We start from the raw sequence: 115343 nt of genomic DNA on the forward strand, positions 1-115343 counted from the left end.
ACGGCGGGGGATTTATTTTATTTATATTCTTTCTCAAATATAGTAGCTTCCCTTGTGGTAAGAGGCGGAAAATGGCGATTTTCGGTCAAAATGACCGCGTTAGCCGATTTTTCTGACATACCTTGCGGATTGACTGTGTAGTGTATAACTATATAATTGAATATAAGCTGATGAATGGCTTCGTCATTCATGCGAAAATATGGCTTGTAAAAGCCGAAAGGAGTGAATGTGTTGGGAAGTTGACGCTGCTTATGATGTGTTATCGTTCTGTCTATGATGAAACTATCCGAAGGAGGTGCGCCTGTCTGCCGTAATGACGGCTGACGGGGAGCATATTGAGTGACCCTTTACCGAGTATGTTTAACTTATTTATTGTTTTTGCATTAGTATTATTAAACGGTTTTTTTGTATCTGCAGAATTTGCAATGGTGAAAGTCAGAAGCAGCCGTATTGAAACATTGGTAGAGGCGGGTAACAAAAAAGCCGTTTATGCCGCGAATATGTTACACAATTTGGACGCTTATCTGTCTGCCTGCCAGTTGGGCATTACACTGGCTTCGCTGGGACTGGGGTGGATCGGAGAGCCGGCCGTTGCACATTTGATCGAACCTGTATTTACCGCCGCCGGGCTAGGACCGGTATATGTACACGGTACTGCCGTGGTCATTGCATTTATTGTGATTACGATTCTGCATATTGTGCTGGGGGAATTGGCCCCCAAAACGATAGCCATTCGTAAAGCTGAAACCATTACGCTGTATTCGGCCATGCTAATGACTTGGTTTTACAAGCTGATGTATCCATTCATATGGGCGTTGAATGGCATGGCGAACAGCCTGCTGCGTTTATTCCGTCTGGAGCCGGTATCTGAATATGACGATTCCGCGCATACGGGGGATGAAATACGCATTCTGATGAAAGAAAGCAATAAGAGCGGACTAATTGATAATACGGAATTGGCGCTTGTTGATAATATATTTGATTTTACCGACACGACCGCCAGGGAAATCATGATTCCGCGTACCGAGATGATCTGTTTGTACAGCAATGAGTCCACAGAGGAAAATCTCGCGATTGCGACGGAAAGCATGAGAACGCGTTATCCAATCTGTGCCGAGGACAAGGACCATATTATCGGCTTTATCCATATTAAGGATCTTCTGCGGGCGAACAAACTGGATACCCGTACGATGATCCGCCCGATTCTTGCCGTTCCTGAATCTACACAAATTAGCGATTTGCTCAAACGCATGCAGCGTAGTAAGACACAAATTGCGATTCTGATTGATGAATACGGTGGTACTTCGGGTATGGTGACGCTGGAGGATATTATGGAAGAGATCGTTGGTGAAATTCAGGATGAGTTCGATCAGGAGCGTCCGGATTGTGAGCAGATTAATGACGAGGAATTTTCCATTGACGGTATGCTGTTAATTGATGAAGTGAATGATCGCTTTGGACTGAATCTGGATCATGAGGATTATGATACAGTAGGGGGCTGGCTGTACTCGCATGTTGAGGTCATCCCGCCACAGCCGGGTCAGTCTGTAGAATTTGAAGGTTGTCAGTTCGTTGTAGAAGAAATCGAGAACAAGCGGATTTCACGTATTCGGCTGTTGAAGCAGCCAATCCTTATGGAGGAAGCCGGAGTCTCGTAAATCAGGATTCACCAGACAAAAGAGTAGACATTCTATAATTGAATCATCCTTGAAGCGACCCTTGAACGATAGAGGGCCGCTTTTTTTGATTTTGGCTTCTTTACACATAAGACACGAATTGATATGATGTTCGCATTATTGTTAACCTATTTTATACTTATTGTGTTGACAATTAAAAAGGCAATTTATCCTGATAAACATATATATTTACATGCTTATTTAAATTAGGAGGTACAAAGTATGAATTGGTCCAATGAGGTTACGGATTGGTACTCACTGGCAGAAAAGTGATCCACGCCAGCAATTTGACGCTGGAAGAAGGATTGGCGGTGCTGGAAGCGGACAATGAGGAAATATTACCGATTATGCAAGCTGCATTTCGTGTGCGTCATCATTTTTACGGTAAGAAGGTAAAGCTCAACATGATTATGAATGCCAAAAGCGGCCTGTGTCTGGAGGATTGCGGCTATTGCTCACAATCGATCGTATCCACGGCACCTGTCAGAAAATACAGTATGCTGGACAAGGAGTCTTTGCTGGCACTATCCGTCCATTACAACCACACATACATACGATCAACGTGCCGAAACGGTTAAAATGGCTCAATCTCACGGGAATGTCACCCTGCTCTGGCGTGATTATCGGCATGGGGGAAACGAATGAGGAAATTGTCCAAATGGGTTATGCTTTACGGGAACTCGGTGCCGACTCCATTCCGGTTAACTTCCTGAATCCGATCCCTGGAACCCCGCTGGAAGGAGCAGAACGCACATCTCCGATCAGAGCATTAAAGGTACTAGCGCTGTTTCGGTTCATTTGTCCATCCAAGGAAATTCGTGTCGCAGGCGGACGGGAGCTGAATTTAGGGACACTGCAACCCTTATCCCTGTATGCGACCAATTCGATTTCCGTAGGAGATTATTTAACGACAGATGGACAAGAAGTCACAGCCGATCATCAAATGATTGAAGATCTGGGGTTTGAAATTGAGATGTGTGCCCTTTCAGCCGTATAATAGGAATTGTACAAACTTGGAAGGGAGAGTTGAACGATGAGTGAAAAGGTATTTATTAGTCCGGGTAAATATGTGCAAGGGAAAAATGTGATTGATAAAACGGGTGAATATGTCAAGCCATTAGGTCATAATGCTCTGGTTATTGCCGACAAGCTGGTATGGGGTATCGCAGCCGACCGGGTAGTGAAAAGTCTGAAACAAGCGGGGCTTGCTTCGGTAAAGGTGGAGTTTCAAGGGGAAGCGTCCAAAAATGAAGTGAACCGTATTGCTGATCAGGGACGAAGCGGACATGTCGATATTGTCATTGGTGTAGGCGGCGGCAAGACGCTGGATACCGCCAAGGCGGTTAATGAGGTGCTAGGTACCTCGGTTGTGATTATTCCAACGACAGCCTCTACGGATGCTCCGACCAGTGCGCTATCTGTCTTGTACACGGATGAGGGTGCATTTGATACGTATTCTTTTTTTAGTAAAAATCCAAGCCTGATCCTGGTCGACACGAAGGTTATTTCCCAAGCACCGCCATTGTTCCTCTCTTCTGGCATTGCGGATGCGATGGCAACATGGATTGAAGCTCGTGCGGTTATCGAGGCTCGGGCGACAACGATGGCTGGTGGCTTGCCAACCTTGGCAGCCGAAGCGATTGCGGCCAAGTGCGAAGAGGTTCTATTCGATTACGGACTGCAAGCTTATGAATCCGTGAAGCGCAAAGTGGTTACACCTGCGCTTGAAGCAGTGGTGGAAGCCAATACGCTGCTGAGCGGCCTAGGATTCGAAAGTGGCGGCTTGGCAGGTGCACATGCGATACACAACGGTTTTACCGTGCTGGAAGGGGATATTCATCATCTGACGCATGGTCAGAAGGTCGCTTTCGGCACCTTGGTACAGCTTGCGTTGGAAAAAAGACCTTTGGCCGAGGTGGAACGGTATATCGATTTTTATCTGAAGCTGGATCTGCCCGTCACACTGGAGGACGTCAAGCTCCAGGAAGCCTCTCGCGATGATCTGTACCGGGTAGCTCAGGCTGCGACGAAGGAAGGCGAAACCGCTCACAACCTGCCATTTGCTGTAACGGCGGACGATGTGCTGGATGCGATTTTAGCCGCTGACCAGTATTCCCTTGCTTACAAAGCTAAAATTGGGTATAAGAACTAACACCAATACAATATGAAATACACGAAGAGGTCGCTAATAAGCGGCCTTTTTCCATTATTTAACTTGCAGCTTATGTTATGATTTTTACAGTACGTAAATGAGCATTTTGCAACAATCCCAAGAGCGATTACAAATCAGCAATATGGAGATCGAAACGGTTTAGTTCGTCTACCTATTGTACTTTCAAGCGTTGGGAATCGAATAATGCAACATGCTGAATTAGGAACTGTCGGAAGTATATCTACGGCTACCCTAAAATTTGAGAGGAGTAGAGCAATGGCAAAATGGAATGTAGAAGATAATGGAACTCAGTATGAAATTGAGTACAAGCGTAGCCTCGGCGGCGGGAAAATTATTGTGAATGGAAGCGTACAAAAGGTTAAAAGCCAGAATGCTTTTTTGAATTTGGTCGATTTCCCTATCAGATTGACGAATAAAGCTGTAAATGTTGTCGTCATTGGCAACAAAGCGGATCTGGCCGTGGATGGCGTATATCTGGGTTCCAATCAACCTTACGTGCCCGTGTCTAAAGTTCCGGGCTGGAGCTGGGCTTTTGTAGTGGTCAGCTTGGTTATAGGAATACTATTTTCGGGGATCTTTGGTGTGTGTATAGGAATATTGAGCAGCATGTTTTATGTAAAATCTTCTTTATCCATGCACCAATCCACGAATAGAAGAATCGTAAGCTGCCTTATTGTCTTTTTAATCATCAGCGTGGTACAAATTGTCTTTGGAATTACAGTAAATCAATGGCTTCGTAATTTGTAAAATATCTGTGACATAACCCGTTGAATGAAGAAAAAAGGCTCCTCCGCATGAAAGCGGCGAGAGCCCTTTTTGTCATTTTAGATCGCCCAATTTCCTTTGCGGAAGATGGGCTCCTCGGTACCGTCCTCGGTGACGCCGTTAATGTCCATTTCACCTGAGCCGATCATAAAATCGACGTGTGTCAGACTGGAATTCAGGCCGTTGGCAGCCAGTTGCTCCTGAGTCATGTTCTTGCCGCCTTTGAGGTTAAATGCATAGGCATTGCCGATGGCCAGATGGTTGGAGGCATTTTCATCAAACAACGTATTATAGAACAAAATGTTCTTATCCGAAATCGGGGACTGGTGAGGTACAAGAGCGACTTCGCCCAAGTAGTGGGAGCCTTCATCCATTTCAACGAGATGCTGAAGAGTCTCCAAGCCTGTTTCAGCCTGCACATCTACAATGCGTCCGTTTTCAAAGGTCAGTGTAAAGTTGTCGATAATATTTCCACTGTAGCTGAGCGGCTTGGTACTGCTTACTTTGCCGTTCACTCCGGTTTTGAGCGGGGCAGTAAACACTTCCTCGGTAGGCATATTGGCTACGAAGGAATGTCCCTGCTGATTGACGCTTTCGGCTGCAACCCACAGGTGATCTTTAGCCAATTCGATGGTCAGATCGGTGCCTGGAGCCAGATAATGCAGTTTTTTATAGCGTTTGGCATTCAAAATGTCTGATTTGCTGGAGAGTGTTTTCAAATGCTCTTTCCATGCTTCTACCGGGTTGTCGAGATCTACACGCACGGTGCTGAAAATGGCTTCCCACAGCTTATCCATTTGTTCGGAAGCTGGCAAATTCGGGAATACTTTAGCGGCCCACTCTTCAGAAGGGTAAGCAATCAGAGCCCAACTGAATTTGTCGGCCATTTGAAGTTCACGGTATTGACGCAATTCATGTGAACGCACACGCTGAGCCGCAGTAATGCGACTGGACGGAATACCTTGAAGCAAATCCGGATTATCTGCTATGATATGCAGTACTGCTGCGCCGTTCTCGACCTCTTCGGTCATTTCGGCCGCATACCATTTGGGAGGAATATTAAAAGTCTCATCAGGAGCCAGTTCATACTGTAGGCGAGTGATGGTTTCGTCGCTCCATTTTACCTTAACTAGCTTGGCTCCAACGGTATACGCAGATTTGACTATAAGCCGCACAAGTTCAGCGGACAGAATGGGAGCATGAACGATGAGGGTTTGCCCAGGCTGGACATTAGCCCCCACCCGAACGGCTAACTCAGCATATTTTTGTAATTTTTGTTGAAAATCTGACATGTAACTTTCCTCCATTTCACGAAAAGGCCCTTAACAGGGCTTGGGGTTGCCTGCGCAGTTTTTTGCAAATTTCACACACGGCTTATATATTGTACAATGTAACGAAAAGGTTCACAAATTAATTTTGGTACATTTTGGTGAAAATGAAAGGGCGGATAGATGAATGACGGATCAAAATGCACATCAGGAAGTAAAGGAAGTACATATTCAACAGGCACAAATGACTAGAGATGAGAATGGTGCATACTTGGGTCAGGTCGTGTTTGGAGTAGATGGACAGACTTCTGTATACGAAATTACGTTCCATAGCAAAAGGGGCAAGGAGTGGGATTACAGTCTTCATTTTGCAGGCGAGCTACGCGTAGAGGAAGAGATGCTGCGTATGGATGCCTGGATTGAAGAGAATGATGATTTGTTTGATTATTTGCTTGATACGGCTTGGAGTAAATTACCCGAGTAATGTAAACATGGTCTATTTTCGTGACAAGCGGATTATATTTAGCAGTGTCCGCATAATGCATAATCTGCCGACATGGGGGAAGCCTATAGGTCGATAATGACAGCAAATTCCATGTGAATGGGGAGGATGACGGTTTGGCAAATCATCTGTTCACCGAAGGAATGACGGCAAATGAAGAGGTTGCTCCCGATCTTCTGAGCTTACGGACGCTGTTTGTAAATGTGTGTTTTATCGGGGAGCCGGGAAGTCGATCCTGGGTACTGGTGGATACGGGGATGGCGGGGTTTACAGACTCGATTATTCGCTTGGCTGAGGAACGGTTCGCTGGCCCTCCCGTTGCTATTGTGCTCACTCATGGGCATTTTGATCATGTGGGATCGGTCATTGAGTTGGTTCAGCATTGGGGTACCCCTGTGTATGCGCACCCGCTGGAGCTTCCTTACTTGACAGGGATGAAGGATTACCAACAACCTGATCCCAGTGTGGATGGAGGTCTGCTGTCGAGCGTTTCCTTTTTATATCCCAATGATGCTATTGATCTGGATGATCGCATCACCCGTCTGCCAGAGGATGGAAGTGTGCCCGGTGCGCCTGGTTGGAAGTGGCTGCATACACCTGGACATACGCCGGGTCACATATCTCTTTTTCATGAACGCAGACGGTTGCTGGTAGCCGGAGATGCTTTTATTACCGTAAAACAGGAATCGGCGCTGGCGGTTATTTTACAGGAAAAAGAAATACACGGTCCGCCTGCATATTTTACGACAGATTGGCAGGCTGCGCAGCGGTCAGTAGAACTGCTGTCCGGTTTAAAGTCGGAGATCGCCGTAACGGGGCACGGTCACTACATGCAGGGAAATGAGCTGACGAGCCAGTTGGAACGACTTGTGGAGGATTTTGAGCACACGGCTGTACCCAATCAGGGGCGCTATGTGTAGCGGTTTGGAAAGGACGATGCCTTACGGGGCATCGTTTTTTTTGTGTTGGCATGGAATTTTTTTGCTCAGCGTGGTATAGTCAAGCCAAAAGCTAAACGCTTTCATTTATCATCGTCATTCATCAAGGAGGATTTTTGATGACACATCAGCATGCTGCAATTGGTGACCTTTATTATGGAATACCAGCGATTCGCCTTAAATTCGGGCGTTATGAAGCGGTAGCCCTGCCGGGAAACGGCGCAAATCTGATTTCTTTTCGTGACAATGAGACGGGATATTCATTTCTTCGTGAGCCGGAAGCTGACAGCATAGAGGCTTTTAAACAAAGTCCGTCAGTCTATGGGATTCCTTTCCTGTATCCTCCGAATCGGTATGAGGATGGCAAATTTCTGTGGAATGGAGTTACATATGAACTGCCCATCAATGAAACGGCCACCCACAACCATTTGCACGGTTTTTTACACACCGTCCGGTGGGAGGTTGAGGACTACGGATCTGGAGAACAGGGCAGCTATGTGGTAATGAATCAGCATGTGAGGGAAGGACATCCCATGTTCCGCTATTTGCCGTTCACCTTTACCATCAAGCTGACGTACAGCCTGGACGAATTTGGACTGCATCAGCGTTATGTGATCCACAACGAGGATGATCAGCCGATTCCAAACCTGTTTGCCTTTCACACGGCGATTCGGGTTCCGTTCGTACCGGATAGTTCACCGGAAGACTACAAAATTAAGGTTACTATCGGTGAGCGCAGGGAGCTGACAGAGCGGTTGTTAGCCACAGGACAGTTCCAGCCATTGTCGCCGGAAGAGGAACTGCTGAAGACAACGGGAGTAAGTCCTTATTTTGCCTCCATGGATAATCATTACACGGCAGCTCCGCAAAATGGACGCAACTATATGGAGCTGACACACAGCAAGACAGGCGCTACTCTCGTATACGATGTAGGCACGGCCTATAAGCATTGGATGATCTGGAATAACAAAGCGAACAAGGAATTCATCTGTCCTGAGCCGCAAATGAACATGATCAATGCACCGAATCGTCCGGACTTGCCTGCGGAGGAGATCGGGTTGATCGCACTTGCTCCAGGCCATATTTTTGAAGCAACCAGCCGTTTATATTGTGTCACACCTGCACGTTCGAAATCCTAGCCTATATTTTATCGAAATAAGCCTGTATCGTATCCACGGTGCGGGCTTTATTTTGTTGAAGGGAACATGAAAAACAGGTTGCAGGATGGCAAGCCGCTATAGTATGATACGAAACAGGAGATGATCAGATGAATCAGGAAATGGTGCCTTTTCAAGCCGTCAAACGCAAGCAAATCGCCGATGAAGTGGCTGAACAGCTGCAACGAAAAATAGCTGCTGGTGAATGGGATGTGGGTACAAAAATTCCGACAGAGCCTGAGCTAATGAAGCTTTTTGGAGTAGGACGTTCCACGGTGCGTGAAGCGGTCAGCGTTCTCGTACATGCCGGTCTATTAGAGAAAAAACAAGGACACGGAACCTTTGTCAGCCAACCGACAACTTCCCAGGAGCCTCTGGATTACCGACTGAGTCGCGCTGAAATTATTGAGGTCTATGAGGTGCGGAGTGTGTTGGAGCTGGAAATTGCCAGACTGGCTGCTTTACGCCGTAAGGATGAGGATTTACGCTTGATGCGCGAGGCGCTGGACCGTCGTGCTGTGACATTGGCCGCTGGAGATTTGAACGGGTATCTGGATGCGGATATCACTTTTCACTTGGCTGTTGCCGGAGCTACACGTAATAAGGTGCTCACGGATGTATATCGCAGCTTTGTAGAGGCGATTCGGAAGGCGCTGAAAAATCTCGTAACTGATCCGGCGATGAAAAATCCTTTTACACTTCAGCATGAGAAAATATATGAAGCGATTCGCGATCAGGATGCCAAAGCTGCTGAGCTGTACAGCATTCAGCATTTGGACGGCACCAAGCTGGAGCTGCAAAAGCATATGGAACATTCATAATTTTTTTAATCTTAAACATCAGATGATCATATGAATTAAATGATTTGTAAATCTTTTATATCGACCATCTCCTAAAATAAAACCAAAGGTGGGTTCTGTATGCGCAAAATATGGGTGTTGGACACAACGTTAAGAGATGGAGAACAAGCACCAGGAGTAAGCCTGACCAGCACAGAAAAGGTGGAAATTGCCCTTCAATTGCAAAAATTGGGCGTGGATCGGATTGAAACTGGTTTTCCGGCTACCTCGCCAGGTGAGATATTCAGCATGCAGGAGATTGCCAAACAGGTTACTAATTCAACCTTGGTTGGTTTTGCTCGTTCGAAAGAGCAGGATATAGATGCGGTCAGAGAGGCGCTGCGGGGAGCGGAAGATGCTTGTCTTCATCTGTTTCTGGCTACCTCACCCATTCACCGCCAGCACAAGCTGCGAATGGACAAGACGAAGGTACTGGAGACCGCAGCCGCAGCCATTCGTTATGGGCGCAAGTATTTTGACAAGGTAGAATTTTCGGCGGAGGATGCCAGCCGTACCGAGCTGGATTTTATTTGCGAGGTCGTGGATATGGCGATCCGTGCTGGAGCAACAGTCGTCAATCTGCCGGACACAGTGGGTTATGCTTCGCCGGATCAGTTCGGTGAAATGTTCAGAATCGTAAAAGCCCAAGTGCCCGGCATTGAAAAAATACAGCTCAGCACCCACTGTCATGATGATCTCGGCATGGCAACAGCTAACACACTCGCGGCCATCCGTAATGGTGTAGACCAATTTGAAGGCACAATCAATGGTATCGGGGAACGTGCCGGAAATACACCGGTGGAGGAGGTCGCGCTCGCTCTTGATACGAGACCTGAGCTGTATGACGCAAAAACGGATCTCGTTCTGGAGGAATTTTATGCTACCAGTCGTCTGGTGAGCAAACGAACCGGGATGCCGGTACCGGGGAACAAGGCTATAGTTGGAGCCAATGCTTTTGCCCACGAGTCCGGTATACACCAGGACGGGATGCTTAAGGAGCGTACAACGTATGAGATCGTGCTCCCCGAGCGCATCGGCTTGAAGACAAGTAAGCTTGTACTTGGCAAGCACTCAGGTCGGCATGCGTTCAAGGAAAAGCTGGCGGACATGGGGTTTGATGTTTTGACAGAGGAGCAGCTTCAGGAGGCGTTCCGAAAATTCAAAGCCTTGACGGACAAGAAAAAGCAGGTGCTGGATGAAGATCTGCTCGTCCTGATGGATGAGAGTCGCAGTCCCTTGCCTCAAATTTACACGCTGGATTCCATCCAGGTATCCTATGGCAATCAGTCGGTTCCAGTAGCGTCTATTCGACTGATTACACAGGATGGAACAGCTATTGATGAAGTGGCGATGGGCAACGGCTCCGTCGATGCAATTTTTCATGCTATAGACAAGGCAAGCAGTGAAGAAGTGGAGTTGGAGGATTATTCGATCCAATCTGTAACGTACGGTAAGGATGCACTGGGTGAAGTGCATGCTGTTCTGAGACAAGGAGAGTACAGCGCCCGCGGAAGAGGCGCAAGTACAGATATTTTAGAAGCCAGCGCCAAAGCTTACATCGACGCGCTGAATAAGCTACTCGGTAGAAAAGAAGTTCGCACTAAAGGCAATATCACCATTAGCTGAACCCAGGAGACTTGCCTGTAGTTAACGATACATTTCTCCTCTGGCCTAATCGTAAAAGAGCGCTTGCAAAATATATGATAACCTTTGAAATTTAATGTATAATAGGCAAGGAAGTCACCATATTTTGTCTGAATTACATAGGCCAAGAGGAGGAAATGAGTTGAACTACCGCATCGAAAAAGATACATTGGGTGAAATCAAGGTACCGGCAGATCGTCTGTGGGGAGCGCAAACACAGCGCAGCAAGGAAAATTTCCCTATTGGCTCGGAGAAAATGCCATTAGAGGTTATTCAGGCTTTCGCAGTGCTCAAGAAGAGTGCAGCGATCAGCAATTTTAAGTTGGGCAAGCTGTCACAGGAGAAGCAGGACGCCATTATTTATGCGGCGGACGAAATTCTTGCTGGACGGGTGGATGACCATTTCCCATTGGTCGTATGGCAGACAGGAAGCGGTACACAATCCAATATGAATGTGAACGAAGTGATTGCTCATCTCGGAAGCCAGTGGCTGCAAGAGCAGGGACAGGATGTGAAGCTGCATCCCAATGACGATGTGAACATGTCGCAAAGCTCGAATGATACGTTTCCGACGGCGCTTCATGTAGCGGGTGTCATTGCAGTGGAGGATCACTTGCTGCCTGCTATAGATAAGCTGAAAGAAACCTTCCAGCAGAAGTCAGAGCAATTCAAGGACATTATTAAAATCGGACGTACTCATTTGCAGGATGCCACGCCGCTTACACTGGGTCAGGAAATCAGCGGCTGGTATGCCATGCTGGACAAAAGCAAGCGAATCATCACCGACACCGTTCAATATATGAAGGAGCTTGCGATTGGCGGTACAGCCGTGGGCACGGGTATTAACGCTCATCCGGAGTTCGGTGACCGAACCTCTGCGGAAATTTCCGGCTTCACTGGCAAAATGTTTACGTCCGCACCAAACAAATTCCATGCGCTGACGAGTCATGATGAAGTGGTTGCCGTACACGGAGCCGTTAAAGCTCTTGCTGCTGATTTGATGAAAATCGCCAATGATGTTCGCTGGCTGGCAAGTGGTCCGCGTAGCGGCTTGGGTGAAATCACGATTCCTGCTAACGAGCCTGGAAGCTCGATTATGCCGGGTAAGGTCAATCCGACCCAGAGTGAGGCACTTACGATGGTCGTAACGCAGGTTATGGGTAATGATGCAGCTATCGGCTTTGCTGCGAGTCAGGGCAATTTTGAGCTGAACGTGTTTAAGCCGGTCATTATTTATAATTTCCTGCAATCCGTGAATCTGCTAGCGGACTCAATTGTAGCCTTTAATGACAACTGTGCGGTCGGCATTGAGCCGGATCTCACTAAAATTGAGCATAATTTGAACAATTCGCTGATGCTGGTGACAGCATTAAATCCGTATATCGGATATGAAAATGCGGCTAAAATCGCCAAACTTGCGCATGCGGAAGGGCTGTCTCTCAAAGAAGCGGCTCTGCGTAGCGGACTACTGACTGAAGAGCAGTTCGACCAATATGTCGTACCGGCGAATATGATTCAGCCCAAAGCATAAAGCGTGGAGCTTTCGCAGCTTAAGCCTATAGAAAAATCAGCTGATAATTTAAAACGAATTTTGACAAAATTTCTTAATTTAAGATCAAAGAAAAAAGGTGAGGAATTTAAATGGACTATCATCCCATTAATCTAAACGAAAAGTTGTCGAAATTTACTGAGCATTGGTCTCCCAAAGTCATTGGTGAAATGAATGACTATCAGTTTAAGCTAGTCAAGATTCAAGGGGATTTTGTATGGCATAAACATAACGAGACTGATGAGGTATGTATAGTACTTGACGGGGAGATGGCCATTAAATTTCGTGATGGAGAGGTCAAACTATCAAAAGGAGAAATGTATGTGATACCAAAAGGAGTGGAGCATAAGACCTATGCTGAAAAGGAATCCCATATAATGCTGGTGGAACCAAGAGGTGTCGTCAATACTGGTGAAACAGAAGGCGAATTGACTGCTGAAAACGATGTATGGATTTAAACCGATAAGTTAGTAGTTTTCGAAAAGATTTGGGACCCCGCAAAATTGATCTTTAAGAAAAGGCACAATTTGTGGTGCAACACAGGTAGAAACAACCAATCTTTTTTCAAAATGCGCTCTTTCTGTTTGTAAATTTATGAAGGTCCTCAGTATTAATTTGATCAAAGTTTATTCAAAAGCAACACCAGCTCATGAAGTGCTATTCTAGCACAGACCGTGAGCTGTTTTTTTTAATTTTTAATTTTTTTTCATCTGGGATTAGTATTCTGCGTGATTTGAGGGTATATAGATAAAAGGCGAAAAAATGAACATTATTTTCAGGATAGGAGAAGCCGTCGTATGGAACAGACAACTGTTATTAATTTTATTGTGCTTTTGCTGTCCGGCTTGCTGCTGGTTGGCGTACTGACTACCAAATTTTCCAGTCGTTTCGGCATGCCTGCGCTCGTATTGTTTATTGCCGTCGGTATGGTGCTCAGTCAGTTTATTTATTTTGATAATGCGTTTATTACGCAGCTGGTGGGCATTCTCGCGCTAATCGTTATTTTGTTTGAAGGCGGGATGCAAACGAAATTTGCAGATGTTAAGCCAGTCATTCGGCCTGCGATGTCACTATCGACGCTTGGCGTCATTATTACAACGGTGGTCATTGGGATTTGCGCCAAGTTTATTTTAGGCGTGAGTTGGATGGAATCCATGCTGTTCGGAGCTATTGTAGGATCGACGGATGCGGCAGCAGTGTTTTCCGTTTTAGGTGGTAAAAACATCAAGAAACGAATTACGTCCACGCTGGAAGCGGAATCCGGAAGTAATGATCCGATGGCCGTTTTCCTGACGGTAACGTTGATTGAGCTGATACATCATCCTGAGCAATCCATTTGGGTACATATTTTGCTGTTTTTATGGGAAATGGGTTTTGGTCTGGTCGTTGGTTTTGTGCTCGGTCGCATAGCTGTATATGCCATTAATAAAATGAATTTTGGTTCATCCGGTCTGTATCCTGTGATGGCGCTGGCATTTGCAGTCTTAACGTATGCGGCCGCATCCTTACTGGAGGCAAGCGGCTTGCTGGCGGTATATGTCATGGCCATCGTGCTGGGTAATTCGGACCTGACCTACAAGCGGTCTATTATTCATTTTAACAACGGCTTCGCCTGGATGGTGCAAATCATGATGTTCGTCCTGCTCGGACTGTTGGTTTTTCCCGATCAGCTACTCGGCATTGCGTGGCAAAGCTTGGCGCTTTCCTTCATCCTGATGCTCGTAGCCCGTCCGATTGGCGTGTTCCTGAGCCTGCTTTTTTCCAGGTACTCTATACGAGAAAAGACGCTGTTATCCTGGGCAGGATTAAGGGGAGCGGTACCGATTGTACTGGCTACCTATCCACTGCTGGATAAAATGGATGTGGGGTCGCTGTTTTTCAATGTCGTATTCTTCGTCGTGCTTACCTCGGCCATTATACAAGGTACGACCATTTCGTGGCTGGCGGTGAAACTCGGCTTAATGGACCCTAACGAAACATCGTCGCCCTCGCTCCTGGAATTGGTATCTCTAGGCAAAACCACCTCGGAGATCAATCACATTCAGGTGCAGGAGGGGATGTCCATTGTGGGAACAGCGATTCAGGATATGCAGCTTCCCGATGACATTTTGTTCACCGCTATTATTCGAGAGGAGCAAATTATAGCTCCAAGAGGCACGACGGTGATTAAGCCGGGGGATACCTTGTATGTGCTTAGTCCGAAGCTCAAGCGCCAGCAAATGAAAGAACTGTTCATGCTGCTTGAACCGGAGGTCGCACCGTAAAAGGGATTGCAACGGCAACAAAACGGGTTACGACCAAGCGTGAAATTTAACGTAATTTTCCAAGCAGTCCTTCAGCTTCAGGTGGAGGGCTGTTTTATTGTGTTCTTTTTCGGTATGATGAATCTGTTAAAAAATTGACACTATCATTCTACAAAATTAGTTTATGATATTGTCGTTAGATGTCGCTGCCGATATGTTACCCTCTGAGGATCAGAATCAGCAGCATGGCTGTCCTGAACAACAAACCTTATTAACTCATAGAGAACGGGGTTATATTCAAGACAGAAGTCAGCATACAGGAGAGATGACGAATGAAATCGGAAGTCTTGCCACAGCGTGCAACAGCCCGCAGGCAGAAGAACAAAAAAAAGAAACGAAAAGGAAAATTCGGTCGCTTTATGACGCGGCTTTTTATTGTATTACTGCTCGCAGGAGTCGGGGGCGGTGCGTGGTTGTTTTTAACGCCATCTGGCAAGGACATGCGCTACTTGGCGGCGGATACGCTGATCACAACACAACATCGTCACTGGGCAAAATATTTTATTGGTGAGGTGGAGGCACAGAAGCGAGTGGCCGAATATTCGGCCCGTTTCGAGCAGATGGGCGAGGAGAAGGACCGACATACGATCAAGCTGCCTGATCTGACACCGACCAAGGTGCGGCAAACCCCGCTGGTTGAGGTAGAAGAGGTATCCGGTCGTAATTATCACGGCTATGTGATGACGGTGCATGACCCCACTAAAATCAGACTCGGGATTCCTGCCAAGGTAGGCAAAGGAGAAAGAGTATCCAGTATGGTAGAGCGTCTGGGAGCGGTTGCAGGCGTAAATGGCGGCGGCTTTGCCGATCCCAACTGGAATGGAAATGGCTTTAAGCCGATTGGCGTTGTTATTTCTCAGGGCCAGTTATATTACAATGATATGGGGAAAAATGCTTCTGCCCAAATCGTAGGGATTGATAAGCAGGGGAAAATGGTGGCCGGGCATTATTCGCTGTCCGAGCTGTCCAAAATGAATGTGCAAGAAGCGGTTACCTTCCAACCACGCTTGATCGTGAATGGTAAAGGTCTTATTCGTAATGCGAGCGAAGGCTGGGGAATTGCTCCCCGTACGGCAATGGGGCAGAGAGCAGACGGCGCGATTATTTTTGTGACCATCGACGGTCGTCAGCCGGGTTACAGCATCGGTGCCAATTTGTATGATATGCAAAATATTTTACTTAAACACGGAGCGGTTATCGGTGCTAATCTGGATGGTGGATCATCGACCGTGCTCGTCAAGGATCATGCCATTGTAAATAAACCTTCTTCTGAATACGGCGAGCGGTATTTACCGACAGCATTCCTCGTATTTGAGCATCCAGAGAACGTAAGTATCCCTAACATTTGGGAAGGTTTGAATCCTGGAGACATTGACGCTGCCAAGAAAAGATAGAGTTGGAATATAAAAAGCACGTATCTCGGAAGTGAAAAATGACTTCCCGGTACGCGCTTTTTTTGATTCTATTAAGCATCATTCTCTGCTTCGAGAAATACGGAGATCAGAATTCGTGCGTTGTTTTCTCCAATGTTTTTGGCATAATGCGGGATGGCTGCTCTCCAGCTAAAGGAATCTCCTGCTTCGAGGGTAGCCGAATCCTCACCTTGCTCCACATATACCGTGCCTTCCATAACAAAATGAATCTCATCGCCCGCATGAGCATGCTCTTCTTCCGTGGATGAGCCTGGCGGCATATCCACCAGCATCATTTTGACGTTACCCTGCCCTCCCAAATGGTCAACCTGAAGCTTATTTTTGCCATAGACCGTTTTGCGTCGTTCGTCCTTGCGAATCACCTGCATCCGTTCCTCTTCTTTGAGCAGCAGAAATGCCAGGGGCACCTTAAGTGCATTAGCGATGCTGTCCAATGTAGCAATGGAAGGGGAGGTTTTGTTGTTCTCCACTTGACTCATAAAGCCTTGAGATAATCCGGTTCGTTCGCATATTTGCTGGATGGATAAATTTTTACGTTTACGTGCGGCACGTATGTTGCAACCTATACCCATAGAAGACTCCTCCTTTAAGAAAATATAATCTATACTAAATTATTATTTATCATACCAAATATTTTATTGACAGACTATAGTTTCTTATGATAAATTCACATTACAAAATAATTATTCCTATTACTAATAATTTGAGTTTTAATCGTACTTATATAAGTTACAGCTTAGAGGAAGGTTATTTTATTTTTTAACCAAATTATTAGTAATATAAAATAATTATTAATATGTGCTCAAAACGGGTGCGAAAATTATTCAGAATGGAGAGATAAATATGGGTTCAGCAAGCAGAAACATTTCTACAATTATGCGGGTGGCGTTGGGTATCTTGTTTTTGGCGCACGGAATTGCTAAATTTCAAATGGGGTTAGGTAATGTAGCTGGCTGGTTTTCCAGTATAGGTGTTCCGGGATTTTTAGGTTATGCCGTTGCCGTAATTGAGTTAGTCGGAGGAATTGCTTTAATTCTTGGATTGCTTACCCGTTATGTATCTGGACTTTTTGTTATTGTATTGATCGGTGCGATTTTCACAGCAAAATTGTCCGGCGGTCTGATGGGTAATGGTCAGGGAGCAGGGTATGAGCTGGATATTGCCTTTATTCTGGTAGCATTGCATTTGGTATTTGCGCCGACGACTCGCTTGTCTCTGGATTCTTTGTTTAGTCGTCGTACCTCAACAGAACAGTAAATTATCATTAAGTGTAGTCCACAATCCACGTAGAAAGAGGCAAATCTCATGACAGCACATATTCATGACAACACCAGAATCGGGCAGGTTTCATTAAAGGTTAGTCACTTGCAGCGCTCTATTCAATTTTATACCGAGGTTGTTGGCTTTCAACTGCTGCGTCAAACGGCGGATACCGCTGAATTGACAGTCGACGGAAAGCACCCGCTGCTAACCCTTAAGTTTATTGAAAATGCAGTTATTCTCCCTCGCCAATCGGCAGCCGGATTGTATCACTTTGCTATTCTTGTACCGAATCGCGTTGCTTTGGGCCTGTCTCTGCGTAATCTGCTTGTTCATGAGATTGAAATCGGACAGGGGGACCATGATGTAAGTGAAGCACTGTATATCCATGATCCTGATAATAACGGGATTGAGATCTATGCAGATCGTCCCCGTGATCAGTGGAAGAAAGATACAGATGGGTATTACATTATGGGTACAGATCCTGTGGATGCAGAAGGCTTGGTCGCAATTTCCGAAAATGTACCTTGGCAGGGGCTGCTCGAAGGAACGGTAATTGGACACGTTCACTTCCATGTATCTAATTTGCTCAAGGCGCAGCAATTTTATTGCGAAGTGCTCGGATTTGACATTACATGCCGCTATGGCTCGTCTGCTTTGTTCGTATCCGCAGGGGGTTACCATCACCACATGGGCTTGAATATATGGGCAGGGGAAGAGGCGCTCCCAGCTCCCGATCATGCCTCAGGGTTGGATCATTTTGAGTTAATTGTGCCGGATCAAAAGGAACTGGAGGCCATTGCTGCCCGTTTGACTGCGGCAGGCTATGGAGTAGAAGAACGCGATGGTGCCAAATACGTGGCTGATCCGTTCCGCATTCATATCAAACTGGTTACCGACGGCCAAACTGTTTAACTTATCAGGTAAGTAAAAAAGGGTATTCCCGTAAGCCGCAAAGGCTGGGAGTACCCTTTTATTCGTAAACTAAAACAAGCTCCAATCCAAATCCCGCGACATGGTCTCCAGCAAGTGTACACCCGCTGTACTGTTACCCATGCGGTTTAGAGAAGGTCCGACCAGTCCAATGCCATATCGTCCGGGCACCATCGTCATAATGCTGCCAGACACACCACTTTTGGCGGGGAGCCCGACCTGAATGGCGAATTCTCCGGATGCGTCATACATGCCGCATGTGGTCATAAAGGTTTTGGCGATCTGTACATAGCGGCGGGGAACCAGTGGTACACCCGTGACCGGATCACGTCCATTGTAGGCTAATACGAGCCCCATACGTGCCAAATCCGTACAGTTCAATTTTACAGCGCAATGCCTGAAGTAAACTTCCAGCACGTCCTCGACATGTCCGCGCAGAATTCCCTTTTCCATCAAAAAGTAGGCAAGGGAACGGTTCAAATGGCCTGTTGCAGATTCCGAATCGTAGACATCCTGGTCATATTCCAGCGTGTCATTACGGGTAAGCAGACGGAAAAATTGCAGGACACGGGCAAACTTCTCTTCGGGACTGTTCCCACGAATCAGAGAGGACACGGCGATGGCTCCGGCATTAATAAGCGGGTTAAACGGGATGCCCGGCTCAACCAGCTCCAGCTTTAGCATGGAATTGAAACGGTCTCCGGTAGGCTCCATACCGACCTTGGAGAAGACAACATCTTCGCCATTATCCATCAAGGCCAAAATAAGCGTGAATACCTTCGAAATGCTTTGCATCGTAAAACTGATTTCGGTATCTCCGGCTACCACGGTATCTCCGATTCCGTTCATCACGACAACACTCAGCGCATCGGCTGGGGCCTTGGACAATTCGGGAATATACGCTGCCACCTTGCCATGAATATACTGATGACGGCTTTGTTCCACCCATTCCGGCAGTTTGGTCTGTAATCTCTGCCACTCCGATGTCATTTCTTTTCCTCCAGTCGAGTAACCATCCTGTGGTATTGTTATTGTAGAGCAAGATGTGATAGCTATACGCCTATTCTAAAGATATTTCTGGTCGAAAGACAAGATATTATTGAACACAGTGAAAGGAGGCAGTTGACTTGTCATCATATCGCTATGCTGTGAAAATAAAAGCGTAAAACGAAGGGGGAAAGTATACTATTCTGTCACCTGATGTCATTTCTTCATCTCCAGCTAAATCCCCATTTTAATGTAAAGTTGTGATTATAGTTTATCCATAAACGACTTCATTCGCTTGTAGAGCAAACCTTAAATCGTATGAACGTTAATGGGAGAAGGAGATGAGGCGGAGCATGTTACACAGTACGTTAGCGGATTACCCGCGGGATACAACGATTCATCAGTTGTTTGAGGGGGAGACCGAGCGCACACCGGAGCAAGTGGCCGTTGTATTGGGAGACAAGCACTTGACGTATGCTGATCTGAACAAACAGGCTAATCAGCTTGCCCGGGTTCTGCGGAAAAAAGGCGTAAATAAAGGCGACCCCGTCGGGATTATGGCCGAATGCTCATTGGAAATGATCGTCGGTATTTTCGGGATTTTAAAAGCCGGGGGAGCCTATGTGCCGATTGACCCGGAATACCCCAAGGAACGTATACGCTATATGCTGAAAGATTCTGGCGCAAAGCTCCTGCTAACCCGGCTACCAATTGAGCAACAAGCGGAGCTCAACGTTCCTGTACTGGATTTGTCGGACAAGCGAAATAACAGGGAAGAAACAGGGAATCTCACCTCCATTCATGGCTCAGATGCACTAGCCTGCATTATGTATACGTCAGGCTCTACGGGCGAACCGAAGGGAAACCTGACGATGCACTACAATATTACACGTGTTGTCAAAGAGACAAATTACATCCGATTCGCGGCAAAAGACCGAATCTTGCAATTGGCTAGTTTTTCGTTCGATGGTTCTACATTTGGCATTTACGGGGCACTGCTCAACGGAGCCACCCTCGTTTTGACCCCACAAGCCCACATCATGAATGCACGTGAGCTATCGAGTGTACTGCGGACACAACAGATTACAAAATGCTTCATCACAACAGCACTTTTTAATGCATTGGTGGATATTGATCCGGATTGCTTTGCCACACTTGAAACCTTGCTATTCGGTGGTGAAAAGGTGTCGGTGAGCCATGTGCGCAAAGCATTTGCCCGTCTGGGCTCTGGCCGTTTAATTCATGTCTACGGACCGACCGAGAGTACAGTATTTGCAACGTTTTACCAGATTTATCATTTGGATGAAGCTGCAAATACCGTACCGATTGGTAAACCCATCAGCAATACGTCGGTTTACATCATGGATCATGACCAGCATCCTTTGCCACAAGGAGTTGCAGGTGAACTGTACATCGCCGGCGATGGATTAGTGAAAGGTTATTTGAACCGTCCAGAGCTGACAGGGGAAAGGTTTATTCCGTTTCCAGGGGTGCCGGGGGGCAGGTTGTACCGAACCGGAGATTGGGCAAAAGAGCAAGCGGACGGAAACATTGAATATATCGGCCGGATCGACGAGCAAGTGAAAATACGAGGCTACCGAATTGAGCCAGGGGAAATTGAGGCACAGCTATTAAAAATAAAGGATATACAAGCAGCCGTAGTTATCGTGCGTGAAGATGGGAACGGACAGAAGCAACTGGGAGCGTACTTTAGGGCAAGCCAAAGGCTGACGACAGATGAAATTAAAAACACGCTTTCTGCAAAGCTGCCGAATTACATGATTCCCTCTTTTTTTATGCAATTAGAGCAGATGCCACTGACACGGAATGGAAAGCTGGATCGCAAGGTACTGTTGTCCTTTGAAGACAATGGACATACCGTGGCAGCAGCATACGTATCCCCTGAGACAGGGCTGGAAGCTAGGCTGATGGAAATCTGGCAGGATGTATTAGGTATTCAGCAGTTCAGTGTTGTAGACAGCTTCTTCGACCTTGGTGGACATTCTATTCATGCGCTTACGTTAATGTCAAGGATGGAGGGGGCAGGATATCATACCACTTTGACAGATATTTACCACTATAAGACGATCCGTGCGCTCGCTGCATATCTTCAATCGGCTCAAGAAAGTGAAAGAGCCTTGAAGCAGCAGGGCACCATAGAAACCAAACAAGAGTTGATTTCCTGGCTGCACCAAGAAACAGATGGTGTGTACGATCTGGTGAAGTACCAAGTGCGGGATTTTCTTCACGAAGTGAGAGAGATTCGAGTGCTTTACTTCAACTCTGTGGACGATGTTAATCCTGTCATGCGGATCATGAACGGGAAAGTCGCTAAAGAACTGCAGCCGCATTATATTGTACCACTGCATCAAAAAGTAAAAATGGATAATCAATACCAGGTCATCGATGAAGAAGAGTTTGTCCAGCGTCTGGGCCTGAAAACCATGGACACGGATCAGGCGGCGAGGTTGCGCGAGCAACTGGAAGAAGATTATTTAAAAAGAGATCAGTGGGTTAAAACGGGGCAAGTGGCACAAGAATATCCGCTAAGTGGAATTCAACAAATGCAAATTTCATTTCATACACCGCCGAGTATTGGCCTATTTAGGCTGGACGAATATGTGAATTATGATTTTTTGAATCAGGCTTATGCTCAATTTGTACAAAGTCAAGGATTACTGAGAAGCATTCCTGTGCAAAGAGATGAATGGACGTATTGGAGGGAATACGTACTTCCCGACGCCGATCTGCCAACACTCACCATCCTCGATTTAACGGACTGCAATCCATATGGCCCCTTGATGGAAATGATAAACGAATACATGACGAATACCCGATACATGGGAGAACATACTTTGTTCCAGATGTTTGTGCTAAAACGAAATCTGCGTGAGCATGTTGTTATTACGCTTTATCATCATGCGATATGTGATCGGGTGACTTCGGAAGTAGCTGAACGACAGGTAATGGCTTGCTATAGGAGTCTGCTTCAAAACGAATCCCTTCCTACGGATGAAGTGAAGTCCTATATGGATTATGTAGAACAAATCCAAAGCGGGCCCAGCGGAATCACTGAACAGGCATTGATATCCGACTTTCATCTGGAAGCGTTCCAGCAAAGCAAGCAGGACCTGTTACAATCTCCGAAGCTAAGAACGAGCACAGAAGCCTATCTGTTTAGCGTGAGCATCCCGGCTGAAAACCCGTCCTTGGAGTTTGCGCTCTCTGTCTTTACAAGGGGCTTGCAAATTTATTTAAGTATGGACCGATTGCCATTGTTATTTTTATATGATGGAAGAAGGTACGGTGAGGCGACGTATTATAACACGGTCGGTGAGTTTATTGATTTTGTGCCTATGCTGATGGATATGAAGCAGAAGCCGGATGAAATGCTGCTGACTGTCAGAAATAGGCTGGAATTATTAAAACACCACACGATTAATTTTATGAACCTGCTTACAGGACCTGCCTATAAAAACAGGTGGGAATGGACCAGAACACTTGTACAATTTGGGAAGCAATATGAGCAGCTAGATGTATTCATGTTTAACTATTTGGCCAATAGCGCAAAGGAAGGGTTGAAGTATAGCCAATTTTACGATGATACGGTCATAAAGCAACCGAATCCGCTGCCGATCTATTCGCTGTTCAACTGCATTGCTACCTCCTACACAGACGGTCTTATTTTTTCGATGCGGTGCAGTTACGAGATAGAGGTTGAGGAAGTCAGGGCTGCTTTTTATCAGGCTGCCAGTATGGCGTCTCAGAAAGGGGAGGTTCAATAAGTGATCCAACCTTACTTGCCTTTATTTTCCCATCGCAGAGGGGATGCCGGACAGACTGAAGACAAAGATCAAGTCCTTTACCATATTCGTTTGGAAACAAGACAGGTCAAAACGATCATGGAGTTTGTACAGCAGCATCAGTTGGGTATGCCTTCTTTTATCGCAGCCATATGGTCTGTGCTTTTATCCCATTACGCCAATCAATATACAGTACCTCTTTTATATTCCATGTTATCAGACAAAGAGGGGACACGATGTCGTCAGGACTATCCGCTTTTTATCCATATTGAGAAGGAAGATCATCTTCTCTCCTTGATGCAAAGAATAAAGGCAAATTGGGATAAGCGAGATAGCAGCAGTGAGTGGAGTGAGGATCTTTCGCAGTACATGAAAGTGGATTCCCCACCAGAAATAGATGGAGATTTTTTCAATGTGGGCATCGTAGAAACTTGTGGTGATCTCTCGCATTCAAGTTCGAGCACAAAAGCACTAGCTTTTCTATGCGGTATAAATCCACCAGAGATTGCGCTCTGCTACTGTTATGGTTCGGAAAGATTAGAATGCGCAATACAGTATGATAGCAGGTATTTTGGTAAAAAGCAGATCGCTAATCTCGCAGGCCACTTTCAGATACTACTGGCCAATGCACTCCATCTTCCGGAGAAAGCGGTACTCCTTCACCCCATACTGACAACGAAAGAATACGAGCAGATGCAACAATGGAATGATACGGAACAAGCATATCCTTTGGATAAAACCGTGGTTCAACTGATTGAGGAGCAGGCTGCCAGAACTCCCGATGCAATCGCATTGGAGTTTGAAGGGCAGAAGCTGACCTACTCGGAGTTAAATCAGCGGGCTAATCAAATCGGCCGCGTGATTCTAGAGTCGGTTTCCACAGGAGAGGAGGGCGCTTTACAACCCGGCACGCTGATTGCCATCTTTATGGACAGAAGCGCAGATGTAATCCCGGCAATGCTAGGAGTTATGAAGGCAGGGGCCGCTTATCTTCCGGTCGATCCCCATTATCCTGGAGAACGGGTTCGATTTATTTTAGAAGATGCGCAGGCCAAAATGATTATCACGAACAGCCAACTGGTAAATAAGCTAAATCTATCTATGAATCAATTAAATATGAAAGCGCATTCGCTTATTTGTGTAGATGAATGCCTGATGCAGCAGTACGATCATCCCGACGAGAGTTTGAATATTCAGGTTAAACAGAACGACCTGGCCTATGTCATCTACACATCCGGCTCCACTGGAAATCCGAAGGGGACGCTTATTGAGCACGCCGGACTGGTTACGTTAATCCCTTACCTTGTTGAAAAGTTTCGTATTACCTCTGACTCCAGAGTTATGCAATTCGCTTCCATCAGTTTCGACGCTTCGGTCTACGAATGGATCGGAACGTTAACAGTAGGCGGGACACTTGTTGTGCTGTCGAATGAGGAGCTGCCTCCTTATGCGGATATTTCAGATGTACTCGAAGAGAAACATATCCACATTGCCATGCTGACGCCGTCTGTGCTGCGAACCATGAAACCAAGGGAACTGCCTGAACTGCATACAATCGTATCCGCGGGAGAACCCTGTACGCCTGATATTGTGAATTATTGGGGAAGAGGACGACTGTTTGTGAACGCTTACGGACCGACCGAAGTGACGATTTTATGTTCCACCTCGGTATGCAAACCAGAGGCAGAAATCACGATTGGCAAACCCGCCTATAACAAACGATTGTTTGTATTCAATCCATTTGGTAATTCTGTGCCGGTCGGTGTTCCCGGTGAATTATGGGTGGGCGGCATAGGTCTTGCCAGAGGATACCTGAATCGTGAGGAGCTGACCCAGGAGCGTTTCGTTCACAAAGAGATGATCATCGGAAATGAGTATTCACAGCGAGAGCGGTTATATCAAACCGGGGACGTCGTGAAATGGACACCAGATGGTGAACTGGTATTTATCGGCCGTAGTGATGAACAGATTAAAATCAGAGGCTACCGTATCGAACTGGGTGAAATAGAGCATCAGCTTCGCCAGCACCCTGACATCCGTCAATGTGTCGTTCGAGCCTGGAAGGACGAGTCCTTCCATAAACTGGTGGCTTACTATACTGCCTTAAAAAGGCTGACTGAGGCTGAATTGGCCCGGTATGTAGGCTCTATTTTACCTGCTTATATGGTTCCTGCTTATTTTTGTCAGCTAGTTTCAATTCCCGTAAATACAAGCGGGAAAATTGATCGTCAAGCTCTTCCCGATCCGACCACATTATTTGTCCCTGCTGAGAATGCTGCGGAAGCAGGGGAGGGCAGTTTCGAAAAGCGACTGCTTTGCATTTGGCGACAATTGTTAAAAAGAGGAGATATCGGTGTAAACGATCATTTTTACGCGACCGGGGGAGATTCAATCCTTGCCATTCAGGTCGTCTCTATGGCCAGAGATCACGGTATGATGCTGACCCCAAGACAAGTTGCAGAGCATCCAACCATCAAGGAATTAGCTTCTGTGGTTACTTGGTCAGAACGTGAGAAGAAGGAAGAGTGTATGGTTGATTTGACAGGCGAATTTGGTCTGACACCGATCCAGCGCTGGTTTTTTGAGCAGCAGTTCAAAGAACCGCATTATTTTAATCAATCCCAGCTGTTTATACTCCGTGATTGTGACCCCGTAAAGCTGAAAACGGCCATCCAACAATTGATCCGTCTCCATCCAGAGCTTTCAATGGAGATTGTAGCTGGCAAGCATGGATATTCGCAGCGCTACAGAACGGATACCACCATTCAGCTTGCAAGTCACACCATTCAGCAAATCGCTGATCCCGAATCTGAAATTTCAAGCATATGTGATGCATGGAATAGACAACTGAATTATGAGACAGGCCAGATGATTTATGCAGGCGTAATCCAGGGTCACCCTGAAGGTCAAGTCCGCTTATTTATAACGATTCATCATTTGGTTATTGATGGCGTTTCCTGGAGAATATTGGTTCGGGAATTGGATCAATTGTATCAAGGTACCGAGTTGTCTCCTGTTTCAAATCCGTACAAAAAGTGGCAGTCTGTAATGATGAATTATGCCAAAAATGAAGATACTTTAAGTCATATAGATTATTGGAAAAAAGTGCAACTCCAAAATGCAGCATTTGTGCTGCCGGTAGACCATTGCGCGGATCATAAAATGAGCAGTGAATCTTCGGAATTGGTTACAATGCTTACCCCCGACGATACGCAGCTACTCTTGTATCATTGCTCCCAGGCATATCATACCGAGATCAACGACCTGCTGCTTACGGCCTGGTCGCTGGCGCTCTCCGCTTGGTCTGGACAGGAGATGGTTGTGTTTCGGCTGGAGGGGCATGGACGTGAACACTCTGTATCCGATATGGATCTGACAAGAACAATTGGTTGGTTCACCTCGATGTTTCCGGTATGCATCCGGGTTACGGACACTCACTCCCTGGGGGCGACGATCAAATCCGTTAAAGAGCAGTTACGTTCTATTCCTCACCGTGGCATGTCATACGGTGCTTTGAGATACTGCCATCCGAACGAAGAAGTCCGTTCCGAGCTAACAGCTTCCGAGCCTCAGGCTCTATTCAATTATTTGGGTCAATTTGATCAGACAAATACGAGCGGGCTAGACCAGTGGTTAAGTTTTACACGTGACGCAGCACAGGACCATAGCTCACCGCTGAATCATGGAACAAGCCTGTTGGAACTTAACTGTTCCATCGTTCATGGGCAATTGCATTTGTTCATGAAATATAGCAAACGTCACTATGAGGAAACGACCATCACTCAGTTGATAAATACTTTCATATCACGTTTGCTTTCTATCATCGAGCATTGCAGCCAAGCTAATTACGAAGAGTTTACACCAAGTGATTTTCCATTCGTGTCACTGGAGCAGCATTCGCTGGATCAGATCGTAAAGACCTATTCTAAGCAATATGGTCTGAATAAAATGATGCATTTAAGTCCTTTACAGGAAGGTCTGCTATTCCATTATTTAGATCATCCATCTTCCGATCAATACTTCGTACAGGTTAGTTGGAAATATCACGGCAGGCTGGATGTCAACCGTTACCAGGAAGCATGGAGCCACGTCATTGCTGAAAATGATTGCTTGCGGACATGTTTCGTTTGGGAAGAATTGGACAAGCCCATACAATGTGTCCTTCGAAAAGTAGAATTGGATTGGACTTTTTTGGATTTTAGAACAGAGTCTCCAGATCGGCAACAGGAGTATATCGAACAATGGGCAACGTCGGATCGTAATCGGCGTGTTGATCTGCATCAGCCTGCGTACCGCATAACACTGATTCAGACTAGCCCAGAGGAATGGACAATGAACTGGAGTTACCACCATATCTTGCTGGACGGTTGGAGCCTGCCACTGCTGTTGAATCGGGTTCATGAAATCTATGATTGCAGCTTAAAAGGCATGGTGCCGCAACATAGTCTGTCCCGCTCTTTTGAGACTTACATTCGTTGGCTGAACAATAAAGATCGAACAGAAGCTGAGTCATTCTGGAAAGATTATTTGTCCGACCTAACGGAGCCAACCCTCCTGCCGATGGGGAAGAGAGGCATGCTTCCTGATGTGCATCAACCGATTAAGAACCAGCAGATCCAGACCATTCAATTCGATTCAAGCATGACCAAGCGCATGGCGGCATTTGTACAGCAAGCACAAATTTCACTAAACACCTTGGTGCAGTTCGTTTGGGGGAAAGTGCTGCAAGTCTATCATGATGCAGATGTAACCGTATTCGGCATGATCGTGTCCGGTAGAGGATCCGATCTGTCAAAAGCGGACCACATCACAGGCCTGTTGATCAATACGCTTCCCCTGGTTATGCATTGGAATGTGGAACAGACCATTACCGAATATGTTGAGGATCTTCACCAAACGATCCAAAAGCTGAACGATTACTGCTATGTGAGCCTGAACGAACTGAAGAGCTGGAGTGCCATTCAAGGGCATACATTTTTTCACAGTATCGTTGCATTCGAAAATTATATGAACGACTATCGGCAGCCAGAAAATGAATTGAAAATGTCAGCTATGGAGGAGCATGAGAAAACCAATTACCCGATGACAATCACCATTACCAATGACGGGGAACAGATCACTCTCAAGTTGATTTACGATGCAGATCGCTTGAAGCAAGCAACGGTTTGTCGCCTAGCCGAGCATCTGCTAAATACATTGCACTATGTGCTGGAACATCCGAGTCATTCCGTCGGAGACGTGTGCTTTATAAGCAAGGACGAATATGATCAAGTCGTCTACGACTGGAACGATACGTATACAGACTATCCCAGAAATCGTTCCATTGTTGACTTGTTCCATGAACAAGTGAAGCTACGGCCTTCACAGCCCGCTGTCATTGAGCACAACCAGGTAATGTCTTACCACGCCCTCAACCAAATGTCCCAGTACATGGCCAATAAGCTAACGGATGATACCGACAGTCATGGGAAGTTTATCGGGGTTTACTTGCCGCGCTCTCTTGAATTCATTGTCTCCATCCTAGCGATCATGAAAGCAGGAAGTGCCTATGTTCCCATAGATCCCGATTTTCCGGCAGATAGAACGCGCGAATTGATTATGGATGCCAGACTGGACACCATCATCACCTCACAGAAAGGGGCAGAAAGTATCTCGGAAGCCTGTAAGGGAATCCGTTTAAAACTGATTTATACGGAGCATTTTGACCCGTCTGGAGTTGTACCACAAGAAGAGAAGGAGAACATGATTGCTCCCAGTGACCTTGCTTACCTGATGTATACATCAGGCTCGACGGGAAAACCCAAAGGCGTGATGGTAGAACATCGCAATGTCGTTCGCTTGGTCAAAAACACCAGCTACTTCCCTTTTTCCTCTGATATCAGGTTGCTCTATACGGGTTCGCCTGTTTTTGACGCTTCTACGTTTGAAATTTGGGGAACATTGCTGAATGGAGGCCATCTGTATGTAGTTTCAAAAGATGATCTTCTAAATATCCATATGCTGGAGCATCAAATGAAGGAGTGGAAAATTAATACACTATGGCTAAGCTCCGCCCTGTGTAATCACTGGATTGAAGAAAATGAAAAGATGTTTGCTGAACTTAAATGGTTGGTCGTAGGCGGGGAAGCTTTATCGGCTAAGCATATAAATCGTATCTGGCTTGCCTATCCGGAACTTTTAATTCTTAACGCATACGGTCCCACGGAGAACACCACATTTTCGACGAGCTATCGGATCAAAGAGACTTTTGAGCAAGATATCCCTATCGGCAAGCCCATTAGTCATTCAACTTGCTATATCCTGGACAAACAGGGGCGTATTCAGCCTATCGGGGCGGTCGGGGAACTATATGTAGGAGGAGACGGGGTTGCAAGGGGATATTGGCTGCAAAACCAGCTGACACAGCAAGTATTTATTCCAAATCCATATACTTCTGCCAAAGATCGTGAAAGAGGAGTAAATCCAGTTCTCTACCGCACAGGAGATTGGGCGAGATGGTTGCCGGACGGTAATATCGAATATATTGGACGGGTTGACGATCAGGTGAAGCTTCGCGGCTATCGAATCGAACCCGGAGAAGTCGCGTTCCGTCTTGGCGGCTACCCTGTCGTAAAAGATTGTCTGGTCGTAGCTCGCGAGATTCACGCGGATATGAGGCTGATCGCTTACTATACAGCGGAAAAGGAAGAGCGGGAGGAACAGCTTCATGCTTTTATGACTGACAGTCTTCCATCTTATATGCTACCCTCTCGCTACGTTTGGCTGAAGACGTTCCCATTAACGGTCAACGGGAAAATCGATCGTAAAAAGCTTCCTTTGCCAGAAATCCATAGGGGCGATAAACAATCAAATTCTGGACCAAAAACCGAATTGGAACAAATAATAGAAGAGATTTGGAGCAGGGTTCTGAAGCTTGACCACATCCGCAAGGATGAAGACTTTCACGCGTTGGGAGGACATTCGCTTTCTGCGCTGCGTATAGCGAGCCTACTGCAAAAAAATGGTTATCCGGTTACAGTCAACCAGGTATTTCGCGAGCAGACCATCGAACGCTTAGCCCTTTCATTAAGCAGGGGAGTGACGGATACAGCCACTGTTCTTAGTCCGAATATGGATATCCCAACTATTCAGTCTACAACAAAAGTATACCCGGATGATGGATTTCCACTGTCTGCCGTACAACAACGTTTTTTTCAAAGAGATCTGGCGAATCGCAACATGTTTAATGTGCCTTACCTGGCTCTGCTCAAGAAATATGTTCCCAGAGAATTGCTGAACGCTTCGCTGGAGGTACTATTGAACAAACATGCGGCCCTACGGCTGTCATTTGCTCAACTGGATCATGATGAATGGTATCAGTATGAGCAGAAAATGAGTGTGGAACAGGTTGTTTCTTACGTGCAGCTGCAAGCGATCCCAAGGCCACATGATACCTACATTTCGGAATACTGCGCGAAGGTTCAGCATGAATTTGACATCGAGGAGGGCCCTTTATGGAAGGTCGTGCTGTTTGATTACTATTGCGAAGAGAGACAGCAGGTGATATTGCTCCTGTTCCATCATTTAATTTTTGACGGCATATCCATAAACATTTTTTTAGAGGATTTGAAGCATCTTCTCTTGCCGGGAACGGGGAGTGATTTGGCGTTACATGGGGAGGAGGAAAGCAGTTATCGGGATTGGTGCATGGCGTTGACACAATATGCGGCGAAAGACGTTTCTTCTAAAGCATCAATCTACTGGAGAAAGGTTGTAGAAGGTGGTGAGTCTTTTCAGGTCGACAGGGATTCGGAGATCCAGCCTCTCCACCGCCACATGACAACCATAACGCAAGATTTGCTTGAAGGAGAGGAACATATTAGTCTTTTAAAAGAATTGGCTGTGAAGCAGCATACTACACCGCTTAGCATGATACTAACAGCATTGTCACAGGCTTGCTACCAATTGAAAAAGCAATCCGATTTGCTGCTGCATGTGATGTCTTATCAACGCGAGTCTTTTTTGCGGGGGGTTGTGATTGATCGTACGATTGGTTTTTTTGCCGGAGCTTATCCCATTCGAATCCAGATTCCCGAAGAGGAGCCTTCAAAGAATTGGGAAATCATTCTAGAACATGTCAAACACACGTTGCAGCATATTCCATCTGAAGGACTGGATTACTTTATTTTACGATATATGATACAGGATATTTATCCCAATATGGAGTCACTAAAAGACGAAACACACATGCTTTTCCATTACCAATCAGAGGAAATAAATGGACTAGCCGACGATTTTTATGAGCCTTTGGCTGTTCCTTTCGGAAATACCAATGCGGCCGACAATCCCTCCGCCTACTGGTTAAATATGACGGCAAGCTTAAAACACGACAGATTAAGTGTAACCTGCTATTACAGTTCACTGCACTATGAAGACCAGACCATCGCCGAGCTTGTACGTTTAATTTCCGGGCATCTTTGCCGCAGTATCAATGTTCATCCGTACACTACGATAGTAGAGGGGAGCTTCCGGTTATGAAAATATACGAATTTTGTCCTTTTTTTAATGAAAATCGGATTGCAGATATTAAAATAAGAGAAAATGACCGCTGGATTGACGAGCTGCATGTGGTCGAGGCTAACAAGACTTTCAGTTATTTAGATAAGCCACGCAACTTCAATTCAAATTATCTTGGCCCGAAGGTGATTCATCATCCATTTCATGCTGATGATCTGTTTCGTGAACCCTTGAAGCATCAATTGTATTTTGATGTGGCCAACTGTGGTGCGGATAACTTTGACCGTTGGTATTGGCGTCTGCTCAGCTACAACAGCGCATTTCATAATGAGGCTTGTCAAAGAAACAGGAGTACCTCTATCTTGCGGGATAGGGTCGAGGATGATGATGTGATCATTCTGGCTGACTTCGATGAGATCATTGATAGTCGGATGGCGGATCGGATTGTTTCGGAAGTGAAGAAACACCAGATTATTACAATTAAAATGCACTATTCCGTATTCTTTCTGAACCTTTTTTGCCAATCTAATCACGGTGCTCCTCATTGGAGCTATCGTGTGTTCGCGATGACGGGTCGTTACTTCAAAAGTATGCCATTCTCATCGGACTATCTCAGGAAGAAGGGGATTGCCGAAGCGCTGTATCATGACATCTATTGCTTGGAAGAACCAGCCGGATTCCATCATTCATGGCTTGAATATCAGAAAACCGCGCTTCCCAAGTTGCAGGCATTTGCCGCCAATGTAGAGGATAAAAGTATATTGAATGCAGATTATATTGATCAATGCTTAAACGATAAAAAACTGTACTATATCGACACTGAACTTTATGTTGACAACTCAAAATCGTTTTTGAGCAGTCTTCAAGAAGTTGAAACGAATGATCTTTGGTATGAATAAAGAAGGCTTTACTTAGCTTGTCGAGAAACCCAGTCTATACAAGACCAGGGTTTCTCTTTTGGTTTTTTTGAGACATAGGATTGCTGTTGACGAAGCTGGAATTATATATTATTGTGTTGATATTAACATTTTGTTTTTATCATTGAGTTAAAATAAAAGAATGTTACATAAGCTGTTTTCGCTGCTTGATTTAGAAAGCAACTATAACCCATATATGAACAGGTAGGTGACGCAAGTGACAGATATATCGAAGCACAATCATAACGGCTTGACGGAGGAACAATTTTTGGCCGCATATGATGCCAACCAGTACGAGCGTCCATCGGTAACGGTAGATATGCTGCTTTTTACCGTGATGGATCAGCTTCAGCACAATTACCGCAAGCTACCTGAGAAGACACTCCAGTTGCTTCTGATCCAGAGGGGGGAGCATCCGTTTCTGGGACAATGGGCGTTGCCAGGCGGCTTTGTAGGGATGGATGAAAGCCTGGAAGAGGCTGCACGACGTGAGCTTAAGACTGAAACGAATGTAGACCGGATTTATATGGAGCAGCTATATACGTGGGGAGATGTAACACGTGATCCACGTACGCGGGTCATCAGTTGCGCCTACATGGCATTGGTAGACCACGATTCACTGGAGGTACAAGCCGGAGATGATGCTGCGGATGCCCAATGGTTTGAGTTGGACTACAGTGTGGCTCAGGAGACACGGACGAATCAGCCGGAAGGTTACAGATGGGAACAAGACATTGACATTACATTGAAGCATGGGGACATTCACCTGTCAGCCAAAGTAAAAGTGACTGAAATTCTCAAGGGGAAAACCATTGAGGTTAAGCGAGAAGTGCTGGAATCACAAGGAATTGCTTTTGACCATGCCCAAATTATTGTGTACGGCATCGAGCGTTTGCGCAGCAAAATAGAATATACAGATATTGCTTTTCACCTGATGCCATCCCTGTTTACATTGGGTGAGCTTCAACAGGTATATGAAATTATTCTGGGTAAGGAGCTGTTGGCCGCAGCCTTCCGTCGTAAAATAGCCGAACTTGTGGAAGAGACGAATGAATACAGAAAGGCGGCCGGACATCGTCCATCCAAGTTATACCGCTTCAAGCCCCGGTCGCGTTTTATGTAGCATGAGTAATATGAAATGAGGAATTAACGTGGAAAAGTTTACATTTTTTTATCGCAGTCAGTCGCCATTTTCACAATGGTACCCCTCTGTGTTTATCGTGGATGGATTGGAATTCAACTGTGCGGAGCAATATATGATGTTTAAAAAGGCTGAGCTTTTTGGAGATGAAGAGGCGGCCAGTAAAATTATGCAAGCCTCTACCCCTCGGGAGCAAAAAGCACATGGTCGTAGTGTGCGCGGATTTGATCAATCCTTGTGGGAGGCGAATTGCCGACAATTTGTGTATGACGGCAGCTACGCCAAATTTACACAAAATTCGAATTTACTTAAGCATCTGCTCAAAACGAAAGGAACTACGCTGGTTGAGGCTAGTCCGACGGACACGATTTGGGGGGTAGGATTGGCTGAAACAGATGCCCGCATACGCTGTCGTAAATCATGGCGAGGCACAAATTGGCTTGGAGAAATATTGACGAAACTACGTGAGGATGTACTGCAAAAGGAGGAATATTCATCATGAAACATACCATGAACCCCCGGAGCAACCGGGATACTCGATCACATATGGCACAGGAAACGCTATCTATTCTGGAAAATGGATATTATACGAATACCAAACAGGCACAAGTAAATATTGCACAAGAGGTAAGCAATGCCATCACAGGCTCCAAGCTATATGCACCATCCCTGCTTGTGGCTGTAAAACAAGAGGCGGAGGAAAAGATTCTTCTATTAAAAGGCGCATTAGAGTCTTCTCGGCTGACGCAACAGACGATTCATGAGAAGATGGAAGTTACGGGAGAAAGCACATTGGAGGCGGCGTATAGGCTCCAGGTTTCGGAGAAGCTGGAGCACGTGGCATGTCTGAATTTTGCATCAGCCAAAAATCCGGGAGGCGGATTTCTCGGAGGAAGTCAGGCACAGGAGGAAAGCTTGGCTCGTTCGTCAGCATTGTATCCCTGTATTTCACAAATGGAAGAGATGTACCAGCACAACCGGAAGCTGCGGAGCTGTTTTTATTCGGATTATATGATTTATTCGCCTGATGTGCCGGTATTTCGGGATGATCAGGGAATGCTGCTGGAGAAGCCGTACCTAGTCGCTTTTCTGACCGCACCTGCTGTTAATGCTGGAGTCGTGCGAGAACGGGAGCCAGAGCAGGTAAATCGGATTGGCGAAGTGATGCTGGAGCGAATCCGTTACATACTCAGCTTGGCTGCACAAAATGGAGTAGAGCAACTTGTGCTGGGAGCCTATGGCTGTGGGGTATTCCGCAATAAGCCGGAAGAGGTTGCCGTCTGGTTCAAGCAAGTGCTTGTAGATGAAGGATATGGATTGTTGTTTGACCGGATTGTTTTTGCGGTGCTGGATCATACAGCAGGACAGCGTACCTTGAATGCCTTTAAACACGGCCTTTCCTAAAGCCGGGGGACGTGTTTCAAAAACCATATACAGTGATAAATTATGAAAAAGGAGAGTGCTGAATGAATCCAAATGAGAACGTCACTTGGCATGCGTCAGACGTGGACAAGCAAGCGCGCCAGCTTCTGAATGGGCATAAAAGCCCGGTAATTTGGTTTACGGGGCTGTCTGGCTCGGGAAAATCAACGGTATCTTCCACACTGGAAAAAGCATTATTTGCACGAGGCATACACACGTTTATTTTGGATGGGGATAATGTTCGGCATGGTTTAAATCGCAATCTGGGTTTCCTGCCCGCTGACCGCAAAGAAAACATCCGTCGTATTGCTGAAGTAGCGAAGCTGATGTCACATGCGGGAGTGCTGACGATTTGTGCTACGATCTCTCCTTATCGTGAGGATCGTGAAATGGTAAAGAACATTTTACAGCAGGAAGGCTGTTATGAAATCTATATCCAGTGCAGTCTCGAGGAATGCGAGCGACGTGATCCCAAAGGCATGTACAAGAAGGCAAGAGCCGGAGAAATACGCCATTTTACTGGTATTGATGCGCCTTACGAGGCACCTTTGGAGCCTGAGCTCATCGTATCCACTGAAGGCCGGGAGATTGGCCAGTCGGTTCAGGATATACTAGATTTTCTCGATAGGGAATCATTGTTGCTCTAATCTTCGCCAAACCTTTTCCAAATCTTCCTGAAATCTTCATTATCTAAAATGGAATTCATGTTTAAATAGAATAGACCTCTCGATCTTGAAGCCGTCTGAAATTTCCCCCTAGTTTTTTCAGATGTTCGGCGCTAGAGGCGGGAGGTTTTTTGTTTACAGCACATAACCAACCAATTCATTCAAGAGGTGATTTCAATGATGAATAAACAACCAACCAACCTGACTACCAGCTGGGGCGCTCCTGTCGGTGATAATCAAAATTCTATAACGGCTGGATCACGCGGACCTATATTGATTCAGGATGTGCATCTACTGGAAAAGCTTGCGCATTTTAACCGGGAACGTGTGCCGGAGCGTGTGGTTCATGCCAAGGGCGCAGGGGCGCACGGCTATTTTGAAGTCACTAAGGATTTATCTGCCTATACAAAAGCAAGCTTTTTATCTGAGGTAGGCAAGCGCACACCGATGTTTATCCGTTTTTCTACGGTTGCCGGTGAGCAAGGCTCGTCTGATACGGTACGCGACCCGCGTGGTTTTGCGGTGAAGTTTTATACCGAGGAAGGCAACTACGATCTCGTAGGTAACAACACACCCGTATTTTTCATCCGGGATGCTATCAAATTTCCGGACTTTATTCATACGCAAAAACGTCACCCCCAAACTCATCTGAAAAACCCTAATGCCGTTTGGGATTTCTGGTCCTTATCTCCTGAATCGCTGCATCAAGTAAGTATTCTGATGTCCGATCGCGGCATTCCCGCTACACTCAGACATATGCATGGATTCGGTAGCCACACGTTCAAGTGGGTCAATGCCGAAGGGCAGGCGGTATGGGTGAAATATCATTTTAAAACAGAGCAAGGCGTTCAAAATCTCGATGTAGAACTGGCTGCCAAAATTGCCGGTGAACACCCGGATTATCATACCGAAGATCTGTTTAATGCCATTGACAAGGGTGATTTCCCTGCATGGAGGCTTCATGTGCAAATGATGCCTGTGGAGGATGCGGACACATACCGCTTTGATCCATTTGATGTGACGAAAGTATGGTCGCAAAAGGATTACCCGCTGATCGAGCTGGGACGCATGGTATTAAATCGCAATCCTGAGAATTATTTTGCAGAAGTAGAGCAAGCAACGTTCTCTCCGGGTTCGTTCGTTCCAGGTATTGAAGCATCTCCGGATAAAATGCTGCAAGGACGCCTGTTTGCCTACGGAGACGCACATCGCTACCGTGTAGGCGCAAATCACAATTCATTACCGATCAATCGACCACATGGGGAAGTACACAACTATCAACGTGATGGTGCATTGCGTAGTGACGACAATGGTGGCAGATCGGTCTATTATGAGCCTAATAGCCTCGGTGGGCCGAAAGAGTCTCCAGCGCACAACATCGCTCCTTTTGAAGTGAGTGGAGAAGCACAAAGTGTGGGTTATGATCATCATGATCACTATACTCAACCGGGCGATCTGTACCGCTTGCTCAGCGAAGAAGAACGGGCGCGTCTGGTACAAAACATCGTGGGTGCGATGAAGCCGGTGGAAAGTGATGAAATCAAGCTGCGTCAGATTGGACATTTCTATAAGGCTGATCCTGAGTACGGACGCCGTGTAGCCGAAGGTTTGGGCTTGACTGTTCCTAAGGGCGAATAGAGGTATTGGCATACGTTAGTTTCAAGGCTTCTCCTAAAATAAAAGAATGTCCCAACGCCATCATGTAGATGGTTGATGGGACATCCTTTACTTTTATGTGCGATGTAAAGCAGGTGTTTGTGGTGGACGCTCCGCGAACGGAACGTTGCTCCAATCGCTGTTGTCTCCAGATTTATTGAATCATACTCAGCGGTGTAAATCTGGAGACAAGGGCGATCGTAAGAATGATCCGTCCGCGCAGCGGTCATAGAAGCACGCATTAACACGTTCGTTAGCAAGCTATATCCTCTGCAACCGAGGCAAATAGATCACAAGAAACAGCGACCGCCCTAAAGCAAATACGATGAACGAGAGCCAAAGCCCATGATTCCCATAGTGGGGAACGCACCAGAACAGCGCAATCAAAAAGAAGACCAATGAAATGAGCATTGAATTACGGATTGGGTACGTCACCGTCATACCTGTAAATACACCGTAGAAGACCAGACCCAGTCCGGCGGCCAGTGGAAAGGCGACTAGCCAAACGTTATATGGACCCGTAAGGCTAATCACCGTAGCGTTATCGGTAAACAGACGAATAAGCGGCTCCTTCAGTGCAAAATACAGCCCACCCGTCAGCACGCTAGTTACAATCGTCCAGAACCAGGATAAATGAATCACTCTTTGCAGCATTTTTTGATCCCTTGCACCCCGGGCCTGACCTGTCATAATGCTGCTTGCGTTGGCAAATCCGTCAAAAAAGTAAGCCATAAGGTAGTGGATTTGCAGCAAAATAGCATTCGCCGCAAGCTGATCGGTTCCAAAGCCCGCACTGCGCGATGTAAACAGATTAAACATCGTCAGCAGACAGGCTGTGCGGATCATAAGGTCCAGATTCGTTGCCATGACATTTTTCAGCTCAGAAGCTCCAAACCACCCCCGCCAATCCCGATGTCCGCTGCGCTTCCATTCTTTCCAGACCGACGAACGAAGCACCAGCACAAAACCAAGTACACATGCGAGGACCTCAGCAATTAGAGTAGCGCCAGCCACACCAGCTACATCCCATTGCATGATTTGTGTGAATACAATAGCCAGCACCATATTGATAACATTCATGGAAATTTGCAAAAACAGTGTAGCCTTTACGCGAGACAATCCCATTAGCCAGCCGAGCAGTACATAGTTCACCAGCGTGAGGGGAGCTCCCCAAATACGAATGTTAAAATAAATCGATGCCTGCGTCGCCACATCCTCAGCAGGATGGATAAGCTGGAGGGAGGCTAGCAGGATCGGCTTTTGCAGCAGAATGAACAACGCACCGATCACCAAAGCAATCCCCATCGGACGCATGAGGGCGGCTATACCCTGGTCGTTATTTTTAGCCCCGGCCGCCTGTGCCGTAAAAGCCGATGTGCTGACTCGCAGAAAGCCAAACAGCCAATATAAAGTATTAAAAATAAGAGTGCCTACTGCCACACCGCCCAAATAGGCAGAGTGGCTCAAATGACCGATTACCGCTGTATCCACAGCACCGAGTAGCGGGGTTGTAATCGTCGAGATAATTAAAGGAATGGCTAAAGCAAGATAGGCTCTGTGGGAAGGCAACATGTTGAAAAAACCTCCAGTAGCGATTGTGTATAGAAATGGCGATCTGAGTGAAATAAAGCTTCCTTGGGAAAATGCTCAAGGACACTGCCATCTTTCATAACCATGATCCGGTCACTCATAAAGTGCACGGCTGCCAGGTCATGAGAAATAAATAGATATGCCAATCCCAGTTCATCCTGCAAATCCTTTAGCAGATTTAAAACGGTGGCCTGTGTGGTCACATCCAGACTGGCCGTCGGCTCATCCAGCACGATAAAATCCGGCTCGGTGCTGATGGCACGCGCAATGGTTACGCGTTGCTTCTCCCCGCCGCTGAGCTGATGGGGATACTTATCCAGATAGCTGGAGGGAAGCTTCACCATACCGAGCAAGTGCTCAGCCATGTTCCTACGTCCCGAAGGCATACCCTTCATATAGGAGGGAACATAGCCTTTGAGCTGATCCAGCGGTTCCATCAACGATTGCAGGATCGTCAGTCTGGAGTTCAAAGCCGCAGTTGGATGCTGAAACACGGCGCCAAGTCTGCTACGAATACGCTTTAATTCGCTTCGCTTTAATCCCCGGACTGCACGCCCATCTAGCACCAGCTCGCCTTGATCCAACGGGTCCAGCGTCAAAATACAGCGAGCGAGCGTACTTTTTCCGCTGCCGCTTTCCCCGACGACACCCAGACATTCTCCGGTGGAAATCGACAGAGAGATATCTTGCAGCACAGTTTTTCCCCCTGCGTAAGCCTTCGTCAAACCAGAAACAGTGACAACGGGCTTGGAAATGCCAAGCCGCTGAGGAGGTAATGCTTCATTATCCAAGTGATCCGCTCCTATCTGGTGTGGTCTGTTCTTCGGTGCTGTAGGGCAAACGTGCGGGAGCGCCTGGAGACAATGGCGGAATGGCCGCTAGCAGCCGGCGTGTATACGGATGCGAAGGATGATCCAGTACGGCTTGCGTCTCTCCAGTCTCCACCAGTGAACCTGTACGCATCACCGCGATTCGGTCCGCATACTTGCGGACATGCCGTAGATCGTGAGTGATCCACAATACGGAAATCCCTGTTTCCATCCGTATCCGGTTGATGAGTTGGAGAACCCGGTGGGCTGTCAGTGTATCGAGCGCGGTTGTTGGCTCGTCGGCAATGAGCAGCTTTGGTTCCAGCAGCAGTGCAGCAGCAATAGCGGCTCGTTGCAACTGTCCGCCGCTGAGCTGGAACGGATAACTGCGATACACACGCTCCGCAGGAAGCTGTACACGCTCCAGCACCTCGATACAGCGTTGTTTGCGCGCTTTACGATCCTGTCTGCCATGGGCACGTATCAGCTCGTCCAACTGGCTTCCAATACGAAGGAAGGGGGTGAATGCCCCGTGATAGTCTTGAAAAATATAAGAGATTTCATTGCCTAGCAAGGAACGCATTTGTTTGGCTGATAGGGCAAGTAAATTATTCTCCTTCCACGCAATGATCCCTTTGGCTGTAACGGAAGAGGGAAGAAGACCGCCGATGGCAGACGCGGTCATGCTTTTTCCGCTACCACTTTCTCCGGCGAGAGCAAACCATTCCCCCGGACGAACGGCAAGCTCCAGCCGGTTTACGATCGTTTTTGCTTTGGTCTGAATCGTTAGGTCTTTAATAGACAGCATAACCGGTTCACACCTCCGTCCGGGTTTTGACATCATATTGGTCACGAAGCTTGTCTCCCAGGACATTCGCCAGGAGTACCGTAAGTGAGACAGCAACCCCGGGAACTAGCATCAGGTGGGGAGCTATTTGAAAATATGCTCGCCCTTCATTCAGCATTGTGCCCCATTCGGGAATCGGTGGCTGTGGACCCAAGCCCAAAAAGGACAGAGAGGCAATCATCAAAATGATTTTGCCAATATCCAGCGTAGCCAGTACCAGTACATTCCCGATCGCGTGGGGCAGAATATGTCGCATGACAATTCGCAGGGAGGATGTACCCGCCAGTATGGATAATGAAATGTAATCCTTTTGCTTCTCAGCCAGAACGATACTGCGCACGAGCCGTGCATAACTAACCCATTTTACTGCGGTCACGGCGAAAATAAGATTCAATAAGCCCGGCCCGAGCAGGCCGCTCAGTACAATGGCAAAGATATAATCAGGTAATGTCATAAAAGCATCAATCACCCGCTTGAATACGCGATCAATCCAGCCTCCAACAAACCCGGACAGTAGCCCGAGTGGAACCCCAACAACCAGTGAAACGGTCAATATCAACAAACTGGTTCCGACAGTCATCCGAAGTCCTGACATCACCCTTGACAGCATATCTCTGCCTAAATGGTCAGTTCCCAGCCAATGTATAGCACTGATCGGTTGGAGTCGATTCCCCATCTGGACACGGTACGGATCTTGCAGGGCAAGAAGGGGAAGCACTACAATTGCTGCAAGAATGAACAGGATGGAGAGCGTTACGATCCACGGTTTGGACAGTCGCATCTTGATGAGCTGCCTGTATTCGGCATGTATGGATTTTATCATGATCATCGTTTCTCCTTCAAAGCAATTTCAGGATTAACCCAACGGTAGGACAGTTCTACCAAAATATTGATGCATACGATAAACACGGCCATAAATAGCGTATAGCCCTGAATAATCGGGTAATCCCTCGCAGCAATGGCATCGACAATCCATTTGCCCAGCCCCGGATAGGCAAACAGCACCTCGATTACCACAGTACCTCCCAGTAGGCTGCCTATACTCTCACTGAACACCGTAATGAGTGGCACAAGACTGTGACGGAACATATGCCTGGAAAAGATACGCAACGGACCGATTCCACGTGCTTGTGCTGCCTTAATAAAGTCCTGTCCCGAGCTTTCGATCAGACTAGCACGAATCATCCGTACATAGACAGCAGACATTGCCAGCCCCAAGGTAAGGGAAGGGAGCACCAGATGAAAAACGGTTCCCTCTCCCATGGACGGTAAAATTCGCAGTTTAACCGCAAACCACTCCATAAACAAGAGACCCATCCAGAAGCTTGGGATCGAGGAGCCGATTAAGGCAAATACGCGACTGACGCTGTCAATCCAGCGATTTCGATACAACGCTGACAGAGTTCCCAACGGAAGAGCAATCAGCAGCATGATGAACAGGGAGGCTCCAGTAAGGAGAAGTGTATAAGGCAGCTTTTCCATGAACTCTGTGAATACCGGACGATGGGTTAAATAAGACTTTCCAAAATCAAACTGAAGTAATTGAATCAGCCACTTGCCATATTGCACAGGTAACGGTTGATCCAGTCCCAGTTGACTGCGCATATCCGCAATTTGCTGATTGGACACCGCGACATCATCTACCCGGAGAATGCTCCGGACGGGATCGCCCGGAACAAGCTTGAGCAGACAGAAGCTGACAAAGGAGAGAATAAGAAAGAACAATACAAGTTCGAAAAGCTTTTTGCCAATGGATTTGAGCATCTTAGTTCACATCCAGATCCTGAGTCAGCAGATAGTATTCACTTTGACTTGTCACCCAGTTATGTACGTAATTTCGATAGGCCACTACGTTATTCGGATGAACAAGGAAGGATTGCAGGTTTTCTTGATCAATTAGTACAACGGCTTCCAGCGCTAGCTTGTTACGTTGTTCCTCGTTCACCGTCATGTTCAGCTTCGTGATCAGAGCTTCCATTTTCGGTAAATGCACACGTCCATAATTCAACGCTCCCTCAGGCATGTAAGTCGCATTCAGGAAGTAACTTGCATCGCCACGCGGGGCTGTAATACTGCTATAAGTCGCCAAATCCCAATCCTGATTAGCCGCAAGGTATTCGTCGATATTATCAACCTGGCGGATATCAATCGTTATGCCCAGCTCCTTGGCGTTAGCCTGAATCAGCTGTGAAATGAGTGGGAGTTCTGCTCTCGACTGGTAAGTCAGTAATGTAAAATGAAGCGACTTGCCCTCGGGTGTTGCAACTTTACCATCCTGCACTTTGTATCCAGCCTGCTTGAAGCCTTCTCGTGCAGCAGCCAAATCAAACTTTTTCGTAGTATACTTTGGTGAAAAAGGAAAGTCAGACAAGAATGGACCTTGAGCAGGGGTTCCTTGACCGGACATAATACCACTGGCAATCTCATCCCTATTAATCAGGCTATCGAATGCTTTGCGCACCGTCGTTTTTTTCAGATCGTTGTTATTCATATTGTAAATGAGCTGATGCGTCCGCAGGCTGGGAAGAGAGTCAACCTTAACGGTGGGATCGGCTTTCAGCAATTCAAGACTTTCAATCGGCGGGCGGTACACAATATCGGCATCCTTGGCTTGAAAGGCAAGCTGACGTGCATTGGCGTCTTCGTTAAACATGAATTTGGCATGCTTCAGCTTCACTTCACCATTCCAGTATTGCTCGTTGCGATCCAGATTCAGTTCACTTCCGGCGCGGAAGCTGGTGGCCTTGAACGGTCCTGTCCCTGATGGAAGATCACCTGTAGAAGTGGTATCTATCACCGCCGTATTCGGATGAACCAGCTCAGATACAAATTCCGGAAAAGGCTTGTTTGTCGTGATGTTTAAAATCTGACCATCTGCTTGCATATCACGGATATGCAGCGCATTTTTAACCGATGGATTGAGTTTTTGTGCTCTTTCCAGAGAGTCTTTGACAGCAGCGGCATCGACAGCTTTACCGCTATGGAAGGTCACGCCTGAACGGATGTTGAAGGTCCAGTGTTGTCCGTCCTTACTTTCCCATTTCTCTGCAAGCCAAGCCTCCAGCTTGAGATCCTTGCTCACCTTGACAAGCGTTTCACTCACTCCGGCACGAACGGCTGTATAATTCACATCCGTATGAGGATCTACAGAAGGGCTTTGCACATTGAACAATAGGGTAACACTTTTATCTTGTGGTGCATTTGCAGCAGATGGAGAGGTTGAAGCTGATGGTGCTGAAGAGCACGCCGCCATCGTCCCTGCCAGTACCGACAGCATGAAGAGTTTAAAATACTGATTCTTAAACAACAGATATTCCTCCTTGATATTAATCGTAATCTTTACACTTTATCTCATGAAGCATATCGTAACCAAATGGGGAAGGTTTGTAAATATGTAATTATATAAATATGTATATAGGATCATAAAGAAAAAGCTGCTTGACCATGGAGATAGGTCAGCAGCCTTTTCACTTTTAGGATATTTTTGAACATAGATAGCTATAAATTATCTATTAATGCATGGGAGCTTGAGCAGCGCCTTTTTCTACATGAACTCTGCGAATGAAGAACGCAAGAATTAATCCAATTACACTGACGATCATGGCAAAGAAGAAAGAATTCTGTGATCCAAACGCCATAGCATTCGCCAATTCTTCTACAGATTTCGGCATACTGGATTGGCTCAAATAGCTTTCCATGCCCTTGGAGAGAATGCTGACCGCCACGGCTGTACCGATTGCACCGGCAACTTGCTGGAGCGTACTCATAATGGCTGTACCATCTGGGTACAGATCCATCGGCAACTGATTCAGACCGTTCGTCTGAGCAGGCATCATGATCATGGAAATGCCGATCATCAGGCAGCTATGCAGCACAATTATGAGTACGAGAGCTGATGTTGTCGTGATGCCGGATAGGAAAAACAAGACAGCGGCAACGATCACAAGTCCCGGAATAACGAGCCATTTTGGACCGAATTTATCGAACAGGGAACCCATGATGGGTGACAACAGACCATTGATAATTCCGCCGGGCAGAAGCACCAATCCTGCGGACAGAGCGGACAGAGCCAGCCCTTTTTGCAAAAAGAGCGGGAGAATCAGCATTGTAGAAAGGATCGTCATCATACACAGGAAGACCATCACAACGCCGATAACAAACATCGGATATTTAAAGACGCGCAAATTCAACATCGGTTGCTTCATTTTTAACTGGCGTACAGAGAACAGAATCAAGGATACCAATCCGATGATCAAAGGTAACAAAACAACCGGGCTAGCCCAGCCTTCGCCGCCTTCTCCTGATTTACTGAAACCGAACACAACACCACCGAAGCCAATGGAAGATAACAGGATAGATGGAATGTCAATTTTCGGCTTTGTAATCTCCGAAACATTTTGCATAAACAAGATACCGCAAATCAACGAAAGAATCAGAAAAGGAAGGGAAATCCAGAAAATCCAGTGCCAGGACAGATTTTGCAGCACCAGGCCCGCAATCGTAGGTCCCACCGCAGGAGCAAACATAATAACCAATCCGATGATTCCCATAGCTGCGCCTCTCTTTTCAGCCGGGAAAATGATCAAGATCGTATTAAACATCAACGGTAATAACAGCGCCGTACCGACGGCTTGAAGAATGCGTGCGATCAATAGCACCGCAAAGGTTGGTGCCAACGCAGCAACGAGACAGCCTGCAATAGAGAACAGCAGTGATGTGACGAAAAGCTGTCTTGTCGTAAAGGTTTGAAGCAGCAAGCCCGATACAGGTACCAAAATACCGAGTGTCAGCAGAAAGGCCGTGGTCAGCCATTGGGCTGTTGCTGTTGTAATGTGCAAAATCTGCATCAAATCATTCAGCGCAATGTTCAACGCCGTTTCACTGAACATTCCGATAAAGCCGCTAAGCAGCAGGGCAATCATAATAGGCAGCACCTTGAACGTCTTGGGATCAGACGGAGAGCTTGTTTGACTCATTGTACTCATGTTGTTTTTGTTCCTCCAATAAAATTGATGGGTATTGAATTATAGTGATCGGTCTATATATAATAAACGTGAAGTTATTTTTTTGTCAAAAAAAATTTAAATATTATAAGGATGCTGTATATGGCTGCTAAACCCGAATCATATGAAAATATTGTACAAACCGCTTCCAAGCTCTTTTTTCATCAGGGCTACCATGCTACCGGACTCAATCAGATTCTTGCGGAGAGTGGCTCACCGAAGGGCTCGCTTTATTATTATTTTCCGCGTGGCAAAGAGGAATTGGCTTTGGAGTGCATCAGAAGAGGAAATGAGTTTATTAAGAAAAAGTTGAAAGAAACGCTATCAGGGAAAGAGGACCCTGTGCTCGCCATACAGGATTTCATCCGCAATACAGCTGAGGAAGCGGACCAAACGAACTTTAATGGCTTTATGCCTATGGGATTTTGGGCTGCTGCGGAAACTTCCTGCATCAGCGAGTCGTTGCGGCGTGCCTGCGTGAATACGTTTACAGATTGGCAACATATCTATATGGAGCGTCTTCAGACAGCGGGATGGACAGAGGAAAAGGCACATAGTCTGGCGGTACTTATTATTTCCATGCTGGAAGGCGCCTTAATTCTGGCCCTTACTCAGCAGAGCAGTGCACCTATTTATAATGTAGCGGATTACATTCCACAGCTGATCAAATAAAAAAGGATATGGAATTGCTTTCTGGCTGACCAGCTTTGAGAGTCGATGTTCTTGTTCGTGAGAAATCGGCTCTTTTTTATACGCAAGTGCCACGAATTAACTCAGATTACCAGCACCAAATGATGAAAAGTATGGTAAAATGGAATGAATTTGATTTTGCAGTAAAGGAAGGGTGAAAGCAAGTGGCAAAGGCGAAGGTGGCCAAACGGCCTACCCGGGATGAATTTGTGCTGGAGGAAATTGGGAACCAGCTTGCAGAAGCGCAGCAAGAGCAATCCGAAGTTGTGTTGACCGTATGGGGGCGCCAAGAGACAACCCGCGGGCAGATCGTTAAAATGGACCCGAGAACGGGCAGGGTGCATGTAGAGAGTAATGGTGAAACGGACAAAGTTCCTTTTATGGATATCATGAGTGTGAATTACCCAAGAGATTAAGCAGGGTTTATATACCATTTTACATAAGCGCTGCTGTTTGTTCGGATTATTCGCTTATTTGGCGGTAGCAGGATATATCAAGCGCAATCATCTGGATGATCTCTCGAATGACTATTATCACAGCTTGGAAAAGTCAGGAAGTTAACGTGAGCAAAAACACGGCCGTTCCGGGGTTATGTAACCTCGAAAAAGCCGTGTTTTTTGTGCTATAGAATCCTTATGTCAACGGAGTCTTTTCTTTGACTTCCCTATGTAGCTTTTACCGGAGTAGCACCATTATCGCGCGCTTCGGCTTTCTTCAGTACCTTACGGTCAAAAATGAAAGGCCCGAATGGCAGCAATGAGGCAATCAGGGCGACAAGCCCTTGCAGTACCGAAAGCTTTCGCAAAATCAGCATGGCCACAATCGCAACTACATAAGTCACGAACAGTATACCATGGATCATACCGACCCACCTTACCATTTGCGGCATCCCGGCTGCGTATTTAAGCGGCATAGCGATACATACGAGCAACAGATATGAAATCGCTTCAATATTACCAATGATGCCAAATGTCTTAAAAGCATTTTTGAACATGAATAAACCTCCCTTGTTACTATTACTTAAAATTTAATATAGCCTATAAAATGATTTTGTTACACGGTAGAAAGTTACGATTTATTGAATATTTACAGCTTTGCCTTCATTTTCAGTGAAAACACATAGATTTAAACTATGATTTAGCACATAAAATAGCATTAGAATTTATGGATCGGATGATATAAAATCAAGTTATAAGGAACGGTCGTACTCAAAAGTACCTCGACGTTCCTCAAAGTGAAAAAAATCACATGTGGGAATGCTTTAATGAAAACTTGAACATGAAATCTACAAACTCGCAAGGAGGAAGAACCATGAACCACTATCCTGCTATTTTTGAACCTCTGACAATACGTCGCATGACGTTAAAAAACCGGATTGTTATGCCACCGATGGGCACTAACTTTGCGGCTATGGATGGAAGCTTCGTTCAGGATCATATTGACTATTACGTGCAACGGGCCAAGGGTGGTACCGGTCTGATAACCGTAGAAAATGTTTGTCTGGATTTCCCAATGGGTACGAACGGAACGACCCAGTTGCGTATGGATAATGATCAGTTTATTCCCGGATTGTTTAGATTAACAGAAGCCCTTCACTCTTATGGAGCTTGCGTCTCTGTCCAAATTAACCACGCAGGTGCTTCCGCTTACGTTGGGAGATTGAATGGAGTTCAGCCTGTTTCTTCTTCGAATATTCCTTCCAAAAAGGGTGGAGCGATTCCAAGACCTTTGCAAAAAGAAGAAATTTACGCCATTGTTCGCAAATACGGAGAGGCAGCGGGAAGAGCGCAACGGGCTGGCTTTGACTGCGTGGAAATACATGCGGGCCATTCCTACTTGCTGAGTCAGTTCCTGTCCCCTATGTATAATAAACGTACGGATGAATTTGGTGGCAGCGCAGAAAATCGCACACGGTTTGCCAGATTGGTGATTGATGAAATTCGTTCGGTGGTTGGCCCATTCTTCCCGATCTGCTTACGCTTTAGTGCGGAAGAGTTCACAGAAGGCGGCAACACACTGGAGGACACCTTGGAATTGCTGGAGTATTTGAATGCTGAGGTAGATATTCTGAACGTGTCTGCTGCTCTGAATGATTCCATCCAGTTCCAGATTGATGGAATGAACCTGCCGGATGGCTGGCGCTCTTATATGGCCAAAGCGGTAAAAGACAAATTCGGTAAGGTCACCATGACCTCAGGTAATATTCGGAGTCCGCAAGCTGCGCAGGATATTTTGGAGAGAGGCGACGCTGACCTTCTGGCGATGGGAAGAGGATTGATCGCAGAACCGAACTGGGTGCTTAAAGTGCAGAATGGCCATGAAGAATTGCTTAGAAAATGTATTTCCTGCAACATCGGCTGTGCCGATCACCGTATTTCCAAGAGTAAACCGATTTGCTGCACGGTGAATCCTGACCTGTTCAGAGAAGCTGAATACCGGAAACAACACGTTAAGAATAACGTTCAAGTTGTTGTGATTGGTGGCGGTACCGCAGGACTGGAAGCGGCATGTACAGCGGCAGAAGTAGGCTGCAAAGTAACCCTTTTTGAAGAAAAACCAGAATTGGGTGGCTTGGCTCGTGATATTGCCCGATTGCCGGACAAAACGCGTATTCATGATTTCCCAGATTATCTGATTCAACGCACCAAACAACTGACCAATCTGGATATTATCACAGGAACCCAAGCGGATCTGCCGATGATTACGGCTTTAAATCCTGATATTATTATCAATGCAACAGGTGCCAAACCACTGCTTCCGCCGATTGCGGGATTGCATGATCAATTGGGTAAACCGGGTTCCAAAGTATTCTCTATCTTTGATCTTTTGCACAATATGGAGAACTTCCAAGAGTTTGAAGGCAAACGTATTGTTGTAGTAGGTGGCGGAGCCGTGGGATTGGACGTTGTCGAATATTACGCAGAACGTGGTGCTCAAAAGGTTTCCATTATTGAAATGATGCCGTTACTGGGCAAAGATCTGGATATGATTACTCGTATTTCCATGATGAAAATGGTTGAGGAGCGGGAAGTGAACGTTCATACGGAAACTGCTTTGACAGAAGTATGCAGCGACCGTTTCAAAGTAAAACACGGAGAACAGGAGTTTGAGATTCCTTTTGATCTCGGTTTCGTATGCTTGGGAATGCGCTCATTCAGTCCGCTTATGGACAGCTTGCTCGAATACGGTAAGGAATATCAAGTGGAAGTCGTGAATATCGGAGACAGTAAACAAGCTCGTCGTATTATTGATGGTACCCGTGAAGGTCGGAATATTCTGCACATCATCCAACGGGTGGATGAATTCAAAAATGAGTTTTCTTATTCTTACTAAGTATTGACCTCCTTTGCTACTACTGACTTGGGCTTGAAATAAGCCTATCAGCGTAGCAAGAGCCTATTGTCCCACAGGAGGTGTAACGAGATGATTAACATGTTTAGCGAAATTCCGGATGCCCATACATGGGATACAGTAGAAGAAGTCCATAAAGGCTGGTCCAAAGATAAAAAATACGATATCAAAACAAAAGATAACAGGGGGCTACTACTTCGAGTATCGGATATAGCCCAATATAAAAAGAAAAAATGGGAGTATGAATCTGTTAAAAAGCTGGACTTTCTAAAGGATATTTTAATGTCCCGACCACTTGATTTCGGGATTTGTAATCATGGAGAGTAAGTATATTCCTTATTTACCTGGATTGAGGGAGAGGATGCAGAGAAAATGATTCCCGCCTTAAATGCTAACGATCAGTATCAACTCGGGGTCCAGGCAGGTGAAATCTTGAGAAAAATGCATGACATTCCTGCGGAGCCAAATCAAGTACCCTGGGCTGAATATTATAATGCCAAAATAAACAATATATCACCAATTATATAGCTTGCGGCATTCCCTTTAGGGGAGCAGATCAAGCGATCCACTTTATTGAGCAAAATCGTCATCTATTAGAAGATCGTCCTCAAACTTTTCAGCATGGAGACTATCATGTAGGGAACATGGTGATCACCCAATCTGGTGAACTGGGTATCATTGATTTTAACAGACTAACAGACTGGATTATGGCGATCCTTGGGAAGAATTCAATCGTATTACCTGGTGTGCAGGCGTAAGCCCATTATTCGCTTCGGGTCGTATCCACGGTTATTTTAATCATCATGTACCTGATTTATTTTTCAGATTAATGGCCTTGTATATTGCAAGCAACCAACTCTCATCTATTCACTGGGCGATTCCGTTTGGACAAGAAGAGGTTGACGATAGGGTGCATCGCGCTGAGTTGGTGTTGGATGCCTATGATGAATTTCAAACCTACATTCCCAAATGGTACTTGCCCGGTAGATTGTCAACAACTTGATTACCTTGAATAGCGTCCGCAGTTCTCAGTTACGGTGACTTTTAGTTTCAGACAAATTCTCTCTATACAAAAAATGTGGAATTTTTCTTAAATGAGGAATTTGCAAAATCCTGAAATAGAAAAATTCCACATTAGCTGTTCCAATCTATTTTTCAGGAGCTTCCTCGCCTGTTTCTTCACTTTCACAATTCAACTGCCACTCAATTCCGAATTTGTCTTTAAGACTGCCATAGCATTTACTCCAAAATGTTTCTTGAAGCTCCATGCCTACTTCTCCACCTTCTTTCAGTTTATCAAATAGTAATTTAATTTTATCAATGTCCTTATTGACGAAGGAGAGGCTTATATTGTTCCCGACAACAAAAGGCATGCCAGGAAAAACATCGGAAAACATAACATTACTCCCATCAATATCAAGGCGTGTATGCATGACTAAATCTTTTGCCTCTTCTGGCAGCTGATATTCAGGGTTAGGCGGCGTTTGACCAAAGGTCATGATTTTTGGTTTATCCGTTTCAAATACTTCTGCGTAAAATTCCGCTGCTTCACGGCAGTTCCCATTAAAATTAAGGTAAACATCAATGGACATGCGATTCACTCCTTCGGGTTAATTAGTTGAACAGACTGTGGTTTCAACATTTATTATTTACCTGTACATAAACATAAATACTACAAGTATCGCAGGCAGACGAATGTATTTTGTGATACAAAAGTAACAAATTCGAAGAAAGGGTTGACAAGCAGCAAGGAGAAATTTACAATTTTATATTAGTGATAATGATTATCAATATCGATAATTCTAAGTAACGCTGCAATGACTATAAACTAAAGGGGGTTTAAAGAATGAATAGCAAGATGAACAAGAGGGTTTGCATGTTTTTATGTGTATTTACTGTTTGGATCTTGGTTCTTTCGGGCTGCGGCAACGCTGGAGGGACCTCCGAGTCCTCAGCCAAGCAGGAAACCACCGACACAAAAAAGGAGGCAAGTACGGACACCGGTACCCGTACCGTATCCACAGTCATGGGGGATGTTGAGGTACCTGCCAATCCTCAACGTGTGGTGGTCAACTGGTATATTGGGGACGTATTTACATTGGGCTTGACACCAGCCGCGGTATCAGGGTGGTCGCAAAAAACCATGCCTTTTTTTGATAAGCTAAATGGAGTTCCAAATATTGAAAAGTGGGAATCCGAGGAAATTATGAAGTATGATCCTGACTTGATCATTACATATGACACTAAGGATTATGACAAGCTGTCCAAAATTGCGCCCGTCTTGGTGATGCCTGAAAATAAAATGACAGCACTTGAACGGGTTAAATTCTTAGGACAGGCCACAGGTCATGAGGCAGAAGCGGACAAGGAGATTGCTACCTTTGAAAGCAAGCTCAATGATGCTAAAGAAAAATTAAAATCCGACATTTTCAAAGACAAAACCTTTAGCATATTCGAGGATTGGGGTAGCGACTCCTACGGAGTATATTATGAAACAGGCTCACGCGGCGGAACGTTGCTGTATAACTATATCGGACTTCACAAACCGGAAAAACTCGAAAAGTTAGTTAAGGATTCAGGAGAGAGCAGAGGGTCTTTATCCTATGAAGTGGCTGCTGAATATTTTGGCGACTATGTCCTCTGGTTCAAGCAGGAAGGCAAGGAATCTCAGTTTGCCAAAACGAAAATATGGAGCAGTATCCCGGCCGTGAAAAATGGGAATATCATCGAGATTCCAGCGGATTATGCAGGCCTGTTCTACTACTCTGACGTTTTGAGCATGACGGGGCAATTGGACTATATTACAAACAGATTGCTGGAAAAGACGAAGTAAGCAGAGCATAATTGACCCATTAAGGATGTAATGTATGTCTACTCACAAAGAGCAAAACAAAAAAGGAACACTTCATTTTATAGGATACATGATCTTAGGTCTGATCCTACTGCTGCTGGTAACCGCAGCTTCTATTACCTTTGGAGCCGCGGAAATGAGCCTGAAATTAGCATGGGGCGCTGTGTTTCAGTTTGATCCTGGTATTACAGAGCATCAGATTATTCACACTCTGCGTTTCCCGCGTACGGTGGCTGACATCATTGTAGGGTGCAGTCTGGCGGTTTGCGGGGCCATTATGCAGGGAACTACCCGCAACCCGCTGGCAGACTCTGGGCTCATTGGTATTAGCTCAGGATCGACATTTGCTATCGCGTTATGTATGGCCTTTTTACCCGGTCGTACCTATGCAGAAACCATGCTGTATTCCTGTATGGGTGCGGCAGTGACTACTGGAATTACGTATTATATTGCATCTATAGGTAAACGGGGGATGACCCCTCAGCGTCTGGTGTTAGCTGGAATGTCCATCTCCATGCTTTTTGGTGCGTTTAGTTCTTTTATTGCTATTAAATATAAGATCGGCCAAGCACTTGATTATTGGACAGCAGGTGGTACAGCCAGTGCCCAGTGGAACGAATTGGCTATCATTGCGCCCTTATTCATATTGGGTGTAATCTGTGCCATTATTCTTTCTCCCTCCATCACGATCTTAAGCTTCGGAGAGGATGTAGCATCAGGCTTGGGTATTCATGCCAATAGAATCAAAGGTTTTTCGACCTTAATTGTCTTGGTGCTCACAGGGATTTCTGTCATTGTGGTGGGTCCCATTGGTTTTGTGGGTCTGATTGTACCGCACATCATGCGTCATCTGGTCGGAACGGATTATCGGTATATCATTCCGGCTTCAGCACTGTATGGTGGAGTTTTTTTAGTAGCAGCGGATTTATTGGGAAGACTTATTAACCGTCCCCATGAAACACCGTTGGGTATTATCTTTGCATTGGTGGGTGTACCTTATTTTCTCTACCTTGTGCGTAAGCAAAGGAGGGAGTTTAGTTGAACCAGCCTCGCAATGCAACTGCCAGAAGTATAGGGATTATTGTATTGTTAGTTGTGCTGACGATCTTGGTGGCGATACTCAGTATGAATGTGGGCAAGATGAATCTGTCCCCTATGGAAGTATTCAAGGTTATCATTGGTGAAGGGACTCGCAAGCAGAATCTGATTGTGTTTGATTTTCGCCTGCCGCGTATCGTTCTAGGTATATTGGTCGGCATCGGTATGGCTATTTCGGGTTGTATTATGCAAAGCTTGCTTAAAAACGACATGGCCAGTCCTGGTACGCTGGGAATCAGTTCCGGCTCTGGCTTGTTCGTACTTTTGTATGTTACTGTATTCGCCAGTGAGGGATTGTTTTCGCCCATCGTCCTGCCGGGACTGGCCTTTGCAGGGGGCATTGTAGCCGCAATTCTTATTTTCTTGTTCGCCTATAGGCGGAGGAAAGAAATTTCACCAACCGGCTTAATTTTAACAGGCGTTGCTATGGGCAGTGGTTATTCCGCATTGTCATTAATGATTACACTGAAGCTGGACGAGAAGCAATATGATTTTGCTTTGCGCTGGCAGGCTGGAAGCCTGTGGGGAGATGACTGGAGCTACATTATGGTCCTGCTTCCTTGGGTGCTCATCATTAGTTTTTACGTCTTTTATAAGTCGTACACTCTTAATGCGTTGAACTTGGGGAACCAGACAGCATCGGGACTCGGTGTAGCGATCAAAGGGGAATTTATTGGTCTTACTATTGCTGCGGTGGCACTCGCCTCTGGTAGCGTAGCCCTTGGCGGGAACTTCTTTTTTGTAGGGATGGTTAGTCCACATCTGGCGCGCAAGCTGGTAGGGCCTAATCATAAGCTATTGCTGCCTACCACGGCATTGGTAGGGGCGCTGGTCATTCTGATCGCGGATACGATCACCCGCACGATCAGTTTTGGAGCAGATATCCCGACAGGCATCATTATCACGATCCTGGTGACGCCTTATTTCCTTTATTTGTTGTCGAAGGCCAGCTGATCCATATATAACCCAAAGGGCGTTAACCGATATGAGCTGTGAGCTTGCTTCGAGTCTTTGTTTCACAGAGATATATTTTAAAAACAAGCAGGCATTATATCCGAAGTAATGGTATGATAGCTTAGTTAAATCTGAACGACTACTATTGGAGTGATCATATGGGTGCAAAAAGTAAGGGCGGCGGAACTGGCAGAGGTACAGGTAGTAAGGGCTGGACACGTTGGAACAAAACAGCGAAGCCCACAAGGGTAAAAAACGCTTCTACAGGTGCGCCGGGAAGTAAAGCCGCAGGCGGCGCAAAAGGCGGCAGTACCAAACCAAGTGGTAATAAAAGCGGCGGCAGAAGTAAGTAAGCCGGGCAAGTATATCGTAGTTCAAAAAGGTGAACACCTGATTTGGCAAAAGCAATCAGGTGTTTTTAATTCGAAGTAAGCAGGTGAATAGTGCGAATTAATAAGTACATAAGCGAAACGGGATTCTGCTCACGCAGGGAAACGAATAGATTGATTGCAGCCGGGCGAATCACGATTAATGGCACGGTTTGCGAAGCTGGAGCGAATGTAGAGCCGCAGGATTCCGTACTGATTGATGGGGAAACGATTCCGGTTAATAATAGAAAGCCTGTATATTTGGCCCTGAATAAGCCCAGCGGCATTGTGTGTACGGCAGCGGAACAGGTTGCTGGCAATATTATTAGTTATGTAAACTTCCATTCACGGATTTTTGCCATTGGCAGGCTGGATAAGGCATCGGAGGGGATGATTTTACTAACGAATGACGGAGATATCGTTAATAAAATGATGCGTTCTGAGCATGGTCATGAGAAAGAATATGTGGTGACCGTGGACAAGCCTGTTACAAGCGAGTTTACGCAGGCTATGTCCCGCGGTGTTGAAATATTAAACGTCATCACTAAACCATGTGACGTTTACCAGCAGGGTGAATATGAGTTTCGTATTATTTTGACCCAGGGCCTGAATTTGCAAATCCGCAGAATGTGCAAGGCTTTGGGGTTCAGGGTACTGAAGCTGGAGCGTATTCGAATCATGAATATTACCTTGAACGAGCTGGAACGAGGGAAATGGAGACATCTGGATGAGAAGGAGCTAAAGGTGCTTCTTTCTACGTTGAGATAACAATCCATGCTGCTGTGGATGGAATATCAGGAGAAGTATTTTCAAAAGAGACAAAAGTCGCTGATTGGAATGAGCAAGCAATACTTATTCACAAAACTCGTATTTTGTACATAAGTATAAGGTTATTTGAAAACCTCTTTGTTTGTATATTAGTTGTGCGTTTATGTGTGCAGCGACATTAAACTCCCCCTACTTTTGACATTATGATGGTGCCTTTATGAATAATGACAATAAAGTATGCCTCTAAATATATTTATTCCTTGGTTAGTGCTTGTGGGACGGTCTCATCTACACCAAATGTCTAGGTACCAGCTTTAATGTACTGTACGTCTAAACCCGGTGCAACGATGAGACGGCACTTCCCCTTCTTTGGACTTGGTTGCACGCGCGGCTTGTCCGTCCCAAAAAGTAGCTTGTTGATAGCGGTTCAATTTGGTTCATTGGTCTTTCAACTCCTGTTGGAGCAAAAAACGTCGGTTGATGTTATTCAATCAGCTGGGACTCATCAAATGAAAACGTCACGATAAATTCACTGCCTTTGTCTGGTTCACTGTTTACCTGGATTTTCCCGTTGCATAAACAAACGATACGATAAACCAACGCAAGACCTAAGCCGTTTCCTTCTTTTGATCTCGATCGATCTCCTTGGTAAAACTTTTCAAAAATATGTTTTTTTACTTGTTGAGTCATGCCAATACCGCTATCCTTAATCGAAACAAAGATCTCTGTTTCCCTCTTTATTAAAGTAACTTGAATGCTGCCATACGAGGGAGTAAATTTAATGGCGTTTGATAACAGATTGATCCACACTTGCATCAGCAAATTTTCGTTTTGATAAAACAACGTTTTGGGAAGGTCCAATATCAATTCAAGTTCCTTATCCAACCACGCTTTTTCAAAATAAAGCAGCACTTGACGGATTTGCTCGTCAAGACGGTAGAGCGTTTTATCAGTGACTTTATCTTGATTCTCCAGCTTGGAAAGCCTCAAAATATTGGACGACATCGTGCTGAGCTGCTTGGTGCTATCAAGTATTATTTGGATATATTGCAGCCGTTCATCATCTGCTAACTCATTGTCCTGCAATAAAGTAGCATACCCTTCAATTGCGGTTAGGGGCGTTTTAAATTCGTGAGAGATATTGGCAACGAAATCATTTCTCATCATTTCAATGCTGTTCAATTCAGCCACCATTTGATTGAAGTTCAGAAAAATTTCCTCGATTTCTTTAATTTTAGTATCAGTATTCATCTTCACACGGAAATTTCCGTTTGCAATTTCCTTGGAAGCATAATTAAGCTTCATCATAGGTGTAAGAATTTGTTTCCCCACCTGGGATGTTATAGCGGTGCCAATAACAAGGCTAAGAATCAACGCTATTACAAAGGAGAAGGAAAGGTTAAACTCCATATAATAGAACAAATCCGTATTCAATACCAAAAAAACAATGGAATAGGCTGTAATTCCGGCCACAACTAATATACCAAATACAATGAATACAAGGCGGTTCCATAAACCGGCTTGTTTATTTTTCATGTTTTTCTTCATTTTTCACCGCCTTGTATCCCAAGCCATGTACGGTCACAATTCGAAAATCTCGGTTATCCTTTAACTTGTCCCTAATCCGATTAATGTGCACATCCACCGTCCGTTCCTCGGAATCGGTATTCATCCCCCATATTTCGTCCATCAAATTTTGCCGGGTAAATGTTTTGTTAGGATACGACATTAATTTATAAAGCACATAAAACTCCTTTTGGGACAATAGAAGCTCTTTGCCACCATAGGCTACTGTCAGACTGTCATAGATGAAGCTGGTATTCCCGCATTGAATTTTGTGCTCTGCTGCAATTTTAGAGCGGCGTAAAAGTGCATGAATCCGTAAAAGCATTTCATTAACGTCAACAGGTTTGACCATATAGTCATCTGTACCGATCAGGAACCCTTGTTTCTTGTCTTCAAAGGTATCTTTGGCTGTTATCATCAGAATAGGAATGGTCGGGTTGTAATCGCGTACTAGCTTGGTAAACTCGTAGCCATCCATATTCGGCATCATAATATCGGATATGATCAAATCGATATGTTCGCGAGCCATGATCTCAAGCGCCTGCTCTCCGTCCACAGCAGCTATAGGGTTATAATTATTTTTCTTAAGAATGACACAAAATAAATGCTGCAACTTCATGTCATCTTCAACAATCAGAATGTTAAGCATAACCGACCTCTTTTCTTTTTGCACATAGGGTATATTTCAATGATATTACTTCTATTATATCGCAAAAATATAAATATTTTTATAAAAGAAGGATTGCAACAATGACGTTAGCATAAAAAAACAAAATAACTCTTACCATCACTACAGTTCGATCAGCGACGAGTTAATAAAAAGTTTATAACTAAGTTGTATTGTATGAACTAGAACAAAATATGGAGGTTTATAAAGTATGATGAACAAAGTAAAATCATTCGTACAACGAATGAAAAAAAGCACAAAGATACTGCTCTCTATACTTGCCGTTATCGCAATATTGGGAGGAGTTATTTTAAGAAACCTGTCAGTATATGTGGAAGATGCAAATTATGTACCTGCTGCCAATACAGAAAAATTCCGGATGGCCCTCTCGGTAAGCCCATTTTCAGGCAGTGCTTTTAATAATGGATACACCTATTCTGCAGGAGAATTAACAGCCACCAACCGTGAGGAATTGGAAAAAATGTACATTTCCGCTGGGGCAACGGAAATGTACGCAAGAATCGCAACAAAACGTTATCCTACAAAGGACAACCTTGTCAATGGTGAGGAGGATTCCAATGCAAACTATCATACGTTGGAGCAAGGGTTGGAGCTGGCCCGACTGGCAGCAAAATTGAAAATACCGCTTAATCCTGAAATCATGGGTGCCTATACCTATATGGACATGGAGCGGCAGCAAGCCCCGAATTTCGAAGAATACCCGGAGATCTATGCGCTGCAAAAGGGAAAACCATGGGAAGAACTGACCTTGGATGAAATGAACGTTGTTCTGAAAGCCTATGGGAAATTTGTGGCCACAAAAATTCTGAAAACAGGGGCCACAGTTGAGAATTGGAATATTGGCAACGAGGCCAACTTTGGTTTTGCAGGAGTAAACCTTGGACTGAAAACGGCAGTTAACGAGAAGCTAGAAAAGGTTCCTGACTTTATGAGATATGTGCTTTCTATATTTGGAACAAACTGGCTTAAAAACAACGTATGGAAGTATAACGCGGTACAAATGACTGCTGTGGCCAATGGCATCAAAAGCGCGTATGCAGATTTGGGTATAGATTCCAGCAACATCAAGTTCTCCACGCATATCGCAACCGTCGTCTCGACGGTGCATAATACAGTCGCGTATTTTAAAACACTGAAGGAATACGGATTTCCAATTGATGTTGCGGGAATCAGTTTTTATCCCAGCGCACCAGGAGTTTACATCGATAAGATGGTCATGTATAAGAAAATGGTTACCGCCATCAATGAGCAGGTCGGCCTCCCCGTATTTATCGCCGAGTTTTCCTATCCTTCTGGAAAGGTGGAAGGTCCATTCGCCGGATGGTCAAAAACGGTCAAAGGATATCCTCATAACGAAGAAGGACAAGCTACTATCTACCATGATGTTATCGAATGGGGCAAAACACATGGCTTAGCAGGCATCCGGTATTGGGCTCCTGATTTCAGCGGATGGGGGAGCATGTCCATGTTTAACTACACCGAAAAAGGCGCCACAGCAAAAAGTATTTTAGTGGGAGCCCTTCAAAGCAAAACACCAGAGAAGAAGTAAGCTTCTTGCGCGATCTACCAAATGAACTTGAATTCCAGACAAAAGATATCCGAAGGGGCTGCTTTTAAAGCAGCCCCTTCTTTGCAATCAAAGTATCTAAAAATTCAAATAGATTGTCCCGTAACAAACTCAAAGTGATAACTACCAGACCCAACTAAAATCGGTTTGTCAGAATGAGTCAACCATATTTCAGCTTCAGTATTAACAGGAACTTCAACATCCATTGAAAATATATTTTTTTCAAACGCCCATTTTGATTTGATATTACCATAAGCCGACTTAAAAGATGCTTCCACCCAAGAAATACCATCTATCAATTCAGGTTTAACCATGAAACGTTTGTATGCTGGTTCGATCAAGCGTATACCTGCCAAGTTTTGATACATCCAATCTCCAATAGCTCCATATGCATAGTGGTTAAATGAATTCATACCTGATTCATCAAAGTTTCCATCTGGATTAATCGAATTCCATCTTTCCCACATCGTAGTTGCGCCCATGTTAACTGTGTAAAGCCAGGAAGGATAATCCTCTTTCAAGAAAATTTCACCAGCCAATTGATGATATCCATTTTCTGATAGCGTTTGGCATAGGTATGGTGTTCCTAAAAAACCTGTCACTAAGTGATTATCGTGTCGTTTAAGATTGTCCACCAGTGATTTCAAAATTCTTGGGCGATCCTTTTCTTCCGCTAAATTAAAATGAAGCGCTAAAATACAACCGGTTTGCGTTTCACTGACTAGACGACCCTTCTGCGTAATATACTCTGCTCTAAAATCTGCGATAATTCGTTCATATAATTGTTGATACTTTTCAGCATCTTCTTTTTTACCTAGTATTTTTGCGGTTTCTATCAAGAGAGAAGTCGAATAAGCATAGAACGCGGAAGCAATGAAGTATACATCGGTCGCACCTACACGATCGCTGCCCTCCTCTTTATCAAGTGCCACCCAGTCACCAAAATGGAATCCTTGTTGCCATAGTTCTGAGCCCTCCGTTTTGCTATGGATATACTCTACCCAATCCTTCATACTTTCATATTGATTTTCTAAGATGCGTTTATCCCCATAGACAAGGTACATAGTCCATGGAATAATCGTTGCTGCATCCCCCCAACCAGTCGCTGCTTCTGATTCACCTAAAATATTAGGCACAATGTATGGTACCCCATATTTACGAGTTTGTTCTATCGCCAAGTCTTTTAACCATTTTGTAAAGAACAATGCTGTGTTAAAGTTAAATGACGCTGTTCTGGCAAAAACTTGGGCATCACCTGTCCAACCTAAGCGTTCATCACGTTGAGGACAATCTGTTGGAATATCTAAGAAATTACTTCTTTGACCCCATTCGATATTCTTTTGTAGGCGATTCACTTTAGGATTGGAACAAGTAAATGTTCCCGTTTCCTCCATGTCAGTATGCAATGCACAGGCGGTGAAGTCTTGTATATCCCAAGTGTTCACCAAACCTTCAATAGCGATGTATCTAAAACCGTGGAAAGTAAATTTAGGCATAAACACATCATCTGAACCACTACAAATAAACACATCTTCCGGTTTAGCCGCACGTAAGTTTTCAGTATAGAAGTTGCCCTCTTTGTCAAGAACTTCAGCATGCTTGATAGTTATCTTTGTACCTTTGGGTTGCTTTAATTTGCAGCAAACAAAACCAGTCATATTTTGACCAAAGTCTATGATCGTCTCACCTTTAGGGTTCACTATGCTTTCTACCGGTTTGATTTTCTTAGTTATTTTGACTTGCTCATTTTCTTGTGCGACTAGAACCGTTTTTGGAAAGCTATACACCTTGACTTCCCCAAATTCCGATTCACTGATCGTTTTATCAATGCATTCGCCAAGATACATTTCGCTTGTTACGGTTTCACCAGTAAAGCAGGACCAACTGTTATCCGTTCCAAACTCTTCAATTGCACCATCTTCATATTCTACTTTTACATATGCAATTGCTGCGACTTTATCCCCGTAGTTGTTTGGCGAAGATTCTAAGCCAAAAATCCCTTTAAACCAACCGTTAGCAACCGTCATATCTAGCTTGTTATCTTCGTTAGACTGTTTTAGCAATTCGGTAATATCATAGGTTTGATATTGAATGCGATGATGATAACTGGTCCACCCTGGTGTGAAATAGTAGTCACCCACTTTGCTACCATTCAAAGAGAGCTCATATACGCCTAAAGCAGAAGCGTAGATGCGTGCCTTGGCAACCTTGCCTTGTAATTTGAAAGATTTCCTGAAGATAGGTATTTCTTCTCTTCCCTCGTTGTTTACGGTAATCCAATCGGCTTTCATATTTTTGTAATCCATTAAACCTGTTTCAAAGCTGCTTGTGATCGATGCTCTTTCCCCATAATTATTTAAGACTTCAAGAATTACTTGATAAGCCGTTAACGGTTGTAAGTCTTCTCCAGCATATTCAACTAAATGAGAAGCATCCGACTGGCAAGCGCCTGAATCCCAAACCAATTCATCATTATATTTTACAAAAATTCTATATTCTTGCTGTTTCACTTCTTGCTTTGGCGAAGTCATTGTCCAACTAAAACGTGGTTTTTCAACATCTAAACCGATAGGAGCTTGGCGATACTCAATCTTAAAAACATTAATTGTAAACATTTCTTCATCCTCTTTTCATCTATGCTTTGATTTTTTTTACTAAGAAAAGTCCTAAAATAGCTAAGATAATTAGCAATGCTCCACCATTAATAAACACGGCAATAGCAGGCTCAGCTGTTTTAATGCTTGCTAAGGCAAGCAGTCCATAGGGTGCTAAGAATGAGCCTATATTTGCACCAACTAATAAAACTGATGTATTAAATGTTTCAGATTTTTTGGGCGATAAGATGCTCACTTGGTTAAACAAGAACGGGATAAATAATGAGAATGAGATTCCCACTAAAATAGAACCAAAGGCAACAACATATAGATTTGAAATACTAGAAATTAAGAAGAAGCCTGATCCCATTAAAAATAAGGAAGTGTGTAAGGTATATTTGTGCAGTTTAGACTGAACAATACCAAACAAGAAGCCCGTTGCCATACTTGCCAGTTGCATAATACTAAAAATACGGCTTGCACTTGTTTCTGATCCAAGTTGATAAGTCGTTAAAAGTGTCGCAAGCTTGACAAAAACAGCATTATAAAGAATGCATGCGATGATCAGGAAAAAGGCATAGCCGATAATCGCTTTATTGGTTTTAAACGTTTGTGGTGCTTCCTCCTCAGCTGTCAAACCATAAGATTCAGGTTTAGGAACAAACATTATAAATAGCACCAAAATCGGGAAAGCTATTGCATAGACAAGAAAAGAGTAATGCCAGCCGTGAGTTAATAAACTTCCTGCTAAGAACGTTAATAGGGCTGCTCCTAAACCTTGGAAAGCACTCTGGAATCCAATCAGTGTTGCACGTTCATTTCCAGAATAAAATGATGAAATCATACTTACTGCAAGTGAGTTCATCAATCCAAACCCAATTCCCAAGCCAGCTCTTGAGATTAAAACTAATGTGTAGCTACTCACAAAAGCTGGCATAATACCACAAATCCCTGTAATGATTAATCCAATAATAATTGTTTGCTTTTGACCAATTTTGCGGGCGATAAAACTACTCAACAAAACAAAAAACATAACCATAAAAGAAGGTATGGTGGTTAACAGCTCAATAGATGATAACGAATAACCACTAAATGATTCGCGCATTTGTGGTATTGCTCCACTTATCGCCGTTGACGAAGTTAATATTAATGAAACTGATAATAAAGAAAACTTCATTAAATTTTTGTCTTTTTTCATGTGCTTTTCCCCTTGCAAGTTGTTTTTTTTGTTACAAACTCTGTTTTTTGATTGCCATCATGCTACCTCCTGTTAGCGCTTACATATGTTTTAACTCATTTATTGAACTTTCACCATGTCAAAAAGTTAGATGTTGACTGTCAAAAGCATTAAAAAAAGCAGGGGCACATCGTTTCCTTTGATGGTCCCCTGCTGCAATTCTTATGTGTAATTTATTTCTAGAATAATACCTTAGCGATACTCACTAGGTGTCATATTAGTATATTTCTTAAACATTTTAAAGAACGACGAGGGTTCGTTATAACCGACGTTCAACGCAATTTTTTCCACCGACATATTCGTTTCTTTCAACAATTCTTTAGCTACGTTTATCTTCTTTCTGTTTAATAGGTCTTTGAAGCTGCTTCCGGTTTCCTTTTTTAGTTTCAAACTTAAATAATTTTTGTTATATCCAAAGGTTTTCGATAGATCATCTAGTGAAACTGAATTATAGTGGTGATCAATATACGCCAATATAGAGATCACTTCCTGATTCACGTCTTTATCAATAGACCGCAGGTTATTTTTTTCAAGTACGTTGGTTAACTCAACCAGTATCAGTGATAGATAAAGATTAAGTGCCTTCATTTTGAAGGAGTACTCGGAAAAATACACGCAGAATAAATTATTCATTAGTCCGGTCAGCACATCGCTGCCCGAATTAGCAAAAATAAGATATCGGTCATGCTTCTCATTTTCTTTTGACGCTAAAAGCATAAATTGTGTCACCAAGTTATTGCTATTGGCAAGGTTGGAAATGATGTCTGTCGTAATCGTCTCTTCTTTCAGCAACACATTTAGAATAATGTCATCTTTATCCGTATTCTCAATGCTGTGTGGTGCATCACGATCAATTAACAGAATATCCCCTGCTGATAATTCGATTCTTTCATCGTTTATCATCTGTACACACTTACCTGAATAGACATAGTTCATTTCGACAAAATCATGCGTATGCATTTTTACCGGAGCATAGCGCCGATGTTTACGAATGAGTATATTTCCTTCTTGAAATAGTAATTCTCTTGATACTTTAGGAATCTTCGTATCATCAAAGGGAACGTTTAAGTCATTGATACTCATGCCTGTTAATTTTTGTAGTGTTTCGATTTCCTCTTCTTTTTGCAACAAAGCATCTAACTCTTTAATGTTCATTTTGCCTCCTAAAAAAACAAAAATTCGCCCCGATTCAGAGTCACACCTAAACCTCACCACCCCATTCCTATTTTTGATTTGTTGCTCGTATGACACCTCTCTCTCCCTAGCCAGAATAATCGTTTTTCAAGCACGCAAAAACCCGGAACACTTTTGTAACAGTGTTTCGGGCCTAGTATACCTCTCCTGCGCGCTCCCCCCCTGAATAAATCCCATATACCCCCAGATTATCCTTGTTATTTTACTGGGTAAAACATTAGCTTTGAAGTTTCAGCACAGGAATAATTTTAAGATTTTGATTCAGAAGTCTAGCGGCTTCATCACTCAAGAGACCATCGCCAAACTCAATGATGGTTCGCAATGGAACTGCCATCGCATCCTGAAGCCCAGGACCATCTGCCAGTATCGGTAGTGCCGCCAATACCAGGCTTTTGCACTCAGGGTTCTTCCATAACACACCAAGCTGTGCATCCAGACTGTATTCCTTGATATCTCCGTCTAGCAGGATATCCAGGTCAGAAGGAAATTCACCGAAGATATTGCTGATCCAGTCCGTGCAAAGGCCAAACCACTGTGCTACATGCTCATCCTTCATTGAGCGCAATCCGCCTGAAGTAACTGCCTTGGCTAACGACAAGCCATGCACACCGTTCTGGAAAATATGCAACTCAAAAGGAATCTTGAATTTGTCCAGCGCTGCTGCTAACGCCAGTGTATTGTCTACGGGTACTAGCGTATCCGCAAACGTATGGAAAATGAACGCAGGCGGCGTCAAAACATCCACCGCTTGATCGATCCCTGGAATCGGCGCGGGGAGGATCCCGCCCATTATCTCAAGTATGCAAGGGTATGCCAGAATCATTGCATTGGGCCGAACGCGCCCCATGGTTCCCAATGCAGCGGCCAGATGACCTCCAGCAGAAAACCCGCACACGGCTACTTTTTCCGGGTCGACCCCCCACTCCTTGCTATTCCCGCGAATCAATTCCAGCGCTTCTTCCGCATCATTCAACGGTTTGGGGAACGCCGCGTTTTCATTCAACGAGTATCTCAGAACAAAGGTTTGATATCCCTCCGCCAGAAACGCCATAGCGATGGGTTCAGCTTCCCTGTCTGAACATACTCGATACGCGCCGCCGGGAAGGATCAGTATGGCTGGGCGAACATGGGTATTTTTCATTTCAGGTGAAGAGTCCAGAAGATAGGTTGTCAAAGTAACCCCGCTATTTGTTAACTGTAAAGTGAAAGTATTCATATATAGACCTCCAATTTATATCAATCAATGTGGGCTGTGTAATGGTGCTGTCAATCATTTTTCCTCTGATTTCTCCGTTCCTCCAAGTCTTTGGCTATCTGCGTTTGCTTTTCTTCCGTCAGGTCAAACCAGACGATGCTTGCATTGAAAGCGATTACACTTGCTGGTCACGCCTGTCTCATAGCCAATCATAACTATCACACCGGCAGCATTGTTCCTTGAGCAGGGCTAGGCTAGAGAACCCCGTAAACACGCAGGAAATTACGCCGATTACCAGAAAAGCAATAACGCCCGCTGGAGCGCTTGGAATAACCTAAAAAAGAACCCATTATCTCAAATGAGTTCTTTTTTAGGTTATACAGAATCAGTCTTAAAAAATCGATGGTCATATATGCTCATTTTAGGAGCAACACAGGAAAAATCGAAGTATATTAGCTAAAACCGAAAGAAGCAGATGTATATTCAAGCGCTATTTGGATATTGGGACAACAAAACTTTAGATATTGGGCTCAGCGACCTGGGAATATCAAGAACGCTTCGTATAAGCGGCTATTATTATTAATGAAAATGTGGAACAGATACTGGGACTCAAACTGGTTATTACATTCCAAAAGGATCGATCCGGTCATATATACATTATTAAAGATACCCCGCCTACGAAATGAAGATAACATCAAGCTACAGGCATGCAGAAATAGTTTCTCTAATAGCCGCCGGAATATCCGCCTCTTTAAATTTCAAGATGTTCATGGTTTCTTCTGGATTTAAATAAGCGTCCCGGTCCTGAATGATTGCTGTGTAGCCGAGATGGATCCCATGCTCTTTCCCGGCCGCATTGGAGTGGGCATCGGCTTCCTCCATGGCTGGCTTCATATGTTCCAGAGGCAAAACGGAAATTTGGGTCTCGGTCTGACCGAGAACATCCGCTATGATCTGATAGAAATCCTTGAATTTCATATTCATTCCGCAGATTGCATAGCTGCTTCGATGGGTTCCGTATTCGATGGCTCCAACAGTAGCTTCAGCTACCTGCTGGGCAGTAACCATGGCTGTACCTCCGCCAAAAACCGGAACAACAGCTTGACCTCGAACCTGCTCCACAAAAACGCTCCATAATGGTATTCTACCCGGCATACGACCAAAAATATAAGGCAGTCGAAGAGACATGACATCCATTTCCCCTTCACCTTCCATAAAGGCAACCTCTTCCTGAAGAAGTCTGGTTCGTGGATATGCATTTTCCTTCTTAAGATTCAGATCGTGCCAAGCTTCAGTGAAGTGGGCAAAGTAAGAACCAAACAGGACAAATTTCTTGACTCCCGCCTTTTTAGCCAAGCGCGCCAGGCGCTGAGTTGGGAGCACATTGGCTTCGTAGAAAAATTTCAGAGCTGGAGCATCTGGCACCGTCCGCTCGTCCGCACCTGCTGCATACACAAAAGCATAGCAGCCCTCCAGTAAAGCCATAACCTGCTCGTCACTCATTGCCGTAATATCGCCAAGCTTGCAATCTACTTCCTGCGGAAGCAAATCTTCTGCTGGCATAGGCGGCAGAGCAACGGTGGAGACTGAATATCCGCGCTTTAACAATTCCTTCGTTGTGAAATATCCAAGAAATCCGGTACCACCTAAAACAAATACTTTTTTCATATGCTCCACTCTCCCAATCACGAGATTACTCATTACAATTAGATTATATAGGTTAAATTAACCTATGAATATAAGCATATATTAATAAAATGTGAACCTTTTCTCTACATTTTAAGAAAGGTTCTTTCTTATATTCATTACAAGGTATTATAATTACATGCATTAAGTTTATTTATGCGGAGGTTTCATTAGTGGATATTGGAATTCTGATATTATCTCAACTGATTCAAGGAAACAAACATGGTTATGAAATCAAAAAAAATATTAATCTGATTATGAATCGCAGCAATATGGTGAACAATAACAGCCTTTATCCGAAACTGAAGCAGTTTCAGTCCGAGGGATTGGTTACAAAAACCGTAACGGCTCAGGCGGGTAAACCGGACCGTTTTATCTACTCCATCACTGAGACTGGGGAAGCTAAATTTGGCGAGCTTCTTACTGACCTGTCGCCTGAACTGGTAACGTCCGATGATGAGTTTTATATCCGGCTTACCTTCTATGAGCTGCTGGAGCCCGCGAATCAACGAAAAGTGCTGGAATACCGCAAAATATATATTCATGACCAGCTAAAGCGCCTGGAACATATCGTTCAATCGATTGGAAATTCGGCCCAAAGACCTTATTCTCCCTTGCTCTCCCGTTATACGAACAAACAAATGGAATGTGAGCTGGAATTGCTAGATGAATTGCTAGATGAATTGTGACATGAACGCCGATTTATACTGAGCTATTCTTCCCGCCGGGTCAAACAATAGAAATTGACATCTCCATGGAACGATTGCTCAAAACCGTCGGGGAGCTTTTCTGTCTCGTCGCGCAAGTTTGCGTAGGCTCATTGGCGCACTGCCGCGTTCAAATGCTCCAGAAGCATGGAGAGCGTCTCCTCCGTAAGTGCTCCACCTGTAAACGGAATTAAAGCCCGCAGCGGCATATAGCGCATGGATGCCTGAATCATCTCCGCAGATACAGCGTCCGAATGTGCATTTTCGGCCCCCTGGGGAGCCATCCCCTGCATTTGGGCCAGCACCGCCGTCGTTTTCGGATTCGAAAGCAATTCGCCTAAAGCTGTATTTCGATCGTATACCGGCGTGATTTCTCTCGTAGTAGATTCCACCATAACTTTCGTTTGCAAAGCGATATGCCGTGAAGAGGACCCTAGTAGGATATCAAATTCCCCACTCTCCACTTGCCAGTCCTTATGCTCGACACTGTAGTGTGCAAAGCTTCGTTTATCCAAAGTGAAAGTGATGGTTTTCTCTTCCCCGGGTTTGAGAGCAACTTTGGCAAAGTCTTTAAGCTCTTTCTCAGGACGGCTTACCGTGGATTCACAATCATGGACATACAGTTGTACTACCTCTTTGCCAAAAACGGAACCCGTGTTTTTAACATTCACAGTTACAGAGAGCGTTTCCGTATCATTCATTTCGGTCTGACTCACGGTTAAATGGGAGTATTCAAACTGGGTGTAGCTTAGACCGTAACCGAAAGGAAACAATGGCTCGATATCTTTCGTGTCATAATAACGGTAACCTACGTAAATCCCTTCCCGGTATTCGACGCGGTCGCCATCGCCAGGGAAGAACAAATAGGATGGATTGTGCTTCAAGGATTGCGGGAAAGTTTCTGCTAATTTTCCGCTAGGGTTGGCATCTCCAAACAACAAATCAGCGATAGCCCCTCCGGCAGCCTGACCGCCCAAATATCCCTCCAGAACAGCCTTGACATCTTTGAGCCACGGCATGAGAATCGGTGATCCGTTGCACAGCACCACGACTACATTGGGTTGAACGGCAGCAACGGCAGAGATGAGCTGCTGTTGATTGAGCGGCATATCCAGATGAGAACGGTCATAACCTTCTGATTCATAGCGGTCGGGCAGACCCACTACGAGTACAGCTATATCAGAAGCTGCTGCAGCATTTATCGCTTCATCAAGCATAGACTGGTCGGATTCGTCCGAGTCCTGATCGTAGCCCTGCTTGTAAGTAATGGATGCGGCAGGTCCTGCGGATATCGTAATTTGCTCATAAATACTGTCCAACTGTGTAGGCTTGATATGGGAGCTTCCTCCACCTTGATATCTAACCTTTTCAGACATTTGCCCGATAATTGCGATTTTTCCTTCTTTTTTCAACGGAAGAATTTGATTCTCATTTTTCAGCAGGACCATCGTTTCTCTCGCAACTTCTCTGGCCAATTGATGATGGGTTGTCTGATCATAGCTGGCATTTTCACGCTTGGAATCGACTACTTTAAAAATGACATGGAGCAGCCTTTCTACCGCTTGGTCCAGCTTTTCTTCGGATAATTTGCCGTGGTTTACGGCTTCAACAATTTGCTTGGGCCCTTCTCCGTTCGAAGAAGGCATTTCCAGCTCCATACCGCCGGCGATACTGGCCACAATTTCACTTACCGCAGCCCAGTCGGAGACCACGAATCCTTCGTGGCCCCATTCTTCTTTAAGAATGGTTGTCAGCAAGTATTCATTCTCAGAGACATAAGATCCATTGACCTTATTATAGGCTGACATGACGGTCCATGGCTGAGATTGCTTTACAGCCTTTTCAAAACCGGTCAGATAAATTTCTCTTAATGTACGTTCATCTACAATGGCATCTGTTGTCATCCGTCGATGCTCCTGGTTATTAACGGCAAAATGCTTCAAAGAAGTCCCGACTCCTTGACTTTGCACACCTGCGATATGCGCTGCAGCTAATTCCCCGGTCAAATAAGGGTCTTCCGAGAAATATTCGAAGTTTCTTCCGCACAGCGGCGAACGCTTGATATTGGCGGCAGGTCCAAGGACGATAGCTACATCCTCTGCCTGCGCTTCCTTACCGATGGCCTCACCCACAAGCTGTACCAACTCGCGATTCCAGGAGCTCGCCAGACCAGCAGCTGAAGGGAAACAGGTGGATGGTACACTCTCATTGAGACCCAAATGATCCGATTCCCCGTCTTGCTTTCGAAGACCATGCGGGCCGTCAGTCAATATAATGGACGGAATGCCTAATCTGTCTACGGCTTGGGTTGACCAGAAGCTGGCTCCGGAACAAAGCTCTGCTTTTTCGTACAATGCCATCTGTCTTACCATATTTTTAATATCACGATCCATTCTTCTCAACACTCCTTGATCATAAGATGCAGTATTTTTATAAGCTCGGCATGCAGGTTATAATTTCATTTAACTATTGTTCCAGAATGATCGCCGTTAACCGGCGGTCCAGTTCATCCAGCTGCTCTTCCGGCGCCTCAAAGGAGGGATAACTGGCAAGATCACGGATTGAAGCTTCTCCCATAGGTCCCACGGTTTCAGCATCAATAGAAGCAAACACTGGCGAGAAGTCAATCAGTATGGCCTTGCTCTCACTGTTGCGCAGCAGTTCGTTCAAAGGCATGCGCGTGCTAAAACGTTTGATATACTCTTTGGTAGGCACATAATGAAGTTCGTAGACCCCACTATTTAATTGAATACAGCTATCCTCGCCCTTTTGCTCGGCTTCCCAATCACTCGTCTTCAAATTTTCGCCATTTATTGTAATATGATTTGGATTTGAAAAAGGTAAAGTTACTGTTGCCGTAGCATTAAACGGAATGGAAAACCTAAATGTTAATTCCCCGTTCGTGTCAAATGCCCATTCACTCTCATAGAGTCCCGCTGCGGTCTGCAATCTGGCTTTAACCCACTTGATACGGAAATCGGGCTGAGGAGTAAGCTGTACATGACGGAAACCGGGCTGTTCCTCCACTGGATTAATCCCCGCCATATTACGATACATCCATTCTACAATTGCACCATAAGAATAATGATTCAGGGAGTTCATGCCATTCTCGGCAATCTTTCCATCCAGCAAAATCGAATTCCACCGCTCCCATATCGTTGTTGCTCCCATTCGGACTGCGTACAGCCAACTCGGATAATCGTCATTGAGAAGCAGCGTGTAGGCGATATCATTGCTGCCGATGGCAGATAGTACGCGATTGATATAAGGTGTACCGACAAAGCCGGTTTGAAGATGGTTCTGGTCTTTACGCAGCCGCATGCGGGTATCTTCTGCAATTCTTCCCTTAAATGAATCTGGAACAAGGTCCATATATAAGGCGAGTGCATATCCTGTTTGCGTATCGATGGCCAGACGACCGTTCTTGGTAAAGAACTCATCTTTAATGGCTGCTTTGACTTCCTCGGACAGTGTGTGATATTGCTCTGCAAGATCATCCTTGCCCAAAACCTTGGCTGCTTTGGAGACTATTCCAGCTGAATACGAATAGTAAGCCGAAGCCACAAAATGGTTATCTGTACCGCCCATAGGAGAATTAGGATTATCTCCATCGAGCGCAAGCCAATCGCCGAAATGGAATCCCACCGTCCATAAACGTCTGGCCCCGGACTCGTCATCCGCCTTTTTAATAAAATCAACCCATGCTTTCATACTGTCAAACTGCTGCTCAAGAATGGCCTTGTCGCCGTAGTGAATATAGGCGTTCCATGGGATAATCGTTGCTGCGTCTCCCCAAGCGCTCGAACCGCCGCCTTGAACGTTACCTGTCGGAACTACCATCGGCACCATACCGTCTCTGTCCTGCTGCTCCATCCACAGATCAAAGCCGTATTTGGAGAAAAAGGCGTACGTATCCATGTTAAAATTCGCCGTACCTGAGAACACCTGGGCATCACCGGTCCACCCCATCCGCTCATCACGCTGTGGACAGTCCGTAGGTGTGTCGAGGAAATTACCCTTTTGTCCCCAAAGCGCATTCAGGAACAAACGGTTCACTTCTGGATTACTTGTTTCGAAATGGCCGATTTGATCCATATCCGAATACACAACACATCCCGTGAAATCTTCAAGATTCAGTGTACCTGGCCAACCCTCCACTTTAACATATCTGAATCCGTAAAAAGTAAATTGGGGGCGGACAACCGCCTTTTCCCCATTCGAGGTATATACATATTCTGCTTTGGCAGTTCTCAGGTTATCGCGATAAAAATTGCCTTCCTGGAGTACTTCACCGTGCTGTAAACGTATAACGGTTCCCGCTGGCGCCTTTGTTCGGAATTCAAGCCAACCAACCATGTTTTGTCCCATATCGATTACCGTTTCACCCGCTGGCGTCGTTATAATCTCCACCGGTTTAAGCTTTTCTTTAATCACAACAGGTAAACTCAGGCGCTCCATGAGCCGATCATAGCCCAGATCGGTGGTTCTCACTTTGAACACCTGCGGATCATTTAAAGTGGCATCGCGAACTTCACCGTCGTAAATATTACTGTCCACTACGTTTCCTTTACGTGCCTGCCATGATTCGTCCGTAACGATTACCTTCTCCGAGCCATCGACGTAGGTGATTACGATTTCACTGATCAGTGCAAAGTGATCCCCATAGATGTTCCCGGTTGTATCGCCTTCAAAGCCGAAGCGCCCTTTATACCATCCATTTCCAAGTGCTGCTTCAACCTTATTGCTTCCCGACTTTAGCAGGCTGGTAATATCATAGCTTTGATATTGAAGCCATTTATGATAAGCGTTATAAAGGGGAGCCAGATACTCGTCACCCGCTTTCACACCGTTAATCTCCAGTTCATAAACGCCTAGACCGCATATATAAGCACGAGCATTGGCAACCTCGCCGTCTAAGTCAAACGTTGTGCTCATTATTGGATGGACGGATGCTTCGAATTCAGGAGTTATCCACTGTGCCTTCCATTGCTCCTCCATCTTTGCTGTCTCGTACCATGCTGTATCGCTTACGCCTTCATCCCCTAGATCTCCCCAAACACGAACTCTCCAGTAATATCGGGTCCGGGGAAGCAGGCTCAGTGAAGGTTGATAGGCAAGACTATCCATCTCAGTGCTTTTTCCGCTATCAAAAACGATCTCGGTAAACTCTTCATTTAAAGCGATTTCAATTTGGGCCGCAACCTGTTTTTTGGATGGAGTCTCGCTGACTTCATAAGAAAATCGCGGTTGTCCCAATGAAAATCCCAAAGGATTGTGAATTCGATTCGTTTTGAGATTATTAACTTTCATGATTCGTATCCTCCTAGCTTTTTCTTCTCTCTTCCAGATCTTTTATAATTTTCGGGAATTCCTTATCAAGCGTGTACTTGTACAGACAGAATGCGAGGATAGCCAATACCACAATGGGTACATAGATGTTTAAAGCAATAATCGCTTGCTTGGCTGCAAACCCTTGGGTGACTGCCTGCTCTTGGTATCCACCCAAAGCTAAAAACCATCCGATCATTGCCGCCCCCACGGCTGTCCCTACTTTACCGCCAAAACCTGAAACACTGTTTGTTAAACCAACAATTCTATGATTGAATTTCCATTCCCCGTATTCGATTGTGTCCGTTGTAAGCGCTAACGTAACTGCCATTAATGGAATGGTGCCCAGTGTTTGGAAGACAGAGCAAACAAGTCCTAACACAAGATCCTCCGGGGCAATTAATCGAACGGCTGCACCGAGCAGACCAATAATGACTCCGCCCAAGGCTGTATTGCGTTTGCCGAATCTTTTGATAAACGGACCCGAGAAAGCAAAGCCAATAATGACAGGAATAAATCCGATCCCTCCCATAAGACCGATTAGATTCACATCGCCCCAAATATACTTCGCATAATAGGTCCCAGCCGCTACACCCAATGCAAACAGGATGTTTACGAAGGTGTTAACCAAGAACATAAGAACCCAATATTTGTTGGAAAACAAGAGCTTTAGTCCTTTAGAAACTGGAATTTTATCTTGAAAGATACCTAGTTCATCCAATTGCACATTGTTGTATTTTTCTTTATTAGAGAAGAAGGCAATCAATACTCCGGCAGCCGCAACTAATGCGAATATTCCCGCCAACAAGGTCCATTCCCGTCTGCCTCCTCCCATCACATTCACGAGAGGTAAAAAACCGATGGCTACAACCATTCCTGCCAAATAACCGGAACTGGATCTGATAATCCCCATCAATGAGCGTTCGTACGTATTCCGGGTTGTTAAAGCCATTAAACTAGTGTATGGTATTTGCGTCGGCGTATACACGCAGATATAAAACAAGAGATTGGTAATGATCGCGTAAATAATTTTTCCTGTATTACTAATGTCTGGAACAGAAAACACCAGAAACAGCGACACAAACATAGGTATGGCCATCCATAGCAGCCATGGACGTGCTTGCCCATATTTGGATTTGGTTCGGTCTACAAGAACGCCCATTCCGACATCCGCAAAAGCGTCAAGGATTTTGGTTATCAGCAGCACAGTTCCCACAATAGCTGCCGAAACCCCGACAACGTCAGTATAATAATACGTAATGAGACCCAATAAACCACTTGAAATATTAAGTGCAAATTGTCCCATGGAGTCACCGATGAGTCGCCTTGTTGTGATTTCCCGCTTTAGCTGCTGTGGCTTGTCGGTGTTTACCCCGATGTGTTGATCATTGACTACAACTCCCATAATGTTCCCTCCGATATGCTCTTGATGATTGCTACTCAATCAGTAAGCTTTCATACTTTAATTGTAAGAGTCACGGAGAGAAACCGATATAACGCGTTGCAAAGATCACATAACGGAATCCAAATGGTCGGGCTTTGCAACAAGCAAAAAGGAGAAATACTTTTGGAAAACTGCAATTCGGAATTCGAAGCTGAAATTCTTAAAAAGTGCAGATTTATCATCAATCAATTCATTCAACAGGTGAAAGTCAATGAGGCAAAGAAGCTGCTTGACTTGACCAACGAACTGATCGGAGCCATCGCAGCCAGATTGAATTTTTAGGATCAGACCTATTTTATATCAGGATTACGCCCAAACGCTACCGCGATCAAAAATATGCAACTAAAATACATCCTGATTAATTTTCAAAACCGTCGAATATCTTCTCGTCATAGTAGTTCGATTCATCCTTGCTATGCAGCGGATACCATACTTGTGCAAAAAAAGGATTACGCTTCGCTTCTTCATCATAATTCCAAGGAGCAGGAAAACAATGCGGACACCAGTGTCCCCCCAGCAATACTAGCGTTGGACTGGCCTCAAATTCGTGGCCGAAGGCACAGCTCCAGTTCAATTTGGCAGCCAGGTCTCCAGTATCCATCGAAGTGGACAAACACTCCCCTCCTCTGAAAGCCGCAGCCCCCGCCATATCATCCAGATTAAGCTCCGATTTTGGCTTGCTCTCGTCATATCCGTGATTCAAACGCAGAGGAACCTTGGAGGGCTCAATGTGCTTATAATCTTTCCATGTGGGAATACTCTCCCATTCCTTTTTTGAACCAAAGAAAGCAGTAATCCGATCCTTTACATTATTTTGAATCCAATAAAGCGTACCGAACTCTTTTTTCGCAACTGGCTCCATTATAAACTTTTTCATGATAAAGGGAGGGACAATTTTAGCCATTTTCAGCGTAACCGGCGCATTTTTTTTCAATTCATTCAGGAATTCATCTGCAGACCCGCTTCTGAAGTGAAGGTATTCCTCCAGTACATCCGAATCCTCGTACCATTGCCCATGGAAATTCCGTGTCGCAAACCAGTTCAAGTCGACAACTTTTCTGAAATCGTTAATACCGATAGCTCTGAAGCTTTTCTGCATAAATTCGTAGTTGGAGGTTCTGTACTTCTCTCCTCCCCCAATATTATATATTCTTCTCCAGAACTCTTCGGGAACACTATCTTCACACACATTGGCCAGAAGCCGTCCCGAATCCTTGGCAGTGACCCACTCAAACACACCGTTAATCGGTTCGTGAAACATGATAGGGTCCATTCCATTTAACATCCCACCATATAGCACCCCGGTTTGCCGTAAAGACACCCAATACTTTAGACCAGATTCGATCACTTTCCGTTCAGCTATCGTTTTGCTGATCGCGTAATTATCATAGACGCTGATCTTGATCGGATCTCCTGTTCTTCCCCAGTGAATGGGCGGATTTCTGTCCCCTGTCTCGGCGATGGTACCGATATACATAAGCTTGATTAGATCGGGATCAGGCTGTGCCTTTATCGCCCTCACAATATTGTCGACTGCGCCTATATTCACCTTGGTGGTCAATTTAGGACGATAATCAGCCATAGGGGACACCATGCCCCCGACATGTAACACATAATCTGACCCTGTCACGCACTGCAGAACATCCGCATAACGGGTAAGATCCCCGTACACAACCTTGACTCCTGGCTCATTTTCATATTTGGACATGATTTCCTTATCCTTGGCAGTGGGCAGAACCAGAACAACAATATTAAATCGATCCCTTCTAAGCAGCAGCTCCTTGAACCCCTCATGCCCCATATTTCCGGAAGCCCCTGTCAAAAACACAGTCTTCTTGTTAGTAGTCATAAAAAAACAACGCCTCGCTTTTCTTAATGATTAGTTAATATTAATGGTATGGAAATGGGCCTCAAAAAAAGTATAAAAAAAGAATTCTGGGTATTTTTTCAAATATCCCAATCTGATTTCATACGTTTGTATTCAGTATAGTAAAACAAGGAGAGGTACTATATAGCGGAATAAAAAGATTCAATAGAAAAATCCAAATATGCATCGAGACCGATCAACGTATTTCAGCATATAAAATAAAAACCGACCTTTCATCACTTGATTCCTTGTACGGAACGATACCACTCGTTTACCTCTTCCGTGATTTCGTCTCCCCCGCTTGACCTCCATTTATGGACAAACGCATCGAACGACTCAAGCGGCCGGTTTCCATAAATAATTTCAATGAAGGTATCCATTTGCATCTTTTTAAGCCATGCATTCCTGATTTTCATGGTTGCGGTAGCAGGTCCCTGAAAATATTCGCGAACGTCGGCATCCGTTTGTACCATCGATATAAGAACTGCCTTGCTAGAAGTTTCTTCTGTCCGATTGCTGGTATCATTGCAGACTAGGCCGCCGAAAGCGCTGGTCACCAGATCCTTGTTGGTTAATGTTTCTCCTCTTGCCATCTTCAGTGTGGTCTCCAAATCTCGGGAGGGAAAGGAAAGCAGGGACCCTATTAACGAATATTTCATAGTTTGAACTCTCCCACCCGGGATATGCTCGTTATCAAAATATACTTTGCCGTCCTGAATCTTAAAGTCGTAACCGTCCTGATAAGCCTGGAAATACAGCGGATCTTGCGTTTCGTACACTTCATATAATGCGTTCATGTAATGAAAGAATGCTTGCATGGCCTCTTTCGAGATATCCTTGCTAATCAGAATCGCCCCGGAATATGGAACTCCGACGCTCCTCAAGTTCTCACCATTTTCACCTTTTGGAAGGGGATAAGGTGTGTACCTTGCGGTTGGATTGTTGGCCAACGTCATGGAGCCTGGATATTCGCTAAACCAGCTTTCACTCCCCACCATCCCGACCTCACCAGAAGCAATACCCTCAGTAACTTTGTTGAAGTCATGAAGGGCAATATCATTGGCGATATAGCCTTTATTCTTCCATTCCTTTATTTTAGACAAGGCTTGTTTGATTCCCGGTTGAACAGATCCGTACTGGAGTTGTCCATTCTCATCTGGATACCATCTTTCTGGAATAGCTCCAAATAACCCGAATATCCATAATATATTTCCAATAGGATAGCCGGATAGTTGCTCTTTCATTCCAAAGTCCAGTGCAAGGGTGTCCTTCTTCCCGTTACCGTCCGGGTCCCGGTTTACAAATGCGTCCATGACCATTTCCAATTCTTCAAGATTAGTCGGGGCCTTCAAATGAAGTTTGTCCAGCCAATCCTGGCGGATCCAAAGCACGGGCTGGGTTCCCATAGTTGGACGAATGATGGGGATCGCGTATTTTTCACCATCTTTCATAAATGGCTCCCATGCAGAAGGAACTTCCTTCATTGCTGCTTTCCAGGTTGAGGAAGCATATTGATCGAATGCCTTTCCTACATTCAGTACTTTTCCAGATTCTACAAAGCGACTAGTCGTATCATTTTGTGTGGATACTAAAACATCAGGCAGCTGATCTCCTGAAGAAAGCATCAATTTCAGTTTAGTATCATAAGTCCCATCACTTAAAGGCGCGCTCCACAAGGTCTTCAGGTTCACACCAAGCGTATCTCTGGCCCATCTTGTGTGCACATTGTCAGCATAAGATTCCCCATTTTTGAATTTAGCTGAGGGGTCTTCGCCTCTTACCATAGTTAAGGTGACAGGTTGTTCCATTTTGATATTGCTATAATCCTGATTATTTTTGGCTCCATAATGGCACCCGGTCAGTAACCCAAGAAAGATCACAGCGACAAGAACCATAGTAGGAATTTTATTTCTGAGGAGCATACTCTAATCCTCCATGTCATGAGTTTACTATTCGCTTGTATTATAAGCCCTAGGCTGACGGACTACACATTCATTTACTCAACATAACAATAATCCAACCTGTCAGATATAACGAAATCCAAAGGTTGATATCGTTATATTAAGATTTCAACCGTTTTGGTTTAATATGCATTGTAATTAAGCTATTAGCCTTCTACAATGGGTACATCAAAAAAATTTATAAGGATTTAGGTGCTATGTTCAAACAATACCGTACATTTTACTCACTCCTTCTGCTGATCCCGTTGACTACCACAATCATTTTGGTGATGTACACATACACTGTTGACACGAGTCTCAATACGGTACGGCAGGATATTCAACAAAACAACCTGAACCGGATCCGGTTTGTTATGAATAATTTGGATCATAACATCGAAAATCTATCCATGTTCGCAGTATCGTTGGAGGCCGATCCGATGGTTGGACTATTGCCCTCGATTGACCGTATGAATAATTATGAGCAAGTAAAATTAATGTTGGACTTAACAGATAAGCTATATATACAGAAATTCTCAGAAGGCTGGAACAATCAGATTTCCATCTTCTCCACGCATGTGAATAAATGGATCGGTGCCTCTCCTCCCCAAAAGGCCCCCCCCTCCAAGCTTAGTGGTGAACCGTGGACGTTCAATCCTGTTCTTGGCGAATTTACATCCTATCGAATGAATGATGGGTACACAATTAATGTTACGTTCCCACAAGATAATCTACTGGAGATGCTGGACAGGAGTAAGAATGAGACCAACGATCCCTTGTTTTATCATCCGGGAAGTCCGGTTATCATGAACCGCTACTCCAAGTCCACAATTGTTAATGCATTGCTGGGTTCTCTGAACCCCCTTTTGAGAGGGCGAGAGGAGGGAACCGAGGTCATATCCGTCAATGGGAATGATTATTTGACGATCTTTATGAAATCCGAAACCTTGGGTTGGTATATGGTCGATTATTTACCACTGAACCAAGCGTTTGAACCCATAGTAAGGACCAAAAAGTTCTTTTATATTGCCTGTATCATGCTGCTTGCAACCGGAGTTGTCACACTATTATTTCTTTACCGGAAAGTACAAATACCAATTGTAACCCTGCTCAAAGGAGTCCGTCAGCTCAAAAATGGAGATTTCTCCTTCCGAATAACAAGGGCTAGCCGCAATGAATTTGATTTCCTTTATGCAGATTTTAATGATATGGCTGCGCAAATTCAGGACCTCATTGAGAAGGTGTACAAAGAGCAACTCATCTCCAGGGAAGCTATGGTGAAGCAGCTCCAGGCTCAAATCAATCCACATTTCTTGTACAATTGTCTGTTCTTCATTAATAACATGATCCGTTTGGGAAATGAAGAGGCTGTGACTGCGATGACGCAGAACTTGGCAGAATACTTCCGGTACTCTACCCGGTTGGATGAACCTATGACTACACTGGACAAGGAACTGGGTGTCGTGGAGAATTACTTGAAAATTCAATGTTTAAGAATAGAGCGCCTAACATATGGGATCGATGTTCCTGACTCCATGAGAAGGCTGGGAATTCCCAAGCTGTTGATTCAGCCCTTGGTTGAGAACGGCGTTCTTCATGGAATTGAACAAAAACAAGACTCCGGCTTTATCCAGATTACAGGAGTCGAAGAGCATAGTCTTTATCGCCTCATGGTTGAGGATGACGGAAAGGGACTTCCGAAAGAAAAAATCGAGGAGCTTCTGCAAAGAATCGAACAACCCCAACAAGATACTATGGGCTGCGCCCTGTGGAATATCAGGCAGCGTATGCATACACACTTTGTGACCCCCTCGGGTATTGAATTTAGCCCAAGCCCTATGGGAGGTCTAAAGGTGACACTGTACTGGCCCAAACAACAGGAGGATTAACCTTGTACGAATTATTATTTGTAGACGATGAGAAGTCAGTAGTAGACAGCCTCGCTCTTACCATCCCTTGGGAAGATTATGGAATCCAGTCCGTGCATAGAGCTTATTCAGCCAAAGAAGCCCTGGAAATTGCTTCGAAACATGCGATTGATATTTTAATCACCGACATTCGCATGCCAGAGATGGACGGTCTGGAGCTGATTGAACAGATCAGACATTTCGCAAAAAAGATTCTATGTATTATTTTATCCGGTCACGATGAATTTGAATATGCACAGAAAGCGATTCAATACCAAGCGATGAATTACCTTCTTAAACCCGTCGATATCAGCGCATTAATTGACACCGTTGTAAGCGCTATCCGATACATTGAGTCCGAGTGGAAGGAAATCAGCTCTTTTCAGCGAATCCAGCATACGCTGCATGCCAATATGCCTCTGCTGCGTAATCAATTTCTTAATGATCTTCTTCAGAACAGACGGGTGCACAATCATTTTCTGGAAGAACGACTGACCATGCTGGAACTTCCTTTTAAGCCGAACGATTCCTTCATGATGATGGTGGTTCGTCTGGAAGAGGATTTTTCAGGCTATGATCTCCGTTCACTGTCGCTTCTGGAATATGCAGTCACCAATATAGCAGAAGAGGTATTCCAAAACCTCTTTAGCTTATGGCACTGCATTAGCGAGCAGGGTTATCTGGTGTTCTTGATTAATAGCAATGATCCTAAAGCCTTTGAATTGGTGGATTCCTATGCCGTTAGGCTGCAAAATCATGTTCAAAAGTTTCTAAAGGGGGCATTGTCCATCTGCTTGAGCCAGATACGGACATTCCCCAATAACCTGTCAGAGCTTTATCAGGCTTCGGTCTCTTCAATCAACCGCAATGTAGGCGAAAACAAAAGTTACTTTATAATTGTTGACGAAAAAGCTGCGGATGCAGAAGGACATCCTTTGATCAATCTTTACGAGCCACCACTGTTGCCCTCTTTACTGGAATCCGGGAATTGGGACGAGGCTCTGGATAAAATCAATCGAATCTTATCCATCGGAGATCCAACAAAAGAACCTTCTCGCGATCAGCAGTTTACGGTTCTGCTTTACCTATCTTCTTCTTTTGCCATTTCATTCAGGTCTCCTAAGGAAACGGTAGAAGAACTGCTTGGAGAAGAGTTCGACCTGCTCTTGAGAAGAAAAAGCCATCTTTCCAGTCAGCGAATCTTCCTATGGGCTGAGAAAATGATAAATATGCTCCGCGCGAAAGCTACTCATCATTTGGAGGATGCACATCAGCAAATCGCTTCTAAAGTCAGAAGCTACATCCAAGCTCACCTTGCTGAAGGAATCTCGCTTCAGACGGTGGCTGACCATGTGTGTCTACATCCTGTTTACTTATCCAAGGTCTATAAAACCGTCTCAGGTGAAACGATTGGGGATTACTTATACCGTTTGCGCATGGAGCGAGCCGCTTATCTTTTGCTCAATACTGATTTGAAAATCGCGGAAGTCAGCAGTCAACTCGGATTTTTGGCCCCTCCCCACTTCATCAAGATTTTTAAGAAAAATTATGGAACCACCCCCCACGAATATCGAAGCCGATAAAAGACAAAGACAAAAAATCAGAACACGCAATCCTAGAATTAGGATTGCGTGTTCTGATTTTTTGGGGCTATTCTCGGCTTATGCCATCCGTCCTTCAATTTAGCTGAAGACAGTGGCATGAAGAACTGTTTGAGTCCTTTTTACGACTTTTAAAAAAATGAAAAGCTTAAAAGTTCAATTCTATTTTTCCCTTTAAATGTAAAATACAAAGCATGCATTCCATTTAGTTCTATATGTGTACTACTTAATTTCCAGCTCTCCGAAGAATTTATTTTGATTTCGGCGAGTTTTTTTCCTGGTTTATTGGAAATTATCAGTGTTCCACTTCCCGGTCCTCTTGTCTTTACAGTGAGTTTTGTTGACCCTTGAAAATCAAAATATTTATAAGCAAGCAGAGTTCCGGTACTAATATTAGTAAGAAAGCGTTCCTCAGCCCGATGTGTAATGTGCGGCTTTTTCTTTTTACTGCTTCCATTGGTCATGTGTGGCATATGTCCATCTGTCAGGTTGCAGGCAATAACTGCAGGATATTCCCCTGTTGCTTGCAAAGGTCCGCTATTCAGACCACAGGATGTCATTTCAACCTGTGGAATGGAGCCATCTTTAAGTATGTTGATTTGTTCTGCGCAAGCCTGTCTGGAGTTAGAACTCATATGCGTATGTCTGTGATAGAAAATATACCAATTACCATTGATACATTCGATGCTTCCGTGATTATTTCCGGTAACAGTCAGCCGATCTTTTGGGTCTCTGCCATTCATTCCGATGTCTCCGTTTGATATAATCACTCCACCATACTGAAACTCCCTGTCGGGGTATATGCTGGTAGCATAGCATAGCTCATGATTTACAAAAGAAGAATAAATAAAATAATAGGTTGCTCCAATCTTTCGTATAGAGCTTGCTTCAAAGAAAGCATGTCCTTTAAATTCCGTACCTTTTGCTTCCATTTCACAAGGAATAATCCGTTTAGGCTCACTTTTAACTGTCAGCATGTCTGCTTCAAGTTCTACAACATTCGCCCCCATGATTCCCTGCGCATCTGACTTGATTTCTTCCATGGTCTTATGGAGCATTCCTTGCATGACTTTGTTATATATACCTTTTACAAGAGCGTTGTTAGTAGGACCTACCGGAAGTGCCCAACCGTAGTAAAGATAGATCCTTCCATCATCATTGATGACCGCCGGATCAAATGGTATATAGCGAAGCATCAGCCTTCCATCCGTGTATTTCACATCCCCATAGTATTCGTACTTTCCTGCAGGGGTATCGCAGACTGCCACAGAAATGGGTCCGTCAAATCCGCCTTTTCCGGCAAAAGCAGCCAAACAGTAATACAGATAATATCTTCCATCATTACCCTGTACCACATCTGGAGCATACAGATACTTGCGCTCCCCGGCACCTTTTACAACCTCTTTAGAGTGCGGGTCCTGTGAGGCACTATAAATTGTCCCTTCGCATCTCCAGTCTGTTAAGTCTTTTACATCCGCAGAATAAACCACATAATCCAGTTCGCAAAAGGTAGTGCCCCCCTCTCTGTCATGGGAGCCGTACACATAGACCCTGTCACCAAATACGTGGGGCTCCACATCCGGGATATATTCATTTAATGGTAAAAATGGATTGAAAATCTGATCCATGCGCTATTTCCTCCTCACGTGAGCTTTGCTTTCAGTCGAAAATCAGGCTCTCCAATTCTTTGAGACATTTCATTATGGTATTCTTAGAGTACAAATATTGAAGTTTCTGCAACAACTCGATGGAAGGATCCCACCTATATTCGACCTTTGAGTGATAAGACCTTCTATTATCTGACCGTTACCTCAATCAATTCATCTGCATCGGTCACTATGGTGACGTATCCTCCAGCTACACCCGACAATGGCTGAATCTGTACCTCAGCGGGAATACTGACGAAAATCGTTTTCGGGGTTATGTTAGCAAGCTCTGGAATGTACAGAACGGTTTTTCTATTCTTCTTAGCTTTCCATTTCACATTCAGACTTTTCATCGAGTAGTCATATTGATAAGAAATTAGGTCGCCTGCGGTAATGACCGGATACCCTCTTTCCAAGCTTGAGTAATTCGGGTCCTTCTCCATACCTTGATAGTACACCCAGTAAGTGCTGCTCCAATGGTACTGTTCCAGGATTCCTGCCATATGCTCAATCAGGGAATTCGTGAAATCTTTACTCGGAAATGCCCCCCATTCACCAACAATAACAGGCACTTGCAGTCTTAGTTGAGACAGGTTCTTTTGTGCAAAAATTTGATTTATATTCTCTTTATTAAATGCCTCGTAATTATCCGAATCCACCACCGCGTCGTAACCATGCGGCCCATAGATTTGCTGATGATCCACTTGTCCATCCGGGCCTGTCAGCTTTTCTATACCCGTTTCTACAAATGAACTGCTGTAGATATTACCTCCTGTCACGAGCGGAACGCTGCAAACTTTTCGAATAGCTCTCAGTATCCGGTTATAAAATGGTATTAGAATTTCCTTATCAAAATCCATGAACTGCTCTGTTAAGATGTTCTGCATAACACCCTGCTCTTCCAGAGTCACTGCTGCTTGATTGCTAAGATCGAAATCGGGGTTGGATTCTTTGATTTTCGCAATGGCCGTCCCAAAGGCTCTTAGCGCAATACTTCCCATGTAAGGTTCATTCATTGGTTCAAAACCGATCATATTCGTGAAATCCTTAAATCGGTCAGCAATATGCTCCCACATCGCTTCATAATGATCCAACAGCCCTACACCGTCAGAAGCTTCCTTATTACTCCAAAAGTTATCTGCAGCTCTCATGATAGCCTGACTGGACAGATAAGCTTCATACCACATGCTGCAATGCTCAGGATGATACAAGCCTTCATCCAGCGTTGCCCAATCCGGTGCTCCATCGGCAAATTTAGCGGCGAACAAGTCCTGATGCATATCCAGCATGATATAGATTCCGCACTCTTCTGCCTTCTGAACAACATGGGCAACTCGGTCCAGGTATGTTTCATCGTAGACGCCTGGCTCAGGCTCAACACCATCCCAGAAGATCCCTAACCGAACCAGATTGAATCCCCGTCTTGCAAAATGGATCAACAGATTATCAATATTGGGTTCGATATATCCGTATTCTTTCTTCTTGCATACTAGATTAATACCGTTCATCAGGACTTGATCTCCATCCTCATTCACAAACCTCAATCCATCAACCATTAATCGTTTCATACTATATCTCCTTAAATGAGAAGATTCTCCTTTATCTTTGCTTTCTGATCGCCTGTGGTAGACATCTTTTATTTCAGTGTAACGGATGTTCTACAACAGTTACATAACTATCTCTAAAGACTGGATAATGGAATCTTAACCTCTTATTGCGCAAAAATTGAAAAGATTAAATTTAATCCATGTGCTTCGCTATTTTTAATACGGGCATGTTCATTGACAAGCAAGAGGTATCTTTGCTAGCATAATTGAAGCTAAATTCGGTAAGGAGGTCTTCTTCATTCAACCTAGTCAAAGACTTGAACATGAGCGCAGCAATCTGAGAATAAAGCGACGCAGAAATATTATTGAATGTTACGTTGCGATGTCAAAAGAACCTCTGGAAGATATAGAAATCTATCAGGAGCAGTACAACAAACTGATTGCGCTTTTCAGCGAGCTTGTCCTACTCGGAGAGCAAGACGGCTACATAAGAAGAACGGACCATATGACTGCCGATACCATTATTACCATGATGAATGTTTTTGGGAATTTTTCCAAGAAAATGGCTATGCTAAATGGCATTGCCGCATTTCATACCCAGGTAGAAGAGGAAGAACAGTTCAAGATTCTGAAGAAATTGTTCCTTGACCAATTAAGAGCGTAAAACTCGCCTTGGGCTTAGATTGGCTTCAGGCTATCGTGGGTTCCCCCGACTATGAGGGACCGATGTGAAGTACATATGGAATAGGCCATACTACTAAAAGCTAGCATGGCCATTTCTTCATTCGGTTCTATTCAAACCTCACGTATTTGTATGGATAACTTCAATTTCCCTTGCTCACTTTTCTCGCTTAGATCGCCCGTGCAATTTCGTTCGCTTCGGCCACGGCATTCAGCGCTCTGCGAGCTTGAAGCGCATCTCCGATAACATGACATGGAATGTGATGCTCTCTGCAAAACTCATTTATATTCTCAAAATCCCTTGATTTGGCACCGATGGCAACTACAACAGAATCACATGGATATTCTTGAAGCTGTCCCTTGCTTTCAATCACAACTGCGTTGTCCTTAATTTCCACACATTTGGCATCCGTTAAGGTTTTCACTCCAGAAGCATAAAGATTTTCCATGACGCATATCGAACGCAGCTGCCCCAAATCCTTGGCTACTTGATCCATCATTTCTACCACTGTTATTTCGGAAGCCTGATCATGTAAATATTCGGCCACCTCCAGGCCTACCAGACCGCCGCCAACAACCACAACCTTGCCAGAAACCGTCTGCTTGCCAGCAAGAACATCATGAGAGTTTGTTACCAATGGCAAGTGGCTGCCGGGAACTTTCAATTCCATCGGAGTAGAACCAACAGCAATGATCACTTCGTCGGGCTGAAGCTCCGCAATAAGAGAAGCGGTAACAGGTGTTCCAAGCTTCACCTCTACACCTTCTCTGATGGCTTGCTCTCCCATAGACAAAGCAGCTGTCTTCATCTCTTCTTTTCTCGGTGCTTCGCCAGCAAGTGCAAACTGTCCGCCTAACGCGTCGGAAGCTTCGCATACTATCGGATGATGACCTCTGCGCTTCAGAATTATTGCTGCCTCAAGACCTGCTATCCCGCCGCCTGCAACCAAAACTTTTTTGGGGTGCTCGGTAGTGGTTAGCTTGTATTCGATTTCTCTGCCGAGTGCCGGATTTCTCAAGCAAGTGATAAATGGGATTTCCGTTGCAACAAATCCGTCATAGCAACCTTGATTGCATCCGACACACCGGACAATACTCTCTGCTTTTCCCGCTTGTGCCTTATTGCAAAATTCAGAATCAGCAAGCTGAGCACGCCCAATTACAACCATATCTGCCTTATCACTTGAGAGAATCTCATCGGCTTGAGCAGGATCATTAATTCGCCCTACAGCTACAGTAATCATGCCAGTATCCTTCCTGATTCTGGCTGCATTATCGACGTTGAAGCCTCTGGGCAGGTCGATGGGAGGAACTTCGTAAATAATGCCCGAAGAGGAAAAGTTGCCTCTGGATACATCCAATATGTCTACTCCGGCTTGCTTGGCCAGCTTGCAAAATTGGATAACCTCTTTAATGGTCAGGCCATCCTCCAAATAATCGTCATGCGCGTCAACTCGCATGAACAGCGGCATATCAGCAGGTATATTCTGACGAATAGCCTCAATGCATTCAATCAGGAACTTTGCCCGTTGCTCCAAATCCCCACCGTATTCATCCGTTCTCCGATTAAAATGGGAGCTGAGAAAGGAATGAGGGGTGTAATTATGTCCAGCGTGAAATTCGATGGTGTCAAAGCCTGCTTCTACTGCCCTTTTGGAGGCTTCTCCAAATGCTTTGACTACTTCTTGTATAGTCTCCAGGCTTGCTCCGGGGATAGTGTACTCTGTTCCCGGCACAAGTACAGGACTTGGAATAATGATCATCTGCTCAGGATCACTTCCTACAGCTAGACCTCCAAGCCAGAGTTGAATTCCTGCCTTCCCCCCCGCTTCGTGAATTGCATCCGTAAGTTTCTTCAAACCAGGAATGTATTTGTCATCCGAAATCGCAAGAAATTTCTTCGGGGAAGCAAGCTTGTAGACAGAGCATACTTCTGTAATATTTAAACCGCAGCCACCTTCAACCCTTGCTACATGATAATCAATCAACTGCTGCGTTACAAAACGGTCCTCGCTTGCCATCTTTGTTCCCATTGCCGGAAACATAACCCGATTCTTTAGTTCCAATCCTTTAATTTTGATAGGACTAAAAAGAGTGTCATATGCCATATAAATTCTCCTCCTCGATACTACTAATACCTTTTGTTTGTGATAATTTTCACAAATTTGTTTATAAACATATCAACTTGTCATTCACAATTTAAATATAAGCTGAACAGAGTATTAAATCAATATGTTTAGAACATTTTGTTTGAATTTTTTTCGTAAAAAATAGACTATCCCAGCATAGTCTATTGGTCTCACGCTTCCTGCACTCCTTAAGTTGATATCAGCGTCCTGATCAGCAGCTTGAGATATGTCATTCTATCCTTTCTTTCGACTAATAGCGTTCCTCCCAAGTCCTCATTGCCATCATACTCAGTCGGATAATTAATAGAAGAAGTAAACATTAAGTATTTATAATTGAAGCATGTTTCATCACCCGGAATAAGTTGGCGAATTAGCTCTTTCAACCGTTTCTCTATTTCCGCAGATATGTCGATAATTTTTCTTGAGACCTCATCTATGTCGGCACGCTTTTTTGAATCTCTCAAAATTACCATATTTCCTGGGAATCTCAACGAATATTCCATGATTTCATTGGCCGTCAACACCAACATTTCTTCTACCTTATAATTCTTGTTGTTCAATATAGCTAAAACGGTCAAGGTGTTCTCAATGTAAAACTCCTTGACCAACCTCAGCATTTCTTCTTTTGACCGGAAATAATAGTTAATCGCACTGACGTTTACATTGGCTTCCTTGGCTATAGTCCTAATGGGTATATCACAGGTTTTGTTCATTCCCATTAGATATAGAGCCCGATCGAGTATCCGTTCTTCTATGCTTTTAAGCTTTCTCATTTGGCACCTCTGTAAATTGTTAATCTTTAACGTATTATATCAAATCAGCTAATATTAACAATGGAGCAACAAAATTAAAGCGAAATATTAATGTTCTCTATCAAAACACATCCTCTTCGTTCATAAAAAAAACTGCTAATTAATCAGCAGTCTAAGATATTTTTTTGCAGCATCTTTTTCTCTAAATTCATATTTGTAGTCAGATATTCGAATGCTCCATCTTTTAAACCGAGCTCGGTCGCCTTTTCTCCCTCGCGATCTAATAGTTGGGAACAGTTAAACTAATATCGGCCAGTCTCTATGTAATTGTTCGATATTGCGGTGACGGCGATATCGTCATCACCGCACAACTCCACGGCTGATACAGAGAACGCAGTCCGGGAAGTTCGATGATTATTTCGCGGAATAACCTCCGTCAATCGGCAGTTCCACGCCTGTAATGTAGGAAGACTCATCCGACGCCAAGAATAGGACACCGCTGGCAATATCCTCCGGCTTGCCCAAACGTGGAAGCGGCGTCTGTGATAGGAACCATTGATTCATATTTTCGTCCTTTAACAAATCGACCGTCATTGGCGTTTCAATATATCCAGGATGGATGGAGTTCGCACGGATATTGTACTTGGCGAAATCAACCGCCGTTGCTTTGGTCAGCATACGAACGGCGCCTTTACTTGCCGTGTATGGGCCAGCTCCACTTCCGCCAGTTAATCCTGCGATGGAAGAAATATTGATGATTGAGCCGCCACCAGCCTCAATCATATGAGGAATAACATACTTCTGACCGAGGAAAATGCTCGTCACATTAATAGACATTGTCTTTTCCCAGCCTTCGACAGTCATATCCATAAATGCTGTGGCATTGGAAACCCCTGCATTGTTGACTAAAATGTCGATCTTACCGAACTTCGCAACTGTTTCGTCCACAATGCGAACCCAATCTTCTTCTGAAGCTACGTTATGCTTAAAAGCAATTGCTTCGCCCCCGCTCTTGACAATCTCGTAAGCAACCTCTTGGAGCTTGTCCTCCTGCAGGTCTGTAATGGCGACCTTCGCGCCTTCTTTGGCAAACAGCAATGCGTCCGATTTCCCCATGCCGCCAGCCGCGCCCGTAATAATTGCTACTTTGTTAGCTAATCTCATAAGCTCACCTCATTCGTCTATTATTTTAAAAAATGATAGTTTAGCTATCATTTTTCAGTATACTCGACAACATTTTGTATTGCAAATCCGTACAATGGCTACTCTCATTTCCACAATGTGCTTGCGCAAATAATCAATTCTATAGAGGTAGGATATAAATCATTTCAACCGTCATGTCCGTTGTTGCTGCCCACCCTTGGAGCCTACCTTCAATATGTGGACACCCCGAATCTTGCTGCAAAAACACTTTTTATTCATAGAAATACATTGTTCTATCGTATTAACAGAATACGTGAACTTTTCCAAATTGATCTGAGTAACGGTGATATTCGTCTGAAGCTTCAATTGACTCTTCATTTTCTAAAACCGAAAACACAGCGGGGCGAATTTAAAGATGAGAGTATAGAGGGGTAGGCAAATGCAAAAAAATATGCAGACAAAATTTCTTAATGATACTTTGTCTGCACGCTGGTATTTTTTAGCTTTTTTTTAATATACCTTTACCATTTGTCTTGTAGGAACAGATTGTACGCCTCAGCCCCTCTTCAAGGTCAATAGTGGGTTCCCAGCCTAGAATTTTGATTGCTTTATCAATGTTGGGACACCTCATTTTGGGATCGTCCTGGGTTAGCGGTTGAAACGTAATTTTGCTATTGGATTGTGTCAATTTCTTGACGAATTGAGCGATATCAAGAATAGTATGCTCCTCGGGATTACCGATGTTAATAATCTCTCCGGTAGCCTCTTCTTTTTCCATCATCAGTTGAAGCGCATGTATTGTGTCATCTATATAGCAGAAGGAACGGGTCTGGGTACCATCTCCATAAATCGTAATATCATTATCATGTAAAGCCTGATTGACGAAATTAGAGATTGCCCTTCCATCATCATTCCTTAAACCACCTGAATAGGTGTTAAAGATTCGGGCTACTTTAACCTGCACCTTATAGCGGTGAACATACTCATAGCAAATGACCTCACCCAGTCTCTTGGCTTCATCGTAACAGGCTCTGGGTCCCCATGTGTTAACGCTTCCCAGATATTCTTCGGATTGCGGGGTAACCTCAGGATCACCATAAACCTCACTAGTACTGGTAAATAAGAATTTGGATTGGTTGATTCTCGCAATTTCCAGCATATTTCGGGTTCCTACAGTATTCGCAGCTATGGTTTCAAAAGGCATTTTCTTATAAAATGCAGGCGAAGCCAACGAAGCCAAATGATAAAGCTCATCCGCCCCCTTTACCTCCTCCAAACCAAGTACCAGCTCATCCGAAACATCATGCTCGATGAGTGTTAAACGGTCATTTTTGATTACATCTCCCAGGTTACTATAATTCCCGGATAGAAAGTTATCAATGGCTAAGACCTCATGCCCCTTTTGCAGCAATTCTTTGGTTAAATGTGAACCCAGGAAGCCTGCTGCCCCAGTTACAATTATCTTTTTCAATGCACCATCTCCTGTATATTCTGCTGAGATTGCGAAAAGACAACACACAACGTATCACAGTCTCGGACAGTTACGTTTTATGCAAACGATGGTACTACTGCGCTCAAATATGTGATAGTGTAGATGAGCCATGCAAATACAGTACATTGCACTTCGAGCAGGCTGGTGACAATTGCTCTCCAAGTGAGCGCCTGATTCGATCATACGCTTCGGAATTCCACAAATCCGTCAAGGATTGGTCATGTAAATTACCGACCGAAAATTCCGAAAAGAATTTGCATGCGCTTATATTTCCGGTTGGTGTTATATCAGCACGAGTGCTGAGGGCAAGGCACCTGGTGGCACAACGCGACGTCATCGCATTTCCGCGCACAAAATCTTCGATTTCGTCAAAATCCAGTCCAGGCTGGTAGCGGATACGTGTATGCCATGTCCGGGTATTCATGCGTTTCAGGTCTTGCAGCAGTCTGTCTATATTCTCCGGTTTGATGTGATATTTGAATGCATGCCAGCTACTGCGTTCACCATCCTGAATTGGTTTCAGCCAGTTGAAGTTCTCAGTGAAAAATGTATTCATCTCGCTTGTTGTTTGGTCTGAAATATACCATGGAAAGCAAAGCAATACGAGATCAATCCCTTTATGCTCAAAAAATTCCATCAGTTCGTAAAGACGTCCAATCATATTGTCGTTAATGACGCTATGCACCGAAATCTTGCCTTGAAATCGTCCTTCCTGGCGCAGTTTCAGGAGGCGGTCAATTTGCTCCATAACCTTTTGGAACGAGCCCTTGCCCCGGATTAAATCATGCTCCTGCTCAAAGCCTTCAATGGCGATCAGAAGCTCAAGATTGGCAGAAATCCGGCATAATTCCTCCTCATATTTATGAATGAGATAGGCGTTTGTGCAAATGGTCGTTTCACGGGGGTCCTCCTCCATCATCCTCAGAATATCTCCGATATTGCGATGGAATAAAGGTTCACCACCCCACAAATATAGTCTGGAGCCAGTCTCTCTGGTTTCTTCCAGTACGCGACGGAATATATCAGGATCAAGATCCATATTCTGCTCATTTTTGTCCATATCATGATGGTAGCCCGAATCGTTCCACTGGTAGCAATGCTTACAGCGCAGGTTGCAGCGGTTGGTCAGCTTCAACGCAAGCACCTCGGGCATTGGAGTTCTATAGCCGGGATCTGTTTTTCGTTTACGGTGAGGAACAACAACGTTTTTAATCGTTCGTTTCAATACCTCAAACGCTTTGGCATCCAGCGTCACCTTGCTACTCGGTTGCATCCTTATCCCACCTTTCAATGTTCACTGGGGACAACAGGTTGTGATACGGGGCTATGCCCTGTCCGGTTTTTCGTTGTAAAATAGGCAGCAGCTCTGACAAATCGGGAAAAGTTGCTTTCGTAAATAGCGGCGATATTGCTTGTACTTTTCTCCGTTCCAAATTTCGGAGATGCTGGACTCATTCACATTCCCTAACGTCAAATCATAGAAGGCATGGCAGGAGGTTACATCGCCCCTGGCATTAATTTCTGTGCTGACCCAGGGAAACGGACAGCGCTTCTTGATTTTGGACATGGAGAACCAGTCTGCACTGAAATATTTTTGGATGTTATCTTCCGACAGTTCTTTGGGATAAGTATTCAAATACATGCCATGCTCATTGCAATAATCCGCGATTCGTCTTACCTGTTTTGCGATTTTAGCAGCATCAATGTCGGCAAATATTGCAGGATCACAAACAAATCCTTTAGACAGTGGAGCTTCTTGTACACCAAATTCTTTGCGCAGTACACCCGCATAATGATCGTGATTTTGCTGGGTAATATAAGCTTGGAGTTCAAGACTAATACAATCCAGTTTGGATATGTCCAGAGCCTCAAAAAAGAATGTTTCCAAGTGCTTATAATTGGAAGGAGTCACCACCGTACTGATGCCGATTTGCGGATAAGAGGAGCCCGTCTGAGCACGAAGCTTATACAGCTTGTCTATTCCTTTCAGTGCTTTGGAAAATACACCTTTCCCCCGCTGAGCATCATTTACCTCGCGAGGCCCGTCCAGCGAAATCCATATTCGCTCGGGCGGATACGCGACCAGCAGCTCGGCGTATTTTTCCAGCAGTGTACCGTTCGTGGGCATATGAACCTTGCTGCCTGCTTCCGTGATGGCTTTCAACACTTCCTCAATATGCGGATACAGGAGCGGCTCCCCACCGTAAAGCTCATAATAAGGCTGGGCAGGCTGGCATGTCTGAATAATATCCTTAACGACCTCAATGTCCAGCTCCTTTAGTATTTTTTTCTCGCGGTAGGGACCATTTTCGCCCCATTCATAACACATTCTGCATCGCAAATTACAGCTTTCGAGCAATTGCAGAAAAACCCATTTGGGCAATGAGGTATTCATTTTTAACGGCTCTTGAATGGCAGAGCTGGATATGCTCATGTCTGCCCCCTCCCATCCGCCACAGCCAGTTCGGCAGCATAATGGGCAGCATAGTCGGGGCTCTTGGATCTCTCGTTCAACAAATTGAAGTGCAGACGCTCCAGCACCCCGCGGTCAAATCTGAGGCTGCGCCACTCTTCAAAATCAATGCCGAAACCTTGTGCCTTCCAGATCTCTGCATTTTTTCTTTCGTGTGTACCAAAGGGCTCTAACAGCACCAATGGTGTAGTAGCCGCCAGCGAATCAATTAAGGCACCCGCACCCGGTTTACTGATAACCGCAGCGGCCGTGCGAATGATATCGTATACGCCGTGATAAGCGCCGTGTAACCGGAAATCAGGTCTCCCTTCCACCGGAACACGTGCAAAAGGCGGGAATGTCAGCTTGTCCCAAGCATCCCGCATCCATGTGCGCCACTGTGGGTCATTCATAAAATAATCTCGGTCCGAAGAAGCATGTCTAACGATATCCTCTGTCCGGTATGCGGCTATATCCAATCCATAGCCGCTCTGCTCCAGCTCTTCTGCCTTCTGTTGGTAAGTACCAATACCCCAGCCCCCTCCGTGCAGAACCAGTCTTCCGTTTCTTTCTGCATAGGCTAGCGGTTGGTGTCCAGTCACATCAATTTTAAATTTAACTGCCATACATTCTTTGTCGTACAATTCAATTTCACGGTATGGAGCAGCATAGTAGGGATTCAGCTTCTGAAGCTGCTTCCAGGAGGGTGACAAGTCCGAATCCACATGGAGCAAATCCGCCTGGATCCCGGTAACGCCGCGCTCACGCAACATATCTAGGATATGCACCCAATGTCCTGAAAGACTGATAAAATGACGACGTCCTTGCCGAATCCAGCGATCCAGCAAAGCAGCGGTGGCGTTAGGGTCGAGACTGCGCCTGATATCCGCTGGAATTCGCTGTGATCCCAGGGCTATTGCAAAGCTGGCGTGATAGGCATTTCGGCTCTCGTCGGTTTTGCTTTTCTTTTCATCAGTCATCAGACTTTCAAAAACCTCTGTCTCAACCTCGATACCAAGCGCTTTTAATTGTTGCTCAAGCAGCAAGCCGGGGATGTAAAAGCCGAGCCCGAAGCCGGAGCATAGAATGGTCACAACATCCTTCACTTGCAAGCACCTCTTCCTAAAGGCAGACCCACGCCTGCATAATAACTGCTTATATCACAATGTATCTATCATGAGGCTGAAGCTGACAAATGCCCAACAAATTCACAAAAACGGTCTATGGAGTTCAGGTGATCGAGATCAAAGCTGTCAAAATCGACCTCAATCCCAAAAGCTTCTTCAACATTTAGAATAAAACTGATGATTTGCAGGGAGTCCAGAGCCGCATCGTTCATTAAATCTGATGAACCGTTTAGCTTGTTCCTCAAAGAAGGATCCTCCTTAATGTCAGCAATAATTTCAATAATTTTTAGCTGCATAATTATTCCTCCTCTTTTTCAATACGGCAATGATATCAGTCTGGGGAACAAACAGGTTATAATTGGTCACATGAAGCTGGCGAATATATGTTATGGATTCAATTTCCAGCTCCGGAGGCAGGCACATCTTCAGGTGGCGAACAAAGCTCTCCTTGCTAAAGCGCCAGATGACGCCATCAATAGATGAATTTCCCATATATCCTTTTTTGTCAGAATGCTTTTCCTTTTCTTCCAGGACGACGGGGTCAGTAATAATGATTGTGCCGTCTTCACGCAAAAGCCGAACGCATTCAACAAATGCTTTCTTGTGATTCCGAATGTGATGAAAGCTGCGTGCAAACAAAATGGTATCGCAGGAATTTGGGCTCAGAGAAGTACGTCTGTCGATGGAAGCGTGGACAAAAGTGGAGAAGCGGCCCAGCCTCTTCCCTAAACGCAGTGAATTCAGATTCGGGTCCATATTGATCCAGCGAATATCCTTGTTCTTGTGCAGATACTTGTTAAGCAGGCCTGTACCGCAGCCAACCTGCAGCACATCACCCTGTAGCTTGGGCAGCGCCTTGTACACCAGATGCGGTACAGGAAAATTCTGTACATACATGGCCAGCTCGTAGAAAATTGGATAACGTGATTGCAGCTGTACCAGCTTGCTGGTGTAGAAAGGGTTACGTCGGCTGTTTCTTTTAAAATGCCATCTGTTCAAATAATAAACTGGACTCAGTAAAGTGAAAAATACTACAAATGCCCCAGTGACGAGCTTTACCTTCCATGCACTGGGTTCTTGAAGGACAGTTATTTTTTGTGAAGCCAATGGCTCAGTTGTATGTGAAATGTTATACCCTCCCTTCATCAATCCCTTAAATATATTACTATCACTTTTAACCATGTGAATATATGGTTGATAACGCCAATAATTTTAAGTTATGATATTATCAAACTCCTCATAAATCATTTTGCATTTGAGATATAGACGGATTGGAGGAATATTGATGGAAAACCCACCCGTTTTTAGTACAAGTTATTTTTTTCAAGGAAATGTCTCCGTTCAAACCGTGCTTGCGAAGGAAGATCCGTGCTGCATACGCCATAGCCATGAATTCTTTGAAATTGCCTATGTTTGTGAAGGGGAAGGGATTCATTACATTGAAGAGGAACGGTTTAACGTAGTACAGGGAGATTTATTCTTTATTCCTGTCGGCGTTGTCCATTGTTTTCAACCCAGGGATCTGACCGGGATACAGCCCCTGCGCATCTTGAATTGTCTGTATAAAGCTGAATTGGTGGGCTTCCCATCTAACTCAATACCAAGTCCCTTAAGTCAGTTTTTTTTTCAAGTTGCTGATTATCATCTCGAAAAGAAATGGCGTGCTTATCATGATCAGTCAGGAGAAATTGTACGTCTGTTTCAGGTATTACACACAGAAGGGCAAACCTCAGCCTGTATGTCTGATAACTCCCTGATACGGTATGGAACTTTAATACATCTCATAAAGATACTAATTGAAACAAAAGATCGGAGAGCAATTCTCACGTTTAAGAAAGAGGACTGTCCTATTCATGGAATCATTCATCATATGAGCAATAACTGCCAGAATTCCATGAGCCTTCATGAAGTAAGTCAGTCCATTGCAGTAAGTCCTCGCCACTTTCAGCGCCTGTTCAAATTACAAACAGGATGTACGTATGTCAAAATGCTGCAAAAGATCAGGATTCGAAACATCTGTTTATTTCTGAAATATACCAATTTAACGATCCAATCCATTGCATTGCTTGTTGGAATTCAGGACATGAAATATTTTTATCGGCTGTTCGCTGAAAGAGTGGGCATCACACCCGGTACATACAGATCACGGTACCGTGAAAAAAATATGCCCAGCGAGGAGGATTGGGAGCTTGCTTAATATATCGCCAGTCGGAAGAAGCATTCCGGATTCCGACAAGCTCATATGCTGTACTGACGACTGTATTGCCTCCGTCGCCAATTGGCTTGGCAGGGGTTACACATGTATGTATGCCAATACATGGGGCTTCTCCTTCAAGCCCAAAGGGACCTTGGTACAGCCATTCATGGAAAGGCTGGATTTTCCAAAACCCAGCCTGGATTATTTATCCTCCTTCCATGGCATAAAATTATCTTTTACCCAAAGACCGAAGGACAGAAAAGACGAACAGGTCCTGCTGGCATTGCTGGAGCAACAATTGACTGCGAATATGCCTGTTTTAGTGGGAATCGACGTATACGAGTGCCCGTGGTCAACAGGTTATCAAATAGTACACACCCAACACTCCTGCTTGGTTATCGGTTTGGATCGTGCAAGAAACGAAATTCAGCTTATGGATGCTTTTCATAATAAGCATTGCGAAACCTTACCTTGGAGCATTTTTCAAATAAACAGTGATTCGTATGGTGTGTTTGAAGCCATGGCCCCCTCTTACGCTCCTCATGACTGGAAGTATCTGCTGGAATACTCAATATGCAGTGGCGAGAAGCGTGCAGAATTGATGCAATCATTCCTCAATCTAGAGGCGTTCGCAGCCGCATATGCGGAAGAAGGCCTGCCGCCCTGTTCTTCTGAGCGGCTTATGCTTCCGCAAAACTTTGTGCTGATGAAATTCGAGCTTAACCGAAAGCGATACGCTTTCCTGCTGAATCAACTGTATCAATTTAGTAACCAGCGTCCGTTGCATGAAGCGGCTGTACAAATGCTGGAGATGGCTGACTGCTGGGAGGCTATACGTTTTCAAATGATCAAAATAGCCTTGGCCGGAAATAAAGAGACAGCCCGCATCAAGCTTTTAAAAACTCTACAGGATGTTATCGCAGCAGAACAACGTATCTTGGAGCAACTGGTGGAATGGTTCGAGAGAACCGTCAGAACATGACGTCATTACCCATATCTTCATACGGGCCTGTTTGTTATCCTTACAGGAAGAGTGAATTTTTTTCTATCTCAGACTGGAGTGATTAGAATGTATGAGCATCACCGTAAAGCAATGGACAATTTGGTTGAACTGTTAAAGCCGAACCCATCATTTCTGGCCGTCATTACAGCAGGTTCCGTAGCCCAGAACAAGGCAAAAGAAACATCAGATGTTGATGTATACCTGCTTGTAGACGATGAGGAGTTTGAGCGGCGCAAAGCAGAGGATTTGCTCGCCTACACGAATCATGACGTTTGCGATTATCCAGAAGGCTACATAGACGGTAAAATTATAAATCTTCACTTTCTGGAAAGCGCTTCCGAGCATGGAAGTGAGCCAACACGAGCGTCATTTGTTGGCTCTAAGGCTTATTTTTCGAGAATTCCTGACTTGGATAACTTGCTGGCTCGGATTTCGGTGTATCCTGAAAAAAATCGTGAACGCGACATCAAGGATTTTTATGCACAGATATACCTGTATGCTTTCTATTTTGCAGGTGAGGCTGCCAAAAAAGACAATACTTATCTTAAGTCTCATGCGGCCAGTAATCTGGTATTGTTCAGTGGTCGGGTTATTCTAACTCACAACCGTATTCTGTTCCCCTGCCACAAAGGTCTAATAGAAGCGGTTACCGGGGCGGCGGAGAAACCGGATAACTTCGTCGAGCAAGTCAACTCGCTGCTGTTAGCACCGACCTTCGAGAAATGCATGGATTTTGCCAAAATGATGCTGGCGTTCAAGGACCCCGGGATTTCCTTCGATCAGGCTATTAGCCGTTTTGTTGAAAACAATGAATGGAACTGGCTCACGCAGGAGCCTCCCCTGCAAGATCGATGAGTTGACGAAAAGCTCTAACCTGCCTCAAAGCTGGTTAGAGTTTTTTTGGGATTTTATTGCTCTCTCCGGCTTGCTATCTGAAACGGTAGTACAATTAAGCTGTGAGCAATAGATTCATAATCTTTTTGCACTAAAATAGTTGGAACTAATCTCAAAAAAAGTTATATTAGGATATATATATTATTTTTAGTATGAGAAAAAAGGAGGAATATCCTAGATGGATGTACGAAGCTGTTTGCAACAAGGATGGAAAGCGGGCTTATGTATGTTGTTGTTATGGGTATGGATGATGGGTGCTGTAACAGCTGGCCAAGCCGAAGCCCAACCGGTGTTCCCGGGAGCCGTGGGATACGGGACTGACACTCCAGCAGGCCGGGGTGGAAAGGTAATCAAGGTGACCAATCTGAACAATGACGGCCCAGGCTCATTTCGTGCGGCATTAGAAACCAAGGGACCGCGGATTATTGTATTTGAAGTCGGCGGTGTCATCAATCTAGAAAAGGTGCGTCTTGAACTGAGAGAACCCTACGTGACCATCGCAGGTCAGACGGCCCCCTCCCCTGGCATTACATTCATCAAGGGAGGCTTGCAGATCAGAACGCATGATGTGTTGATGCAACATGTCCGGTTTCGGATGGGCGACGGTGACAGCACTCAAGGTGCAGGCTTTGAGCCAGATGTGTCCACTTACGGAGCCTCCGCTTATAACATTGTCATTGACCATTGCTCCTTTTCTTGGGGAGTAGATGAGAACATGTCCTTCTCAGGTCCTCGTACCAGCGGAACCAAGGCGACTACCCACCGTGTAACACTCAGCAATAGTATTATCTCCGAGGGCCTGTATAATTCCGTTCATGAGAAGGGTCCCCATTCCATGGGCACGCTCGTTCATGATTACGTCCAAGATGTGGCAGTCATCGGAAACCTTTATGCCCATAACATGGAACGTAATCCGTGGTTCAAAGCGTTCTCGACGGGCGTAATTGTTAACAATGCCATTTATAATCCGGGAAAATGGGCTATTCGGCTCGGATTCGTGGAGAATGAATGGACGGATACGGGGATCAAACCGGAAGGCCCTAGAGTCAGTATCGTCGGTAATTACATGCGGCATGGAGTAGATACGACTAAAGGGTTAGGTATTGTCGGAACGAACAGTAAAAGCGGCTGGGCTTATCTCAAAGATAATCTTGCTTATGACCGTAATGGCAAGTCAGTCCCACTGACTTTTGGCGGAATTAAGGAACTTGACAATCCACCTGTTTGGGTTGAAGGACTTGAAGCACTAGCAGCCTCGGCAGTAGTAAAGGAGGTCACTGAGCATGCAGGAGCAAGGCCGGAGGACCGGGATGCTACAGATCAACGAATTATCTCCGATTTTCTGACTGGTCGAGGAAAGATAATTGATAGTCAGGAAGACGTAGGGGGATACCCGGCTGTTCCAGCGACCTACCGTGCTTTAAATGTACCTGACCACAGCATTGATGAATGGTTGTATCAATTTTCAGTTAAGTTGGAGTAGTCCTTAAAGCTGCTATTTTAAGACATTTCGTAAAAGTAATTAAGACATAACTCTGATGCCAATCGATTTATCACCTAGTTCTAGTTTAGTGTTGACAATCCACTTTCGGCAATAACGACTTGCATGCTACATCTTAAATAAAAAAAGCACACGGATGCCATACTAACATCCGTGTGCTACTCTGAAAATTTCATTTTCGTTTAGTTCAGTTGAACATATTATAGCTGAATCAAAAAAATAGTATGTTTTTATTCCGACAGTTCTATGGTTATCCTTTAAGCAGTATTTACAAATATCATCTTGGCCGTCGTGATCTTCCAAGCCTCGATGCATACTTTTATTTATTCACTTAGTAGGTCCGCCAATCCTCCTTATTTATTTCTTCTAATGCAGCAAGAAGATCTTCATCGGTGTAATCAGATATAACGAGACATAGAGTGTTTAGAGCAAGTGATAACAATACTTGAATTTTGCTGTCTTGTTCTTCTCCTGACACATTAGCGTTTGCTTGTTCTACATCCGACTCTTTGGAAAAACCTGCTTTAATCGAGCCTTCAATAAAACGTGGTTGAATTTCTTCCCAGTATGCAGCACCCTTCGGTGTTGCTATCAATTCTCCAATCGTGGAAAGTTCGGTCAGCTTTCCAGAAAATAATTTCACTCCATTTACGACTGTCGTTTGTTTGAGTACTTCGTCGCGCGCATTTTTGCCTATTACGATATCGTACTTTCCACTTTCGACATGCCATCCGTTTAATTCGATATTCCAATATGCAAAAGAACGTTTATCAAGTACAAAAGTAGCGGTTTTAGTCTCCCCTGGATTTAAGCTTATTTTGGCAAACCCCTTAAGCTCTTTCACTGGACGGATGATAACCCCCTTGTGAGGCGCAACATATAGCTGTATTACTTCCTTGCCTTCAACTTTACCTGTGTTAGTCACGTCCACACTAACAGTAAGTGTCTCCGTTTCGGAATCCAGCGTAGTATGACTCAGCTTAAGATTGGAATACCCAAATGTGGTATAGGACAATCCGTAACCGAACGGGAACAGCACGTCACACTTTTTTGTCTCATAATAACGGTATCCAACAAACACACCTTCACGGTATTCTACATTATCATTTTCACCGAAATAGAACAGATAGGACGGATTATCCTCCAGCTTCTTAGGGAACGTTTCTGCTAATCTTCCTGAAGGATTGACTTTACCATATAAGATATTAACAGTAGCGGCACCTACAGCATCGCCGCCAAGATAGGTTTCCACGATTCCCTTCACTTGATCTGCCCATGGCATTTCTACAGGTGATCCGTTTTGAAGAACTACAATGGTATTGGGATTAACGGCCGCAACCGCTTCGATGAGCTCATTTTGACAAGTCGGCATTCTCATATGATTACGATCATAGCCTTCTGATTCAAACGATTCCGGAAGACCCACAAACACAACCGCTACGTCAGCATTTTTCGCCGCTTCAACAGCTTCCGCCAGAAGAACTTCGTTTGTCCGTTCCTGATTGTCCTCATAGCCTTGGGCATAGGTAACCTCTGTTATTTCTGCAACAGCATCAAGTGCCGATATGACTTTGTATGAATTAATATGCGAGGAACCTCCCCCTTGATAGCGAGGGGATTTAGAATATTGACCAATAAAGGAAACCTTGCTTTCTTTGGAAATAGGTAGTACACCTTCATTTTTCAATAATACAATAGACTGCTCCGCTGCTTTTTGAGTTCGGGCAAGACTTGTTTCAAAGTCGCGTTCTTGTTTCACTTTCCCCTCTTTAACACGGTACGTGACCTCAATAATCCGTTCACAGAGTTTATCAAGCTGCTTTTCATCAAGTTCGCCAGACATAACCGCCTCTACTAGCTTATAATCATTTTTGGAGTCTGCGGGCATCGTAAGCGCAGTTCCTCCCTTGGCTGCTTCAACCCGATTGTGAACAGCTCCCCAATCCGACACAACAAAACCATTAAATTCCCATTCCTTATATAGCATATCCTCGATATACTGGGTATGCTCTGCAGCAAAAGTACCATTAATTTTGTTAAATGAAGTCATAACGGTCCAAGGCTGAGACTTTTTAATGGCGATTTCAAAATTAGTTAGGTATAGCTCTCGGAGAGTACGTTCATCAACGTTCGAGGATGAAGTCACACGTCTGTGTTCCTGTGAATTAGCGAAAAAGTGTTTTACGCTCGTTCCTATTCCCTTGCCTTGAACGCCATTTATATAAGCGGCTCCCATCTCTCCGGCCAGTAGTGGGTCCTCTGACATGTATTCAAAATTTCTGCCGCAAAGCGGCGATCTTTTGGTATTAAGTGAAGGTCCAAGAAGAACGTCAACGCCTTCTGCCAAACACTCATCTGCAAGTGCTTCCCCTACCTCTTTAGCTAGTGTAGTGTCAAAACTGGAACCGAGAAGAGAACCTGTCGGAAAGCAAGTTGCGAGTTTAGAGTTAAATAGATTCGTATCCTCACTCTGTAAAGGCTCGATTCTTAAACCATGAGGACCGTCGGCTAATTGAAGTTTCGGTACGCCGAGACGGTCAACTCCTTTCGTGAACCAATTGTCCCAGCCGGAAGTAAGTGCTGCTTTTTCCTCAAGCGTCATTCGGGATACGATCTCTTTTATTTTTTTATTTTCCAAGATAAATCCTCCTATTACAAATTATACATCACGAACCTATTTCCCTTATTCACATTCATTAGCTCCGCTGTTGATGCGAACAGTATGCGGATTACAGCCTTCAGCAGTGATCGTTACGGTGATTGTACCTTTTCCGGTCGGACGCACAACTGCTAATGCCTTGCCGTCAAAAGTTGTATGCTCATCATCGAAAAAATCTTCCTCAGAAGCGGGGTTTCCGCTACCGAATCCCTGAAGCAAGCCCGGTCCATCAACCTGGACCTTAACCTTGCGGTCGGCGGTGTTATACAGGTTCCCCTGATCGTCTATAAGGCTGATCATGACAAAAGAAAGATCGCTGTCGGAAGCTGTAATATTTGTTCGATCAGCTTCTGCTCCCAACTTGACATCACCACTTGCCGAATGAAGCGTCATCCGGCCGCTTTCTTGTCCACCAATGTAGGCTATCGCTGTAACGTCTCCTGGCTCATAGACGGTATCAAATTCTGCTTTGAAGCGGTTTGCTTCCCCTGTAGCAGCTTTCCCTACCGATTTGCCATTGACCAGTAGTTCGACTTCTTCGGCATCGGCGTACACTTCCACTTTGATCGGTTGACCCTCATGTCCGTTCCACGACCAGCTAGAAATAGAATCACTCCAGCCCCAACTTGACAGAGTAGCCTTTTTGAAATAATGCTGAGGTCTCTGAACTGCGATGTATGGAGCCTTACGAAGACCAAACACGATTTCACGGTAATACGATACCGGTCTACGATTACCAACAATATCAATGTCACCGACCCAAGCTGTAATCCAAGGATACGTGCTTTGAATATAATGTGTAGCTTCTTTTATATCATACTGAACTCTTCCGACTCCAGCTTCACCCAAGTAATCCCACCCAGCCCAAGCAAAGTCGCCGATTAGATGGTTATTTTCCTTAATAATTTTCCAGCTCTTATCAATTCTGTTGGAGAAGGTTTCACTTCCGACGATAATACGATTAGGGAATAATTCCTTATCCATGAGGTATCTTGAATCTCCATAATTGTAGCCTGCAATATCCACGCTGGCGAAAGCCTCGGCTGTTTTCGTTGTACATAATTCACTGGATACGATGTTCCCCATAAGATCGCCTAAATCATTCATCATCGTGTTAATGCCACCAGCATCGTCCGCTTCGGGTTGCATTAATTCCTTCTGCTTAGCCAAATCGCTCATTACAGCAAGCATAAAATTCACAGAATTCGTTACAAATCGTGTAGAATCCAAGGACCGTATTTTCTCCGACAGCTTACGTCCCCATATCGAACCAATCGAGCTACCCGTCTCCGGAATTTCGTTACCAATCGAATACATGATGACGCTCGGGTGATTATAGTCCTTATGAACCATGGCTTCGATGTCTTTTTCCCACCAAACTGGGAAATGCAATGCATAATCGTTCTCGGTTTTGGAACTGGTCCACATATCGAAGCTCTCGTCCATAACGAGCATACCAAGACGGTCACATGCATCAAGAAGAGATTTGCTCATGGGATGATGCGAACTGCGCAGTGCATTAAAGCCTGCTTCTTTCAGAATTTCGATCCGTCTCTCTTCGGCTCTGTCAATCGTTGCTGCACCGATTACGCCATTATCATGATGGATGCAAGCTCCACGCAGCTTGATGATGTCCCCGTTGATGCATAGCCCTCGATCGGAATCCAGTGTAAGCGAACGAATCCCGAAGGACGTCGTCTCTTCATCCAACACTTCATCTCCGGCTGTAACTGTTGTTCTGCACGTATACAAATTCGGTTGATCTACGCTCCAAAGCTTCGCATCCCTTACAACCATACGCTGACGAAGTGTGGCAGATTCTCCTGCAAAAGTCGTAATTGGCGACCGATCGGACGCAACTACAGTGCCACTCGCATCGACAATTTCGCTTAATACATGCGTAGTTACGGTGTGTAAACCTTCATTTTCAATTACGGTTGCTACGCTTACTACAGCACGATCATCATGGATATCAGGTGTATCAATTTTCACACCGTCAAAGGCAGTGTGAACCAGATTACCAACGATCAGCTTGGTATTGCGATAGATACCGGCCCCCGTGTACCAACGAGAATCTTTATTTGTCTTAGCGATAACCTTGATTTCATTCTCTACCCCGTACTTGAGGAATCGGTCGGCCTTTACATAAAAATGACTATAACCAAACGGTTGCTGGTAGGCATAATCCCCATTAATATAGATCATTGCTTGGTTGTATACGCCTTCAAACTCAATCGCAACTCGCTTGTTACGATACTCGGAGGGAACGAAAAAACGTTTCTTGTATTCGTATTCCCCGTCAGGATAACAAGCAATATTGCTACTACCGTCTTTCAATCTCTCATTTTCCCACATGGAATCATGTGGAAGCGTAACCAATTTTGAAGAGGATTGATCTGTGGCAAGCTCGGAAAAATAAGTCGTTTTCGGTCCAACCGTCCAATCGGCATTAAAGGATGTTCTAATCATAAAGTGTGTCACCATCTTTTCTTTAGAATTTTAATTGTATGTCCTTTATGAAATAATAGTATCACCGAACCGCATAAGTACCTGGAACGTGCACGTATTGACGTTCGACGTACTGAATAAGCCCTAGGGTTCATATGAATACTTTGGTTCGTTGTATCATCGGTAAAACTATCAATTCTAAGCCCATTTTATTGGATCTGCCACTATATCCTCTACCACTTCACCGACTTCCGATTTGCACTTTTCCGACCATTCTATTTAAAAAACGGTCATGCAATTGCATGACCGTATAGAATACAAGATAATGTTACTTGCTTGTCTTCGCCCATTCGTTGAGTTGTCTTTGCTTCTCTGCGATGACTTTGTCCATTCCCGCCGATTTCAACTTTGCAATAAACTCCGGCAGTATTCTATCGGGATCAACACTTCCAGTTTCAAGTGGGACAGCATATTGGGAGATAACGTTTCCCACAGATGCAAATTCGGCCTTAACAGGAGTAGAGTCGAAGGAGAAACCAAGCGCTTTGGATTTAAGTGCCGACTTGTTAAATTCTTTAATTTTCCCCCATGAGTCAGGGTCTTGCTCATTAAAAATATAAGACAAAAATTGGTTACCGAACAACCATCCTGTATTTAAGTAATACCCTGAATTTTGACTATTAACGCCTTTTGGAAAATCAATGATCTTTTCGGATTTGAATACATAATGTTTTCCCTCAATCCCCCACATCAACAAGTTGGCAATCTCTTTATCTGTATACATCAGATTAAGGAATTTCATTGCTTTCTCTGGAGTTTTGGAGTTAACCGGAATTCCCCACATTACATTGGTTATCGTTGATGTTGTGGCTACCGGCTGTGAGAATGCTACAACTTCCATAGGTACGCTGCTGGTTAGCGTCTCACCTTCATATGTTTGAGGTTGGACACGGAGCAAGTATGCAAAAGCCTGTTTTGATCTGATCAAATCATATTTGGGAGTTTTATTAGTTGCGGCGTCCTTAAGGATCAACCCTTCTTCATACCATTTTCTAACCATTTGAAGCTGATTGGCATATTCTTCTGTTTCGTAAAGATTCACCAGCTTCAAATGATTATCATAACCTGGCAAAACACCGGTTAGGTCACCAAGAGAGTCATACGTTTGATAGGTTCCGAGTATAGAAGCACCTACAGCTCCCGGAACCAATGGAGCAATATCCGGTTCACCAGCTTTAACCGTTTTTAATACGCTCTCTACATCCTTTATATTCCTAATCCGTGCACCATCAATTTTGTACTTATCAGCTAGATCCTTTCGCATCGCAATACCATAAGTGGTGACCATGTCGCGTAAGGTAGGAACGCCATAAATAGAGCCCTTAACTTTTGCAGCATCCAGATAGATTGGATCCAACGCTTGGGTAATTCCTTTCCCCTGTCTTGTCAGAAGTTCGTCTAGAGGAATAAGTTGACCTTTTGATACTAATGAACTGTAGTTATAAATTGTGGGAATTAAATCAAGCTTTGCATTACTGGAGAACATTAAATTGGTTTGCTGCTGCCAATCCCCAAAGCCGATCGGTAATAGTTTAACCGTAACATTAATTTTCTTCTGGGCGATTTTGTTGATGGCATCTTGAACGAGAGAGATATCCTTCGGTGCAGCACCGAAAATTGGAAATGCGACAGTTAACTCCACTGTTCCATCTGCCTTAGTATCGGCTGATTTTGCCTTTTCAACATCATTACCGCTACAAGCGGATAATATCAGCGTGAAGACAAGAAGAGCACTTACTAAGCTCATTCTTTTTCTCATTGTTATCCCCCACTAATGGTTTTTTCGATTTCATGGTTATGTACAGTTTACTTCTACTTGTGTGGACACCTTAAATTTAAGGTGTCCACTTTTTTAGTCTACCATTACCTACACATCATAACCAACTAAATGTTTTTATCACTCCACAGTTTTGTTTACTGTTACCCTTGATGAAAACACCTTTCTTTTTATAATCATTTTCTCACCAACAATACAAAAGTCACCTTTTAATCGAATATCCTGAGATGAAGCTCCAATAAACACTTCTATCTTCCCTGGTTCCACGATCTGATCCATGTTTAAATCATGGAATGCCAGTTGTTTCATATTGACCTTAAAAGTAATTTCATTCGTTTCTTGAACATCCAGGCTAATACGAGCAAATCCAACAAGTTGTTTAACTGGTCTTACAACACTGCTTACACAATCCCTCATATACATCTGTACGACTTCATCACCTCTAAATGTTCCTACATTTTTCACCTTAAATTTCAGGCTCAATTCTCCATCGGACTGAACCGTACTGTCCAGACTCAAATCACTATATTCAAACTGTGTGTAGCTTAATCCATGACCAAATGGGTAGAGCGGTGTGTTGCTGCTAGGATCAATAAATTCGGCCCAGTCATCTATTTCGACATAGAATGGCAATCTGCTGTTATACATCGGAATTTGGCTTGCTTCTTTTACAATTGTCACTGGTAGCTTCCCGCTTGGATTTCTTTTTCCTGTAAGAATGTTGACGATTGCTTCTGCCCCGGACTGTGCAGGAAGCCATGAATACAAGACTGCTTTACTTTGTTCACTTATAGCAGGAGTTGCTAATGGTCTACCATCAATAATGATGGATATGACCGGTTTATTCAACTTGAACACTTCTTCCATCATTTCCAACTGTGGTTTCTCAAGATGAATATTGCTATTATCTTTATTTTCTCCACAGGTTGCCTCAGGATCAATCATACTTTCTTTTCCACCTAATACAGCAATCACAATATCCGCCTGTAGGACAGCCTCTTTAACTTTATCTATCCCACCATCAATGGGCTGGAGAATATTACACCCTTTTGCATGTAATACATTATCTTTTCCAAACTCTTCTTCCAAAAAGTCCTTGACGGATTTACAATTCGGATAGAATGTTTGCGTAAATTCTTCCGTCGTTTCATACACCTTATTGGATGAAGTATGCTCCCTTCGGCCTTGCTTTATTAAATTCATGATGATTTCTTTTTGTTCCGGTGTCGGTTGGTCCTCAAATTCAATGCCTAACGGTTTGAATGCGTCTTTATGTTCAGTAATGGCGCCAGCATAAGCTATTTTTAAATAGTGGTCTTCTTCGGATTTATCGAAATCACTACTTTTGGTACTTGCAGAACCAACCGATGAATATCCTCCAAAGAAGTTCGTTTTGTTGTCTGAAGATGGGCCAATAACCGCAATTTTCAATTCCTTCTTTAATGGCAATATATGATCTTCATTTTTTACCATAACAATGGATTTCTCAGCTATCTCTTGAGATAAAATCTGATTCTCTGCCTTGTTAATTTCTTCAAAGAAATCTCCAACTTCGTAAGGATTCTCGAAAAGGCCTAGCTTAAATTTGGTTTCAAGAACCCTTCTTACGGAACGATCAACATAGAACTCTTCAATCTCCCCTGAGTTTACAGCTTCAACTAAGTGCTTATAACAATAGTTATTAGGCTGCTCGACGTCCATTCCAGCCTGAAGCGCCAGAATAGCTGTTTCTTTCGGGTCTTGTGCCACCCGATATCGCGAATTAGCATGACTGATACTGCCATAATCCGCAACAACTAGTCCATTAAATCCTAATTTATCTCTGAGGACGTCTGTCAGCAACCATTTTGACGTAGACACTGCTTGGTCATTCAAGATGCCATAACTATTCATGACACCCATCAGATTGGATTCATGTATTGCCGCTTCAAACGGGAAACAATACGTGTCCAGCAGTCTTCTTTCTGCGATTTGCTGTTCTCCACCGTTCCTGCCACCTTCGGCATTTCCATAACCGACAAAGTGTTTGGCTGCAGACATCACTTCATTGTCTCCTTGGATGCCGCTAACAAAGCCCACCCCCATTTGAGCAACTAAATAAGGATCTTCTCCATAGGTTTCGCCGATTCTTCCCCACCTTGGATCTCTACCCAAGTCAAAAAGAGGAGAATGTACGGCCCTAAAACCATAGGACAGCAGTTGCCTTTTTACGACCTCACCCATTTTCCGAGCCAATTCAGGCTCCCAAGTTGAAGCCAGATTAAGAGATTGCGGAAAAGTCGTCGCTCCCGGTATCTGGGCTCCTGCTATCCCCTCATTATGAATGAGCACTGGAATGCCTAATCTTGTTTCTTCCATAAGATATTTTTGTATACTTCTTAGTTTATGAATATCTTTCTTATTATCGCCTGTTAAGGAGACATTAAGACAGCTTAGGGTGCCAATCCCGTCCTTCATACTTTCTTTCAGAGTAGCAAGACTGTCCTCTCCATCTTCTACAGTTGCACAAAATAATTGGGCTACTTTTTCCTCTAATGTCATTCTTTCAAGTAAGTCGCTGACTCTGTCATGAATCAACTTACTTGCATCTTTATAAATCATTTATAAACCTCCTACCATATTGTATCATTCATTTGCTGTACATTCGTTAATCCGGCAACGCCATGGTTACTCTATTGGACTCCGTCTTTTAGATAAATCATCCAGTATACGGGTATATTGTTTTTCCAGAGAGTAAAAGTAAAGTAAAACGGCCATAATTATATACAATACAAGCGGAACATAGATACCCATAACTATAATTATAGAATTTGCTGACTCCGTTTGCACAGCTGCTCCTTCTTGAAAATGTCCCCAGGCTAGAAGCCAGCCGATAAGCGCAGTTCCAAGGGCCGTACCTACCTTATTGCCCAGAGAATTAATACTATTGGTTAATCCAACGATCCGTTGACCATGCTTCCATTCTCCATATTCAATCGTACTGGTAATAAGCGGCATCATGACGACCATCAAGGGAATCATGGCGAACGATTGCAACGCAGATCCAATGACACCAATCGTAATGCTGTGTGGATCAATGATACGAACTACGCTACCTACAATACCTACAATTAATCCGACGACAGCTGTATTCCGTTGACCCCAACGTTTAATAATAGGGACGGAAATGGCAAACACTAAAAGATTTAGGAGAAGCGTTATTGCACCCAGGATTCCCACTAAATTTACATTACCCCAGATGTATTTGGCATAGTACATACCAGATAAGCTAGCCATGCCAAATGAGATATTAGTGAAGAATCCTAACAAAAAAGTGACCAGCCAATATTTGTTTGAAAAAAGTAATTTTGCACCTGTCAGTAGAGAAAGGGTCTTCTTGATCTCCCCTTCTTGCTTTAATTGTTCCGTGTTATATTTTTCCCTCGTAGATTTATAGGCAATAAAAATTCCGACAGATGAAATTAATCCTATTACCGAAGCTAAAAAGATCCATTCTTTTTGCCCTCCACCTAACATATTAACTACAGGAATAAAGGCAATTGTGACAACACCACCCGAAACAAATGAGGCGACGGCCCGAAATAAGCCCATTATAGAGCGATCCTCATTGCTTCTCGTTGTTAATGCCATTAAACTTGCATAAGGGATTGAAGTCGGAGTAATCACACAAATATAGAATAATAGATTCGTTATAACGATGTATGCTATTTTCCCGCCGTCGCTTATATTAGGTACAATGAACACCAGTACAGTCAATACGAACATCGGAATGGTCATCCATAATAGCCAAGGACGTGCTTGACCATGCTTGGAGCGAGTTCTGTCCACGATGTAACCCATACCGATATCGGCCGCGGAGTCAATGACCTTGGTTAATAACAGTATTGTCCCGATAAGACCTGCCGAAACACCTACAACTTCCGTGTAAAAGAACATCAATAATGACATCAACATCGTCACAGCATTTAATGAAAATTGTCCTAAAGCATCTCCAATCAACTGTCTGGTTGTTAGCTCTCGTTCCATTTTGTTTTCAGCCTTTCTGCTTAGATGCCTGGTTTATTGTAAAAGCCTTGAGATCAAGAGAGTTCAAAATCGGCTTGTTTCACGTCACGGGAATTCGATCCGATATAAACCTTGAAATCCCCTGGTTCAGCTGCAAGCTCCTTGTCCGCGTTCCAATACGCCAAATCTGCTTCAGTAATATGGAAGTGAATTTCTTGTGTTTCCCCTGCTGCTAAGGTCACCTTCTTAAACCCCTTGAGTTCTTTTACAGGACGAACCACGCTACCGTATACATCCTGAATGTACATCTGGACGATTTCCTCGCCTGATACTACTCCGGTATTTGTGACCTTAACACTGGCGATAATCGTCTCCAAAGTAGTCATCTGCTTTTGGGATAAGCGAATCTCAGAATACTCAATTGTTGTATAGCTTAGACCATAGCCAAAAGGGTAAAGAGGTTCATTGGAACCATCAATATATCTTGAAAAAAACTTGTCATTTTTATTTTTTTCTGTGACAGGTCTTCCTGTACTGAAATGGTTGTAGTACATCGGGACTTGCCCTAAATGAGTTGGAAAGCTCATCGTCAATTTGCCGGATGGATTGTATTTCCCAAAGAGTACATCGGCGATTGCATGCCCGGCTTGAGAACCCAGGAACCAAGTTTCGACAATGGCATCCATATGACGCTCAAACCAATCCAGCACAAGGGGACGCCCGTTAGTCAACACAAGTACGGTGGGCTTACCTATCCGCACAATAGCCTCTGCCAGCTCTTGCTGCACCTTCGGCAATGATATGTCCATGCGAGACGCGGCTTCACCGGACATTTCACTGCTCTCGCCAAGTGCAAGGATAATGATGTCTGCTTGTTCTGCGGCTGTAATGGCCCGCTCCAATCCTCCATCCATCGCTTCTTCTACATGGCATCCTGCTTCAATCAGCAGATTAGACCCGGAGATTCCTTGTTGTTCGATTCCTTGACGAAGTGTAACAGTTTCTTCTGTGTAGCGTGAATACTGCCACGGTCCAAGCAGGTCTGAAGTATCACCGAAAGGACCAATTATGGCTACCTTCTGATCTGTGCTTGCAATCGGGAGAACATCGTTATTTTTTAACAATACGATGGATTGCTCTGCCAAACGCCGACTTTCTTCCAAATGCTTCGCACTAAAGTGATATTCCTGTTCCTTCTCTGGACGAATGTAGCCAAACGGGTTATCCATAATTCCAATCTTATACTTCAAGGTCAGGATACGTCGTACTGCCTCATTCAATTGTTCTTCTAAAACGACATTCTGTTCAATTAAATCCGCCAACTGGTCATAAGAACGAGTTACCATCTCAATATCCAATGAAGCATCAAGAGCTTTCTTCGCCGCTTCTTTACTGTCCTTAGCGTTACCATGTGCGACAATCTCGTCAATGGCACCATAGTCGGAAAGTAATACGCCTTCAAAACCAAGCTCCTTGCGAAGCAGATCATTAAGAAGGTAGCGGTTGCCAGCTACGGGAACGCCTTGATAAATATTAAAGGAATTCATCACTGATCCGGCTCCGGCTTCTATCCCTGCTTGGAACGGAGGTAAATAGACGTTACGCAAGGTTCCTTCCGAAATGTCTACCGTATTGTAATCCCGTCCTGCCTCAGCAGCTCCGTAAGCGATGAAATGCTTTAAACAAGCGATAATTGTGTCTGGATCAGATAAATCGTTCCCTTGATAGCCTTCAACTTGTGCTTGTGCAATCAATTTCCCTAGGTAAGGGTCCTCCCCTGCGCCTTCTACGACTCGACCCCATCGTGGGTCTCTCGTAACGTCCACCATAGGACCGTGGTTGTAGTTAATACCACTGGCACTAGCTTCTTTGGCACTAATGGCACAGGCTTCTCTGATAGCTTCCATATTCCAACTGCAAGACCAGGCAAGTGGCACTGGAAAGATAGTCTGAAACCCGTGTATTACATCAAAGTTAAAAAACAATGGTATCCCATTCGGGGATTGCTCTACGGCGATTTTTTGCAGATCAAACGCACGACTGCTTCCCAGAGCTCCAAGCACAGAGCCAACTCGACCATCTGTAATCAATTTTTCCGGTGGATCGGATTCAATCTCAGACCCCAAGGAAATATTGGAGGCCATACATTGGCTCATCTGACCGATTTTTTCAGTGACAGACATTTTGCCAAGAAGCTCCTCTACAGCCTGACGTATCTCGGCATCATTCCGTTGCTTCACACCCTGCTTACGATAAGTAGCCAACTCGGCAATTAGATCGTCCGCAAGGGAGGGACCCGGTCCTTTAGCTCCTTTTATGGAGAATGCCTCCTGATAGGGAAGTTTGATTTTGCCGTAGAACTCCTGATCTTCGAAGGTAAGTTCAAATTCAATGGGTTCATCAGGTACAAGAGGAGAAGTACCATTAGCTGTTAGAACGTTTTCTTTGACTGTAATTGTATTAATTTCAATCGGCAGTGGAACAGGCTCCATTACTACAGATAATTTATAGGTCGGCTGCTTCTCAATAATAAACTGCATTTTCAATTTTGCTTCTGGTGTTTTGAGTAAAAAATGCCAAGTACCAATCATGTCAATCATCCTTTTTTTACGAATTAGCTTTTAATCAAGCCGAGTGTTGTACCTTAACGAAATACACAGCCTAGTGTAAGCGTTATCAAAATACACATAAATTAAACGGAACATCTCGCCACATCTCACTAAAACACAATTCGGGTTTGCCAGAGAATTATAAATATTCCCCTTCCACCTCTAGCCATGTAAATCATAATATAATCTTATTTTAGTAGTATGGAGTTGTTGCCTCTACTGTTTCGCCGACTTTGGAGTTGCACTTTACCGACCACATCTTCTCCTTTGCAAATTATAAAACCGGCCAGGATATCTTGGCCGGTTTTATACATCAGTTATAGACTTTTTCGCTCATTTCATCTAGTTGTTTTGCTCAGCACAAAGATGAAGTTTTAAAATTTCTTTAATTTTCGCACATTATTGGCTATTCATTTAATGGCTTGGCTTCTTCCGAGGTTTGATGACACGAATGACGAAATTCATTGGGATTCAAATTCGTATGTTTCTTGAACATTCGTGAAAAATGGGAGAAATTAGAATATCCGATATGGGATGCAACGGCACTGATGGGCATATCGGTCTTCGTGAGAAGTTTTTGAGCAAGACTCATCCGTTCTTGAAACATATACTCCGATACGGACATTCCAGTTTCTTTTTTAAAAATACGAGTCAAATAATCAGGATTTAAAAAAACATGATTGGCAATCTCTTCACGGGATAGGTCCTCTGAGATATGAAGCTTGATAAATTGGATTACTCTTTGCACCACGCTCTGGCTCTGCTCAAGAGAACGTACATATTCCTTTGCCATATTTACAATATGTTTCAACCATTCAAGCAAATTGGTCACGGAGCGGGATGC

The 115343-nt window shown here is 44.4% G+C and carries 83 protein-coding genes and 2 pseudogenes (1 of these 85 cut by a window edge); 43 read left to right on the plus strand and 42 right to left on the minus strand.

What is annotated here, in order from left to right; all coding sequences use genetic code 11:
• The first annotated feature begins 356 nt into the window (after window positions 1-356).
• The 4 genes and pseudogenes from ACIFQM_RS03020 to ACIFQM_RS03035 all read left to right on the plus strand — a co-directional run bounded on the left by ACIFQM_RS03020 (window position 357) and on the right by ACIFQM_RS03035 (window position 4596).
• Window positions 357-1658, plus strand: coding sequence for a hemolysin family protein (locus tag ACIFQM_RS03020; RefSeq protein ID WP_430041158.1), 1302 nt, complete (start codon window positions 357-359; stop codon window positions 1656-1658).
• A 240-nt stretch (window positions 1659-1898) separates the two neighbouring features.
• Window positions 1899-2673 (plus strand): annotated as a pseudogene (locus ACIFQM_RS03025) (hypothetical protein).
• Window positions 2674-2709: 36 nt separating this feature from the next.
• Window positions 2710-3828, plus strand: coding sequence for a glycerol dehydrogenase (locus ACIFQM_RS03030; RefSeq protein WP_430047129.1), 1119 nt, complete (start codon window positions 2710-2712; stop codon window positions 3826-3828).
• Window positions 3829-4104: 276 nt separating this feature from the next.
• On the plus strand, window positions 4105-4596 hold the full coding sequence (locus ACIFQM_RS03035; RefSeq protein ID WP_430041161.1) for a hypothetical protein: 492 nt from the start codon (window positions 4105-4107) through the stop codon (window positions 4594-4596).
• 77 nt (window positions 4597-4673) lie between these two features.
• On the opposite strand, the gene ACIFQM_RS03040 is transcribed toward ACIFQM_RS03035, so the two are convergent.
• The gene (locus tag ACIFQM_RS03040) at window positions 4674-5906 is read right to left on the minus strand and encodes an aminopeptidase (protein ID WP_430041162.1); all 1233 of its coding nucleotides are present in this window, start codon (window positions 5904-5906) and stop codon (window positions 4674-4676) included.
• 163 nt (window positions 5907-6069) lie between these two features.
• On the opposite strand from ACIFQM_RS03040, the gene ACIFQM_RS03045 reads away from it, so the two are divergent.
• The 9 genes from ACIFQM_RS03045 to ACIFQM_RS03085 all read left to right on the plus strand — a co-directional run bounded on the left by ACIFQM_RS03045 (window position 6070) and on the right by ACIFQM_RS03085 (window position 16208).
• On the plus strand, window positions 6070-6366 hold the full coding sequence (locus ACIFQM_RS03045; RefSeq protein ID WP_430041164.1) for a hypothetical protein: 297 nt from the start codon (window positions 6070-6072) through the stop codon (window positions 6364-6366).
• A 134-nt stretch (window positions 6367-6500) separates the two neighbouring features.
• Complete coding sequence (locus tag ACIFQM_RS03050) at window positions 6501-7304, plus strand: MBL fold metallo-hydrolase (RefSeq protein WP_430041165.1); 804 nt, start codon at window positions 6501-6503, stop codon at window positions 7302-7304.
• 137 nt (window positions 7305-7441) lie between these two features.
• On the plus strand, window positions 7442-8461 hold the full coding sequence (locus ACIFQM_RS03055; RefSeq protein ID WP_430041166.1) for an aldose 1-epimerase: 1020 nt from the start codon (window positions 7442-7444) through the stop codon (window positions 8459-8461).
• Between the two features lie 128 nt (window positions 8462-8589).
• Complete coding sequence (locus tag ACIFQM_RS03060; protein WP_430041167.1) at window positions 8590-9300, plus strand: FadR/GntR family transcriptional regulator; 711 nt, start codon at window positions 8590-8592, stop codon at window positions 9298-9300.
• Window positions 9301-9399: 99 nt separating this feature from the next.
• The gene (locus ACIFQM_RS03065) at window positions 9400-10944 is read left to right on the plus strand and encodes a 2-isopropylmalate synthase (protein ID WP_430041168.1); all 1545 of its coding nucleotides are present in this window, start codon (window positions 9400-9402) and stop codon (window positions 10942-10944) included.
• 160 nt (window positions 10945-11104) lie between these two features.
• Window positions 11105-12493 (plus strand): class II fumarate hydratase, encoded by a 1389-nt coding sequence (gene fumC, locus ACIFQM_RS03070; protein WP_430041169.1) that lies wholly within the window; start codon window positions 11105-11107, stop codon window positions 12491-12493.
• 110 nt (window positions 12494-12603) lie between these two features.
• Entirely contained in the window at window positions 12604-12969 is a 366-nt protein-coding gene (locus ACIFQM_RS03075) for a cupin domain-containing protein (protein WP_430041171.1), read from the plus strand.
• Between the two features lie 339 nt (window positions 12970-13308).
• A complete protein-coding gene (locus tag ACIFQM_RS03080; RefSeq protein WP_430041172.1) occupies window positions 13309-14775 on the plus strand; it encodes a potassium/proton antiporter in 1467 nt (488 codons plus the stop codon).
• A gap of 311 nt (window positions 14776-15086) precedes the next feature.
• The gene (locus ACIFQM_RS03085) at window positions 15087-16208 is read left to right on the plus strand and encodes a phosphodiester glycosidase family protein (RefSeq protein ID WP_430041173.1); all 1122 of its coding nucleotides are present in this window, start codon (window positions 15087-15089) and stop codon (window positions 16206-16208) included.
• Window positions 16209-16279: 71 nt separating this feature from the next.
• Here the strand turns inward: ACIFQM_RS03085 and ACIFQM_RS03090 are convergent, their stop codons facing one another.
• Window positions 16280-16819, minus strand: coding sequence for a helix-turn-helix domain-containing protein (locus tag ACIFQM_RS03090; RefSeq protein ID WP_134914680.1), 540 nt, complete (start codon window positions 16817-16819; stop codon window positions 16280-16282).
• Window positions 16820-17090: 271 nt separating this feature from the next.
• Between ACIFQM_RS03090 and ACIFQM_RS03095 the strand changes: the two genes are divergently transcribed.
• Window positions 17091-17504: a DoxX family protein gene (locus ACIFQM_RS03095; protein WP_430041174.1), complete on the plus strand. Its 414-nt coding sequence runs from the start codon at window positions 17091-17093 to the stop codon at window positions 17502-17504.
• Window positions 17505-17552: 48 nt separating this feature from the next.
• Window positions 17553-18422 carry a VOC family protein gene (locus ACIFQM_RS03100; protein WP_430041175.1) on the plus strand — a complete coding sequence of 290 codons (870 nt, stop codon included), beginning with the start codon at window positions 17553-17555 and terminating at the stop codon, window positions 18420-18422.
• 69 nt (window positions 18423-18491) lie between these two features.
• Here ACIFQM_RS03100 and glsA read toward each other — a convergent pair whose 3' ends face one another.
• Window positions 18492-19430, minus strand: coding sequence for a glutaminase A (gene glsA, locus ACIFQM_RS03105; RefSeq protein ID WP_430041176.1), 939 nt, complete (start codon window positions 19428-19430; stop codon window positions 18492-18494).
• Between the two features lie 350 nt (window positions 19431-19780).
• On the opposite strand from glsA, the gene ACIFQM_RS03110 reads away from it, so the two are divergent.
• From ACIFQM_RS03110 to katA, 8 genes are all read left to right on the plus strand, one after another.
• Window positions 19781-23212, plus strand: a complete 3432-nt coding sequence (locus ACIFQM_RS03110) for an amino acid adenylation domain-containing protein (protein WP_430041177.1) — start codon at window positions 19781-19783, stop codon at window positions 23210-23212.
• The gene (locus tag ACIFQM_RS03115) at window positions 23213-31747 is read left to right on the plus strand and encodes an amino acid adenylation domain-containing protein (protein ID WP_430065005.1); all 8535 of its coding nucleotides are present in this window, start codon (window positions 23213-23215) and stop codon (window positions 31745-31747) included. It begins immediately after the preceding gene.
• Window positions 31744-32625, plus strand: a complete 882-nt coding sequence (locus ACIFQM_RS03120) for a hypothetical protein (RefSeq protein ID WP_430041180.1) — start codon at window positions 31744-31746, stop codon at window positions 32623-32625. The genes ACIFQM_RS03115 and ACIFQM_RS03120 overlap by 4 nt, the downstream gene beginning before the upstream one ends.
• A 235-nt stretch (window positions 32626-32860) precedes the next feature.
• On the plus strand, window positions 32861-33766 hold the full coding sequence (locus ACIFQM_RS03125) for an NUDIX hydrolase (protein WP_430041181.1): 906 nt from the start codon (window positions 32861-32863) through the stop codon (window positions 33764-33766).
• 28 nt (window positions 33767-33794) lie between these two features.
• Window positions 33795-34286, plus strand: a complete 492-nt coding sequence (locus tag ACIFQM_RS03130; RefSeq protein ID WP_430041182.1) for an NADAR family protein — start codon at window positions 33795-33797, stop codon at window positions 34284-34286.
• Entirely contained in the window at window positions 34283-35188 is a 906-nt protein-coding gene (locus tag ACIFQM_RS03135; RefSeq protein ID WP_430041183.1) for a TIGR02452 family protein, read from the plus strand. Before ACIFQM_RS03130 ends, ACIFQM_RS03135 begins: the two co-directional genes overlap by 4 nt.
• A gap of 62 nt (window positions 35189-35250) precedes the next feature.
• Window positions 35251-35853 (plus strand): adenylyl-sulfate kinase, encoded by a 603-nt coding sequence (gene cysC, locus ACIFQM_RS03140; protein WP_430041184.1) that lies wholly within the window; start codon window positions 35251-35253, stop codon window positions 35851-35853.
• Window positions 35854-36051: 198 nt separating this feature from the next.
• Window positions 36052-37509 carry a catalase KatA gene (katA, locus tag ACIFQM_RS03145; RefSeq protein ID WP_430041232.1) on the plus strand — a complete coding sequence of 486 codons (1458 nt, stop codon included), beginning with the start codon at window positions 36052-36054 and terminating at the stop codon, window positions 37507-37509.
• Window positions 37510-37788: 279 nt separating this feature from the next.
• Here the strand turns inward: katA and ACIFQM_RS03150 are convergent, their stop codons facing one another.
• The 7 genes from ACIFQM_RS03150 to ACIFQM_RS03180 all read right to left on the minus strand — a co-directional run bounded on the left by ACIFQM_RS03150 (window position 37789) and on the right by ACIFQM_RS03180 (window position 45749).
• A complete protein-coding gene (locus ACIFQM_RS03150; RefSeq protein ID WP_430041186.1) occupies window positions 37789-39099 on the minus strand; it encodes an MATE family efflux transporter in 1311 nt (436 codons plus the stop codon).
• Window positions 39066-39908, minus strand: coding sequence for an ABC transporter ATP-binding protein (locus ACIFQM_RS03155; RefSeq protein WP_430041187.1), 843 nt, complete (start codon window positions 39906-39908; stop codon window positions 39066-39068). The genes ACIFQM_RS03150 and ACIFQM_RS03155 overlap by 34 nt, the downstream gene beginning before the upstream one ends.
• Window positions 39901-40734: an ABC transporter ATP-binding protein gene (locus tag ACIFQM_RS03160; RefSeq protein ID WP_430041188.1), complete on the minus strand. Its 834-nt coding sequence runs from the start codon at window positions 40732-40734 to the stop codon at window positions 39901-39903. The genes ACIFQM_RS03155 and ACIFQM_RS03160 overlap by 8 nt, the downstream gene beginning before the upstream one ends.
• A 7-nt stretch (window positions 40735-40741) precedes the next feature.
• Window positions 40742-41596, minus strand: coding sequence for a nickel transporter permease (nikC, locus tag ACIFQM_RS03165; protein WP_430047114.1), 855 nt, complete (start codon window positions 41594-41596; stop codon window positions 40742-40744).
• Window positions 41597-41598: 2 nt separating this feature from the next.
• Window positions 41599-42537, minus strand: a complete 939-nt coding sequence (gene nikB / locus ACIFQM_RS03170; protein WP_430041190.1) for a nickel ABC transporter permease — start codon at window positions 42535-42537, stop codon at window positions 41599-41601.
• Between the two features lies 1 nt (window position 42538).
• Entirely contained in the window at window positions 42539-44080 is a 1542-nt protein-coding gene (gene nikA / locus ACIFQM_RS03175; RefSeq protein WP_430047113.1) for a nickel ABC transporter substrate-binding protein, read from the minus strand.
• A gap of 205 nt (window positions 44081-44285) precedes the next feature.
• Window positions 44286-45749, minus strand: coding sequence for a DHA2 family efflux MFS transporter permease subunit (locus tag ACIFQM_RS03180; RefSeq protein ID WP_430047179.1), 1464 nt, complete (start codon window positions 45747-45749; stop codon window positions 44286-44288).
• A gap of 129 nt (window positions 45750-45878) precedes the next feature.
• On the opposite strand from ACIFQM_RS03180, the gene ACIFQM_RS03185 reads away from it, so the two are divergent.
• Together ACIFQM_RS03185 and ACIFQM_RS03190 are read left to right on the plus strand one after the other, a co-directional pair.
• On the plus strand, window positions 45879-46448 hold the full coding sequence (locus ACIFQM_RS03185) for a TetR/AcrR family transcriptional regulator (protein ID WP_430041192.1): 570 nt from the start codon (window positions 45879-45881) through the stop codon (window positions 46446-46448).
• Between the two features lie 182 nt (window positions 46449-46630).
• Complete coding sequence (locus ACIFQM_RS03190) at window positions 46631-46882, plus strand: YolD-like family protein (RefSeq protein WP_014281611.1); 252 nt, start codon at window positions 46631-46633, stop codon at window positions 46880-46882.
• A 248-nt stretch (window positions 46883-47130) separates the two neighbouring features.
• On the opposite strand, the gene ACIFQM_RS03195 is transcribed toward ACIFQM_RS03190, so the two are convergent.
• A complete protein-coding gene (locus tag ACIFQM_RS03195; protein WP_430041193.1) occupies window positions 47131-47460 on the minus strand; it encodes a DUF3817 domain-containing protein in 330 nt (109 codons plus the stop codon).
• A 317-nt stretch (window positions 47461-47777) separates the two neighbouring features.
• Here ACIFQM_RS03195 and ACIFQM_RS03200 point away from each other — a divergent pair, with 317 nt between their 5' ends.
• Both ACIFQM_RS03200 and ACIFQM_RS03205 read left to right on the plus strand, forming a co-directional pair.
• Window positions 47778-49799, plus strand: a complete 2022-nt coding sequence (locus tag ACIFQM_RS03200) for an FAD-dependent oxidoreductase (RefSeq protein WP_430041195.1) — start codon at window positions 47778-47780, stop codon at window positions 49797-49799.
• Window positions 49800-49889: 90 nt separating this feature from the next.
• Window positions 49890-50820: pseudogene (locus ACIFQM_RS03205) on the plus strand (aminoglycoside phosphotransferase family protein).
• 145 nt (window positions 50821-50965) lie between these two features.
• On the opposite strand, the gene ACIFQM_RS03210 reads toward ACIFQM_RS03205, so the two are convergent.
• Window positions 50966-51409, minus strand: a complete 444-nt coding sequence (locus ACIFQM_RS03210; protein ID WP_430047111.1) for a VOC family protein — start codon at window positions 51407-51409, stop codon at window positions 50966-50968.
• A gap of 254 nt (window positions 51410-51663) precedes the next feature.
• Between ACIFQM_RS03210 and ACIFQM_RS03215 the strand changes: the two genes are divergently transcribed.
• From ACIFQM_RS03215 to ACIFQM_RS03235, 5 genes are all read left to right on the plus strand, one after another.
• The gene (locus ACIFQM_RS03215) at window positions 51664-52650 is read left to right on the plus strand and encodes an ABC transporter substrate-binding protein (RefSeq protein WP_430041198.1); all 987 of its coding nucleotides are present in this window, start codon (window positions 51664-51666) and stop codon (window positions 52648-52650) included.
• A 34-nt stretch (window positions 52651-52684) separates the two neighbouring features.
• On the plus strand, window positions 52685-53710 hold the full coding sequence (locus ACIFQM_RS03220; protein ID WP_430041199.1) for a FecCD family ABC transporter permease: 1026 nt from the start codon (window positions 52685-52687) through the stop codon (window positions 53708-53710).
• On the plus strand, window positions 53707-54720 hold the full coding sequence (locus tag ACIFQM_RS03225) for a FecCD family ABC transporter permease (RefSeq protein ID WP_430041200.1): 1014 nt from the start codon (window positions 53707-53709) through the stop codon (window positions 54718-54720). Before ACIFQM_RS03220 ends, ACIFQM_RS03225 begins: the two co-directional genes overlap by 4 nt.
• Before the next feature lie 158 nt (window positions 54721-54878).
• A complete protein-coding gene (locus tag ACIFQM_RS03230) occupies window positions 54879-55073 on the plus strand; it encodes a DUF3934 family protein (RefSeq protein WP_430041201.1) in 195 nt (64 codons plus the stop codon).
• A gap of 90 nt (window positions 55074-55163) precedes the next feature.
• On the plus strand, window positions 55164-55856 hold the full coding sequence (locus ACIFQM_RS03235; RefSeq protein WP_430041202.1) for a pseudouridine synthase: 693 nt from the start codon (window positions 55164-55166) through the stop codon (window positions 55854-55856).
• Between the two features lie 483 nt (window positions 55857-56339).
• Here the strand turns inward: ACIFQM_RS03235 and ACIFQM_RS03240 are convergent, their stop codons facing one another.
• Both ACIFQM_RS03240 and ACIFQM_RS03245 read right to left on the minus strand, forming a co-directional pair.
• Window positions 56340-57404, minus strand: coding sequence for a sensor histidine kinase (locus ACIFQM_RS03240; RefSeq protein ID WP_430041204.1), 1065 nt, complete (start codon window positions 57402-57404; stop codon window positions 56340-56342).
• Window positions 57382-58071, minus strand: coding sequence for a response regulator transcription factor (locus ACIFQM_RS03245; RefSeq protein WP_430041206.1), 690 nt, complete (start codon window positions 58069-58071; stop codon window positions 57382-57384). Before ACIFQM_RS03245 ends, ACIFQM_RS03240 begins: the two co-directional genes overlap by 23 nt.
• A 229-nt stretch (window positions 58072-58300) precedes the next feature.
• Here ACIFQM_RS03245 and ACIFQM_RS03250 point away from each other — a divergent pair, with 229 nt between their 5' ends.
• Entirely contained in the window at window positions 58301-59659 is a 1359-nt protein-coding gene (locus tag ACIFQM_RS03250; protein WP_430047108.1) for a glycosyl hydrolase 53 family protein, read from the plus strand.
• 104 nt (window positions 59660-59763) lie between these two features.
• Here ACIFQM_RS03250 and ACIFQM_RS03255 read toward each other — a convergent pair whose 3' ends face one another.
• The 5 genes from ACIFQM_RS03255 to ACIFQM_RS03275 form a co-directional block, all read right to left on the minus strand.
• The gene (locus ACIFQM_RS03255; protein ID WP_430041209.1) at window positions 59764-62292 is read right to left on the minus strand and encodes a family 78 glycoside hydrolase catalytic domain; all 2529 of its coding nucleotides are present in this window, start codon (window positions 62290-62292) and stop codon (window positions 59764-59766) included.
• Window positions 62293-62311: 19 nt separating this feature from the next.
• The gene (locus tag ACIFQM_RS03260) at window positions 62312-63469 is read right to left on the minus strand and encodes an MFS transporter (RefSeq protein WP_430041210.1); all 1158 of its coding nucleotides are present in this window, start codon (window positions 63467-63469) and stop codon (window positions 62312-62314) included.
• Window positions 63470-63700: 231 nt separating this feature from the next.
• Window positions 63701-64663, minus strand: coding sequence for an AraC family transcriptional regulator (locus tag ACIFQM_RS03265; RefSeq protein ID WP_430041211.1), 963 nt, complete (start codon window positions 64661-64663; stop codon window positions 63701-63703).
• 256 nt (window positions 64664-64919) lie between these two features.
• On the minus strand, window positions 64920-65918 hold the full coding sequence (locus tag ACIFQM_RS03270) for an alpha/beta hydrolase (RefSeq protein WP_430065007.1): 999 nt from the start codon (window positions 65916-65918) through the stop codon (window positions 64920-64922).
• Between the two features lie 678 nt (window positions 65919-66596).
• On the minus strand, window positions 66597-67565 hold the full coding sequence (locus ACIFQM_RS03275; RefSeq protein ID WP_430041213.1) for an NAD-dependent epimerase/dehydratase family protein: 969 nt from the start codon (window positions 67563-67565) through the stop codon (window positions 66597-66599).
• A 191-nt stretch (window positions 67566-67756) separates the two neighbouring features.
• On the opposite strand from ACIFQM_RS03275, the gene ACIFQM_RS03280 reads away from it, so the two are divergent.
• Window positions 67757-68272 carry a PadR family transcriptional regulator gene (locus ACIFQM_RS03280; RefSeq protein WP_430041214.1) on the plus strand — a complete coding sequence of 172 codons (516 nt, stop codon included), beginning with the start codon at window positions 67757-67759 and terminating at the stop codon, window positions 68270-68272.
• Window positions 68273-68400: 128 nt separating this feature from the next.
• On the opposite strand, the gene ACIFQM_RS03285 is transcribed toward ACIFQM_RS03280, so the two are convergent.
• The 3 genes from ACIFQM_RS03285 to ACIFQM_RS03295 all read right to left on the minus strand — a co-directional run bounded on the left by ACIFQM_RS03285 (window position 68401) and on the right by ACIFQM_RS03295 (window position 75023).
• Window positions 68401-70683, minus strand: coding sequence for a beta-glucosidase (locus tag ACIFQM_RS03285; protein ID WP_430065009.1), 2283 nt, complete (start codon window positions 70681-70683; stop codon window positions 68401-68403).
• A gap of 73 nt (window positions 70684-70756) precedes the next feature.
• On the minus strand, window positions 70757-73600 hold the full coding sequence (locus ACIFQM_RS03290; protein WP_430041217.1) for a family 78 glycoside hydrolase catalytic domain: 2844 nt from the start codon (window positions 73598-73600) through the stop codon (window positions 70757-70759).
• Window positions 73601-73613: 13 nt separating this feature from the next.
• Window positions 73614-75023, minus strand: coding sequence for an MFS transporter (locus ACIFQM_RS03295; RefSeq protein ID WP_430041219.1), 1410 nt, complete (start codon window positions 75021-75023; stop codon window positions 73614-73616).
• Between the two features lie 162 nt (window positions 75024-75185).
• On the opposite strand from ACIFQM_RS03295, the gene ACIFQM_RS03300 reads away from it, so the two are divergent.
• Complete coding sequence (locus tag ACIFQM_RS03300) at window positions 75186-75344, plus strand: hypothetical protein (protein ID WP_430041221.1); 159 nt, start codon at window positions 75186-75188, stop codon at window positions 75342-75344.
• A gap of 76 nt (window positions 75345-75420) precedes the next feature.
• Here ACIFQM_RS03300 and ACIFQM_RS03305 read toward each other — a convergent pair whose 3' ends face one another.
• Together ACIFQM_RS03305 and ACIFQM_RS03310 are read right to left on the minus strand one after the other, a co-directional pair.
• Complete coding sequence (locus tag ACIFQM_RS03305; RefSeq protein ID WP_430041223.1) at window positions 75421-76911, minus strand: NAD-dependent epimerase/dehydratase family protein; 1491 nt, start codon at window positions 76909-76911, stop codon at window positions 75421-75423.
• 254 nt (window positions 76912-77165) lie between these two features.
• Window positions 77166-78851, minus strand: coding sequence for an extracellular solute-binding protein (locus tag ACIFQM_RS03310; RefSeq protein ID WP_430041224.1), 1686 nt, complete (start codon window positions 78849-78851; stop codon window positions 77166-77168).
• Window positions 78852-79087: 236 nt separating this feature from the next.
• Here ACIFQM_RS03310 and ACIFQM_RS03315 point away from each other — a divergent pair, with 236 nt between their 5' ends.
• Both ACIFQM_RS03315 and ACIFQM_RS03320 read left to right on the plus strand, forming a co-directional pair.
• On the plus strand, window positions 79088-80758 hold the full coding sequence (locus ACIFQM_RS03315) for a sensor histidine kinase (protein WP_430041225.1): 1671 nt from the start codon (window positions 79088-79090) through the stop codon (window positions 80756-80758).
• A gap of 2 nt (window positions 80759-80760) precedes the next feature.
• Window positions 80761-82359, plus strand: a complete 1599-nt coding sequence (locus tag ACIFQM_RS03320; protein WP_430041226.1) for a response regulator transcription factor — start codon at window positions 80761-80763, stop codon at window positions 82357-82359.
• Window positions 82360-82508: 149 nt separating this feature from the next.
• On the opposite strand, the gene ACIFQM_RS03325 is transcribed toward ACIFQM_RS03320, so the two are convergent.
• Window positions 82509-84005, minus strand: a complete 1497-nt coding sequence (locus ACIFQM_RS03325) for a family 43 glycosylhydrolase (protein ID WP_430041227.1) — start codon at window positions 84003-84005, stop codon at window positions 82509-82511.
• Window positions 84006-84172: 167 nt separating this feature from the next.
• Window positions 84173-85591 carry a cellulase family glycosylhydrolase gene (locus ACIFQM_RS03330; RefSeq protein ID WP_430041228.1) on the minus strand — a complete coding sequence of 473 codons (1419 nt, stop codon included), beginning with the start codon at window positions 85589-85591 and terminating at the stop codon, window positions 84173-84175.
• A 361-nt stretch (window positions 85592-85952) separates the two neighbouring features.
• Here ACIFQM_RS03330 and ACIFQM_RS03335 point away from each other — a divergent pair, with 361 nt between their 5' ends.
• Entirely contained in the window at window positions 85953-86234 is a 282-nt protein-coding gene (locus ACIFQM_RS03335; RefSeq protein WP_430041229.1) for a hypothetical protein, read from the plus strand.
• A 187-nt stretch (window positions 86235-86421) separates the two neighbouring features.
• On the opposite strand, the gene baiCD is transcribed toward ACIFQM_RS03335, so the two are convergent.
• From baiCD to ACIFQM_RS03350, 3 genes are all read right to left on the minus strand, one after another.
• Entirely contained in the window at window positions 86422-88359 is a 1938-nt protein-coding gene (gene baiCD, locus ACIFQM_RS03340; protein WP_430043155.1) for a bile acid Fe-S flavoenzyme BaiCD, read from the minus strand.
• A gap of 209 nt (window positions 88360-88568) precedes the next feature.
• Window positions 88569-89153 (minus strand): TetR/AcrR family transcriptional regulator, encoded by a 585-nt coding sequence (locus tag ACIFQM_RS03345; RefSeq protein ID WP_430043154.1) that lies wholly within the window; start codon window positions 89151-89153, stop codon window positions 88569-88571.
• Window positions 89154-89546: 393 nt separating this feature from the next.
• Window positions 89547-90296: an SDR family NAD(P)-dependent oxidoreductase gene (locus ACIFQM_RS03350; RefSeq protein ID WP_430043152.1), complete on the minus strand. Its 750-nt coding sequence runs from the start codon at window positions 90294-90296 to the stop codon at window positions 89547-89549.
• A 117-nt stretch (window positions 90297-90413) separates the two neighbouring features.
• Between ACIFQM_RS03350 and ACIFQM_RS03355 the strand changes: the two genes are divergently transcribed.
• Window positions 90414-90710 (plus strand): helix-turn-helix domain-containing protein, encoded by a 297-nt coding sequence (locus ACIFQM_RS03355; protein WP_430043149.1) that lies wholly within the window; start codon window positions 90414-90416, stop codon window positions 90708-90710.
• 64 nt (window positions 90711-90774) lie between these two features.
• Here ACIFQM_RS03355 and ACIFQM_RS03360 read toward each other — a convergent pair whose 3' ends face one another.
• From ACIFQM_RS03360 to ACIFQM_RS03385, 6 genes are all read right to left on the minus strand, one after another.
• Window positions 90775-91746 (minus strand): GDP-mannose 4,6-dehydratase, encoded by a 972-nt coding sequence (locus ACIFQM_RS03360; RefSeq protein WP_430043148.1) that lies wholly within the window; start codon window positions 91744-91746, stop codon window positions 90775-90777.
• 103 nt (window positions 91747-91849) lie between these two features.
• Window positions 91850-93040 carry a radical SAM protein gene (locus tag ACIFQM_RS03365; protein WP_430043146.1) on the minus strand — a complete coding sequence of 397 codons (1191 nt, stop codon included), beginning with the start codon at window positions 93038-93040 and terminating at the stop codon, window positions 91850-91852.
• Window positions 93041-93091: 51 nt separating this feature from the next.
• Window positions 93092-94201, minus strand: coding sequence for a radical SAM/SPASM domain-containing protein (locus ACIFQM_RS03370; RefSeq protein WP_430043143.1), 1110 nt, complete (start codon window positions 94199-94201; stop codon window positions 93092-93094).
• On the minus strand, window positions 94198-95325 hold the full coding sequence (locus ACIFQM_RS03375; RefSeq protein WP_430043141.1) for a UDP-glucuronosyltransferase: 1128 nt from the start codon (window positions 95323-95325) through the stop codon (window positions 94198-94200). Before ACIFQM_RS03375 ends, ACIFQM_RS03370 begins: the two co-directional genes overlap by 4 nt.
• Before the next feature lie 68 nt (window positions 95326-95393).
• Window positions 95394-95642, minus strand: coding sequence for an acyl carrier protein (locus ACIFQM_RS03380; RefSeq protein ID WP_430043139.1), 249 nt, complete (start codon window positions 95640-95642; stop codon window positions 95394-95396).
• Entirely contained in the window at window positions 95623-96345 is a 723-nt protein-coding gene (locus ACIFQM_RS03385) for a class I SAM-dependent methyltransferase (RefSeq protein ID WP_430047097.1), read from the minus strand. Before ACIFQM_RS03385 ends, ACIFQM_RS03380 begins: the two co-directional genes overlap by 20 nt.
• 286 nt (window positions 96346-96631) lie before the next feature.
• Between ACIFQM_RS03385 and ACIFQM_RS03390 the strand changes: the two genes are divergently transcribed.
• From ACIFQM_RS03390 to ACIFQM_RS03405, 4 genes are all read left to right on the plus strand, one after another.
• Window positions 96632-97543, plus strand: coding sequence for a helix-turn-helix domain-containing protein (locus tag ACIFQM_RS03390; RefSeq protein WP_430047095.1), 912 nt, complete (start codon window positions 96632-96634; stop codon window positions 97541-97543).
• Entirely contained in the window at window positions 97536-98525 is a 990-nt protein-coding gene (locus ACIFQM_RS03395; protein ID WP_430047092.1) for a hypothetical protein, read from the plus strand. Before ACIFQM_RS03390 ends, ACIFQM_RS03395 begins: the two co-directional genes overlap by 8 nt.
• 87 nt (window positions 98526-98612) lie before the next feature.
• Window positions 98613-99401 (plus strand): hypothetical protein, encoded by a 789-nt coding sequence (locus ACIFQM_RS03400; protein WP_430047090.1) that lies wholly within the window; start codon window positions 98613-98615, stop codon window positions 99399-99401.
• Window positions 99402-99618: 217 nt separating this feature from the next.
• Window positions 99619-100923, plus strand: coding sequence for a pectate lyase family protein (locus ACIFQM_RS03405; protein WP_430043130.1), 1305 nt, complete (start codon window positions 99619-99621; stop codon window positions 100921-100923).
• 349 nt (window positions 100924-101272) lie between these two features.
• Here the strand turns inward: ACIFQM_RS03405 and ACIFQM_RS03410 are convergent, their stop codons facing one another.
• From ACIFQM_RS03410 to ACIFQM_RS03440, 7 genes are all read right to left on the minus strand, one after another.
• Window positions 101273-103579, minus strand: a complete 2307-nt coding sequence (locus tag ACIFQM_RS03410) for a glycoside hydrolase family 3 C-terminal domain-containing protein (protein ID WP_430043129.1) — start codon at window positions 103577-103579, stop codon at window positions 101273-101275.
• A gap of 45 nt (window positions 103580-103624) precedes the next feature.
• On the minus strand, window positions 103625-106069 hold the full coding sequence (locus ACIFQM_RS03415; RefSeq protein WP_430047088.1) for a glycoside hydrolase family 2 protein: 2445 nt from the start codon (window positions 106067-106069) through the stop codon (window positions 103625-103627).
• Between the two features lie 307 nt (window positions 106070-106376).
• Complete coding sequence (locus ACIFQM_RS03420) at window positions 106377-107867, minus strand: ABC transporter substrate-binding protein (protein WP_430043125.1); 1491 nt, start codon at window positions 107865-107867, stop codon at window positions 106377-106379.
• Window positions 107868-108005: 138 nt separating this feature from the next.
• Window positions 108006-110486, minus strand: a complete 2481-nt coding sequence (locus tag ACIFQM_RS03425; RefSeq protein ID WP_430043124.1) for a glycoside hydrolase family 3 N-terminal domain-containing protein — start codon at window positions 110484-110486, stop codon at window positions 108006-108008.
• Window positions 110487-110552: 66 nt separating this feature from the next.
• Complete coding sequence (locus tag ACIFQM_RS03430) at window positions 110553-111911, minus strand: MFS transporter (protein ID WP_430043122.1); 1359 nt, start codon at window positions 111909-111911, stop codon at window positions 110553-110555.
• Between the two features lie 53 nt (window positions 111912-111964).
• Entirely contained in the window at window positions 111965-114481 is a 2517-nt protein-coding gene (locus ACIFQM_RS03435; protein WP_430047086.1) for a glycoside hydrolase family 3 N-terminal domain-containing protein, read from the minus strand.
• A gap of 424 nt (window positions 114482-114905) precedes the next feature.
• Window positions 114906-115343, minus strand: partial view of a response regulator transcription factor gene (locus ACIFQM_RS03440; protein WP_430043118.1) — the end only. It continues 1182 nt past the right edge of the window; only the last 438 of its 1620 coding nucleotides appear in the window; the start codon falls outside the window, past its right edge; it ends in the stop codon at window positions 114906-114908.

The organism is Paenibacillus sp. NRS-1782 (assembly GCF_050467685.1).
Lineage (GTDB): Bacteria > Bacillota > Bacilli > Paenibacillales > Paenibacillaceae > Paenibacillus > Paenibacillus terrae_A.

Excerpts from the sequence above, each read along its gene's own strand:
- ACIFQM_RS03365 (WP_430043146.1), bottom strand. The coding sequence starts at position 93,040 with ATGCAACCGAGTAGCAAGGTGACGCTGGATGCCAAAGCGTTTGAGGTA.
- ACIFQM_RS03240 (WP_430041204.1), bottom strand. The coding sequence starts at position 57,404 with ATGAAGAAAAACATGAAAAATAAACAAGCCGGTTTATGGAACCGCCTT.
- ACIFQM_RS03270 (WP_430065007.1), bottom strand. The coding sequence starts at position 65,918 with ATGAATACTTTCACTTTACAGTTAACAAATAGCGGGGTTACTTTGACA.
- ACIFQM_RS03425 (WP_430043124.1), bottom strand. The coding sequence starts at position 110,486 with ATGATTTATAAAGATGCAAGTAAGTTGATTCATGACAGAGTCAGCGAC.
- ACIFQM_RS03370 (WP_430043143.1), bottom strand. The coding sequence starts at position 94,201 with ATGAGCATATCCAGCTCTGCCATTCAAGAGCCGTTAAAAATGAATACC.
- katA (WP_430041232.1), top strand. The coding sequence starts at position 36,052 with ATGAATAAACAACCAACCAACCTGACTACCAGCTGGGGCGCTCCTGTC.
- cysC (WP_430041184.1), top strand. The coding sequence starts at position 35,251 with ATGAATCCAAATGAGAACGTCACTTGGCATGCGTCAGACGTGGACAAG.
- ACIFQM_RS03020 (WP_430041158.1), top strand. The coding sequence starts at position 357 with ATGTTTAACTTATTTATTGTTTTTGCATTAGTATTATTAAACGGTTTT.
- ACIFQM_RS03290 (WP_430041217.1), bottom strand. The coding sequence starts at position 73,600 with ATGAAAGTTAATAATCTCAAAACGAATCGAATTCACAATCCTTTGGGA.
- ACIFQM_RS03230 (WP_430041201.1), top strand. The coding sequence starts at position 54,879 with ATGGGTGCAAAAAGTAAGGGCGGCGGAACTGGCAGAGGTACAGGTAGT.
- ACIFQM_RS03180 (WP_430047179.1), bottom strand. The coding sequence starts at position 45,749 with ATGAGTCAAACAAGCTCTCCGTCTGATCCCAAGACGTTCAAGGTGCTG.
- ACIFQM_RS03090 (WP_134914680.1), bottom strand. The coding sequence starts at position 16,819 with ATGGGTATAGGTTGCAACATACGTGCCGCACGTAAACGTAAAAATTTA.
- ACIFQM_RS03415 (WP_430047088.1), bottom strand. The coding sequence starts at position 106,069 with ATGATTAGAACATCCTTTAATGCCGATTGGACGGTTGGACCGAAAACG.
- ACIFQM_RS03055 (WP_430041166.1), top strand. The coding sequence starts at position 7,442 with ATGACACATCAGCATGCTGCAATTGGTGACCTTTATTATGGAATACCA.
- ACIFQM_RS03295 (WP_430041219.1), bottom strand. The coding sequence starts at position 75,023 with ATGGGAGTTGTAGTCAATGATCAACACATCGGGGTAAACACCGACAAG.
- ACIFQM_RS03245 (WP_430041206.1), bottom strand. The coding sequence starts at position 58,071 with ATGCTTAACATTCTGATTGTTGAAGATGACATGAAGTTGCAGCATTTA.
- ACIFQM_RS03060 (WP_430041167.1), top strand. The coding sequence starts at position 8,590 with ATGAATCAGGAAATGGTGCCTTTTCAAGCCGTCAAACGCAAGCAAATC.
- ACIFQM_RS03265 (WP_430041211.1), bottom strand. The coding sequence starts at position 64,663 with ATGAACATTAAAGAGTTAGATGCTTTGTTGCAAAAAGAAGAGGAAATC.
- ACIFQM_RS03065 (WP_430041168.1), top strand. The coding sequence starts at position 9,400 with ATGCGCAAAATATGGGTGTTGGACACAACGTTAAGAGATGGAGAACAA.
- ACIFQM_RS03350 (WP_430043152.1), bottom strand. The coding sequence starts at position 90,296 with ATGAGATTAGCTAACAAAGTAGCAATTATTACGGGCGCGGCTGGCGGC.
- nikC (WP_430047114.1), bottom strand. The coding sequence starts at position 41,596 with ATGATAAAATCCATACATGCCGAATACAGGCAGCTCATCAAGATGCGA.
- ACIFQM_RS03120 (WP_430041180.1), top strand. The coding sequence starts at position 31,744 with ATGAAAATATACGAATTTTGTCCTTTTTTTAATGAAAATCGGATTGCA.
- ACIFQM_RS03380 (WP_430043139.1), bottom strand. The coding sequence starts at position 95,642 with ATGCAGCTAAAAATTATTGAAATTATTGCTGACATTAAGGAGGATCCT.
- ACIFQM_RS03030 (WP_430047129.1), top strand. The coding sequence starts at position 2,710 with ATGAGTGAAAAGGTATTTATTAGTCCGGGTAAATATGTGCAAGGGAAA.
- ACIFQM_RS03435 (WP_430047086.1), bottom strand. The coding sequence starts at position 114,481 with ATGATTGGTACTTGGCATTTTTTACTCAAAACACCAGAAGCAAAATTG.
- ACIFQM_RS03400 (WP_430047090.1), top strand. The coding sequence starts at position 98,613 with ATGTATGAGCATCACCGTAAAGCAATGGACAATTTGGTTGAACTGTTA.
- ACIFQM_RS03325 (WP_430041227.1), bottom strand. The coding sequence starts at position 84,005 with ATGGATCAGATTTTCAATCCATTTTTACCATTAAATGAATATATCCCG.
- ACIFQM_RS03430 (WP_430043122.1), bottom strand. The coding sequence starts at position 111,911 with ATGGAACGAGAGCTAACAACCAGACAGTTGATTGGAGATGCTTTAGGA.
- ACIFQM_RS03045 (WP_430041164.1), top strand. The coding sequence starts at position 6,070 with ATGACGGATCAAAATGCACATCAGGAAGTAAAGGAAGTACATATTCAA.
- ACIFQM_RS03095 (WP_430041174.1), top strand. The coding sequence starts at position 17,091 with ATGGGTTCAGCAAGCAGAAACATTTCTACAATTATGCGGGTGGCGTTG.
- ACIFQM_RS03285 (WP_430065009.1), bottom strand. The coding sequence starts at position 70,683 with ATGGATCGTGATATTAAAAATATGGTAAGACAGATGGCATTGTACGAA.
- ACIFQM_RS03215 (WP_430041198.1), top strand. The coding sequence starts at position 51,664 with ATGAATAGCAAGATGAACAAGAGGGTTTGCATGTTTTTATGTGTATTT.
- ACIFQM_RS03100 (WP_430041175.1), top strand. The coding sequence starts at position 17,553 with ATGACAGCACATATTCATGACAACACCAGAATCGGGCAGGTTTCATTA.
- ACIFQM_RS03185 (WP_430041192.1), top strand. The coding sequence starts at position 45,879 with ATGGCTGCTAAACCCGAATCATATGAAAATATTGTACAAACCGCTTCC.
- ACIFQM_RS03035 (WP_430041161.1), top strand. The coding sequence starts at position 4,105 with ATGGCAAAATGGAATGTAGAAGATAATGGAACTCAGTATGAAATTGAG.
- ACIFQM_RS03255 (WP_430041209.1), bottom strand. The coding sequence starts at position 62,292 with ATGTTTACAATTAATGTTTTTAAGATTGAGTATCGCCAAGCTCCTATC.
- ACIFQM_RS03310 (WP_430041224.1), bottom strand. The coding sequence starts at position 78,851 with ATGCTCCTCAGAAATAAAATTCCTACTATGGTTCTTGTCGCTGTGATC.
- ACIFQM_RS03305 (WP_430041223.1), bottom strand. The coding sequence starts at position 76,911 with ATGACTACTAACAAGAAGACTGTGTTTTTGACAGGGGCTTCCGGAAAT.
- nikB (WP_430041190.1), bottom strand. The coding sequence starts at position 42,537 with ATGCTCAAATCCATTGGCAAAAAGCTTTTCGAACTTGTATTGTTCTTT.
- glsA (WP_430041176.1), bottom strand. The coding sequence starts at position 19,430 with ATGACATCGGAGTGGCAGAGATTACAGACCAAACTGCCGGAATGGGTG.
- ACIFQM_RS03135 (WP_430041183.1), top strand. The coding sequence starts at position 34,283 with ATGAAACATACCATGAACCCCCGGAGCAACCGGGATACTCGATCACAT.
- ACIFQM_RS03275 (WP_430041213.1), bottom strand. The coding sequence starts at position 67,565 with ATGAAAAAAGTATTTGTTTTAGGTGGTACCGGATTTCTTGGATATTTC.
- ACIFQM_RS03150 (WP_430041186.1), bottom strand. The coding sequence starts at position 39,099 with ATGTTGCCTTCCCACAGAGCCTATCTTGCTTTAGCCATTCCTTTAATT.
- ACIFQM_RS03405 (WP_430043130.1), top strand. The coding sequence starts at position 99,619 with ATGGATGTACGAAGCTGTTTGCAACAAGGATGGAAAGCGGGCTTATGT.
- ACIFQM_RS03260 (WP_430041210.1), bottom strand. The coding sequence starts at position 63,469 with ATGAAAAAAGACAAAAATTTAATGAAGTTTTCTTTATTATCAGTTTCA.
- ACIFQM_RS03110 (WP_430041177.1), top strand. The coding sequence starts at position 19,781 with ATGTTACACAGTACGTTAGCGGATTACCCGCGGGATACAACGATTCAT.
- ACIFQM_RS03040 (WP_430041162.1), bottom strand. The coding sequence starts at position 5,906 with ATGTCAGATTTTCAACAAAAATTACAAAAATATGCTGAGTTAGCCGTT.
- ACIFQM_RS03195 (WP_430041193.1), bottom strand. The coding sequence starts at position 47,460 with ATGTTCAAAAATGCTTTTAAGACATTTGGCATCATTGGTAATATTGAA.
- ACIFQM_RS03085 (WP_430041173.1), top strand. The coding sequence starts at position 15,087 with ATGAAATCGGAAGTCTTGCCACAGCGTGCAACAGCCCGCAGGCAGAAG.
- ACIFQM_RS03390 (WP_430047095.1), top strand. The coding sequence starts at position 96,632 with ATGGAAAACCCACCCGTTTTTAGTACAAGTTATTTTTTTCAAGGAAAT.
- ACIFQM_RS03420 (WP_430043125.1), bottom strand. The coding sequence starts at position 107,867 with ATGAGAAAAAGAATGAGCTTAGTAAGTGCTCTTCTTGTCTTCACGCTG.
- ACIFQM_RS03210 (WP_430047111.1), bottom strand. The coding sequence starts at position 51,409 with ATGTCCATTGATGTTTACCTTAATTTTAATGGGAACTGCCGTGAAGCA.
- ACIFQM_RS03250 (WP_430047108.1), top strand. The coding sequence starts at position 58,301 with ATGATGAACAAAGTAAAATCATTCGTACAACGAATGAAAAAAAGCACA.
- ACIFQM_RS03330 (WP_430041228.1), bottom strand. The coding sequence starts at position 85,591 with ATGAAACGATTAATGGTTGATGGATTGAGGTTTGTGAATGAGGATGGA.
- ACIFQM_RS03200 (WP_430041195.1), top strand. The coding sequence starts at position 47,778 with ATGAACCACTATCCTGCTATTTTTGAACCTCTGACAATACGTCGCATG.
- ACIFQM_RS03160 (WP_430041188.1), bottom strand. The coding sequence starts at position 40,734 with ATGCTGTCTATTAAAGACCTAACGATTCAGACCAAAGCAAAAACGATC.
- ACIFQM_RS03345 (WP_430043154.1), bottom strand. The coding sequence starts at position 89,153 with ATGAGAAAGCTTAAAAGCATAGAAGAACGGATACTCGATCGGGCTCTA.
- ACIFQM_RS03075 (WP_430041171.1), top strand. The coding sequence starts at position 12,604 with ATGGACTATCATCCCATTAATCTAAACGAAAAGTTGTCGAAATTTACT.
- ACIFQM_RS03315 (WP_430041225.1), top strand. The coding sequence starts at position 79,088 with ATGTTCAAACAATACCGTACATTTTACTCACTCCTTCTGCTGATCCCG.
- ACIFQM_RS03080 (WP_430041172.1), top strand. The coding sequence starts at position 13,309 with ATGGAACAGACAACTGTTATTAATTTTATTGTGCTTTTGCTGTCCGGC.
- ACIFQM_RS03220 (WP_430041199.1), top strand. The coding sequence starts at position 52,685 with ATGTCTACTCACAAAGAGCAAAACAAAAAAGGAACACTTCATTTTATA.
- baiCD (WP_430043155.1), bottom strand. The coding sequence starts at position 88,359 with ATGGCATATGACACTCTTTTTAGTCCTATCAAAATTAAAGGATTGGAA.
- ACIFQM_RS03335 (WP_430041229.1), top strand. The coding sequence starts at position 85,953 with ATGTCAAAAGAACCTCTGGAAGATATAGAAATCTATCAGGAGCAGTAC.